This window comes from Streptomyces sp. NPDC044061, assembly GCF_056434305.1.
Map to the genome: position 1 here is coordinate 1 of NZ_JBWKFL010000021.1, position 114,637 is coordinate 114,637.

The following is a 114,637-nucleotide window of genomic DNA, read 5'->3' on the forward strand; positions in this document are numbered from 1 at the left end:
GGAACTGCCCTCGGCGACGCCGGGGCAGGCGGAGGCCGCCGGATGAGCCCGCTGCGCCGGACCGCGAGCCGACTCGTGCTCGCCACCGCCGTCGTGCTGAGTGTCGTGGCCCTGGCGGGCAGGCCGTTTCGGTGACGCGGGCCGAGTGACGTTTCGTCAGAGCCGAGCGCTGAGTAAGTGGCACCCGTGACGCGTGGTGCTGTCGTGTTCATTGTCTAGGGGTGGGGTAGTGAGTCCTCGCAGGACCCGTGCGTACAAACCGCTCAGTCTCAAGGGGCGGGCCTGGCTGACGGCCGGAGCGGTCGTGCTGAGCGGTGCCGGCATCGTGACCTACGCGATGGCGGACCAGCCGGCGCCGTCCGACGGCAAGGGGGCGAGCCGCAAGCCGTCGGTCCACACACTGAAGCTCGAGAACCGTGGCTCGGGCCGCAAGGGGCTGGGGCAGAAGGGCACCGACCGGTTCAGCGCGCTCCTGCTGACCTGGAACGACGCCGACGCCGAGGCCAAGGGCACACCGCAGGTGCGCACCCGGGACCGGGAGACCGGCAAGTGGTCCGGGTGGCAGAAGCTGCCGGACGACCCGTACCAGGCCGACGGCGCGGAGGCCGCGCGTGCCGGGACCGACGTGCGCGGCGGTACGGCCTCGCTGTGGACCGGTGACTCCGACGGTGTCCAGGTGCGTGTGGTGAAGGCCGACGGCACCGAGGCGGCCGGCCAGCCGGCCGGCATGGACGTCAAGCTCCTGGACCCCGGTACCGATCCGGCGGGCACCCCGGAGCCGGCGGCGTACGCGGCGGAGACGACGACGCCGGAGCCGACCGACTCGTCGTCGGTCTCCGCCCCGGCGCCCTCCGACTCGACGTCGGCGTCGGAGTCGGCGTCGACGTCCGCCTCTGCCTCGGCGTCCGACTCCGCCTCCGCGTCCGTCTCTCCGTCCGTCACCCCGTCACCGTCCAGCACGGTCCCGGCGCCCGTTCCCTCGACGGTCGCCAAGCCCCCGGTCATCACGCAGGCCGAGTGGGGCGCCTCCACGGACTACGACGGCACGCCGAGCTACGGCACCGAGATCAAGGCCGCGGTCATCCACCACACCGGCGTCGACAGCGACAACACGCTGTCCTGCGCCGACTCGCGGGCCCGGATGCGCACCATCCAGCAGGAGCACTTCTCCCGCGGCTACTACGACATCGGCTACAACTTCGTGGTCGACCGCTGCGGGCAGATCTTCGAGGGCCGCAGCGGCGGGATGGACCTGCCGGTGGTCGGAGCGCACGACATCGGGTTCAACACGAACACGGTCGGCATCTCCTACATCGGCAACTACATGACCGCACAGCCCTCCCGGGCCGCGCTGGACTCGATCGCGCGGATCGTGGCGTGGAAGTTCGGCATGTACGGCGTCGACCCGACCGGCAAGGTCACGCTGACCTCCGGCAGCCCGAAGGGCCAGGACGGCAACCTGGTCGACAAGGGCCAGGACATCACGCTGCCGCGGGTGTTCGGCCACCGGGACACCAACGCCACCGCCTGCCCCGGCGACAACCTGTACAAGAAGCTGTCGCTGATCGCCACGCTCGCCAAGAGCGCGGGCGTCTCGCACGCGCTGCCCACCTCGGACGTCGACCGGGACGGCCTGCCCGACCTGGTGGCGGGCACCCCGAAGGCGAACTCGGTGACGGTCGTGCCGGGTGGCGTCGACGGGCCGGTCGGCTCGAAGAAGGTCACGCTCACCCAGAGCAGCCCGGGCGTGCCCGGCTCCTCCGAGTCCGGTGACGACTTCGGTTCCGCGACCGCCTGGGGCGACGTCAACGGCGACGGCTACGCCGACCTCGCGATCGGCGCGTCCGGCGAGGACGACACCAGCGGCCACGCCGACCGGGGCGCGGTGACGGTCCTGTACGGCCCGGCCCTGAACTCCGGCTTCTCCTACACCACGTCGGGCAGCGTGACCGCGACCGGCGCCAAGCTCGGCTCCACCGTGGCGGTCGGCGACTTCAACGGCGACGGCAAGGCGGACGTCTTCTCGGCCGGCACCGGCAAGGGCGGCAACTGGAACGCCCGGCTCACCGGCGGCGCCACCGCCTCCGGCACGCTGACCACCGCCACCGGCTCGGTCGCCTACCTGGACGCCGCGACCGGCGACTTCAACCGGGACGGCTACGCCGACGTGGCCCTGAACTACCGGGACGCGGGCGGCATCGGGCGTGTGGTCCGGTTCGCGGGCTCGGCGACCGGCCTGACGAAGGCGGGCGTCATCTCGGTGAAGGGCGGCCGGGCGCTCGCCGCGGGCGACGTGGACGCCGACGGCTACGACGACATCGTCATCGGGCAGCCGTACACGAGCGAGTCCGGTGGCAAGGCGGGCGGCCAGGTCACCCTGGTGCGCGGCTCGGCGGGCGGGTTCACCACCACGGGCATGACCACGATCCACCAGGACACCTCGGGTGTCCCGGGCGCCGACGAGTCCGGCGACGCGCTCGGCGCCTCCGTCTCGATCGGCGACTACAACGGCGACGGTCACCCCGACGTGCTCGCGGGCGCGCCGGGCGAGGACATCACCCGGGACGGCGTGAACCGCTCCAACGCGGGCTCCGCCGTCCTCATCAAGGGCGGCGCCACCGGCCTGACCGGTTCCGGCGCGGTCGCCGTCTCGCAGGACACCTCCGGCGTCCCCGGCTCCACGGAGACCGACGACAAGCTCGGTTCCTCGGTGTCGCTGACCGACCTGTCCGGGTACGGGCGCGCCGATCTGACGCTGGGCGTCGCGGGCGAGGACGGCGGCGACGGCATCCTGATGTACCTGCCGAGCAACAGCACGGGGCTCGGCTACACGCAGACGGCGGTGCTGAGCAAGACGGCCCTCGGGACGCCGACCGACGCGGCGCTCGGGACGACCCTGACGCCGTAGCGCCCGCAGATCCGGCCGGCCGGGACCCGCTCGCGCGAGGGGGGCCCGGCCGGCGGCGTGTCAGCGGGAGGCGGTCGCGTCCCGGCACAGCAGGCGCAGCGAGCCCTGGCCGGCGAAACACCGGCGGGCCTCGTCGAGCGGGTCCCACAGCCGGCCGTCGGGTGTGCGGACCCAGTGGTCGCCACCGCTCGCCCACCACTCGGCGCCTGTCTGGCGGACGACGACCTCTCCGGCATAGGCGCCGAAGCCCCGCAACGCGCTCTCGACCGCCTCGTACGGCGGTCCCTCGCGCCGTATCTCCTCGATCATCCGGTCCACCCGCCACAGGCTCTGCGCCGAGTAGTCGAGCCGCACCCGGGCGCCCTCGCGCATGGTCGCCACCGCGTCCGCGGCCCACCGCACGGGCTTCGCCGCCGCGTGCGGCCTGGACTCCTGCTGTGCTGTCACGTACTGCGCTGTCACATAGGGAAGAGCGAGCCGGGCGCGGCATCCGTCACCCGGATCCGGACCGTTTCCGCAACCGGCGCAGGACCGCCCCACCGCCGTCGCACGACGGCCACAGAACCCGCCCGGAAGCAGGAGTTTGGAACCGGCGTCAGCCGCGGCCGCGGGCCCGGCGGGAGACGACCGCGCGCAGCACCCGGCGGCCCTCGACGGACACGTCCAGGGCGCGGCGCAGTCCGTTCGTGCCGTGCTCGGCGAGGAGTTCCAGGACGACGACCTGGCGCCGCAGTTCCGCGGCGACCAGCGGGGAAGCGTCCTCGGCGCCGCCCGCGCGTTCGGCCTCCAGGGCCGCGGACGACAGGGTGCCGCCGGTGGCGGGGTCGAGGAGCCGGTGGATGCGCAGGGAGGCGACGGAGCAGGCGTCGGCCCACACCCGTATCTCGTCGGCGGTGCGTTCGGCCGGGGCCGCCTCCAGCATGCGGTGGACGAGCAGCGCGGCCTCGTCCGCGTCCTCCGCCGAACCGAGCGCGCCCCGCGCCTTCTCCAGGCTCCCGGCCCACGCGGAGCCGTCGGCGAGGCTCGCCCACAGCGGGCGCAGCACCTCGTCGTCCCCGCCCAGCAGCGGAACGCACCGATCCAAACAAGCCAGCCCGCTGGCGGCCAGGCCGCGTTCGTCGGCCTGTGCGATCAGTTCCACCAGGCTCATCGAAGCCTCCCTCGCCAGGGCGCCGCCTTTACGGAGCCCGCACTTCCCCTTACTGCGTGCGACGGCGAGAGAGTGTCACAGAAGAGCGTTTTCAGCCAAGAGCCAGGACGGGCACAGGACCGGCGAGAGCCTTCCGGTGCTGCATCCGGGTCAGCCGCAGCACGACGAGGAGGGCGAGCGCGGCGGTCACGAGGTCGACGGCGTCCACGGCCACTCCCTCCAGCGCGGCGTTCCGGAACTGCGCGGCGGTGCGCGCCGAGTCGTAGTCGTCCGAGACGAGGGTCTCGGCCGTGGTGCTCAGCAGCCACAGCGCCCACCAGACGTTGACCAGCGCGTGCCGGGCACGCCCGGCACCGGAATGGCTGGCGTCCCAGATGTCCAGGACGATCCGGCGCGGGTACCAGAAGTTCGCCAGGGGCACGATCCAGCCCGCGATCACCCACGCGCGCGCCTTGCGGTGGCCGCCGGGGCTGAACACCTCGGCGTTCAGCCGCAGCCGGTACAGCCAGCACAGGAACACGACGGCGCAGGCCAGCCACACCACCGCCTGCGCCATGCCGGTCGCCATGTACAGGGTGTCCGCGCGGTGCGCGGTCCCGGACAGCGGCGCCGTCTCGAAGGGGGAGGAGCCGGCCGCGAGGTCGTCCGACGCCCCGTGGACGTAGAGACCGGCGCCGACGGCGAGCAGATCGGTGACGGCGACCAGTCCCAGCAGTGCGACGGCGGCCTGGCCGAGCCCGAGCGGCGAGCGCAGGTGTGGAACGGACATGACTGAGACCCCCGGTGTCGCCCGTGTGTGATGCGGCACGCGGAAGATACGGTCCGTCGGCCGGGTACGTCCACCCGGACGGCTCAGCCCAGCCGGTCCGCCAGCGCCTTGAACTGGGCCCAGGACAGCGCCGGGGTGCGCGGGTCCCACAGCCTCTGCACGGTGGCCCTGAGCGGCATCCGTATCCCGGCGGCGACCTGCGCCTCGGTCTGGGCGTTGGGGAAGTCGCTCCACACCGCGAACGACCCGCCGAGGATCTGCCCGTCGTACCGGGCCGGTACGGCGGCCGTCTTGCGCAGCACCCGCGGGTTCCACTGCTCGTAGATGCGCTGCCCGGTCGGGTAGACGAAGGTCTGCGGCTGGCCCAGGACGTAGTACAGGAACTCGTCGTTGTAGTTGAGCACCTTGCGGCCCGCGCTCAGGTACTCCTCCGGCTGCCGGGCGCCGATCTCCTTGCCGGTCCAGTAGGCGACCTGGAGGTCCTTGGCGGGCTGCACGGAGGTGTTCCGGAAGAAGCCGTCGTTCCACACCCGCATGGTCCGGTCGTGGGCGCGGACGGTGCCGGCCCGGTCGTTCAGCCAGCCGGTCGTGAGGTCGGCGACGGTCCCGCCGGAGCCGAACTTCTGCTGGGCGGCGGCCGCCAGCTGCGGGTACGAGGCCTCGGGGTTCGTCACCGTGAGGGCCTGGTACTCGTCGCCGCCGAGGTGCCACTGGTTGCCGGTGAAGAGCCCGGCGTACTCGTTCAGCAGGTCGTCGACGATCTTCGCGGAGGCGGCCTTGGAGATGTCGATCGCGCCCCGCGTGGCGACCCCGCTCGCGTTGCGCAGCTGCAGGTCGGGGTGGGCGGCGATGACCGCGCCCAGATGTCCGGGCGAGTCGATCTCGGGCACGACGGTGATGTGCCGACTGGCCGCCAGATCCACGATCCGCTTGACCTGCGCCTTGGTCAGATGGTCCTTGGAGACGATCTCGGGGTGGCTGCTGGACTCGATCCGGAAGCCCTGGTCGTCGGAGAAGTGCAGCCCCAGCTCGTTGAACTTCAGGTCCCCGAGTTCGCGCACCCGGTCCTCGATCCAGGACGCGCTGTACGGCTTGCGGGCGATGTCCAGCATGAAGCCGCGCGCAGGTTTGGCGGGCTCGTCGCGCACGACGCCCTCCGGGGCCGTGCCGCCGCCGTGAACCTCCTGCTTCAGGGTGCGGGTGCCGTAGAAGACGCCCGCGTCGGCGGGCCCGCTGATGTCGACCCGGCCGCCCCGGACGGTCATGGTGTACGACTCCGGGTGGCCGCCACCGCTGCCGAGCGCGAGCCGGACGTCACCCGCACGCACGTCGCTCTTCTCCCCGGCGTACGACAGGCCCAGCTCACCGGCGACCAGCCGCCCCTCGTCGGCCAGCTCCGGATCGCTCACCACCACCCGCTCGCCGTGCCGCGGCCGCCAGCCGGGACCGCGCGCCGGGGTGTGGGAGCGCACCGCCGGTATGGTGCGCGGCGCCCGGGAGAGCGCGTAGGACCGGCTGGGCGTGGGACTGGCCGGCGTGGCGGCGCGATGGGGCGCGCCGGTGGCCGCGGGGTCCGACGCCCCCGCGACGCCTCCCGCCGGTCTTCCGCCGCCGTCCGCCGAGGCCCACACACCGACGCCCACGCCGAGCGCGACGGTACCCACGAACGCGGCGGCCAGGACCGCCTGCTTCCGCCTCACCTGCTGCGCCGAGGCCCGGCGCCTGTGCTGGCTCACTCAGCCAACGTACGACCGATCGGCGGTTCACCCGTCACCGAGACATTCCGAAACTCTCCCGTCCGGGTGAAATTCGGGCATGCGTCGGACATACAGTGACCACTCTCGATAACGTGACGACACACCTTTCACAAGATCCCCTGCCACACCACATGTGACGCGAGGACCCACGCTGCCTGCGCACCGTCTGCCGTATCTCCCCAAGCCGCTGGACGCCTTCAACGCCGCACCCGCCGACGAGGCCCGCGCCCTGCTGCTGCACTGCCTGCGCAGCCTGCACTGGTCCCGCCGCATCGCCGACCACCGTCCCTACCCCGACCTGGCCTCCCTCCTGGCCGCGGCGGACGAGGCGGCGTACGACCTGGCCCCGGGCGACCTGGCCGAGGCCCTGGCGGGCGAGTCGCTCCCGGAGCTGCCGGAGGACATCTACTCGGCGGCCCACATGGCCCTGAGCGCGGCGCACGCGGCCTACGAGGCTCGATTCGGACACGCGTTCGTCATCTATCTGGGCGATGTGCACCCGGACGAGGTAATCGACCGCATCCTCGAAGGCATCCGGTCACGATTGACCAACGATCCGGAGGAGGAACGCGTCCTGGCGGCGGAGGAGCTACGGCGTGTCGCGGGAAGCAGGCTGGCGAGTTGCCTGCGGGGCGCCGAGCCCTGCCCCTCGGCTGCTGCGCCGCGGGGGGCGACCAGCCCAAACGCACCCGCACCCGGCAAATAGCGGCATCAGCCACCCCGGCGGCCCTCGCCGCTAGCCCAACCGCGTGCCACTTTGATCACACAAGTAGGCCCCCCGTAAGCCGCACCGCACCGCATGGATACGATGCTGGGGGCCGGTGGACCGTACCCGGCCGGGCCCGACCGACAGTGAAGCCGGCGCGGCCCTAGTCCCCGCTCCCGGAGGGTTCTTCCGTGCCGGCTGGAACGCTGTACCGCGGCCGGGAAGGAATGTGGTCCTGGGTGGCTCACCGAGTCACCGGCGTCCTCATCTTCTTCTTCCTGTTCGTTCATGTGCTGGACACCGCACTCGTCCGTGTCTCCCCCGAGGCCTACGACAGGGTCGTAGCCACGTACAAGACGCCGATCGTCGCGCTTCTGGAATACGGCCTCGTGGCCGCCATTCTCTTCCACGCGCTCAACGGCCTGCGCGTCATCGCCGTCGACTTCTGGTCGAAGGGCCCGCGCTACCAGAAGCAGATGTTCTGGACCGTGATGGGCGTCTGGATCGTCCTGATGGCCGGGGCGATCTACCCGGTCCTCGGCCACGCCGCCCGTGTCCTCTTTGGGAGCTGACGCCGATGTCCACGACTGAAACCCCCGCGCCCGGAGTCGGCCCCGTCGAGGGCGCTCCCGTCTACACCGTCGACAACCCGGCCCCGCTGATCGAGGCGCCGCGCAAGCGCACCAGGAAGACCCCGAAGTCCACCCGGGGCAACTTCGAGCTGGCCGCCTGGCTCTTCATGCGCCTGTCCGGCGTCGTGCTGGTCGTCCTCGTGATCGGCCACCTCCTGATCCAGCTGGTGCTGGACGGCGGCGTCTCCAAGGTCGGCTTCGCCTTCGTGGCCGGCCGCTGGGCGTCCCCGTTCTGGCAGGTATGGGACCTGCTGATGCTGTGGCTGGCGATGCTGCACGGTGCCAACGGCCTGCGCACGATCATCAACGACTACGCCGAGCGGCCGAACTCCCGGCTGTGGCTCAAGGGCCTGCTCTACACCGCCACGGTGTTCACCATCCTGCTGGGCACGCTGGTGATCTTCACCTTCGACCCGAACATCCGCTAGGCACGGGGCTGCGAGAATCATGAAGATCCACAAGTACGACACCGTCATCGTCGGCGCCGGTGGCGCGGGCATGCGTGCGGCCATCGAGTCGACGAAGCGCAGCCGCACCGCGGTCCTGACCAAGCTCTACCCGACCCGCTCCCACACGGGCGCCGCGCAGGGCGGCATGGCCGCCGCGCTGGCCAACGTGGAGGAGGACAACTGGGAGTGGCACACCTTCGACACGGTCAAGGGCGGTGACTACCTGGTCGACCAGGACGCCGCCGAGATCCTGGCGAAGGAGGCCATCGACGCCGTCCTCGACCTGGAGAAGATGGGTCTGCCGTTCAACCGGACCCCGAACGGCACCATCGACCAGCGCCGCTTCGGCGGTCACTCCCGCAACCACGGCGAGGCCCCGGTCCGCCGGTCCTGCTACGCCGCGGACCGCACCGGCCACATGATCCTCCAGACGCTGTACCAGAACTGCGTCAAGGAGGGCGTGGAGTTCTTCAACGAGTTCTACGTCCTCGACCAGCTGATGACCGAGGTCGACGGCGTCAAGAGGTCGGCCGGTGTCGTGGCGTACGAGCTGGCGACCGGTGAGATCCACGTCTTCCAGGCGAAGTCCGTGATCTACGCCTCCGGCGGCACCGGCAAGTTCTTCAAGGTGACCTCCAACGCGCACACCCTCACCGGTGACGGCCAGGCCGCCGTCTACCGCCGGGGCCTGCCGCTGGAGGACATGGAGTTCTTCCAGTTCCACCCGACCGGCATCTGGCGCATGGGCATCCTGCTGACGGAGGGCGCCCGTGGTGAGGGCGGCATCCTCCGCAACAAGGACGGCGAGCGCTTCATGGAGAAGTACGCGCCGGTGATGAAGGACCTCGCGTCCCGCGACGTGGTCTCCCGCTCCATCTACACGGAGATCCGCGAAGGCCGTGGCTGTGGTCCCGAGGGCGACCACGTCTACCTGGACCTCACCCACCTGCCGCCGGAGCAGCTGGACGCCAAGCTCCCGGACATCACCGAGTTCGCGCGCACCTACCTCGGCATCGAGCCCTACACGGACCCGATCCCGATCCAGCCGACCGCGCACTACGCCATGGGCGGCATCCCGACGAACGTCGAGGGTGAGGTCCTGGCGGACAACACGACGGTCGTCCCCGGCCTGTACGCCGCCGGCGAGGTCGCCTGCGTCTCGGTCCACGGCGCCAACCGCCTGGGCACGAACTCGCTGCTGGACATCAACGTCTTCGGCCGCCGCGCGGGCATCGCCGCCGCGGAGTACGCCCACACGGCGGACTTCGTCGAGCTGCCGGAGAACCCCGAGTCCCTCGTCGTCGAGCAGATCGAGCGGCTGCGCACCTCCACCGGCAACGAGCGGGTGGCCACCCTGCGCCGCGAGCTGCAGGAGACCATGGACGCCAACGTCATGGTGTTCCGCACCGAGCAGACGATCAAGACGGCCGTCGAGAAGATCGCCGAGCTGCGCGAGCGCTACAAGAACGTGGCGATCCAGGACAAGGGCAAGCGGTTCAACACGGACCTCCTCGAGGCGATCGAGCTCGGCAACCTGCTCGACCTGGCCGAGGTCATGGCCGTCTCGGCCCTGGCCCGCAAGGAGTCCCGCGGCGGTCACTACCGCGAGGACTACCCGAACCGCGACGACGTCAACTTCATGCGCCACACCATGGCGTACCGCGAGGTCGGCGCCGACGGCTCGGAAACCGTCCGTCTCGACTACAAGCCGGTCGTCCAGACCCGCTACCAGCCGATGGAGCGTAAGTACTGATGGCTACCCCTGTTCTGGACAAGGCGGACGCGGCCGGCCAGCCCGAGCCCGGCTTCGCCGACTCCCCCTACATCACGGTCACCTTCCGCGTCCGCCGGTTCAACCCGGAGGTCTCGGCGGAGGCGACCTGGGAAGACTTCCAGCTGGAGATCGACCCGAAGGAGCGTGTCCTCGACGGCCTCCACAAGATCAAGTGGGACATCGACGGCACCCTCACCTTCCGCCGCTCGTGCGCGCACGGCATCTGCGGCTCGGACGCGATGCGGATCAACGGCAAGAACCGCCTTGCCTGCAAGACGCTGATCAAGGACATCAACCCCGAGAAGCCGATCACGGTCGAGCCCATAAAGGGCCTGACGGTCCTGAAGGACCTGGTCGTGGACATGGAGCCGTTCTTCCAGGCGTACCGGGACGTCATGCCGTTCCTGGTCACCAAGGAGACGAACGAGCCGACCCGTGAGCGGCTGCAGTCCGCCGAGGACCGCGAGCGCTTCGACGACACGACGAAGTGCATCCTCTGCGCGGCCTGCACCTCCTCCTGCCCGGTGTTCTGGAACGACGGCCAGTACTTCGGCCCGGCCGCGATCGTGAACGCCCACCGCTTCATCTTCGACAGCCGTGACGAGGCGGGCGAGCAGCGCCTGGAGATCCTCAACGACCGCGACGGCGTCTGGCGCTGCCGCACGACCTTCAACTGCACGGACGCCTGCCCGCGCGGCATCGAGGTCACCAAGGCGATCCAGGAAGTCAAGCGCGCACTGATCACGCGCCGCTACTGATTCCTCACGCCACAGCTCGGCCAGAGGCCCCGTTCCCATACGAACCGCGTATGGGAACGGGGCCTCTGTGCGTGAGCGGCCCGCGGCCGCGGTGGCCCTCGGGATTCGCTTCGGTGGGGCTCCTCGCATCCGGTCTGGTTTGCGGCTTAATGTGACGACATGTCAGACGAAGAGTCGTACGAGCTGCTCGGGTTCGACAATGTGCTGCTCCCCGTCGGGGACCTCGGGGAGGCCGTGGGGTTCTACGAGCGGGCCGGGTTCGAGGTCGGGTTCCGGTTCGACGAGGGCGGGATCGCCCAACTGAAGGTCGGCGGTGAGACGCCCGGCATTCTGCTGCGTGCCGAGGAGGGACTGGGGCACCGGACGCCGCCCTGGCCCTCGCCGCGCCTGTGGCTGGAGGTGCCGGACGCACGGGCGGCCGCGCGGGAACTGGCCGCCGCCGGGATCGCGCCGCTGGACGGTGCGTTCCCGGTGGCCACCGGCTGGACGGTCGAGATCGCCGACCCCTGGGGGAACGTCCTCGGGTTCACGGACTACAGCAAGCGGCCGGCGCTGGGCCGCAGGGGCTGAGACGAGGGTCTCTCCACCCTTGAGTTGAACATGTTCAAAAGCAGGTCTACAGTCATGCCTGTCAGCGTTTTGAACGCGTTCAAGAAGGGGTGGGGCATGGACCGCACCGTCATCGCCTACGTCATCTACCTGGTCGTCAGCATCGCGCTGACCGTCTGGGTGGCCCGCACGCTCAGCCGCAACGGCCGGGTCTTCCTGGCCGACGTGCTGCGCGGCAACGAGAAGCTCGCCGACGCCGTCAACCACCTCCTGGTGGTCGGCTTCTACCTCGTCAACCTCGGCTTCGTGGCGCTCTACCTGAACGACAGCGGGGACATCGACGACACCCGCGGCATCTTCGAGGCCCTGTCGGCCAAGCTCGGCGTGGTGCTGCTGGTCCTCGGCGTGATGCACCTGGGCAACGTGTACGTGCTCAACAAGATCCGGCGGCGCGGGCTCATGGAGCAGGAGCAGCAGCCTCCGGTGGCCCCGCAGGGCTGGGTCCCGCCGACGGTCGGAGCGTGACCACCGTGACCGCCACGGAGGGCCGGGGTGCCGTCGGCGCCCCGGTCCGCGGGCTCACCGTCCTGTACGACGCCGAGTGCGGGCTGTGCACCCACCTGCGCGCCTGGCTCGTACGGCAGTCCCAACTGGTGCCGCTGGAGCTGGTCCCGGCCGGGTCGGCCGAGGCCCGCGGACGCTTCCCCGGACTCGATCACGCCGCCACCCTCGACGAGGTCACCGTGATCGGCGACTCCGGACAGGTCTACCAGGGCTCCCACGCCTGGATCGTCGTCCTGTGGGCCCTGCGCGAACACCGCCCGCTCGCCCACCGGCTGAGCACCCCGGCCGGCGCCAGGCTGGCCCGCGGGGCGGTGCTGGCGGCCGCGAAGTGGCGGGGTGCGCAGTGGGGCGGACACCAGACCTATCGCCGGGCCGACGGGTGGTCGTACCACCCCGGCCGGGGCTGGACCCATGAGCCGCCGTCCTGCTCCGACGGTGCCTGCGCCACTGGTTAGGCTCCTACCGTGTCCGCCAAGAACGACGGCCCCGAGGCCGGCCTCCAGACCAAGTCCGAGCAGACCCGCGCGCTGATCCTGGAGACCGCGATGCGGTTGTTCCAGGAGCGTGGCTACGACAAGACGACCATGCGGGCCATCGCCAAGGAGGCCGGGGTCTCCGTCGGCAACGCCTACTACTACTTCGAGGGCAAGGAGCACCTGATCCAGGGCTTCTACGACCGGATCGCCGCCGAGCACCAGGTGGCGGTCCGGGAGGTCCTGGACCGGGAGACCGACCTCGAGGCGCGGATCGCGGGCGTGCTGACCGCGTGGCTGGACATCGCCAGGCCGTACCACGAGTTCGCCGTGCAGTTCTTCAAGAACGCCGCCGACCCCGACAGCCCGCTCAGCCCGTTCTCGTCCGAGAGCGAGCACGCCCGCGAGCAGGCCATAAGCGTCCATCGCGAGGTACTGGCCGGCTCCAAGTCCAAGGTGGCCCCCGAACTCCGGGACGTGCTCCCGGAGTTGATGTGGCTCTCCCAGATGGGTCTCGTCCTGTACTGGGTGTTCGACCGCACCGAGGGCTACGAGCGCAGCTACCGGCTGGCGCGCCGCGGGGCGCGGCTGACCTCCCGCGGCGTCGCCCTGGCCCGCTTCCGGGTGCTGCGGCCCCTGGTGCTGGAGGTCCACGAGCTGTTCACGGACTTCCTGCCGGGTATGACGAGGGCGCTGCCGGATCCGGGGGCGCGGCGGGCGGACTGACCGCGCCCCGGAACGGGGTGGGTCAGATCCACTGCAGACGCCACAGGCGGAACACGCCCGTGCCGTCCGTGAGGTACTGGCCACCGCCGACGTCCTCGGTGCTGACCACGTACTCCTTGCGCTGCCACAGCGGGATCAGCGGCACGTCGGTCGCCACGTCCGCCTGGATGTCACGGAAGTCGCCGGCCGCCCGCGCCCGGTCGGCGTACTGCTGGCTGTCCAGGATGAGGTGGTCCACGGCCTTGTTGCTGTAGCCGGTGCTCATGGTGGAGCCGGTGCCGACGAGCGGGGAGCCGAAGGTGTCCGCGTCGGGATAGTCGGCCACCCAGCCGACAGCCCAGGCGTCCATCTTCCCGGCGGCCCAGCGCTTCTGGAAGTCGGTCCACTCATAGCCCTGGACGTCCACCTTGAACAGGCCGCTCGCCTCCAGTTGCTTCTTCAGCTCCGCGGCCTCCTCCTCACCGGCCCCTCGGTTCTTGCCGTAGCCGAAGGTGAAACGCACCGGCAGGGTCACCCCGGCCTGCGTGAGCAGTTCCCGGGCTTTCTGGGTGCTCTGCTTCGGGTAGCTGTCGAAGAATGACGTGGTGTGGCCGGTGATGCCGGTCGGGATCAGCGAGTAAAGCGGGTCGACCGTGCCCTCGTACACCTTGACGGCCAGTCGCTCGCGGTTGACCAGCCAGGCCATGGCGCGGCGCACGCGCACATCGTGCAGCGGGGAGGCGGAGCGGGTGTTGAGGTAGAGGTTGCGGGTCTCGGAGCTGTCGGACTCGGTGACGCGCTGCTTCGGGTCGCTCGGGTTGAGCTCGGAGAGCACGTTCGGCGGCAGCGTCCGGGTGGCGAGGTCGAGCTGCTTGGCGTCCCAGGCGCCGCTGAGCTTCTGTGAGTCGGCGTAGTAGCGCAGTTCGACCGGGCGGCCGGTACCGCTCAGATAGCCGCGGTAGTTCCTGTACGGCGCGAGGTCGGCCTTCTTGTTCTTCGTGTACGAGGTCAGCGTGTACGGACCGGTGCCGTCGACACCGTCGCCGGTGCGCAGGGCGCCGGCCGGGTAGGCGTCCTTGTCGACGATCGAACCGGCGCCGGTGGCCACCTTCAGCGGGAAGGTGGCGTCCGGCGAGGCGAGATGGAAGGTGACCGTCGTCGCGCTGTCGGCGCTCACCGAGGCGAGGGTGGAGAACAGCGACGCCGGACCGACGTCGGAATTGATCTTCTTGACCCGCTCGAAGGAGTACTTCACGTCCTCGGCGGTCATCTTGCGTCCGCTCGGGAAGGTGATGTCGTCGCGCAGCAGGCACTGGTACGTCTTCAGCCCGCTGCCCTCGAAGGCGCAGCTCTTCGCCGCGTCCGGGACCGGTTCGACACCACCCGGCTCGAAGGTCAGCAGCGTCTGGAAGACGTTGCTGAACAGCGCCCAGGAACCGGCGTCGTAGGCGCCGGCCGGGTCCAGTGACGTGACGGCGTCCGTCGTGCCGACTCTGATCGTCTTGTTCTTGTCCTGCTGCGACGGCAGCAACTGCCAGCCGCCGATCCCCACGACGGCGAGTACGAGCAGCGTCACAAGAATGCGCATGCGAACAGATCGCATGGTGGTGCCCTCCCCAGGCCTGCCAAGGCCCTACCCCTGGCACAGCACAAAATGGCCACCCCCCTTGGTGGCGCGGCTCACCTAATCACACGTGTTTCAGTGGGGGGAAGAGCATTCGGACCGAATGAGCAAGAACTTACCGAGGCGTTGTTTCGGCCGGGTTTCACAGCCTCTTCACAGGGGTCACAAGCGGTTTCTGTCAGGCGCGCGTTGGGCCCGGGTTCAGGCGCGCGTCGACGCCAGTTCGATGACCGTCACGTCGGACGGCGCCCCCACGCGCGTGGGCGGTCCCCAGGCGCCGGCGCCCCTGCTGACGTACAGCTGTGTGTCGCCGTAACGTTCGAGACCGGCCACGGTGGGGTTGGCGGCGGCCGCGACGAGGTTGCCTGGCCAGAGCTGGCCGCCGTGGGTGTGGCCGGAGAGCTGGAGGTCGACGCCGTGCCGGACGGCCTCGTGGATCTGCACCGGCTGGTGGGCGAGGAGTACACAGGCGCGTGCCGGATCCCGGTCGCCGAGCGCCCTGCCGAAGTCGGGCCCGTGGCCCTCGCTCTCGCCCTGCAGGTCGTTCACCCCGGCCAGGTCGAAGTACGGCAGTTCGGTGCGGGCGTTCTCCAGCGGGTGCAGGCCGAGGGTGCGCACCTCGGCGACCCACTGTTCGGCGCCGGAGAAGTACTCGTGGTTGCCGGTGACGAAGTAGGCGCCGTGCCTGGCGGTCAGTTGCGCGAGGGGCGCGGCGGCCGGGCCGAGGTCCTTGACGCTGCCGTCCACCAGGTCGCCGACGACCGCGATCAGATCGGGCTGGGTGGCGTTGACGGTGTCGACGACCCGCTGGGCGAACCCGCGCCCGAGGACGGGGCCCAGGTGGATGTCGCTGACCACCGCGATCCGGAAACCGTGCGCGGCGCGCGGCAGTTTGGCGAGCGGCACGGTGACGCGTTTCACACGGGGCCCGCGCAGCACACCGTAGGTGCCCTGTCCGACGGTCCCGACGGCGGCGGCCGCGGCCGCGCCGCCGACGACACGGGAGACGAAGAGGCGGCGGGAGGGCAGCCCCTGCGCCTCGGGCCGCGGCTGCGGGGGCTCCGGCTCGCTGGACCGGGGCGGGCCCGCCGGTACGGTCTCCGGCGCGGGTACGGGCGGTGTGGCGGCGGGCGCCCGCCGGGCCACCAGCCGCCGCAGCAGGGGCCGTACGACCTCTCCCGCCGCCACTGCGAGCAGCAGGTACAGCGCCAGCGCCATCCACAGGAAGCCGGGCCAGGCGAGCGTGCGCTGGAGCCAGAACGGGGCGCCGGTGCGTTCGGCGACCAGTGCCGTGATCATCAGCAGCGGGCCGCCGACGAAGAGCGCCGTGCCGGCACGGCGGGCGAGGCCCGGGCCGCGCGTCGTGTCCCGCACCAGACGGCACCACAGGTACCGGTGCCCCAGCGCCAGGACGGCGAGGACGACCAGCCCGGCGAGGACGAGGACGATGACCACGCTGCCGTGCCCCCCGCTATGACGTGCGGCGCAGTGCGCGCAGTCCGCGCAACCCGATGGCCCCGACGACCGTCCCCAATACGAAGGAGACGACCGCCAGCAGCAGGTGCACCCAGAAGTACGCGGTCGGGTGACCGTCGTCGAAGGCGAGCCCGCTGCTGTCCTTGACCAGGTTCTTGACGAAAGTGACCCAGATGACCCAGCTCCACACTCCGAAGGCGAGCAGGAACCAGGAGACCGGGCGGCTGAGCTTCATACGGACAGTATCGCCGTCCGCCCTCCGGTTCCGTGTCCGGGGTGGGGGCGGAGGCGGGACTTCGCGCTCCGTGCCGGGTACGTTTCCGACCGTGCCCGCACCCAAGAAGACCGTCAGGCGATCCCTGCTGGTCACCACCGCCACGCTGCTGTCCGCCTCCGTCACCGCACCGGCCGCCCTCGCGGCCCCGACGCCCTCGACCAGCCCGACGGCCACTCCCCCGGCGCAGATGTCCCAGGTCGGCGGCGCCCGGCTGGGGCAGCCCGGGACGCAGGTGAACCTCGCCGCCGGCGTGCCCGTGCTCCCCAAGGACCTCACCGCCCGTTCCTGGATCGTCTCCGACGCCGAGTCCGGCGAGGTCCTCGCCGCGCACAACGCGCACTGGCGGCTGCCGCCGGCGAGCACCATGAAGATGCTGTTCGCGGACACCGTGCTGCCGAGGTTCCCGAAGTCGACGGAGCACAAGGTGGTTCCGTCCGACCTGGCGGGCATGGGTGTCGGCTCCAGCGTGGTGGGGATAAAGGAGGGCCGCAGCTACAGCGTTCACGACCTGTGGCTCGGGGTCTTCCTGCGCTCGGGCAACGACGCCGTGCACGTGCTGTCCGCGATGAACGGCGGTGTCGATCGGACGGTCCGGGACATGCAGGACCACGCCGACGAACTGCAGGCCCTGGACACGCACGTGGTCAGCCCGGACGGCTACGACGAGCCGGGGCAGGTGTCGTCGGCGTACGACCTGACGCTGTTCGCCCGCTCCGGGCTGCAGAAGAAGGACTTCCGCGACTACTGCTCCACGGTGAGCGCGAAGTTCGGCTCCCTCGAGATCCGGAACACCAACCGGCTGCTGAGCGGCGACACCGATGTGCCCGTCTACCAGGGCATCGCCGGGGTGAAGAACGGCAACACCACCAACGCGGGCGCCACCTTCACCGGTGTCGCCGAACGGAACGGCAAGGTACTGCTGGTCACGGTGATGAACCCGGGGAAGCGCGAGCACAACGAGGTCTACAAGGAGACCGCGAAGCTGTTCGACTGGGGCTTCCAGGCGGCCGGCAAGGTGAGTCCCGTGGGCGAGCTGGTCCCGCCGAAGAGCGCCGCCCAGCCCACCGGCGGGACCGGTGCCACCGCCTCGGCCGGGCAGGCGCGGGGCACCGGCGGGTCCGGTTCGAAGCCGGTGGCGAGCGCCACCGCCGGGAGCGGTTCCGGCGGCGTCGGGATCGCCCTGGCCGTCGCCGGCGGGCTGCTGGTGCTGCTCGGCGGCGCGGCGTTCCTGGTCAACCGCCGTTGGCCGCTGCCGGATCTGATGCGCCGTCGGGCGCGGTCCTGACGTCCTCCGGCTGGGTCTCCTTGCTCTGCGTCGCCGTCCAGGCGGCGCAGAACAGGACCAGTTTCGCGGTGAAGTTGATCCACAGCAGCAGGGCAACGGGGACGCCGAACGCGCCGTACATGCTCTTCGCGGCGACCCCCTGGATATAGCCGCTGAGCAGCAGCTTCAGCAGCTCGAAGCCGACCGCGCCGGTGAGCGCGGCCACCAGCAGGCGGCGGCGCGGCGGTTCGACGCCGGGCAGCAGGGTCAGCACGTAGAGCAGGACCAGGAAGTCGGCGAGCACGGCGACGGCGAAGGCGATCACCCGCAGCAGGATGCTGCCCCAACTCGCCCGGTCGAGGCCGAGCTGGTCGGTGATCCAGCCCACCATGGCCGAGGCCACGGTGGAGATGGCGATCGTGGCGACGACGGCTCCGCCGAGACCGACCAGGATGCCCGCGTCCTTGACCTTGGCCATGAGCGGGTTCTGCTCGCTGTCGGGCAGCTCCCACACCGCGCGCAGGCAGTCGCGCACCTGGCCGACCCAGCCCATGCCGGTGAACAGCAGCACGGCACCGGCGATGACCGAGACGGTACCGGCGTTCTGCACCAGGGAGTTGATGTCCAGCTGGTCGGAGAGGCCGGGGATCTGCTCGGCGATCCTGTGCTGCAGGTTCCTCTGCCGGGACTCGCTGAGCGTGGCGGCGGCGATCGCGCCGGCCAGGGTCAGCAGCGGGAACAGCGCGACGAAGCTGACGAAGGTCATCGCGGCGGCCAGCCGTGTCCATTTCACCCGGTCCAGACGCTCGTACGAGCGCCAGGCGTGCGTGAGCGTCAGCCGGGTGACGATCGGCCCGATCCCGGGGAGCCTCTTCAGCCAGTCCATGATCGGACTGTGCCCGCTCCTGGTGGGCGTCAACACCGCGTTTCTTCAGCAAAACGGTCATATGCGGGCTATACGGTCAGCTGTCATGAAGGATGCCAAGGATCTGCCCCAGTCCCTGCTCGTCCTCGGCGGCACGTCCGAGATCGCGCTGGCCACCGCGCGCCGTCTGATCGCCCGCCGCACCCGTACCGTCTGGCTGGCCGGCCGCCCCTCGCCCGCCCTGGAGGAGGCCGCCGCGCACCTGCGCACCCTGGGCGCCGACGTCCGCACCGTCGCCTTCGACGCCCTCGATCCCGAGTCCCACGAGACCGTCCTCGACAAGGTGTTCGCCGAGGGCGACATCGACATGGTGCTGCTCGCCTTCGGCACCCTCGGCGACCAGGCCCACGACGAACGCGACCCCCTGCGCGCGGTCCGGGTCGCCCGGACCAACTACATCGGAGCCGTCTCGGCCGGCCTGGTCGCCGCCCGCGCCCTGCAGACCCAGGGCCACGGCTCCCTGGTGGTCCTCTCCTCCGTCGCGGGCGAACGGGCCCGCCGCGCCGACTTCATCTACGGCTCCAGCAAGGCCGGCCTCGACGCCTTCGCGCAGGGCCTCGGCGACGCGATGTACGGCACCGGCGTGCACGTCATGGTCGTACGCCCCGGCTTCGTCCGTACGCGGATGACGGCCGGCCTCCACCCGGCGCCGCTCGCCACCACCCCCGAGGCGGTCGCCACGGCCGTCGAACTGGGCCTGCGCCGCGGCTCGGAGACGGTGTGGGTGCCGGGCGCGCTGCGCCTGGTGATGTCGGCCCTGCGGCACGCGCCACGGGCCGTGTTCCGGAGACTGCCGGTCTGACCGGGGGGCTACCGGCTGGCGATCGTCCCGCGCTCGACGTCGGCGTGGCCGCCCTGCGGCGGCACCACGGATCCCCCGAAGGTGTACTCCCGCAGTTTGCGCCACACGCCGTCGGCGCCCTGCTCGTAGAGCGCGAACCCGGTGCACGGCCACTCGGCCTCGAAGCCGGCCAGCTCCTCGAACGCCCGGTCCATCGCCACCTCGTCGATGCCGTGCGCGACCGTGACGTGCGGGTGGTACGGGAACTGCAGGTCGCGCGCCAGGGGTCCGGAGGCGTCGCGGACCCGCTGCTGCAGCCAGGTGCAGCCCTCGGCGCCCTGGACGACGCGGACGTAGACGACCGGCGACAGGGGCCGGAAGGTGCCGGTCCCGGACAGCCGCATCGGGAACGGCCGGCCGGCCGCGGCGACCCCGGTGAGGTGCGCCTCGACGGCCGGCAGGTCGGCCGCGTCCACCTCGGCCGGCGGCAGCAGCGTGACGTGCGTGGGGATGCCGTGAGCCGCGGCGTCGCCGAAGCCCGCGCGCAGCTCCTGGAGCAGGCTGCCGTGAGGCTCCGGGACCGCGATCGACACGCCGATCGTTACGGTCCCCACGTCGTCTCCTGTCGTCGTGTGCTGTCTTCTCGGCCCAATTCGTCCGGGCCGTCGGTTATCGACTGTACGGCCACGGATGTCCTGTGGGCAGGCGCAGCGGAAGTGATGTGCAGCGCTCTGCCACGCAGGTGTGGAGCGGTCGTGCGCCTCGGCGCCGGTCCGTGCTCCTCAGTGCTTCGCCGGCAGGAAGCCGACGCGGTCGTAGGCCTGCGAAAGCGTCTCCGCGGCGACCGCGCGCGCCTTCTCCGCGCCCTTGGCCAGGACCGAGTCGAGCGTCTCGGGGTCGTCCAGGTACTGCTGGGTGCGCTCCCGGAACGGCGTCACGAACTCGACCATGACCTCGGCGAGGTCCGTCTTGAGCGCGCCGTACATCTTGCCCTCGTAGTCCTCCTCCAGCTCGGCGATCGACCTGCCGGTGAGCGTGGAGTAGATGGTGAGGAGGTTCGACACGCCCGGCTTGTGCTCCACGTCGTAGCGGATCACGGTGTCCGTGTCGGTGACGGCGCTCTTGACCTTCTTGGCGGTGGCCTTCGGCTCGTCGAGCAGGTTGATCAGGCCCTTCGGCGTGGACGCCGACTTGCTCATCTTGATCGTGGGGTCCTGCAGGTCGTAGATCTTCGCCGTCTCCTTGAGGATGTACGGCGCCGGGATCGTGAACGTGTCGCCGAAGCGCCCGTTGAAACGCTCGGCGAGGTCGCGGGTCAGCTCGATGTGCTGGCGCTGGTCCTCGCCGACCGGAACCTCGTTGGCCTGGTAGAGCAGGATGTCCGCGACCTGGAGGATCGGGTACGTGAACAGGCCGACCGTGGCGCGGTCGGTGCCCTGCTTGGCGGACTTGTCCTTGAACTGCGTCATGCGGCCGGCCTCGCCGAAGCCGGTGAGGCAGTTCATGACCCAGGCGAGCTGGGCGTGCTCCGGGACGTGGCTCTGCACGAAGAGGGTGCAGCGGTCGGGGTCCAGACCGGCCGCGAGGAGCTGGGCCGCCGCGAGGCGGGTGTTGGCACGCAGCTCCGCCGGATCCTGCGGGACCGTGATCGCGTGCAGGTCGACGACCATGTAGAACGCGTCGTGGGACTCCTGCAGGGCCACCCACTGGCGGACGGCGCCGAGATAGTTGCCGAGGTGGAACGAGCCGGCGGTGGGCTGGATGCCGGAGAGCACGCGGGGTCGGTCAGCGGAAGCCATGTCTTTCATTGTCTCAGAGAGCTCGGGGGGTTCGGTGCACGGGACTGCGGGCCGTTCGTGGTTGCTCGCGCGCCCGCGGCGGAGCCGCACGTCGAATGCGGCCCCGCGCCCCTTGCGGTTGGTCGCCCCTGAGGGCGTTGATCAGCCCAGGTCGACTTCCGGGTACAGCGGGAAGCCCGCCACCAGGTCCGTTGCCCGCTGGGCGATCTCCTGCGCCACCTTCTCGTCCAGGACGTGGGCCGCCTTGGACGGCGCTCCCGACTTCGTCGTGCCCGGCTCCGTCGTGGTCAGGACGCGGTCGATCAGGCCCGCCACCTCGTCCATCTCCGCCGTGCCCAGGCCACGGGTGGTGAGGGCGGGGGTGCCGACGCGGATGCCGGAGGTGTACCAGGCGCCGTTCGGGTCGGCCGGGATGGCGTTGCGGTTGGTGACGATGCCCGAGTCGAGCAGGGCGGCCTCCGCCTGGCGGCCGGTGAGGCCGTAGGAGGTGGCGACGTCGATCAGGTTGAGGTGGTTGTCCGTGCCGCCGGTGACCAGGGTGGCACCGCGGCGCATCAGGCCCTCGGCGAGGGCGCGGGAGTTGTCGACGATGCGCTGGGCGTAGCCCTGGAAGGCGGGCTGCCGCGCCTCGGCGAGAGCGACGGCCTTGGCGGCCATGACGTGCGGCAGCGGGCCGCCGAGGACCATCGGGCAGCCGCGGTCGACCTGGTCCTTCAGGGAGTCGTCGCACAGGACCATGCCGCCGCGCGGGCCACGCAGCGACTTGTGGGTCGTCGTGGTGACGATCTGGGCGTGCGGGACCGGGTCGAAGTCGCCGGTGAGCACCTTGCCGGCGACCAGGCCCGCGAAGTGGGCCATGTCGACCATCAGGGTGGCGCCGACCTCGTCCGCGATCTCCCGCATGATCCGGAAGTTCACCAGACGGGGGTACGCCGAGTAGCCGGCGACGACGATCAGCGGCTTGAACTCGCGGGCCTGGGCGCGCAACGCCTCGTAGTCGATGAGGCCGGTGGCCGGGTCGGTGCCGTAGGAGCGCTGGTCGAACATCTTGCCGGAGATGTTCGGGCGGAAGCCGTGGGTGAGGTGACCGCCCGCGTCCAGGGACATGCCGAGCATGCGCTGGTTGCCGAAGGCCTGGCGCAGCTCGGCCCAGTCGGCCTCGGTGAGGTCGTTGACCTGGCGGACGCCGGTCTTCTCCAGGAACGGGGCCTCGACGCGGTCGGCGAGGACGGCCCAGAAGGCGACGAGGTTGGCGTCGATGCCGGAGTGCGGCTGGACGTAGGCGTGCCGGGCGCCGAAGAGCGCCTTGGCGTGCTCGGCGGCCAGGGACTCCACGGTGTCGACGTTGCGGCAGCCGGCGTAGAAGCGGCGGCCGATGGTGCCCTCGGCGTACTTGTCGCTGAACCAGTTGCCCATGGCCAGCAGGGTGGCCGGGGAGGCGTAGTTCTCGGAGGCGATCAGCTTCAGCATCTCGCGCTGGTCGGCCACCTCCTGGCCGATGGCGTCGGCCACTCCCGGCTCGACCGCGCGGATGACGTCGAGGGCCGCGCGGAAGGCGGTGGACTCGGTGGAGAGGGGCTGCTGCTCAGGCATGGGGACCTCCGGACGGCGTGCGTTTCAGCGTTCACGTTCGGCCCAGGCGCACGGCACTGATTTCCCGCTCGGGCCGCTCCCCGATGGTCCGTCCCATCCCAGCGCGCCAGTCACGGCCCGCTGATCAGCCTACCGGGCGCGCCGGAGCGGTGAGATCCCGCGTCCACCATGCGAGCGAGGATAGGAAGGGGGTCTCCGTCGTATCCGGGAGAGGCCGTGACCACTGCTGAAGACCTCATCGCCACCGCCGACGCGCACAGCGCGCCCACCTACCATCCGCTGCCCGTCGTCGTGGCCACGGCCGAGGGGGCGTGGATGACCGATGTGGAGGGGAGGCGGTATCTGGATCTGCTCGCCGGTTACTCGGCGCTCAACTTCGGGCACGGCAACCGCCGGCTGGTCGAGGCGGCCAGACGCCAGCTGGAGCGGGTGACGCTGACCTCCCGCGCCTTCTACCACGACCGGTACGCGGCGTTCTGCGCGGAGCTGGCCGAGCTGTGCGGCATGGAGATGGTGCTGCCCGTGAACACCGGCGTGGAGGCCGTGGAGAGCGCGGTGAAGACCGCCCGGAAGTGGGGTTACCGGGTGAAGGGGGTGCCCGGGGAGATGGCGAAGATCGTGGTCGCGGGGGGCAACTTCCACGGGCGTACGACGACCGTGATCAGCTTCTCGACCGATCCGGAGGCCCGCGCGGACTTCGGGCCGTACACGCCGGGCTTCGAGATCGTGCCGTACGGGGACCTGACCGCCATGAAGTCGGCGCTGACCGAGAACACCGTCGCCGTGCTGCTGGAGCCGATCCAGGGCGAGTCCGGGGTGATCGTGCCGCCGGCCGGCTATCTGCCGGGGGTGCGGGAGCTGACCCGCGAGCGGAACGTGCTGTTCGTCGCCGACGAGGTCCAGTCGGGGCTCGGGCGGACCGGGCGGACCTTCGCGTGCGAGCACGAGGGGGTCGTACCGGACATGTACGTGCTGGGGAAGGCGCTGGGCGGCGGGATCCTGCCGGTGTCGGCGGTGGTGTCGAGCGCCGAGGTGCTCGGGGTGTTCCGGCCGGGCGAGCACGGGTCGACGTTCGGCGGGAACCCGCTGGCCTGCGCGGTGGCGCTGGAGGTCATCGCGATGCTGCGCTCCGGCGAGTTCCAGGCACGGGCGGCCGAGCTGGGCGAACGGATGCACGGGCGGCTGGCCGGGCTGCTCGGCACCGGCCGGGTGACGGCGGTGCGGGGGCGCGGCCTGTGGGCGGGGGTGGACGTCCATCCCCGGTACGGCACCGGGCGGCAGCTGTCGGAGAAGCTGATGGACCGGGGGGTGCTGGTGAAGGACACCCACGGCAGCACGATCCGGATCGCCCCGCCGCTGGTCATCGCCGAGCAGGACCTGGACTGGGGGCTGGACCAGCTCGCGGCCGTGCTCGAAGGCTAGGACAGGCCCGGGAGGATCACGTGCGGCAGGAAGCGGGCGTACTCGTCGGTGATCAGGCCCGAGGACTCGCGGATGCCGAGGCCGGCCGGCTCGTCCTGGACGACCCAGGCGCCGAGGACGACATGGTTGCCGTCGAAAGCGGGCAGCGGGGCCAGCTGCTGGTAGCAGCAGGCCTCGTCCCGGATCACGGGTTCGGCGCCGGGCTCGTGGACGGTGACGCCCGCCCCCTCGCGGCCCAGCAGGGGCTTGGCGACGTAGCCGGACGACCTCGCCAGCTCGCGCGGGCCGTCCAGGTGGGCGGGGAGGAGGTTCGGGTGGCCGGGGTACAGCTCCCAGAGGATCGCCAGCAGGGCCTTGTTGCTCAGGAGCATCTTCCAGGCGGGTTCGATCCACAGGGTGGTGCCGGTGCCGCCGCCGTTGTCGAGGGTGTCGAGGACGTGCCCGGCGAAGGCGTCGGTGGTGAGCCACTCCCAGGGGTACAGCTTGAAGACGCTGCGGATGAACCGGAGCCGGTTGTCCACGAAGCGGCCGGAGACGGTGTCCCAGCCGATCTCCTCCATGGAGATCCAGTCGGTGGCGAGGCCGGCCTGTTCGGCGGTCTCCTTCAGGTAGGCGACCGTCATCAGGTCCTCGCCGAGTTCGTCGGCGGCGGAGTGCGCGAAGTGCAGGGGGCTGCCCGGCGGGAGGAGCCCGGCCTGCTTCCGCCAGGCGTCGACGAGGCGTTCGTGCAGGGAGTTCCACTGGTCGGCGCCGGGGAAGCGCTCCTCCATCCAGAACCACTGGGGTGAGGCGGCCTCGACCAGTGAGGTGGGGGTGTCGGCGTTGTACTCCAGCAGCTTGGCCGGGCCGGTGCCGTCGTAGCGGAGGTCGAAACGGCCGTAGACGGAGGGGAGTTCGGCGCGGTGGTGCCAGGCCTCGGTGACCGCGGCGGCCACGCGCGGATCGGTGATGCCGAGGTCGGCGAGGCGGTCCTCGGCCACGATGTGCTCGGCGGCCGCGAGGCACATCCGGTGCAGTTCCGCGACCGTCTCCTCCAGCGCCTCGACCTCCTCCAGGGAGAACACGTAGTAGGCGCTCTCGTCCCAGTAGGGGCGCAGGGAGCCGTCGGGATGGCGGGTGAGCGGGTAGACGAGCCCCTGTTCCTCGACGGTCTGCTGCCAGCCGGGGCGGGGGATGGTGGTACGGCGTTCCATGCGTCGTGTTCCGGTCAGCCGCCGGAGCTGCCGTGGCCGCCGCCGAAGCCGCCGCGGTGGACGCCGCCGCGGTGGCCGTCGTCGTCCGAGGAGCCGCCCGAGCCCTTGCTGGGCCTGGTGAAGGAGCCGTCGTCGACCCAGGAGCCCTTCTTCTTCCCGCCGTAGTACCAGGCGCCGTTGGCGGAGGTCTTGGTGGACTTGCAGTTCTTGTCCGAGACGACCTTGTAGCCCTTGGCCAGGTGGTAGCTGTCGCGGTCGACGCAGCGCTTGTCCGGTTCGGACGAGCAGGCGGTCAGGGCGGCGGCGAGCAGGCCCATGCCGCCGAGGACGACCGTGGTGGACCGCAGTTGCCCGCGGGTCTGTGGGCTTGCGTTCGCCATGGTGGTGTCTCCCCCGTTCGCGGCCTGTTTCCGGCGGTCAGCCTAGAGACCGGTGAGAGCGGGGGGCGAGGGGGGTGGCCGGTTGCGCGCTCCCCTAGAGTCACTTCGTGCTCTTTGGAATGGTGTGCGCCCTGGCCGCGGCGGTCTGTTTCGGTACGGCGACGGTGCTGCAGGCCATGGCCGCGCGCGCGGCCGGGCCGGGCGGGGGCGGCGAGGCGGCGTTGCTGCTGCGGGCGTTGCGCCAGTGGCGGTATCTGGCCGGGCTGGCGCTGGACGGGCTGGGTTTCCTGTTCCAGATCGCGGCCCTGCGGTCGATCCCGATCTACGCGGTCAGCGCGGCCCTTGCGTCGAGTCTCGCGGTGACGGCGGTGGTGGCGGCGCGTCTGCTGCGGGTGCGGCTGAGCGGCACGGAGTGGGGCGCGGTGGGCGTGGTGTGCGCCGGGCTCGCGATGCTGGGGCTGGCGTCCGGGCCGGAGGGAGAACGGGACGGGCCGGACGCCCTGGGCTGGGTGATGCTCGCGACGGCGGTCGGCATGCTGGTGCTCGCGCTGCTGGGCGGGCGGCTGTCCGGGCGCATGCGGGCGCTGGTGCTGGGCCTGGGGGCCGGTTTCGGGTTCGGCGTGGTGGAGGTGTCGGTCCGCCTGATCGACTCGCTGCGGCCGGCCGACCTGCTCACCAACCCGGCGGCCTACGCCCTCCTGATCGGCGGGGGCGCCGCGTTCATCCTGCTGACCTCGGCCCTGCAGCGCGGCTCGGTGACCACGGCGACGGCCGGAATGGTGATCGGCGAGACGATCGGCCCGGCGGCGGTGGGCGTCATCTGGCTCGGCGACCGCACCCGCGAGGGCCTGACCTGGCTGGCCGCACTCGGTTTCGCCGTGGCGGTGGCGGGGGCACTGGCGCTGGCCCGGTTCGGGGAGGCACCGGTGACGGAGGAGACCGGGCCCGCCCACTGAAGCCTGCCGCTCCCTCGCCGGTCCCCTCACGGCAGTACTCGGCACAACGCCTCCAGCGCACCCGCCCACGCGCTGTCCGGTGGCGTCCCGTAGCCCACCACCAGGGCGTCCAACGACTCGGCTACCGCCTCGGGATGCCGGTGGAAGGCCAGGCCGTGCAGGGCCAGTCCCTGCCAGGCGGCGGCCTGGACCACCGACTGCTCGGTGCCGGGCGGCAACCGCAGGACCGCGTGCAGACCGGCCGCGATGCCGGTGACCCGGACGTCCGGTGCACGCTCGGCGAGGGCCGCGGCGAGCGCGTCACGGCGGCGCCGGTAGCGCAGGCGGGCGGAGCGGACATGGCGGTCGTACGCGCCGGACACCAGGAACTCGGCCAGGGTCAGCTGGTCCAGCACCCCGCACGTGTCGATACGGCCCTTGGCCGCGGTCACCTCCTCCACCAGGGACGGCGGCAGCGCCATCCAGCCCAGCCGCAGGCCGGGGGCGAGGGACTTGCTGGCGGTGCCGAGGTAGACCACGTGATCGGGATCGAGGCCCTGCAGCGCGCCGACGGGCTGGCGGTCGTAGCGGAACTCGCCGTCGTAGTCGTCCTCCAGGACCAGTCCGCCGGTCCGGCGAGCCCACTCCACGACGGCACTGCGCCGGTCGGGGTGCAGGGCCGTGCCCATCGGGAACTGGTGGGCCGGGGTGACGAGAACCGCGCCCTCCGCGCCCTCACCGCCCAACACCCCGGTGTCCGTGCCCAGTTCGTCGTACGGCAGTGCGCGGGCCGCCAGTCCCGCGTCCGTCAGCAGCGCCCAGTGGGCGTCAAGCCCGTACGACTCCACCGCCACCGTCCGCACCCCGCGTGCCCGCAGCACGGCGCCGAGGACGCGCAGGGCGTGCGAGAAGCCGGCGGTGATCACGAGGGTCTCGGGGTCGGTGCGGACGCCCCGGGCGCGGGCGAGGTAGCCGGCGAGGGCGGTGCGCAGTTCGGGGCGGCCGCGCGGGTCGCCGTAGCCCAGGGCGTCGAAGGGGGCGGTGGCGAGCGCCCGGCGGGCGGCCTTGAGCCACTCGGTGCGCGGGAAGGCGGCGAGGTCGGGTGTGCCCGGGACGAGGCTGTGCACGGGGCGTCCCGGATCGCGGCGCCGGGGTGCCGTGTCCGCGGGTGGGAGCACGGCCCTTTCCGCGACCCGCGTGCCGGAGCCCTGCCGGGCGGTGAGCCAGCCCTCGGCGACCAGGTCGGCGTAGGTCTCGGCGACGGTGTTGCGGGCGATGCCCAGGTCGGCGGCGAGGCTGCGGGAGGAGGGCAGCCGGGTGCCGGGGGCGAGGCGGCCGGTGCGGACCGCGTCCCGCAGCGCGTCGGTCAGACCGCGGCGCAGCCCGCTGGAACCGGCCGGTTCCAGGTGCAGGTCGACCCCCAGAGTGGCCCATGAATCCGCCATGGAAATGGACCATACTCCTGGGCTTCCTCGCTCCTAGGGTCGAAGCATGAGCACTGCACAGGAAACCCTCGAGTACGCCACCGAACACGCCCCGCGGCTGCACTGGGCCGAGCACGCGCCCGACGTCTACAAGGCGATGATCCGCCTGGACACGGCGGCCCGGCAGGGCCTGGACCCCAAGCTGTACGAGCTGGTGAAGATCCGGGCCTCGCAGATCAACCACTGCGCCTTCTGCCTCGACATGCACACCAAGGACGCGCTCGCGGCCGGCGAGAGCGTGGAGCGGATCGTGCAGCTCAGCGCCTGGGAGGAGTCGCGGCACTTCTACACCGAGAAGGAGCTGGCGGCGATCGAACTGACCGAGGCGATCACCGTGCTCACCGACGGCTTCGTGCCGGACGAGGTGTACGAGCGGGCCGCCAAGCAGTTCGAGGAGGCCGAGCTGGCCCGGCTGATCGCCGCGATCACGGTGATCAACGCGTGGAACCGGTTCGGCGTCTCCACCCGGATGACCCCGGGCCACTACCAGCCCGGGCAGCACACGTGAGCCGCACCCGGTTACTGGACCGGGAGGTCGGCCGGGCGATGTCCGCGCTCAGTGCGGCCGCGAAGCGGGGGCTCGGCGATCCGGTCCTCGCCGAGCTGGTGATGATCCGGGCCTCGCAGATCAACCACTGCGCGTTCTGCCTGGACATGCACCTCCAAGTGGCCCGGAGGAACGGCGAGTCGGAGGACCGGATCCAGCTGCTCGACGCCTGGGAGGAGACCGGGGACCTCTACAGCGAGCGGGAGCGTGCCGCCCTGGGCCTGACGGAGGCGATCACCGTGCTGAGTGGGGGAACCTGCCGGACCAAGTCCGGGGGAGGCTTCGTGCCGGACGAGGTGTACGACACCGCCGCCAAGCACTTCGGCGAGGCCGAACTGGCCCACCTCATCGGGCTGATCACCGTCGTCAACGGCTGGAACCGACTGATGGTCAGCCGCCGTGTCGCACCGGGGGGTTACCAGCCATGACCAAGGCCGAACTGTTCCGCGCCCTGCACCTGAAGCGCGCCCAGGGAGACCCCCTGGTGCTGCCGGGCCCCTGGGACGCGGCCAGCGCCCGGGTGTTCGTGGAAGCGGGGTTCCCCGCCCTGGCCACGCCCAGCGCGGGCGTCGCCGCCTCACTCGGGTACGAGGACGGGGTGACCCCCGCCGACGAGATGTTCGCGGCGGTGGCCCGGATCGCGGGGGCGGTGGACGTGCCGGTGTCGGCGGATGTCGAGGGCGGGTACGGGCTCGCGCCCGAGGAGCTGGTGGAGCGGCTGCTGGAGGCCGGTGCCGTGGGGTGCAACCTCGATGACTCGGACGACGCGGGTGTCCTCAAGGATCCGCGCGAGCACGCCGAGTACCTCGCCGAGGTGCGCTCGGCCGCCGCCGACCGGCTCTTCGTCAACGCCCGCGTCGACATCTTCGTGCACGGCGACGGCGACCCCGAACGGGCCATCGAGCGCGCCGCGTTGTACGTGGCGGCGGGCGCGGACTGCGTGTATCCGATCCTCGCCCCGGTCGACGTGCTGCCGCTGCTGCGGTCCGGCATCCAGGGCCCGGTCAACATGGTGGCCCGGGCGGACGGCGAAGGCCCCTCGCCCGCCGTGCTCGGCGAACTCGGGGCCACCCGCGTCACATTCGGTCCGGGACTCCAGCGACGCGCCACGGCCGCGCTGCGCGAGATCGCCGCCGGAATGCGCTGAGCCGGATCAGGACAGCCACTGCTTCCAGACGGAGGGGTGGCTGTCCACCCACTTCTTCGCCGCCTCCTCGGGCGAGAGCTTCCGCTCGGCGATCATCAGGGAGACCTCGTTCTGGTCCTCCGTCGTCCACCTGAACTTCTTCAGGAAGGCCGCCGCGCCGCCGCCGGACTTCGCGAAGCCGGCGTTGAGGTACTTCTGCAGCGGGGTGTGCGGGTAGGCGCAGGTGATCTTCGCCGCGTCCGCGTCGCAGCCCTCCTTGTACGGCGGCAGCTTCACCTCCGTCATGGGGACCTTCTTGAACAGCCACTGGGGGGAGTACCAGTACGTCAGGAAGGGCTTCTTCTCCTTGGCGAACTGCTTCATCTGGGTGATCTGCGCCGCCTCGGAGCCGGCGAAGACGACCTGGTAGTTCAGCTTCAGGTTCTGCACCAGCGCCTTGTCGTTGGTGACGTAGGACGGGGAGCCGTCCATCAGCTGGCCCTTGCCGCCGCTCTCCGCGGTGCGGAAGAGGGAGGCGTACTTGTTCAGGTTCCGCCAGTCCGTGATGTCCGGGTGCTGCTTGGCGAGGTAGGTCGGGACGAACCAGCCGATGTGCCCGGTCACCCCGAGGTCGCCCGCGCGCGCGATCGTCTTCTTGTCGTCGACGTACCGCTTCTCCTGGTCCGGGTGGCCCCAGTCCTCCAGGATCGCGTCGACGCGGCCCTGGCTGAGCGCGTCCCAGGCGGGCACCTCGTCCACCTGGACGGTGTCGACGCGGTAACCCAGCTTGTGTTCGAGGAGGTACTGGGCGACGGCCACGTTGGACTGGGCGCCCACCCAGGACTGCACGGACAGGGTCACGGACTTCGCGCCCCGGGCGTTCGCGAACGGCGACGCCTGCTTGGTCATGTCGGCTGCGCCGCAGCCGGTGAGCAGCGCGAGCGCGGACGCGCCGGCGGCCACCGTGAGGGTCGTACGGAATCGCATGTCACGCTCCCTTCTTCGCGCGGCGGCCGGTCGGCTGGGTCACCCGGTCGAGCATCAGGCCGAGGCAGACGATGGCCGCGCCGGCGACCAGGCCGGTCGCCAGGTCGCCCTGCGCGAGGCCGAAGGCGACGTCGTAGCCGAGGGCTCCGCCGCCGACCAGGCCGCCGATGATGACGACGGCGAGGACCAGGACCACACCCTGGTTGAGGGCGAGCAGCAAGGAGCGGCGGGCGAGCGGAAGCTGGACCTGCCACAGTTGCTGGCGGCCGGTCGCGCCGAGCGAGCGAGCGGACTCCAGCGCGGCCGCGTCGACCTGCCGCAGACCCTGCGCGGTGATCCGGACGACGGCCGGGAGGGCGTAGACGACGGCCGCGGCGACGGCGGGGGCGCGGCCGACGCCGAACAGGGCGACGACCGGGATCAGGTACACGAACTGCGGCATGGTCTGGAAGACGTCCAGGACCGGGCGCAGGGCCCGCTCCACGCGGTCGCTGCGGGCGGCCGCGATACCGGTCGCGAAGCCGAGCACGAGGGTGACGGCGACGGCCGCGAGCACCTGCGAGAGCGTGTCCAGGGACGGCTCCCACACTCCGAGCACACCGATCGCGGCCATGGCGAGCACGGCGGTCAGTGCGGTGCGCCAGGTGCCGATCAGCCAGGCCAGCGCGGCGACGACGAACAGCACCGACCACCAGGGCAGCCACTGCAGTCCGCCTCGGACGGGGTCCAGGATCCAGGTGGTGAAGTGGGCCGCCCAGTCCGCGGTGCCGCCGACGACCGGGACGCCGGAGTAGAGGTGGGCGGTCATCCAGTCGACGGCGCGGTTGACCGGTTCGGTGATGTCCAGGGTCCAGGAGGCCGGCCAGTCGAGGCGGCCGAGGAGCCGGGCGGCCAGGGCGACGGCCACGGTGACGGCGAGGGCGTAGGGCCAGCCGACGGTGCGGGAGCGGGTGGTGCCGTCCCCGGCCGCTCCGGTGACCCGGTCCAGGACGACCGCCAGCAGCACGATCGGGATGCCGGCCGCGAGGGCCGCGCCCACGTCGACGGAGGCGAGGGCCTGGTAGACCCGGTCGCCGAGGCCGCCGGCGCCGATGACGGAGGCGATGACGGCCATGGACAGCGCCATCATGATCGTCTGGTTGAGGCCGAGCAGGAGTTCCTTGCGGGCCAGCGGGATGCGGGCGGTCAGCAGCCGCTGCCGGGCGGTGGCGCCGAGCGACTCCACGGCCTCCAGGACTTCGGGGTCGGCTCCGCGCAGACCTAGCGCCGTGAGGCGGGCCATCGGCGGGGCGGCGTACACGACGGTGGCGAGCACGGCCGCGGGGACGCCGATGCCGAAGACCAGGACGACGGGGAGGAGGTACGCGAACGCCGGAAGCACCTGCATGGTGTCCAGCACCGGGCGCAGGGCACGGTCGAGCCGGTCGGAGAGCCCGGCGGCGAGGCCGAGCAGGGCGCCGACGGCCACGGAGGCGAGGACGGCGACCACCATCAGCGCGAGCGTCTGCATGGTGGGCACCCACATGCCCAGTGCTCCGCAGGCCAGGAAGGCGACGGCCGTGCCCGCGGCCAGCCGGACCCCGGCCACGCGCCAGGCGACGAGGGCGCCCAGCGCGGTGACGCCGGTCCAGCCCGCGGCGAGCAGGGCGAGGTAGACGGCGCGCACGGAGAGGACGACCGCGTTGCTGATGTAGCCGAAGAAGTACAGGAACAGCGGATGGCTGTCGCGGTTGTCGACGACCCAGTCGCTGGCCGTCGCGAGGGGCTTGTCGAGGTGGACGGTGAGCGCGTGCGGCCAGGCGCCGCTGCCCCAGTGGCTGTTCAGCGGGGGTACCAGGACGGCGGCGGCGAGCGCGAGCAGGAGCAGCTTGCCCGCGGCCCGGCTCTTCAGGACGCCGGGTTTGCCCGTGCGGGAGGTCGGGACGGTGATCGTTGCCATCAGACCGCCTCCGTGTCGGCGGTGCCTCGCGCGGGGGTGCCCCCCTCGCCCAGCGGTGCCGTTCCGGCGCTCCTGGTGGGCGCGGCCTCGGTGCCCGCCACCACGCCGAGCAGCCGCTCGTGGTCCACCACGCCCAGGCACTTGCCCTGGTCCATCACCCGGGCCGGGGCGCCGGCGCGGGCCACCGCCTCGATGGCCTCGGCCACCGGGGCGTCCGGGCGGACCGCGGGGCCGCTGCCCGTCTCCGCGGCGGACGCGGGGCGCATGGCCGTGCGGCAGGTGACGACCTGTTCGCGCGGGACGTCCCGGACGAACTCGCGGACGTAGTCGTCGGCCGGGGAGGAGACGATCTCCTCCGGGGTGCCGAGCTGGACCACGCGGCCGTCGCGCATCAGGGCGATGCGGTCGCCGAGCTTCAGTGCCTCGGAGAGGTCGTGGGTGATGAAGACCATCGTGCGGCCCTCCTCGCGGTGCAGGCGGACCACCTCGTCCTGCATGTCTCGCCGGATCAGCGGGTCGAGGGCGCTGAACGGCTCGTCGAAGAGGAGCACCTCGGGGTCGACGGCGAGCGCGCGGGCGAGCCCGACGCGCTGGCGCTGGCCGCCCGAGAGCTGACCGGGTCGGCGCTTCTCCATGCCCTCGAGGCCGACCTTGGCTACGAACTCGGCGGCCCGCTCGCGTCGTTCGGACTTGCCGACGCCCTGGATCTCCAGGCCGTAGGCCACGTTGTCCAGGACCGTTCGGTGCGGGAGCAGACCGAAGTGCTGGAAGACCATCGCGGCGCGGTGGCGGCGCAGTTCGCGCAGGCGGGACCTGTCCATGGCGCGGACGTCCTCGCCGTCGATGGCGATCGTGCCCGCCGTCGGCTCGATCAGCCGGGTCAGGCAGCGGACGAGGGTGGACTTGCCGGAGCCGGACAGGCCCATCACCACGAAGACCTCGCCCCTGTGCACGTCGAAGGAGACGTCCCGGACGGCGGCCGTGCAGCCGGTGCGGGAGCGGAGCTCGGCGGGGGGCAGGGTGCTCAGCTCCGGGTCCGCGGGGACGCGGTCGGGCTTCGGGCCGAAGACCTTCCAGAGGCCTTCCACGGAGAAGACGGGGGTGTCGGTGGTGGGGGGCTTGCGGGTGGGGACCGTGAGCGTCATCGGACGTCACCTCCGATCAGGTCGACGGCCTTCTCCCCGACCATGAGCACCCCGATCATCGGGTTCACGGCGGTCATGGTCGGGAAGACGGAGGCGTCGGCGATGCGGATGCCGTCGAGGCCGCGGATCCTCAGCTCCGGGTCCACTACGGCGAGTTCGTCGTCGGCGGCGCCCATCCTGCAGGTGCCGGCCGGGTGGTAGACGGTGTGCGCGACCTTGCGGGCGTACTCGCTCAGCTCGGCGTCGCCCGAGATCTCCGGGCCCGGGCAGACCTCGCGCTTGAGCCAGCCCGCCAGCGGCTCGCTCTTGGCGATCTCGCGGGCGATGCGGATGCCGTCGACCAGGGTCCGGGCGTCGTAGTCGTCCTCGTCGGTGAAGTACCGGAAGTCGAGGGCGGGCTTCACGGACGGGTCGGCGCTGGTCAGGTACAGGCGGCCGCGGGACTTCGGCTTGGGGATGTTCGGGGTCATGGAGACGCCGAACTCGGGCCGCTGGTAGCCCAGTCGCTCCGGATTGTCCGTGAACGGGATCTGGTAGAAGTGGAACATCAGGTCCGGGCCCGGGTGTTCGGGGTCACGGCGCACGAACAGGCCGGCGTCGGAGTCCATCGCGGAGTTCTCGGGGATCGGCCCGTGGGTCTCCCAGACGATGACCGACTCGGGGTGGTCGAGCAGGTTCTCGCCGACGCCCGGCAGGTCGTGCACGACGGGGATGCCGAGCGCCTCGAGGTCCTCGCGGGGGCCGATGCCCGAGTGCAGCAGCAGGCGCGGGGAGTCGACGGCGCCCGCGCACAGCACGACCTCGTTGCGGGCCCGTAGCAGCAGTTCCTCGCCGTCCTTGGTGCGCACGTGCACGCCCTCGGCGCGGGTGCCGTTCAACTCCAGCCGGTACGCCCAGGTCTCCAGCAGGACGTGCAGGTTGGGGCGCTCGTCCATCACCGGGTGCAGATACGCCACCGAGGCGGAGGAGCGCTTGTTGTTCTCGGGGTGGTAGGCGAGGTCGAAGAAGCCGACGCCCTCCGTGAACGGCTTGCGGTTGAAGCCCTCGACGCGGGGGACGTCGAGCGCGGACCGGGCGGCGTCCACGAAGTCGCGGGCGATGTCGTTCCGGTCCTTCTCGTCGACCGAGACGATGTTGTTCTTCAGACGGGCGAAGTAGGCCTCCATGGGGACGGCGCCCCAGCCCTTGGCACCGGCCGTCTCCCACTCGTCCCAGTCGGACGGGAGCGGCTTGAAGGAGATGAGGGTGTTGTGGGAGGAGCAGCCGCCGAGGACGCGGGCCCGGCTGTGCCGGATGTGGGAGTTGCCGCGGGGCTGTTCGGTGGTGGGGTAGTCGTAGTCGAGTTCGCCGCCGAGCAGGCCCATCCAGCGGCGCAGGGTCAGCACGTCGTCGCGGCCGACGTCGCTGGGGCCGCCCTCGATGACGGCCACGGTGACGTCGGGGTTCTCGGTCAGCCGGGAGGCGATGACGGAACCCGCCGTGCCGCCGCCTATGACGACGTAGTCGAAGTCGTGGGTGTGATCGGGCATGGGGTGGTTACTCCTGGGGGGTGGGAGGCCGGGCGGAGTCCGGGAGCGGGGATGTGTGGGGCCCTGCTCCCGGACTCGTGCGCTGGGGGGTGCGCGCCGGCCGGGGGTCGGGGATGCGGGGTCAGCCGGCGAACCAGCGCACCGGCCTGGGTGCGAGGTTCTGGTAGACGTGCTTGGTCTCGCGGTACTCGGCGAGCCCGGCGGGTCCCAGTTCGCGGCCCGTGCCACTCCGGCCGAAGCCGCCCCACTCCGCCTGCGGCAGGTAGGGGTGGAAGTCGTTGATCCAGACGGTGCCGTGGCGCAGCCGGCCCGCGACCCGGCGGGCCCGGCCGGCGTCGGCGGACCAGACGGCACCGGCGAGGCCGTACTCGGTGTCGTTGGCGAGGCGGACGGCCTCGTCCTCCGTGCGGAAGGTCTCCACGGTGAGGACCGGCCCGAAGACCTCCTCGCGTACGACCCTCATCTCGCGGTGACAGGCGTCGAGGACGGTCGGCTCGTAGAAGTAGCCGCTCTCCGGGCGCTCGGGGGACGGCTCGGGACGCCGGCCGCCGCAGCGCAGCACCGCGCCCTCGGCCAGCGCGGAGGCGACGTAGGCCTCGACCTTGGCACGCTGCTGCTCCGAGACGAGGGGGCCGCACTCGACGCCGTCCGCGGTGCCCCGGCCGAGCCTGATCCGCTGTGCCCTGCGGGCGAGTTCGGCGACGAAGCGCTCCCGGAGGGACTCCTCCACGATGAGGCGGGAGCCGGCCGAGCAGACCTGACCGCTGTGGATGAAGGCGGCGTTGAGGGCCTGGTCGACGGCGGTGTCGAAGCCCTCCTCGGTGGCGCAGGCGTCGGCGAACACCACGTTGGGGTTCTTGCCGCCGAGTTCGAGGGCGACCTTCTTGACCGTCGGGGCGGCCGCCTGCGCGACCTTGGTGCCGCTGACCAGGCCGCCGGTGAAGGAGACCAGGTCGACGTCGGGGTGCTCGGCGAGCCGGGCGCCGACGGTGTGGCCGGGTCCGGTGACCAGGTTGGCCACTCCGGCGGGCAGGCCGGCCTCGGCCAGCAGCCTGATCAGCGCGATCGTGGTCATCGGGGTGATCTCGCTGGGCTTGAGCACGAAGGTGTTGCCCGCGGCGAGCGCCGGGGCGATCTTCCAGCTGGCCTGGAGCAGCGGGTAGTTCCAGGGGGTGATCAGCGCGCAGACACCGACCGGCTCGTGCACGACGACGCTGTGGATGTCGGGTGAGCCCGCGTCGACGACCCGGCCCGGGGCCTCGGCGGCGACCAGGTCGGCGAAGTAGCGGAAGGCGTCGGCGACGCAGTCGATGTCGACGCGGCCCTCCTCGACGGTCTTGCCCGCGTCCCGGCTCTCCAGCAGGCCGAGTTCCTCTCGGTCGCGCACCAGGAGGCCGGCGACGCGACGCAGCAGGGCGGCGCGTTCGGCGACGGGGGTGCCGGGCCAGGGGCCGTGGTCGAACGCCTGGCGGGCGGCTGCCACCGCGCGCTCCGCGTCCTTCTCGTCGCCCTCCGCGACCACGGCGAACGGCCGGGCGTCCGCGGGGTCGAGGATCTCGCGCGTGGCACCGGAGATCGCTTCCAGCCACTCGCCTCCCGCGTGGATGGTCGCCGAGGCCTGTCGTTCCGTTCTGTCCGCCATGATCGGTATTGCCTTCCGTTCCTGTTCAGTACCCCTGTGTCACATGCGTGTCACGCTCGGGGACCGCCACCGCCTGCCCCGGGCCCCTCGACGGCATGCGCAATCGACGGCCGAAAGTGCGCGGGGTCACTGAAAAGACGGCAGAAAACGGACAAAACCTGGCGGGCCTTGCTGACGTGTCCCTGCTCGGACTGGTACGGCCCGCTACGCGCAGGAGGTGTCCGTGGGGCAGAAGGAGGTGAGGGCCGAGGCGAGAGGGGCGCGGACCCGGCCGTCGGACAGCTGCTCCGGTCCGCTGGCGCGGATCGCGTAGAGCGTGCCGTCGGCCGCCCGGAAGCGGTGGTCGACGACCCGGCGGGCACCCTTGTCGGGGTCGTCGTAGCGGTACGACAGCTCGGCCCAGGTGTCGCCGGAGCGGCGGGCGAGGGCCTGGTAGCCGGGCTCGCGCGCGTAGCCGTAGCCCGGGTCGTTCTCGGCGAGGTCCAGGGACTCGGTCACGGTGGCCTCGGCCAGCTCGAAGATCTGCAGCTGACGGCCGTCGGACGGGGAGTCGTAGAACACCACGGTCGCCTTCTCCCCCTGCTTCTGCCGCCGGGTCCAGCCCTCGGGGACGGCGAGGCGGTAGCCGACGGGGTCGCGGACGACACGGTAACCCGCGGGCGTCGTCCCCTTGGGGACGGACGGGGTGGCCGGGGAGGCATCGGACGCGGAAGGGGTGGTGGGGGCGGAGGCCGGGGCCGAGGCGGAGACGGTGACACCGGTGGCCGGGGCGGACGCCGCCGGGGAGCCGGTGCCGGCACGGTCCCGGCCGAGGTACCAGACCCCGAAGCCGGCCCCGGCGCCGACCACGACCATGGCCATGACCAGGGCGATCAGCCGGCCGCCAGGGAGCCGCCGAGGGTCGGGCGCGGGCCCGTACGACGGCGGGGGGACCGGTCCCGGTGCGGGCGGCCCACCGGCGTAGGTGGGGGCGGTGGCCCAGGGCGGCGGAGGGCCGTCGGGGGCTGTGGGCGGGGGTGCCGGCACCGACGTCCGTGTCTCCTCGTACGCCCAGGCCGGCGGGGTGACCGGTGCCCCGGACGGCCAGGCCGCCCGGCCACTCTCCGCACCCGGCTCACGCTCGGGTCCGGAGTCGCGCCCCTCCTCGCTGTTCCATCCGTTCCAGCCGCTCATCACTTACCCCCCGAAACACCCACCCTGCACTGCTCTCGACAGTAGCGGTGAAAACGGGCGCGGGCCCCGCTCCGGACGAAACCGGAACGGAGCCCGCGCAGGCTCGCGACGAAACAGCCGAAGCCGGGATCAGATGAGGCCCAGGGAGCGGACCGCCTCGCGCTCCTCCTCGAGCTCCTTGACGGAGGCGTCGATGCGGGCGCGGGAGAACTCGTTGATGTCCAGGCCCTGGACGATCTCGTACTTGCCGTCCTTGACGGTGACCGGGAAGGAGGAGATCAGGCCCTCCGGGACGCCGTAGGAGCCGTCCGACGGGATGCCCATGGAGGCCCAGTCGCCCTCGGCGGTGCCGTTGACCCAGGTGTACACGTGGTCGATGGCGGCGTTGGCGGCGGAGGCGGCGGAGGACGCGCCACGGGCCTCGATGATCGCGGCACCGCGCTTGGCGACGGTCGGGATGAAGTCCTCGGCCAGCCACTTCTCGTCGCTGACGACCTCGGCGGCGTTCTTGCCGGCGATCGTGGCGTGGAAGATGTCCGGGTACTGGGTGGCGGAGTGGTTGCCCCAGATGGTCAGGCGCTTGATGTCGGCGACCGTGGAACCCGTCTTCTTCGCGAGCTGGGTCAGCGCGCGGTTGTGGTCCAGGCGGGTCATCGCGGTGAAGCGCTCGGCCGGGACGTCCGGCGCGGCGGCCTGCGCGATGAGCGCGTTGGTGTTGGCCGGGTTGCCGACGACGAGGACCTTGATGTCGTCTGCGGCGTGGTCGTTGATGGCCTTGCCCTGCGGCTTGAAGATGCCGCCGTTGGCCTCCAGCAGGTCGCCGCGCTCCATGCCCTTGGTGCGCGGGCGGGCGCCGACGAGGAGGCCTACGTTGGCGCCGTCGAAGGCGACGTTCGGGTCGTCGGTGATCTCGATGCCCTGCAGGAGCGGGAACGCACAGTCGTCCAGCTCCATGGCCGTGCCCTCGGCGGCCTTGAGCGCCGGGGTGATCTCCAGCAGGCGCAGCTTGACCGGCACGTCCGCGCCGAGCAGCTGGCCGGAGGCGATGCGGAAGAGCAGGGCGTAACCGATCTGGCCGGCCGCGCCGGTGACGGTGACGTTCACGGGAGTGCGGGTCATGGCGTTCTCCGTATGACAGCTGGCGGTGGGGCTTCGCTGCCCCGTGCGGATGATCGATCTCTTGGCGTCAAGAGAGATCCAGCGGTCAGGCTATCGCGCATCCGGCATGCGAGACGCCCGGGGCCCTGTGGCTCACCCCACAGGCCGGACGCCCGTGTCATGAAAGAGGCGGCCGCCCGTCCGGGAGAGGAGGGACAGGTCGGCCGCCGGTGGGGGGTACCGGCTTGCCGGACTCCCGTGGGGGTACGGTTCGCGTGCCCAGGATCCGGCGAGCCATTCCTCCGCCCACGAAATTCCACCCGAACCGGTGCCCCCGCGGTCTGCCCGCCGCGCCGCTTCCTGTCTCTCCGCTCCCCGCCCCGCTCCTTCGACGGGCCCCGCCCCGCTACTTCGTGCAGCCCGTCCGCCCGGAGGCGAGGGTCGCGCAGGCCTTGGCCTCGGCCGCGTCCTTCACAGCGACCATCGGTGTGTAGGCGATGGTGTCCCCGGCCGTGGTGATGTCACCCGTCTGGCGTGCCTTGCCCGCGGAGATCTGGACCTGGTCGCCCTGGGCGCCCCCGGTGATCCTTCCCCAGGCCGTGCCGCAGGTCTTGCTGTAGCGGACCTCCAGTGTGGTGGTGCCGACGGTGGCGGTATTGGCGGTGGTCACCAGATCGCCGCTGCACCCCATGGCCTCCGCGTCCTTGCCGGTGCAGGAGGAGCCGCTGCACTTGACCCCGGCGGGCAGGCTGGGGTTGGTGCTGGCGGTCGGGGAGGGCGACTTGGCGGCGCCCTCGTTCTTGCCGCCGCCGCGCTGGTCGGTGAAGAAGTAGACGGCCGCGACGACGACGAGGACACCGACGACACCCGCGAGGAACATCGTCAGCCGCCGCTTGCCCGCCTTGGCGGGCGCGCCGCCGGCGGTCCGCGGTGCCTGCGGCTGTCCGTCGTACGGATTCGGGGTGCCGGGCGTCCAGGCCGGACCGTCCGGCGTGGCCGCGGGCCGCGCACCGGTACCGGGACCGGGACCGGGCCGGGCGCTCGCCGGTGAGGGGCCCTGATAGCCCGCGAGCCGCCAGGAATTGACCTCCGGGTCCGAACCGCGGCCCGCGTTCTCCCGTCCGTCGGCGTCGGACGCCGTCGGCTGGGGCGGGATCGTCGGTGCGACGCCCGCCGGGCCGGCGACGCCCGCGGTCGCGGTGGTGCCGGCACCCCCGGGGGCCGTCCTGGTACCGCTCGTCCCCTCGGCCTCGGCGGCCCCGAACTCCCCGAGCGCGGCGCGCGCCTGGGAGATGCGGATCTGCTCCATGGTCCGGTCGTGCCGCATCTCGGCCCGGCTCCAGGCCCGTTCGGCCAGCTCCCACATGGTGGTGAGGTGGACCGGGCTGGTGCCGGTGACCTCAGCGAGCGCGACGATCGCCCCCTTGGGCGCGAGCAACCGGCCGCCCAGGTAACGCTCCCAGGACGTCTTGCTGTAGCCGGTCCGGTCGGCCAGCGCCGCGATGCTCAGGCCGCTGCGGTCCACGAGCCGCCTCAACTGGCTCGTGAACTCCTTGATCTGCGGATCCAGCTCATCCGGCAAGGCTTTCCATCGAGGCATTGTTTCCCCCTCTTTCCCCCCGGTTGGTGCCGTCGGTTCCCGCGCCGTTCCCCGCGGGTGACTTCACCGGCCCGGTCTGGTCCCCGGGTCCGGCACCCGTTCTGGCTACCCATGGGGATGCGCTGACCAAGGATCCCAGTTCCCGGAGCGGGGGCGCACAGGAGCATCGGTCCGGCTGGTTGTGCACCGGCCTCCACGGGGCCTTCGTAACGTATCCCCGATTCGTCGGCTTATCGACACCGCGGACACACATGTGGCAGTGCGCGGACACCGTAGCGGAACGGTCACTTCCGTGCCACAGCGCGCGGACAGCCGTTGAACAGCCCGTTCATGGCGCGGAAGGCTGGATCCCGGCGGCGGCTCGTCCTTGCTCGGGGGAGGGGACGGGCCGCCGTTCCGACGGGGCCACCCGCCGCGCGGGCGGCGCTACTTGTCGAGTGTGAAGTGCAGGGTGTCCTTCAGGAACGGGATCTCCAGCAACGGGTGGGGCTGGGCCATCAACGCCAGCAGCACGATCGCGAGGCCCAGTATCCCGTAGGTGACGATGTCCGTGAAGCGCGAGCGGACGGCGAGCATCCCCACGCTCGGCAGCGTCCAGCGCATGACCGCGCCGGCCAGCAGGGCGGCACCGATCAGCAGGGTGCCGAAGCGGAACACGTCCAGCGCGGTCAGCAGCAGGCCGAGCGCGACCGTGGACAGCACCACGAGCATGGGCCACTGCCGGGCGGGCGCCGGGGCGTCACCGGGTGCGGCCCGGCCGCCGCCCTCGGGGCGCGCGGTGTCCTTGGTGAACAGCGGGAAGCGGCGTGTGACGCGCCGCGGGCGCCCCTCGGTGTCGGGGGCGCTGATCGCGTCGCGCACCGTCGGCTCCGTGCCGTGGGTGTCCTCAGCCGGCACTGCGCTCCGCCGCCTCGACCACGTTGACCAGCAGCTGCGCCCGGGTCATCGGGCCGACGCCGCCGGGGTTGGGGGAGATCCAGCCGGCCACCTCGAGCACGTCCGGGTGGACGTCACCGACGATCTTCCCCTCGGCGTTGCGGGAGACGCCGACGTCCAGGACGGCCGCGCCCGGCTTGACGTCCTCGGCGCTGATCAGGTGCGGGAAGCCGGCCGCCGCGACGATGATGTCGGCCCGCTTGAGGTGGGCGGACAGGTCACGGGTGCCGGTGTGGCACTGGGTCACCGTGGCGTTCTCGCTGCGCCGGGTCAGCAGCAGCGGCATCGGGCGGCCGATGGTCACCCCGCGGCCGACCACCACGACCTCGGCGCCCTTGATCTCCACGCCGTGGGCGCGCAGCAGGCTGATGATGCCGTTGGGGGTGCAGGGCAGCGGCGCCGGCTCGTTCAGGACGAGACGGCCGAGGTTCATCGGGTGCAGGCCGTCCGCGTCCTTGGCCGGGTCCATCAGCTCCAGGATGCGGTTCTCGTCGATGCCCTTGGGGAGCGGCAGTTGGACGATGTAACCGGTGCAGGCGGGGTCCTCGTTCAGCTCCCGGACGACCGCCTCGATCTCCTCCTGGGTGGCCGTGGCGGGCAGCTCCCGCTGGATGGAGGCGATGCCGACCTGCGCGCAGTCGCGGTGTTTGCCGGCGACGTACTTCTGGCTGCCGGGGTCGTCCCCGACCAGGATCGTGCCGAGGCCGGGCGTGACGCCCCTCTCCTTCAGCGCCGCCACGCGGGCGGTCAGATCGGACTTGATCGCGGCTGCGGTGGCCTTGCCATCGAGAATCTGGGCGGTCATGACTCCATCCTCGCGGATGACCGGCGCCTGGTTCCAATCCGGGTGCCCCCTGACCGGGCCCCCACACGCGGTCCGGAGGCCCGTCCTTGATCGACGATGTTGCACTTGCACAACACCTCGCGAATCCGGCTGGACAAGAATCGGCCTCTCCCACGACGATGAACGGCGCAGTTTCGCGGTCCGGTTGGGGGCAAACCGCTCAGATCCTGACGATCCTCCGTGCCTTCCGCGTCGTCCCCGCAGTGTCAACGGAGGAAACCCGCCATGAGTTTCGGCTCGCCCAACAATCCCTACGGCCAGCCGCAGGAGCCGCAGCAGCCCTACGGCTACCCGCAGCAGCCCGGTTACCAGCAGGCACCGCAGGGCGTCCCGCCACAGGGCGTGCCGCCGCAGCAGGGCTACGGCTATCCGCAGCAGCCGGGCTACCCGGGCTACCCCCAGCAGGGCGGATACGGCTACGGCGCCCAGCCGCCGTACGCGAACTGGGGACAGCGCTTCCTCGGCACCCTGGTCGACGGCCTGGTGTTCGCCGTGCCGTACATCCTGGTGATCGTCGGCAAGGACAACGCCGCGCTGTCGGCCATCGGCGGGCTCGCCCTCATCGCGATCGCGATCTGGCAGCTGATCCAGGAGGGCCGTACCGGCCAGACGATCGGCAAGAAGGCGCTGGGCATCCGCCTGGTGAAGGAGGAGACCGGCCAGCCGCTCGGCGTGGGCATGGCCTTCGTCCGCCGTCTCGCCCACTTCCTGGACAGCCTGGCCTGCTACCTGGGCTGGCTGTGGCCGGCGTGGGACTCCAAGCGCCAGACGTTCGCCGACAAGGTCTGCGGCTCGATCGTCATCAAGACGCAGTGAGCACCGTCGTCCGGACGCGGTGAGCTGAGCACCTGAACGGCGAAGCGGCCTCCGGCCCCCCGCACGGGGGCCGGAGGCCGCTTCGATCGTTGCCCCGGGGGCTCAGTGGAAGAAGTGGCGCGTGCCCGTGAAGTACATGGTCACGCCCGCCTTCTTGGCGGCCTCCACGACCAGCTCGTCACGGATCGAGCCGCCCGGCTGGACGATCGCCCGGACGCCCGCGGCGATGAGGATCTCGGGGCCGTCCGGGAAGGGGAAGAAGGCGTCGGAGGCCGCGTAGGAGCCACGGGCCCGCTCCTCACCGGCCCGCTCGACCGCCAGCTTGCAGGAGTCGACGCGGTTGACCTGGCCCATGCCGACGCCGACCGAGGCGCCGTCCTTGGCGAGCAGGATCGCGTTGGACTTCACCGCGCGGCACGCCTTCCAGGTGAAGGCCAGCTCCTTCAGCTCGTCGGCGGAGAGCGCCTCGCCCGTCGCCAGCGTCCAGTTGGCCGGGTCGTCGCCGTCGTCCTGCAGCCGGTCGGTCTCCTGCAGCAGCACACCGCCGTCGACCGGCTTGACCTCGACCGGGTTGGCCGGGCCGGTCGGGGCCTTCAGGACCCGGATGTTCTTCTTCTTGGTGAGGGCCTCCAGGGCCCCCTCCTCGTAGCCGGGCGCGACGATGACCTCGGTGAAGATCTCCGCGACCTGCTCGGCCAGCTCCTTGCTGACCGGACGGTTCACGGCGATGACACCGCCGTAGGCGGAGACCGGGTCGCAGGCGTGCGCCTTGCGGTGCGCCTCGGCGACGTCCGCGCCGACCGCGATGCCGCACGGGTTGGCGTGCTTGATGATCGCGACGCACGGCTCGTCGTGGTCGTACGCGGCACGGCGGGCGGCGTCCGTGTCCGTGTAGTTGTTGTACGACATCTCCTTGCCGTGCAGCTGCTCGGCCTGCGCGAGACCGGAGCCGCCGGCGTCGACGTACAGCGCGGCCGGCTGGTGCGGGTTCTCGCCGTAGCGCAGGGTGTGCGCGCGCTCCCAGGTGGCGCCGAGGAAGTCGGGGAACCGCGACTCGTCGACGGGCGCGTAGGAGGAGGCGAACCAGGAGGCGACGGCCACGTCGTAGGCGGCCGTGTGCTGGAAGGCCTCGGCGGCGAGCCGCTTGCGGGTGGTGAGGTCGAAGCCGCCGGCCTGCACGGCGGCCAGGACGTCGGCGTACCGCTCGGGGCTGGTGACCACGGCGACGGAGGGGTGGTTCTTGGCGGCGGCGCGGACCATCGACGGACCGCCGATGTCGATCTGCTCCACGCACTCGTCGGGCGAGGCGCCGGAGGCGACGGTCTCCCGGAACGGGTAGAGGTTGACCACGACCAGGTCGAACGGCTCCACGCCCAGCTCGGCGAGCTGCTCACGGTGGCTGTCCAGACGCAGGTCCGCGAGGATGCCCGCGTGCACCTTCGGGTGCAGCGTCTTGACCCGGCCGTCCAGGCACTCGGGGAAGCCGGTCAGCTCCTCGACCTTGGTGACGGGGACACCGGCGGCGGCGATGCGGCCGGCCGTGGACCCGGTGGAGACGAGCTCGACACCGGCCTCGTGCAGCCCGCGCGCGAGGTCTTCGAGGCCGGTCTTGTCGTAGACGCTGACGAGCGCCCGGCGAATGGGCCGCTTGGTGCTCTCGGCGGTGGCGGTCACTGGATAACTACCTTTCGTCCCTCAATGCGATAGCCGTTGCGGGCGAGCCGCCCCACGACCTCGACGAGCAGCCTTCGCTCGACTTCCTTGATGCGCTCGTGCAGCGCGCTCTCGTCGTCCTCGTCCCGGACCTCGACCACGCCCTGCGCGATGATCGGCCCGGTGTCGACGCCGTCGTCGACGAAGTGGACGGTGCAGCCGGTGACCCTGGCTCCGTACGCGAGCGCGTCGCGCACGCCGTGGGCCCCGGGAAAACTGGGCAGCAGGGCCGGGTGGGTGTTGACGAACCGCCCGCCGTACCGCGCGAGGAACTCCTTGCCCACGATCTTCATGAACCCGGCGGAGACCACGAGGTCGGGCTCGTACGCGGCCACGGTCTCGGCGAGCGCGGCGTCCCACTCCTCGCGGGTGGCGAAGTCCTTCACCCGGCAGACGAACGTCGGCAGCCCGGCCCGTTCGGCGCGGGCGAGCCCCTCGATGCCGGCGCGGTCGGCCCCGACGGCCACGATCCGCGCGCCGTACGACTCGGCTCCGGTGCGCTCGATCTCGTCCAGGAGCGCCTGCAGGTTGGTGCCGGATCCGGAGACCAGCACGACAAGGCGCTTGACCGCTTGGCCAGCGGGGGTGGCGGCCACGGTGGGGCCCTTTCTCGGGGAAGCGATGTGTCCAGCCGGCGGTTTGTACAGTCGTACGAATGCTTCGCGCCCCGGGATACGGGGAAGTCTACGAAGCGGCCGACCGTCAGCAACGATACCGGCACTCACGAAGGCCCCCACGGGACGGGGGCGTGGCCGGAAGGTAGCGTTCGGGGGGAATCAAGCGGGAGCTGCCTCCGGGAACGCGGTCGCCGTGCGGTGCGTTCACGGGGTGGAAGCTCATGTCGCACAGCCGTATTCACCTAGGGGAAGACGCTCTTTTGATGCCCGACCGCAGCCTGCGACTCCTCACGTTCCCCTCGCGCCCGGCCCAGTGGGGCGAGCGTGGTGCCGTGCTGCTGCGGGAGCGGCCGGCCTCGCCGCCCGAGGCACCCGGGGGCGGTCGTGACGGCGACGGGCGCGGTGGTGAGCAGCAGGACGACAACCCGTTCGCCCCGCCGCCCGAGGGCAGTCCGGACCGGCCGTGGCAGCCCCGGCACCCCGAGGGGTCCTCGGGCTCCGGGGGCGGCTCGTGGGGCAGCCAGTGGAGCGACCGCCAGCCCGGCCGCTCGCCGGGCGGTTTCGGCGAGCGGCCCGGCGGCGGCCCCGAGGGTCCGGGCGGCCCGAACGGTCCGAGCGGCCCCGGCGGCATGCGCTGGGACCCGACGGACCCGGTGCAGCGCCGGGCTCGGTACGCGCTGCTGTCCGGCATGTGGGCCGTCTTCTTCGCCCTGTTCAGCTGGCCGTACGTGGCCCTGCTGCTGGGCGCGCTGGCCCTGTACTGGGGCATCAGCGCCCTGCGTGCCAAGCCCCGCAGATCCGACCCGGACACCCCCGCCCCCGCCCCCGCCCCGGCCCCGGGCGCCCGCCCGCAGACCACGGCGGCGATCGGCGGCCTGGTCACGGCCTCGCTGGCGCTGGTTCTGGTCGCCACGACCTTCACCGTGCAACTGGTCTACCGCGACTACTACACCTGTGTCAGCGACGCCCTGACCCACGAGGCCAAGCAGTCCTGCGACCAGCTCCTGCCGAAGGAGCTGCGAGGAGTGCTGGGGGTCGGCAACAGCTGACGGGCGACGGCCTACGGGGTACCTTCCGGTTCCGGTCCCTCGGGCTCGCCGGGCGCTTCGGCCGTGCCCGTGGAGGGTTCCCTGTGAGGTGATCGGTCGGCCGGTGCCGGCGACTCGCCGGGCCGGTGGGACGGCTCCTGGGGCGCCGCGGCGGCCCGGAGCGCCGCCCAGCGGGAGGCGCGGGAGAGGTCGTCGTGCTGCCAGGACGGCGGGTACGGGTCCTGCGCGGGCAGGAAGTCGTACAGCTCGTCCTCGGCGGGCCCGGCGAGCGCGGATGCAGGACGACTCGCCCCCTTCGCCGCCTTCCCCGACGCGTCCCTCTCCGGCCCCTTCCCGGCGGACTTCAGGGATTCTTTCGCGCCCTCCTTCGCGGCATCGTTCTTCACGGCTTCCCTCTTCGCGGCCTCCTCGGCTGCCGTCCTCGCCGCCGTCGGCTCCGTCCCCTGCCCGGGGACCTTGCGCAGTGCCCGCCGCAGCCCCCACAGCCGGCAGGCCCGCACCGTCAGTGCCACCGGCGTTCCGACCACCGTGATCCAGATCCCGGCCGCTCCCCCGCTCTGCCACCACACCGGTCCGAAGCGGGCCAGCGCGGCCACGCCCAGGGGGCCGCCGGACAGCTCGGCGAGGAGGGCGAGGAACCCCGCGCAGACCAGCGCCGACAGCACCAGCACGCCGACGGTCCGAGCCGCCGACCAGGGCACCGGCGGCTCGGCGGCCCCCTCATGCGCCCCCTGCTCCCCGCGCCGCACGGCCGCCCGCGCCACCAACCAGGCGACCGCCACCCCGGCCGCCACCGGCACCAGTCCCGTCGCCTCGTCGAGCCGTGTGCCGGGCCCCGCGTCCGGTACCGCCGCGAGCAGCGGGAAGGGGGGCAGCAGCGGGGCCGGGTCGGAGGCGAGGGGGTGCACCAGGTGCCCGGTGCCGAGGGTGAAGCCGGGTCCGAGGGCGTACGACGCCGACCACACCGCCGCGTTGGGGATCAGCGCGATGCCGAGGAGCAGGACGGCGAACCGGCCGGTCCAGCCCTCCGTCAGCTGCAGGAAGGACGCCCGTGCCGCCGGGCCGTGCAGCACCAGCGACACCCCGACCAGCAGCGCCCCGCCCCCGAAGAGCACCGCCGTGCCGGCCCCGGCGGCCCGTACGGCCGCCCGCAGCCGCGGCCACGCGTCGGACCCGAACAGCAGCCGCCGCACCGGTCCCGGCAGCACCAGCAGCAGGCTGAGCACCGGCTCGCGCGGGTTGCCGTGCGCCGACCACACCCCGGCCGCCGCCGCGCTCGCCGCCACGAGCGGCAGACACACCGTCACCCACCCCCATGAGGGGCGCAGTTCGCTGCCGGAGCAGTACAGCGCGGCCGCGCAGCCCACGCCGAGGTAGCCGAGAACCACCCCTGTCCACGCGGTGTGCGCCGGGACCGGTGGCGGCCCGTCGGGTTCGGTGGGCATGTCCGTCGCGTCCCGCGCGGCCCGGTACAGCAGCCACACCGGCAGCGCCAGGAGCAGCAGCGGGGTCACGCCCACCGGCAGGGGAGCGCCGGAGAGCGTGTCGGTGCGGACCAGCTGGACCCCGTGCGCCAGCAGCCACAGTGCGGCGGCGACGTGCAGCGCGCCGCCCGGCCCGCTGTCGGGGTACGGCGAGCTGATCCACAGCGCGAGCACGAGGACGGCGATGGAGCCGAGGCCGAGCCCGGCGGCGACGGCACCGCCCAGGAAGCTCGCGCCCAGCCCGGGCGATCGGTCGTGCAGCCGACGCAGCAGGTGCGACAACAACGGTCGGCGAGCGGTCATCAGGGTCACGCCCGCCATGCTCCCAACGACACGCGCTTTCCCGTCGTAACGGGAGAACGCCCGATGTGTCGCCCAATATATGTTTATGTACTTTTTCGTACGAAGGGGTGGTGTCCTGTGACGGAGAACCCTGCCCACCCGCTGCCGCCTGCCCTGACGGCCGATCAGGCCTTCGACGCGCTGTACGCGTTCAGCGCTGCCGCCCTCGTACGGCAGACCTACCTGCTCACCGGGCGCCGGGAGCTGGCCCGGGAGTCCGTGGAGCGGGCCTTCCAGCTCGCGTGGCAGCGCTGGCCGGAGGTGGCCCAGGACCGGGATCCGGCCGGCTGGGTGCGGGCGATCGCGTACGAGTGCGCCCTCTCCCCCTGGCACCGCTTCCGCCCGCGCTACCGCTCCCCCGAACCCCCGCCCGCCGCCCCCGCCGACCGCGCGCTGCTGCACGCCCTGCTGACGCTTCCGCCGGTCTACCGGCGCACGCTCGTCCTGTACGACGGTGTCGGCCTCGACCTGCCGGAGACGGCGGCGGAGACGGAGGCGAGCACCCCGGCCGCCGCCGGCCGGGTCACCCATGCCCGTCGGGTCGTGGCCGAACAGGTCCCGGCCCTGGCCGATCCCGCCCTGCTGCACCGGCGCCTGACCGAACTGGCCTCCTCGGAACGGCTGCTCGCGGCCAGACCGACCGCGGTACGCACGTGCGGCGAACGACGGAACGTCTTCTGGACCCGCGCGGCCATCGCCTTCACGGTCACGATCATCGGCGCGACGACACTGACCCTGCGCACCGCACCGACCCACTACGAGCCCCCCGTCGCCCCGGCCCAGGCGGTCCAGGGCGTGCCGCCTCCGGCGGCCATGGGTCCCCTGTCCCAGGAGGAGTCGGCACTGCGGGCGAAGCTGCACCGTGAGGAGGCGAACGGTCCGGAGCGGCTTCGGCCGGAGAGCCGGTGAACGACCGCTGTTCCGCACGGGCCCGCGGCGAACAGCCGTGAACGTCGGTGGGCCCGTCCCCGAGGGGGACGGGCCCACCGACGTTCAGCCGTGCGACCGGGGCACTCAGGCGGAGAGGATCTCCCGCGCCAGCTTCGCCGTCTCGGTCGGCGTCTTGCCGACCTTGACGCCGGCGGCCTCGAGGGCCTCCTTCTTCGCCTGGGCGGTGCCGGACGAACCGGAGACGATGGCACCGGCGTGGCCCATCGTCTTGCCCTCGGGGGCGGTGAAGCCCGCGACGTAGCCGACGACCGGCTTGGTCACGTTCTCCTTGATGAACGCGGCCGCGCGCTCCTCGGCGTCGCCACCGATCTCACCGATCATGACGATCAGGTCGGTCTCGGGGTCGTTCTGGAACGCGGCGAGGGCGTCGATGTGCGTGGTGCCGATGATCGGGTCACCACCGATGCCGACGGCCGTCGAGAAGCCGATGTCACGCAGCTCGTACATCATCTGGTACGTCAGCGTGCCGGACTTCGAGACCAGACCGATGCGGCCCGGCTTGGTGATGTCGCCCGGGATGATGCCGACGTTGGACTGGCCCGGGGTGATGATGCCGGGGCAGTTCGGGCCGATGATGCGGGTCTTGTTGCCCTTCTTGCCGGCGTACGCCCAGAAGGCGGCCGTGTCGTGCACGGCGATGCCCTCGGTGATCACGACGGCCAGCGCGATCTCGGCGTCGATGGCCTCGACGACCGCGTCCTTGGTGAACTTCTCCGGCACGAAGATGACGGAGACGTTGGCGCCGGTCTTCTCGATGGCCTCCTTGACGGTGCCGAAGACGGGTACCTCGGTGCCGTCGAAGTCCACGGTCGTGCCCGCCTTGCGCGGGTTCACGCCGCCCACGACGTTGGTGCCGTCGCCGAGCATGAGCTTGGTGTGCTTCATGCCGGTGGAGCCGGTCATGCCCTGGACGATGACCTTGCTGTCCTTGTTGAGCCAGATAGCCATGGTGGTTTTAGTCCTCGTCCTCGTGCTTACTTGGCGGCGGCCAGCTCGGCGGCCTTGTCGGCCGCGCCGTCCATGGTGTCGACGCGCTGCACCAGCGGGTGGTCGGCGTCCGTGAGGATCTGCCGGCCCAGCTCGGCGTTGTTGCCGTCGAGACGGACGACGAGCGGCTTGGTGACGTTCTCGCCGCGGTCCTCCAGGAGCTTCAGGGCCTGGACGATGCCGTTGGCGACCTCGTCGCAGGCGGTGATGCCACCGAAGACGTTCACGAAGACGGACTTGACGTCCGGGTCGCCCAGGATGATCTCCAGGCCGTTCGCCATCACCTGGGCGGAGGCGCCACCGCCGATGTCCAGGAAGTTGGCGGGCTTGACGCCACCGTGGTTCTCACCGGCGTACGCGACGACGTCCAGGGTGCTCATGACGAGACCCGCGCCGTTGCCGATGATGCCGACCTCGCCCTCGAGCTTGACGTAGTTGAGGCCCTTCGCCTTGGCCGCGGCCTCGAGCGGGTTGGCCGCGTCCTTGTCGTGGAGCGCCTCGTACTCGGGGTGGCGGAACTCGGCGTTCTCGTCGAGCGACACCTTGCCGTCGAGGGCGATGACCTCGCCCGAGGCGACCTTCGCGAGCGGGTTGACCTCGACGAGGAGGGCGTCCGACTTGATGAAGGTGTCCCACAGCTTGACGAGGACGTTCACGACCTTGTCCGCGACGGCGGCCGGGAACTTGGCGGCCTCGACGATCTCGCGGGCCTTGGCCTCGTCCACACCGTCGATCGGGTCGATCGCGGTCTTGGCCACGGCCTCCGGACGGGTGGCCGCCACCTCCTCGATCTCCATGCCGCCCTCGACGGAGGCGATGGAGAGGAAGGTGCGGTTGGCACGGTCGAGGAGGAAGGAGACGTAGTACTCCTCGAGGATCTCCGGAGCGGTCTCGGCGATCATGACCTTGTGGACCGTGTGGCCCTTGATGTCCATGCCGAGGATGTCCGTCGCACGGGCGACGGCCTCGTCCGCGGAGGCGGCCAGCTTGACGCCACCGGCCTTGCCGCGACCACCGACCTTCACCTGCGCCTTGACGACGGACTTGCCGCCCAGCCGCTCGGTGATCTCGCGCGCCGCCTCAGGCGTGTCGATGACTTCACCGGCCAGCACCGGTACATCGTGCTTGGCGAAGAGGTCCCTCGCCTGGTACTCGAACAGGTCCACGCGCTTCCGTCCCTATCAGTGATCTCGCGGTTCGTTGGATGCGTGGGCGTGCCGCGAAGGGCAACCGTGACGTCCGCTGTGTCACAAGGGAAGCGCACACGGTGTCCGAGCGCGCGGCATGTCCGTCTCGCAGGTTATCGCCGCTTGCTGGGGCTCCCTAAATCGAGGGTCACACCTGAGCGGTGATACCTGTCACATGATGCCTGGTTTCCTGGCACGCCGTGCCGCCATCGAGGTGATGTGCGAGGCCTCACCGGGCTGGGGTTGACCCGGTGAGGCCTCTGGACGGGCCCCCGAGGGGGCCCGGGGCGGTTGATCCCCACCCCAATGGGGACCACCCGCCCCCTTCCGCGGGGTCCGGCCGGACGGACCGACGGCGTTCGGCCGTCCGGGTGCGGCGGCCCGCGGAGCTCGGTCGGGGCGCTCAGCCCCGGTAGCTGATGCCCTGCCGCCCGTCCCGCACGCCGTACGGGTCCGTCAGGTCCTGGAGGTGACCCGGGGCGACGGACCGGGCGACTCCCCCGACACCGTCGGCGGCGTGCCCGGCGAGCGGGCCGCCGGCGGCCCGCACCGTGGCCGTGAGGTCCTGCGCGAAGGGCCCGACCTGCTGGGTGAGGGGCCCGGTCTCGCCGGCCACCCCGCCGGCGAAGGGACCGGCCTCGCCCGCCACGCCGTACGCCAGCCCCGCGGCGCTGCCGCCGACCCCGTCGACGACGGGGGACACCGTCCCGGTGACCGTGTCCACGACCGGCCGCACGGCACCGGTGACCCCGGCCGCGAACGGCGGCACCTGCCCGGTCACGCCGTCGGCGAAGTCACCCGCCTGCCCGGTCACCCCGTGGGCGAGCGGCGGTACGGCGTTCACGACACCGCCCGCGAAGGGCCGCACGTCACCGGCCACGCCGTATGCGAGCGTCCCGGCGTCCGCCACGGCCTGCCCGGCGACCGGCACGATCCCGTGCACGACGGCCTGGGCGACGGGCGGCAGTACGGCGCCGGTGGTGTCGTCCGCGACCTGGCCGACCAGCCCGGTGGCGTACGGCGGAACGTCCGCGCGGAGCCCGTCGGCGACCGGCAGCGCGTCGGCGAGGGCGCCGCCGGCGACGCCGTGCGCATCGGTGACGGCGCCCGCGCCGGCCCCGTGCACTCCGCCCACCGTGCCCGTGGCCACGTCGTACACGTCGCCCACCGTGCCCGTGGTGAACCCCTGCACACCGGTCACGGCGTCCGCCGCGACTCCGTGCGCACGGGTCACGGCGTCCATGGCGGTCCGGTGCACATCCGCGACCGCGGCCGTGGCGGTGCCCTGCGCGCCTGCCGCCGCACCTGAGGCGGTGTCCCGCGCCCCCGTGACCGCGTACCCGGCTGTGGGCAGTACGCCCGTCAGCGTGCCCGTAGCGGTCCCCTGCAGGCCCGTCACCGCGGTCGTGGCGGTGCCGTGGACGCCCACGACCGCGTGCCCCGCGGTCGGCGGCACCTCCGTCACCGCCTCGCCGGCGACCGGCAGCACCCCGGCCACGGCGGCGGAGGCCACCGGCGGGACGGCCGCGGCGGCCGTCCCGTCCACGACGGGGGCGACAGTGCCCGGCACGGCCCGCACGGTGCCGACGACCCGCTGCTCAGCGCCGTCGGCCGTGCCGGTGACGTGCGCCGGTACCGAGGCGACGGTGGCCTCGGCGGCGCCGGTCACCGCTGCCGTCTCGCCGCTCGCGACGGCCGTAGCGCCGGCGGTCCGGCCCTGCGCCCCCGCCACGGTCCGCTGCGCCGTGGTCCGTACGGCGCCCTCGACGCCCGCGGTCCGCAGGCGCGCGGCCGCCTGGGTGGCCTGGAGCTTGGTCTGGGCGGCGGCCAGGGCCTCCTCCACCTCGGGGGCGAAGGAGGAGAGGGGGCCGAAGAGGTAGTCGATCTCGTCCTGCGGGGACGGGGCCGACAGGTGGGTGGCCCTGTGGGTCGCCTCGGTGGCCCTGCCGGTGACCCCGGCGGCCTTTGCCCGCGTGTGCCGTGCCTGTGCCTCGGCGTGTGCCTGGGCGGCGCGGGCGGCCTGGGCGCCCTTGATGGCCTGGCCGCCCCTGATGTCCGCGCCGGCAGGGACCTTCGCGTCGACGTGGCGGTGGGCGGGGTCGGCCGTGCGGGTGACGGTCCGGGCCGGCTGCTGCGCCCTGGCCGCCGTGCCGGAGACGGTCGAGGTGGCCGTGCCCGTCACGTCCGAGACGGTGTCGTGGAGGGTGTCGTGGACGGTGTCGTGGACGTCGGAGAGGACGCCGTCGACGGTGTCGGTGAGGGTCCCGGTGGTGCCCTCGGTGTCCGGTACGGAGACCGACGGGGTGGACAGCTCGTCGGCGCTGGCCGCGGCCGAGCCGAGCGCCCAGGCGCCGGTGACACCGGCGGCTATCACGATCGAACGGCGGATGTTCTTGTTCATGCGTGCGTCAAGTCCTTCGGAAACGGCTGAACGGCTAGGGAGGTTCCGTCCGAGAGCACCGGGCGGGCCGGCGGTCCGACGGAGCGGGCAGACCTGTTCCGCCCCCGCGCGGCAGGTCCGTGGCGGGGAGGTGGGCCCTGTGGCCTAGCCGGGGAAGACCGGGATGTCCCGGTGCCGTTCCCGGGTCCGGGGCGCGTCGACGCGCGCGGCGGCGCCGGGCAGGAGCCGCAGGGGCGCCCGGCCGGCGGGGGTGACGGCATGCGCGTCACCGTGGCGGGACACGGAGCCGTCGGCCACCTGCTTGCCGAGCACACCGTCCGGGTCCCCGGGGGGATCGTGCTGCGCGGGCGGCCCGGCGGGTGGGGCGGGGCGGGGGGATGCGTGCGCCGGGGCCTCGGGTGTGTGGGCGGGGCGCGTGAGGAGCGGTCCGTACACGTTGGCCGACGGCCGCGCGGGCACGGCGGTACGCGTCTCGGCGCGGGTCTCGGTGCGGACCTGGTGGCCCTGGTCCGTCGCCGGTGCCATGCCGCCGTACCGGTGCGGCCGGGGTTCCGGGACGGCCGGCGCCGGCAACGGACGCACCGGCAGCCCGGAGCCCTCTGGAGGCGTCGGCAGGGGCGCGGTGGGGGCGGCGGGCAGCGTCGGCGCCTTGGCCCGTGTCTCCTCGAGGGTCTCGGCGGCCGTGTGCACCACGTCCCGCACGGGGGTGACGACCCGTTCGGTGACCGTTCGGGGGGCGACGAGCCGTTCGGTGACGGTTCGCACCGCGTCCGCCGGCCCGGCGACCGGACGCGCGGACGTCGGCGGGGCCACCGGCGCCCCCTCGGCCGCGTGGGCCTGCTCCCCGCAGAGGAACCCGAGCAGGAACAAACCACCGACCAGCAGACCCAGTTGCAGCGCACGCCGCCCAGCCGCCGTACGCAGCACGCGCACAGCGGTACCGAATGGAGCGGCTGGCAAGGTCAAGGGGCGAAGACTTCCTCAGGTCGGCACGGTGAGGCGGCGTCGATCCTCGCACGGTCGGCCCGAGGGAGCGCAAGTCCCCTGTTACCGATGGGTAGTCATGTCCCTTTTAGAGCCCGGCGTCACGCGGTGTCCGGTATCGGCAGGGACCGCTTCTCGATCGCCGCCGCCATCACCTCCGGGAACAGACCGGGAGTGCAGGCGAACGCCGGTGCACCGAGCGCCCCGAGTGCCGCCGCGTGCTCACGGTCGTAGGCGGGCGCCCCCTCGTCCGACAGCGCGAGCAGGGTCACGAACTGCACACCGGACGCCTTCATCGCGGCGACCCGCTTGAGCATCTCGTCGCGGATGCCGCCCTCGTACAGGTCACTGATGAGCACGACCACCGTCTCGGCCGGCCGGGTGATCTGCGACTGGCAGTAGGCGAGGGCCCGGTTGATGTCCGTGCCACCGCCGAGCTGAGTGCCGAAGAGGACGTCGACCGGGTCGTCCAGCTGGTCGGTGAGGTCCACGACCGCCGTGTCGAAGACGACCAGCCGGGTGCTGATCGACCGCATGGAGGCGAGCACCGCCCCGAACACGGACGCGTAGACCACGGACGCCGCCATCGACCCCGACTGGTCGACGCAGAGGACGACCTCCTTCTTCACGGACTGCGCGGCCCGCCCGTATCCGATGAGCCGTTCCGGCACGACCGTGCGGTACTCGGGCAGGTAGTGCTTGAGGTTGGCCGCGACGGTGCGGTTCCAGTCGATGTCGTGGTGGCGCGGACGGCTGACCCGCGCGCTGCGGTCCAGGGCGCCGGTGAGGGTGGCCCGGGTACGCGTGGCCAGCCGCTTCTCCAGGTCCTCGACCACCTTGCGCACGACCGCCCGCGCCGTCTCCTTCGTCGTCTCCGGCATCGCCTTGTTGAGCGAGAGCAGCGTGCCGACCAGGTGCACGTCGGCCTCCACCGCCTCCAGCATCTCCGGCTCCAGCAGCAGCGAGGCCAGTCCGAGCCGGTCGATGGCGTCGCGCTGCATGACCTGGACGACGGTGGAGGGGAAGTAGGTGCGGATGTCCCCGAGCCAGCGGGCCACGGACGGCGCCGAGGCGCCGAGGCCCGCCGAACGCTCCCGCCCCGCCTGCGGTTTGTCCGCCTTGCCGTACAGCGCGGCGAGTGTGCCGTCCATCGCCGCGTCGCGGCCCGACAGGGCGCATCCGGTGCCGTCGGCCTGGCCGCCGCCGAGCACCAGCCGCCAGCGGCGCAGCCGTTCCGCTTCCGGGTCGCCGGCACCGACGTCGGTGCCGATGTCCGGCGTCGTCGCTTCGGTCGTCATGTACCCACCCCCACACAGCGGTTGACGTCGGTCGTCCCCTTCTCCCACTCCGCGTCCAGGCCGAGCAGCAGCCGCAGGACCGGCAGTACGGCGTCCGCCCGCGCGGTGTCCGGTTCCGCGGCGAATCCGGCCGGGCCGCCCGCCCGGCCCGCGAGGCCGGTGTGCCCTCCGGGCCCGCGCCGCACCAGTTCGCCGAGGGTTCTTCGCACCCCGGCCTCGTACGCCGAGAACGTGCGCCGCAGCAGCGGCAGTACGTCCGTGAACGCCTCCGTCGGCACCCCCGTCAGCCAGGTGTCGACCAGGCCGAGCAGCCGCTCGTCGTGGACCAGCAGCATGCCGCCCCCGCCGCCGACGAAGCCCTCGATCCAGGCGGCCGCGTCGGCCGGCGGTGTCCCGGGCGAGAGCACCAGGCCCATCAGCCGGGCCGCCTCCTCGGGCCCCAGCTCGCCGTCGTCCAGCAGCAGTCGCACAGCCCGCCCCCTGACGACCCCGGGCACGGTGTCCCGCAGGGCGAGCGCCCGCAGCACGGAGCGCCAGCGCGCGCGCAGGTCCCCGTGGCCGGTGTCCGAGGTGCCGGTCAGTGTCTCGGCCAGCAGCCCCACGGCGCCGTGCACGGCGTCGACATGGCCGCGCATCTCCTCCGCCGCGTCCGCGTCCAGGGCGGCGCAGGCGGGCGGGAGGCCGACGAAGACCCGCTCGGCGAGGCCCGCCGCGACACCGGCCAGGGCCGCGGTGTCGGTGCCGCGCACATCGCCGTAGCGCAGGGAGCGGACCAGGGCGGGCAGCGCCTGGGCGAGGTGCCCGACGTCCGCGTCGAGGGCCGCCCGGTCGGCGAGCACCCGCATCACCAGGGGCAGCGCGTCCGGCAGCCCGGCGAGCAGGCAGTGCTCGGCGAGCGCGGTGACGTCGGCGAGGGCCCGGGCCGCCGTCGCGTCCGCCTCGGCCCGGGCCGTGGCCGCGGCGAGCACGGTCGTCCCCCACACGCCCGCCTCGGCGACCCGCACGGAGAGCTCCGGCTCCCAGCGCAGCCGCCAGGTCTCCCGGAACGTGCCCGTGCTCCCCCGCGACCGCACCGGCTCGCCCCAGCCGACGCCGAGCAGCCGCAGCCGGTGCAGCAGCCTGCTGCGGCCGGCGTCGGTCTCCCCCCGCAGATCCAGTTCCAGCTCGCGTTCCAGCACCTCCGGCCTGAGCCGCAACCGGCGCTGCTCCCGGGCCAGATCGCGCTGCAACGGCACCGCCGGCGCCGTCGGCGGCACCTGGCCCAGCACGTCCCCGACCACCAGCCGGTCGTGCACCAGCGCCAGCGGGACGTCCGAGCCGTCGCACATCACCGCGCGCACGGCGTCGGTGGTCTCGCCCAGGCCGGGCAGCGGACGGCCGCGCACGGCCGCGAGGGTCTCGGCGAGCCGCACCGCCTCGATGACATGCGCCGAGGAGACGACCCGGTCCTCCTCGCGCAGCAGCCGCGCCACCCTGGTCAGCCACCGCTCGACCGGCCGGTCCGGCGCCCGGAACAGATGCCCGTACCAGCCCGGCGAGTCGATCCCGGCGCCGTACCCGCTCGACCGGGCCAGCCTGCGGTGGGTCCACGGCACCCAGGTCAGATCGGCCCTGACCCTGGGCAGCCCCTTCAGCAGTGCCCGGTCGGCGGTGACGGTGGCCCTCTCCCGCAGCGCGGGCACGTGCCACGCCCCGCACACCACGGCCACCGCGTCCCCGAACTCCTTGCGCGCGGCCCGCAGCTGAAGCCGCATGTGGGCCTCCCGCACCAGGTCGCGCGGCCGGCCACCGATCCCGTACCGCTCCCGCAGCGCCGTCATGGCCTCCTCCAGGGCGGTGAACGGCGCGAAGGGATCCCGCCGCCCCGGGCCGCGGTGCTCGACGACGTCCTCCCACCACCGTTCGGGGTCGTCGTACCCGGCGGTCTCGGCGAGCACGGCGAGGGGGTCGACGCGCGGGTCGCGCCCGGGGCCCGGCCCGTCCTCGGCGCCCGCGTCGGTGTCGGTGCCGTCGGTGCCTTCGCTGTCGTCGGCGTCGGCACGTCCTTCCACCTCGGTGTCCCAGGCCAGCGTGTGGGTGGCGGGCAGGTCGACGAAGCGGGCGGGAACGTCCCGTTCGAGGGCCCAGCGGATCGCCACCCACTCGGGGCTGAACTCGGCCAGGGGCCAGAACGCCGAGCGGCCGGGCTCGTCCACGGCGTGGGCGAGCAGGGCCACCGGGGGCCGCATCCCGGGGTCGGCGGCCAGCGGGATCAGCGCGTCGGCCTCGGGCGGACCCTCGATCAGTACGACGCCGGGCCGGGCCGCCTCCAGGGCGGCCCGCACCGCGCGCGCGGAGCCGGGCCCGTGGTGGCGTACGCCCAGCAGCAGCGGAGCCGGGGCCCCTGCCGTGTCCCAGGTGGAGTCGTCGCTCATGCGCTCACCTCCCGGCAGGCCCGGTAGAAGTCCTTCCAGCCGTCGCGCTCGCGGACGACCGCCTCCAGGTACTCCTGCCAGATCACACGGTCGGCCGCCGGGTCGCGGACCACGGCGCCGAGGATGCCGGCGGCGACGTCTCCCGGGCGCAGTACGCCGTCACCGAAGTGGGCGGCCAGCGCGAGGCCGTTGGTGACGACGGAGATCGCCTCGGCGGTGGACAGGGTGCCGCTCGGCGACTTCAGCTTCGTACGGCCGTCGGCCGTCATGCCGTCGCGCAGCTCCCGGAAGACGGTCACGACCCGGCGGATCTCCTCGATCCCGTCGGGCACGGCCGGCAGGTCCAGCGACCGGCCGATCTGCTCGACGCGCCGCGTGACGATGTCGACCTCGGCGTCGGCGCTCTCCGGCAGGGGCAGCACCACGGTGTTGAAGCGGCGGCGCAGCGCGCTGGAGAGGTCGTTGACGCCACGGTCGCGGTCGTTGGCGGTGGCGATGAGGTTGAAGCCGCGGACCGCCTGCACCTCCTCGCCCAGCTCCGGGATCGGCAGGGTCTTCTCGGACAGGATCGTGATCAGCGTGTCCTGCACGTCGGCCGGGATGCGGGTCAGCTCCTCCACCCGGGCCGTCATGCCCTCGGCCATGGCCCGCATGACGGGGCTGGGCACGAGGGCGTCGCGGCTGGGACCGTGCGCGAGCAGCCGCGCGTAGTTCCAGCCGTACCGGATCGCCTCCTCCGGGGTGCCCGCGGTGCCCTGCACCAGCAGGGTCGAGTCGCCGCTGACGGCGGCCGCCAGGTGCTCCGACACCCAGGTCTTCGCTGTGCCGGGCACGCCGAGCAGGAGCAGGGCGCGGTCGGTGGCGAGTGTGGTGACGGCGACCTCGACGATGCGGCGCGGTCCCACGTACTTCGGTGTGATCACGGTGCCGTCCGGCAGGGTGCCGCCGAGCAGGTAGGTCGCCACCGCCCACGGCGACAGTCTCCAGCGGGCCGGACGCGGTCGGTCGTCCTGGGCGGACAGCGCCGCGAGTTCGGCGGCGAAGGCGTGCTCGGCGTGCGGTCGCAGCGCCTGCGCGGCCTGGCTTCCGCTCGCCTGCGCGGACGTCGGTTCCACGGTCTCCATGGACACGGTCATGGCTGAGGCCCCCTCCAGCTCGGCCGGTGGTCATCTGGCATCCACCGTGCACCACGCCACTGACAATGGGACTGACCTGCACAAACAGGCTCGCTGGGCCGATTGTCAGTGCCGGGACCTACCGTCGGTGGCATGACTGAGCAGGGGGTGCGCTGGACCGCGGAGCAGGTGCTGGCACTGGCGCCTGACGCCGCGTCACGCAAGGCGGGGAGCAAGCTGGGCACGGCCGGGCCGTGGTCCGAGGCGGGCAGCGGAGAGGGGACGGTGTGGGGGCTGTGCAAGGGCAGTGGGAGCAGGCCGTACCAGACGGTGGTGGACCTCGCGGGCGCGGACGGGCCGGCGTACAAGTGCAGTTGCCCGAGCCGGAAGTTCCCGTGCAAGCACGCGCTCGGACTGCTGCTGTTGTGGGCGGACCCGGCGGCCGGTGCGGTCCCGAAGCCGGCCGAGCCGCCGGAGTGGGCCGAGCAGTGGCTCGCGGGCAGGCGCAGACGCGCGGAGAGCAAACGGGCGGAGAGCGGCGGGAGTTCCGCGGCCGGGACCGCTGACCCGGAGGCGGCCCGGCGCCGGGCGGAGCGCCGGGCCGAGCGGGTCACGGCGGGCGCGACGGAGCTGGAGCAGCGCCTGGCGGACCTGCTGCGCGGCGGCCTCGCCTCGGCCGAGCAGGCGGGGTACGGGCTGTGGGACGAGACGGCGGCCCGCATGGTCGACGCACAGGCGTCCGGACTGGCCGGCCGGGTACGCGAGTTGGGGGCGATACCCGCCTCGGGCCCGGGCTGGCCCGCGCGTCTGCTGGAGGAGTGCGCCCTGCTGCACCTCCTCGACCAGGGCTGGCTCCGCCGCGACCGGCTGCCGGACGCCCTCGCGGCCACGGTCCGCTCCCGGCTCGGTCTGCCCGCCTCGGCGGACGGCCCGCCGGTGCGCGACCGCTGGCTGGTCCTCGCCCAGTACGACACGGTCGACCCGAAGCTGACGACGCGCCGGACATGGCTGCACGGCGCCGAGTCGGGCCACACCCGGCTGCTCCTCTCCTACGGCGCGGCCGGCCGGGCACCGGAGCTGTCGCTGCCGGTCGGTCTGGCGCTGGATGCCGACCTGTCCGTGTTCCCGGGCGCCGGACAGGTACGGGCGGCGCTGGGCGAGCGGTACGCCCCGCCCGCTCCGGCCGCGCTCCGCCCGCCGGGCACGACCACGGCCGAGGCCGCGGCACGCTACGGCGAGGCCCTGCGCGAGGACCCCTGGCTGGACTCTGTTCCGATCACCCTGGACCGCGTCATACCGGCACCGGACGCGGAACCGGGGGGCTGGCAACTGGCCGACGCGGAAGCGGACTCCGCGCTGCCGATCACCCCGGCCGCCGGCTCCCGCCCGGGCCTGTGGCGGCTGGTCGCCCTCTCCGGCGGCGCCCCCGTGACGGTCTTCGGCGAGTGCGGCCATCGCGGTTTCACCCCGCTGACGGCCTGGCCGGAGGGTCCGGGCGAGCCGGTCACGCTGTGCTGACCCCGGCAGGCCACCGCTCAGGGACACGAAGGGGAAGGGAACGCCATGAGAAGGGAAACGTCATGAACGGGACCTCGGCCGCCCGGGACACTCCGGCTCCCGCGAGCTCCTGGGAGGACCTCGTCACCACCGCCCTGCTCGGCACCGACCGGCGCCCGCCCGCGGCGGCCGCGCCCGGCCGGGAAGCCCCGGCGGCGCTGCTGGAAGCCGCCGCCGTGGCCACCGTGCGGCGGCGGGCGGGGCTGCGGCCCGGACCGGCCGCGCGGCGGCCGGAGCCCGCTCCTGGGGATCCGCGTCCGCCGCTGCCCCCGGCCGCGGCGCGCAGGCTCGCGCTGCTGCTGGCCGACCGCCCGGGAGCCGGGGGCAGACGGGGCAGCTCACCCGACCTCATGGAACTGCTCCCGCAGTGGCTCGCGGCGGCCAACGCGCACGGGTACGCGGCGCCCCCGCAGGCGCTGCCCGCGCTGCTGGACGCCGCACGCGGCCGCACCGACCTGCGGCCCGCGGCGCTGGCCTTCGCGGGAGCGCGGGCGCTGTGGCTGGCCCGGCTGAACCCCGACTGGCGGTTCGCCCTGCGCTCGGCGCCGGGCGGTGGGGCGACACTGCCCGACCCCGAGGACGACGAGGCGGTGCGGCGGCTGTGGGAGGAGGGCCTGTTCGCCGAGCGGGTCGCCCTGCTGGCCGCGCTGCGAGCCCGTACGCCCGCGCACGCCCGGGAGCTGCTGGCGGCGACCTGGGCGACGGAGCGGGCGGAGGACCGGCTGATGTTCCTCGACTCGCTGCGCACGGGAGTGTCCCCCGAGGACGAGCCGTTCCTGGAGCAAGCCCTGGGTGACCGCAGCCGCAACGTCAGGGCGACGGCCGCGGAACTGCTGTCCACGCTGCCGGACTCGGCGCTCGCCGCGCGGATGGCCGTGCGGGCCTCGGCATGTGTGGCCGTCGACCGGACGGGGAACTCGCCCACGGTCGTCGTGGAGGCGCCACCCGAGTGCGACCCGGGCATGGAGCGTGACGGTGTGGCGGCCAGGCCTCCCGCGGGCAGAGGAGAACGGTCGTGGTGGCTGGGTCAGCTCGTGGAGGCGGCACCGCTCGGCACGTGGACGGGGCGGCTCGGCGGACGCGCCCCGGAGCAGATCGTGGCGCTGCCGGTCGCGGACGGCTGGCAGGGCGAGCTGCACGCGGCCTGGTGCCGGGCCGCGGTGCGGCAGCGCGACGCGGAGTGGTCGAGGGCGCTGCTCGGGGCGCCGTCGGCACCGGAGGCGGGGGGTCCCGGAGCGGTGTCCCTGGCGGAGCGGGCGAAGCTGCTGACCGCGCTGGAGGCGGCGGAACGGGCCGAGTGGGTGGCCGGATTCATCGCGACGCACGGCCTGTCGGAGGCGTTCCAGCTGCTCGGGGTGTGCGCGGTCCCCTGGGCCGCGCCGCTCGGCCGGTCCGTGGTCGACGCCCTCGACATCGCACGGGACGCGGGCAGTTACCCGTGGAGCTTCAGCGGTGTGATGGGACTGGCCGAGCGCTGCCTGGACCCGGCGGAGGCAGCGCGCCTGGACGGCCTGCTGGCGGTGCCCGACGAGCGGGAGGACGCGTCGCCGGGGGCCGGCGGGTACTGGGCGGAGGCGTTCCAGCGGCTCATGGCCACCTTGCGGCTGAGGGCGGCGATGGCCGGGGAACTGCGGCCGGACGCGCCGAGTTGACGCGAGACGCGGTTCTGCTACGCCTCGGCCGGCTGACGCACGTTCTCCCGCACCCACTCCACGATCGCCGCGGTGGTCGCCCCCGGCGTGAAGATCTCCGCGACGCCCTTCTCCTTGAGCGGCGGGATGTCCTCCTCCGGGATGATGCCGCCGCCGAAGACCAGGATGTCCTCGGCGTCCCGCTCCTTGAGGAGATCGATGACGGCGGCGAAGAGGGTGTTGTGGGCGCCGGAGAGGATGGACAGGCCGATCGCGTCGGCGTCCTCCTGGATGGCGGTGTCGACGACCTGTTCCGGTGTCTGGTGAAGCCCGGTGTAGATGACCTCCATACCGGCGTCGCGCAGCGCCCGCGCGATGACCTTGGCCCCGCGATCGTGGCCGTCGAGCCCCGGCTTGGCCACCACCACGCGGATCGGACCGGCTGCCACACCCATCACTGCCTCCATCAAGCGACCACGGAAGCGACCGCTTCCGCTGGTACCGACAAGTACCGCATATCTGGCACGTTCCGCCACCCGTCGGCAAGTGAACGAACGTTATCTCCAGCATCCCGCAACCGGCGGTTTTACGGTGCGGACCGAGGGGGAAATCACACGGTGGGACATGAGGGCACACGGGGGACCGAGCCGCCCCCCTGTGTGCCGACAGGAGGTCGGCCATGAAGGTCACCGGGGCAGTGCCACTCTTCCTCCCGTTCTACCGGCGCCTGTGGCCCGGCAGACTGGTCGACCTCTCCTTGGCCCTGTTCAAGGCGACCGCGCTGGAGGCCGCGATCCTCGCCGGTCATCTGCTGCTGTATCCGACCGGCCTCCTCCAGGAGCGCCGCTCCCCCGCGCTTCCCGCCCAGGACGGCACCACCCGGCTGCCCGACCGGCCCGGCCCGCCGGTGGTGCTGCTGCACGGCTTCATCGACAACCGCTCGGTCTTCGTCCTGCTGCGCCGCAACCTCGTACGCAACGGCAGGCAGCGCGTCGAGTCGCTCAACTACTCCCCGCTGACCTGCGACATCCGTACCGCCGCCGAACTGCTGGGCCGGCACGTCGAGGAGATCTGCGAGCGCACGGGCAGTGACCACATCGACATCGTGGGGCACAGCCTCGGCGGGCTGATAGCGCGTTATTACGTACAGTGCCTGGGCGGTGACCTGAGGGTGCGCACGCTCGTCACCCTGGGCACCCCGCACTCCGGCACCCGGGCCGTTCCGCTGGCCAGCGCGCATCCGATCGTGCGGCAGATGCGGCCCGGCTCGGAGGTGGTCGAGGAGCTGACCCGGCCCGCGCCCGGCTGCCGTACGCGGTTCGTCAGTTTCTGGAGCGACCTGGACTCGGTGATGGATCCGCTGGAGACGGCCTGCATCGACCACCCCGACCTGGACGCGCTGAACATACGGGTGACCGGGATCGGGCATCTCGCACTGCCGGTGCACCCCGCCGTCGCGGCCGGGATACGTGAGGTTCTCGACACCGCGCACCCCGAGGACACCCTCACGGGCGGCCTGACGGTGGCCTGAGCGCGGCGCCCGGACAGCAGGCCGAGGGGGCCCACAGGGGCACGGCACAGCCGTTCCACAGGTGACCTACCGTCATCCGACCTCGAACATTCTTCGAACACAAGACCAAACTCGCGTCCACCGTCCCCCGAAACACGGCCGATTGCCCGTTTCCCGCCAACGCGAAACCAGCCGAAGATTGTCGCGCCCGCGTACCGCCGGGTACAGTCGCCGCACTGCTCTGGCAGCCCCTGTTGTCGAGGCGAAAGAGAAGTTGGTGAACGACCGTCACCCGTCGGGGACCATGACCACCCCGGCCGCGGCTTCCGACGCCTCCACCGCGCACTACGCGTCGTACGGGGCACACGAAGCCCCTTACGACGACCTCACCACGTACGGCGGGTACGACGCCACCGGTTTCACGGCCGGTGTCACCGGCACCGGATCCTTCGCCACCGACCCGCTCTTCGGCAGCCTCCCGGGGGACGAGCAGCACACCGGCGCGTACGAGGCCACGCAGTGGCAGACCGGCACCGGCCAGATGCTGAACCACGACCCGTACGCGGCCCAGCACCACGCCGCCTACGACTCGGGCGCGTACGACAGCACCGCTTGGACGCTCCCCGCCCAGGCCACCGGCAACGACGTCAGCGGCCAGTGGGACGCGAGCGCCTGGCTGCAGCCAGACCAGTCCGCCGGCGCCGACCCCACCCAGCAGTGGGAGTGGGGCGCACAGACGTACGAAACGGGCACCTACGACGCCACACAGTGGAACTCCGACGGGTCGGCCGTGCCGCACGAGCAGTTTGCCGAACCGTTCGACCAGCAGTCCACGGCCACGTTCGAGCAGGTCGGCGACGCGCAGGCGACCGCCGCCTTCGAGCAGATGCCGTACGAGGACGCTTCCTACGGTGAGCCGGGTGGACTCGGGGAAATCGCGGAACCGCCCACCGGGGACGGCGAGTCGGGTGCCACGGGCGAGCTGCCCGTCGTGCAGCACCTGCTCGACGACCAGGAAGAGGCGACCCCGATCCCGGCGCCCCGTGCGGGCTCGCGCAGCGCGGCGCGGTCCCGGCGCCGCACGCCGCCCAAGCGCTCCGCGCTGCTGACCGTCGCCGTGCCCTCGGCCTGCGTGATGGGCGTGGCCGGCATCGCCGCCGCCTCCGTCGGCAGCCTGACCGACGGAGGCGGCACGGACACCACCGCCTCCGCCTCGGACGCGCACGCGGTGCGGCCGTCCGTCGCCAACAGCAAGCTGGACGCCCAGCTCCGGACGCTCTCCGCCGGCGCAGACGACTTCGCCGACCGGGCCAGCCGTACGCAGGAGCGGATCGACCTCAAGGCGCAGCAGGCACTGCAGCAGAAGAAGGCGGCCGCGGAGGCCGCGCTCAAGGAGCGGCTGCGTCCCAAGTTCGCTCTGCCGGTCGCGCAGCGCGGGCTCAGCGCCTACTTCGGCCAGGCCGGTGTGAACTGGATGTCGGTGCACACGGGCATCGACTTCCCGGTCTCGTACGGCACCACGGTGATGTCCGCCGTCGACGGTGTCGTCTCGACCAAGTGGAACAGCGCCTACGGCAACATGATGATCGTGACGGCGAAGGACGGCACGGAGACCTGGTACTGCCATCTGTCCAGCTACCGCGTCGCCTCCGGTACGGCCGTCAAGGCGGGCCAGCCGATCGCCTACTCCGGAAACTCGGGCAACTCCACCGGCCCGCACCTGCACTTCGAGGTACGGCCGGCGGGCGGGTCGGCCATAGACCCCCTGCCGTGGCTGCGCAGCCACGGGCTGGATCCGACCTGAGTTCCACCGAATGAGCCCCGCCCGACCGGCGGGGCTCACGCGTTCCTACAGCTTCTCCACCGGCGCGTACCGCAGCAGCAGCCGCTTCGCCTTGCCGTCGCCGAAGTCGATCGTCGCCTGGGCCTTGTCCTCCGAGCCGGACACCGCGACGACCGTGCCGAGCCCGAACTGGTCGTGGGTGACCCGGTCACCGACGGCCAGGGAGACCACCGGTTTCTCGGTGGCCCGCCGGGTGGCGAACCCGGACGCGCCCGCCGCGGAGGAGCGAGCGCGGGACGAGGAGAGCGAGGCCGCGATCCCGGACGCCGGCCCGGAGGACACCGGAGCGGTCGCGCCCGTGCGCTTCCACTCCACATGGGCGGGCGGGATCTCCTCCAGGAAGCGGGAGGGCGGGTTGTACGACGGCTGCCCCCAGGCGCTGCGCATCGACGACCGGGTGAGGTAGAGCCGCTCCCGCGCGCGCGTGATGCCGACGTACGCCAGGCGCCGCTCCTCCTCCAGCTCCTTGTTCTGGCCGAGGGCGCGCATGTGCGGGAAGACGCCGTCCTCCATGCCGGTCAGGAAGACGACCGGAAACTCCAGGCCCTTTGCGGTGTGCAGGGTCATCAGGGTGATGACTCCGTCGCCGTCCTCCTCGTCGGGGATCTGGTCGGAGTCGGCGACCAGGGCGACCTGCTCCAGGAAGTCGGCCAGGGTTCCCTGCTCCCCCTCGGCGCGCTCCTGCTCGAACTCCAGGGCCACCGCCGCGAGTTCCTGGAGGTTCTCGATGCGGGTCTCGTCCTGCGGGTCGGTGGAGGCCTGCAACTCGGCCAGGTAGCCGGTGCGTTCGAGCACCGCCTCCAGGACGGTCGCCGGTCCGGCGCCGGACTCCACGATCGTGCGCAGGTCCTCCATCAGCGTGTTGAACCGCTTGACCGCGTTGGTCGAGCGCGCGGCCATGCCGTACGCCTCGTCCACCCGCTGCAGGGCCTGCGGGAAACTGATCTTCTCGCGCTGGGCGAGGGCGTCGACCATTGCCTCGGCCCGCTCGCCGATGCCCCGCTTGGGAACGTTGAGGATGCGGCGCAGCGGCACCGAGTCCTCGGGGTTGGCGAGCACGCGCAGGTAGGCCAGGACGTCCCGGACCTCCTTGCGCTCGTAGAAGCGGACCCCGCCGACGACCTTGTAGGGCAGGCCGACGCGGATGAAGACCTCTTCGAAGACACGGGACTGGGCGTTGGTGCGGTAGAAGACGGCGACGTCCCCGGCGCGCGCCTCGCCCGCGTCCGTCAGGCGGTCTATCTCGTCGGAGACGAACTGGGCCTCGTCGTGCTCGGTGTCCGCCACGTAGCCGGTGATCCGCGCGCCCTGGCCGGCGTTGGTCCACAGGTTCTTCGGGCGCCGGGACTCGTTGCGCTCGATGACCGCGTTGGCCGCGGAGAGGATGGTCTGCGTGGAGCGGTAGTTCTGCTCCAGCAGGATCGTCGTGGCGTCCGGGTAGTCCTCCTCGAACTGGAGGATGTTGCGGATGGTCGCGCCCCGGAAGGCGTAGATCGACTGGTCCGCGTCACCGACCACGCAGAGTTCCGCGGGCGGGATGTCGTACTCGCCGGGCGGTACGTCGACGGGGTGCTCGGACGTCCCGACCAGCTCGCGCACCAGCGCGTACTGGGCGTGGTTGGTGTCCTGGTACTCGTCGACCAGGACGTGCCGGAAACGGCGGCGGTAGTGCTCGGCGACGTCCGGGAAGGCGCGCAGCAGGTTGACCGTCGTCATGATCAGGTCGTCGAAGTCGAGCGCGTTGGCCTCGCGCAGCCGCGACTGGTACAGCGCGTAGGCCTGGGCGAGTGTCTTCTCGAAGCCGTCGGTGGCCTGGGCGGCGAAGTCCTCCTCGTCGATCAGCTCGTTCTTCAGGTTGCTGATCTTGGCGCTGAAGGACTTGGGCGGGAAGCGCTTGGGGTCGAGGTCCAGGTCACGGCAGACCAGGGCCATCAGCCGCTTGCTGTCGGCGGCGTCGTAGATCGAGAAGGACGAGGTGAAGCCGAGCCTCTTCGACTCGCGCCGCAGGATCCGCACGCACGCGCTGTGGAAGGTCATGACCCACATCGCGTTCGCGCGCGGGCCGACGAGTTGCTCCACGCGCTCCTTCATCTCGCCCGCGGCCTTGTTGGTGAAGGTGATCGCGAGGATCTGGCCCGGGTGCACGTTCCGCTCGGCGAGCAGGTGGGCGATGCGGTGGGTGAGCACGCGGGTCTTGCCCGAGCCGGCGCCGGCGACGATGAGCAGCGGTGAGCCGGCGTGGACGACCGCGGCGCGCTGGTTCTCGTTCAGGCCCTCCAGGAGCGCGGCCGCGTCGAGCGCGGGGCGGGGGGCACCGTCGCGGTAGTGGGCGTCACGGTCCGGCGGCACGTCGAACTTCCCGCCGAACAGATCGTCCGGAAGCGGCTCCGGAGCATGATCGTCCTCGGGCGGCGGCGGGGGTTCCTCCTCGCGCCCGCGAGGGGTCTGGAGATCCGCCAGGAAGCTGTCGTCAAAGAGGCTGCTCATCGCTCTCCGAGTCTAGGGCGCCGCACCGACAACCGGTCGCCGCCCCGGAAAGGTCGCACCGGGGAGGAGCCCGCAATCGGACACGGCGCCGGAGGGCCGAACACCGCCGCCAGGGTGCCGATCAGGCCCTCACGCTGCGGAAGCGCCTGGTCACGGGGGTGGGAAAGTGCCCTCAGGTCACGGAAATGTATCGGACATATGAGGCACCAACCTTCACAGGAGACACACCAGTTGGCTAGGTTGCCGTCAGGTCGCACGCACCCTTCCGGCGAACGTCGCCGGGCGGCGCGACCTCCGCCGAGTCCGGTGCGCCCCTTCGCGTGCGGCCGGAGCCGGGGACCCACCGATCCTGGGGTGAATCGGCCGACTCCCGCCCGGGACGACGCCGTAGGGCAACCCTTCCGAAGCACCCGCCCGAACCCGACAGCTAACCCGGTAGGCGGACATTGGAAGGAGTCGCCTCCCTTGGCGTCGCACCGCAAGCCGCGCCCCGGCGGAGCCCTCGGACCGGGTCTGCGCACCCCCGCCCTGGCCACCGCCGCCTTCACTTCCGTGGCTGTCCTGTCCCAGACGGCCGAGGCCGCCCCCGCCGACGACGGCAGGCCGAGCGTCGAGGAGATCGAGAAGAAGGTCGACGAGTTCTACCGCCGGGCGGAGACGACGCCCGAGCGGCCCGACGAGGCCACGGAACGGGCCGGGCGGCAGAGGGGTCCGCTGGACAGCCTGCGCGCGATGGTCCCGTTCACGGACACCCCGCAGGAGCACGCGGAACACCCTCTGGACTACTTCGACCAGAACCGGCTGATGGACCGGCTGGCCTCCACCGTGAAGAAGCGGCAGGAGACGGCCAGGAACGTCGAGACACCGGCCGAGTCGGCGTACGACCCCAAGACCGCCAAGGCCGCCGTGCAGAGGAAGCTCGCCTCGGCCCGCGAGCTGCTGTCCCGGCCGACGGTCCAGGAGCCGGTGCGGCCGGCCGGGCCCGGGCGGCGCAGGCGGGCGGAGGCGGCAGCGCCGCCGTACGGGCCCCCCGGCGCACCGGCCGCCAGGGCCGAGAAGACCACCAAGGCCGAGAAGGCGATCGCCTTCGCCCGTGCGCAGATCGGCAAGCCGTACGTGAGCGGGGCCAGCGGGCCCGGCTCCTACGACTGCGCCGGCCTCACCCAGGCCGCCTGGAAGGCCGCCGGCGTCACCCTCCCGCGCGCCGCCCGCGACCAGGCCGCCGCGGGCACCAGGGTCTCCCTCACCGACATGCACCCCGGTGACCTGGTCTTCTTCCACGACGACCTGAGTCATGTGGGCCTCTGCACGGGCGACGGGTTGATGATCCACGCCCCATGGCCCGGCGCGTACATCCGCGAGGAGCCCGTCCATCACGGGCACGGATCGATCGTCCACAGCGTGGTCCGGCCCGCCTGACCGTCCACCGTCCGGGCCGGACGTCCTCTCTGCGAGTTCCACGTCCTCTTTTCGAGCCCCACGCGCGCGTGCCCTCCCGGCCGGTCCCGCGCGGCTCCCTAGCATCGGGCGCATGCCCGGCATCTCAGATCTGCGCGCGTGGTGGGCGGAGCGTCCGCCGGCGGCGGGGTCCGCCGTGATGGCGACCGGCATCATGTCGGTCGCCCTGCATCTGACCGGCGACGAGACGGCGTCCTGGATCTTTCTGTGGCTGGCCTGCGTCGCCTGGGTGGGTCTGGCCGCCGACTTCGCCGTGCGGCTGGTGTGGCAGCGGCAGCGGTGGCTGGCCGACGCGGAGAGTCCCGGCGCGCTCACCGCCGTCGCCGCCACGACGGTGATCGGCACCCGGTTCTCGGCGCTCGGCCGGCAGACCCTGGCCGAGGAGTTCCTGGCGCTGGCGGTGCTGCTCTGGCCGGTGCTGCTGTTCCTCGTCGTACGGCACTGGGAGCGGCGCATGCCGGGAGCGGTGTTCCTGTGTTGTGTGGCCACACAGGGGCTCGCGGTGCTGGCGGCCACGCTGGCAGGGGCCGAGGCGACGGCGTGGCTCGCGCATGCCGCGCTGGTGCTGTTCTGGCTGGGCCTGGTGCTCTACTGCCTGGCACTGCGACGCTTCGACGGGCAGCAGGTGTACGAGGGGGCCGGGGACCAGTGGATCGCGGGCGGGGCGCTCGCCATCTCGGCGCTGGCCGGGGCGAGGCTGCTCCTCGCCGAGAGTGCGCGGCTGTACCTGTGGAACGACGACGACCGGGACGTGCTGCGCAATGTGACGGTCGCGCTGCTCGTCCTGAGCCTGGCCTGGTACGTGATCCTGCTGGTGGCCGAGGCGGTCCGGCCGCGGCTGCGCTACGACGTGCGGCGGTGGGCGACGGTGTTCCCGCTGGGGATGACGGCGGCGGCCGCGCTGTCGGTCGCGACCGCCGTGGGCGTCGGGTGGCTGGAGGGTCTGGGGCGGGTGCTGACGTGGGTGGCGGTGGCGGCGTGGCTCGCGGTCGCGGCCGGCGCGGTCCTCACCGCCCGCGCCGAGATCGGCGGAGGGCGCTGAGCCCTACGTCCACAGCACGGCGATGAAGATGTTCGCCACGGTCAGCAGGCCGACGAGCCCGAAGAGGCCCTTGTCCACCTTCTCCTCGTCGCGCTTCACGTAGACCAGCCCGAGGATCACGATCAGCAGGGCGAGCTTCACGCCGATCTTGACGCTGTTGACGTGGTGGCCGTCGGCCTCGTTGAGACCGACCAGGGCCACGCCGGTGACGAGCATGGTGATCGCGCCGTGCAGCATCCCGGGCACGAAGCGGGCCGTGCCCTGGCCCATCGCCTTCATCTGGGTGAGGAAACCGCCGAGCAGCGCGGCGATGCCGATGATGTGCAGGCCGACGAAGAGATGGATGAGTACGTCCATGAGTCCGGAGCCTAATGAGGGGCCCCGGGGCCTCCTGCCACCGGCCCCACCCAAGGGCATCGGCGATCTTGCATATATGCGCCCCATAGCACCGCACGACTCCGAAGTGCCCGACATTGCGCGCATCGGTCACCACGCTGCGTGAAGGCGACGCCCCTGGCCCACCGAAACGGTCACTTGAGGTCACAACTCGACCCGTCGAAGCCAGTTCCGTACTCCGCGTTACCCACCTGTCACAGACGGGCCTAGCGTCCTCCCCCAGGTGACCGGCTCCCCACCGCCGCCCGGGCCAGGGCGGCAGTCGGCCACCTCCGCCGAGAAAGGTCCGGCGGTGGCCCGCTCCCCCTGTGCGGACCACCGCCGGACGCCTCGACCGCCCCGGTCGCAGGAGTCCTACGGAAAGTCCCACGGAAGGACGTGACGGTCCAGGTGGCAGCGCACCGCAAGCCCCGACAGCGCTCGCTCGGCGGCACCACGGCCCGGACGGCCGCCACCCTCGCCCTGGCGGGCGCGGCCACCGCCACGGCCTTCGACGGGACGGGCAACGCCGAGCCGCAGCTCACCCCGGCGCAGGTGAAGGCCAAGGTGGACAAGCTGTACCAGCAGGCGGAGGCCGCCACCGAGACGTACAACGGGGCGAAGGAGAAGGCGGACGCGACCCAGCGGCGGCTGAACGCGCTGCGCGACGAGACCGCGCGCAAGCAGCAGAAGCTCAACTCGGCCCGGGAGGCGCTGGGTTCCTTCGCGGCGGCGCAGTACCGCGACGGCGGCATCGACCCCGCCTGGCAGCTCGCCCTCTCCAGCGACCCGGACCGGTACCTGGACGGGGCCGCGTTCGCGGAGCGGGCCGGCGAGCGGCAGGCCGGGGCGGTGGCGCGGGTGCGCGAGCAGTTGCGGGACATCGAGCAGTTGCGGGGCGCCGCCCGTGTCGAGCTGAAGTCGCTGCGGTCGCGGCAGGCGGAGCTGAAGCGGCAGAAGAAGACCATCACCGGCAGGCTCGCGGAGGCACGCGGGCTGCTGGCGCGGCTCACCCCGCGGGAGCGGGCCCAGGTCACCGGCGACGGCGGCGCGCCGGGCCACGCCTCACGATCGGCCTCGGACGCCCGGGCGGACCTTGAGCAGGCGGGGTCCGTAGCCGCCCCCGACTCCCGCGCGGCGGCGGCCGTCGCCTACGCCTACCAGAAGCTCGGCAGCCCCTACGTGTGGGGCGCGACCGGCCCGGACGCCTTCGACTGCTCGGGCCTGGCCCAGGCCGCCTACCGGTCCGCAGGCGTGTCTCTGCCCCGCACCACCTACGCCCAGATCAACGCGGGCCGTCGTGTCTCCCGCTCCGAACTCCAGCCCGGCGACCTGGTGTTCTTCTACTCCGGCATCAGCCACGTCGGCATCTACGTCGGCAACGGCCGGATGATCCACGCCCCGAACCCGTCGGCACCGGTCCGGCTGGCCCCGATCGACCAGATGCCGTTCGCCGGGGCCACCCGGGTGGCGTGAGGGCTGCCGGCCCGGGTCAGACCAGCCGACGGGCCGTGGCCCAGCGGGTCAGCTCGTGGCGGTTGGACAGCTGCAGCTTGCGCAGGACCGCCGAGACATGGGACTCGACCGTCTTCACCGAGATGAACAGCTGCTTGGCGATCTCCTTGTACGCGTAGCCGCGGGCGATCAGGCGCAGGACCTCCCGTTCGCGCTGGGTGAGGCGGTCCAGGTCCTCGTCGACCGGAGGGGCGTCGGTGGAGGCGAAGGCGTCCAGCACGAACCCGGCCAGGCGCGGGGAGAAGACGGCGTCGCCCTCCTGGACGCGGAAGATCGAGTCGACCAGGTCGGTGCCGGTGATGGTCTTGGTGACATAGCCCCGGGCGCCGCCTCGGATCACTCCGATCACGTCCTCCGCCGCGTCCGACACGGACAGCGCGAGGAACCGTACGGGCCGCTCGGCGTCCGTCATCAACGAGGCGCACCGGCGCAGCACTTCGACCCCGCCGCCGCCCGGCAGATGGACGTCGAGGAGGACCACCTCGGGCCGGGTCGCGGTGATGACGGTGACCGCCTGGTCGACGTCCGCGGCCTCACCGACCACCTCCACGCCGGTCTCCGCGGTCTGCCCGATCTCGGCCTGGACGCCGGTGCGGAACATGCGGTGGTCGTCCACGAGCACCACCCGTACGTGCCGATTCCCAGCGCCGGGCCCGGCCTGATCCGCCGCCCCCGCCGTACCGTTCGCCTCGGTCGCGTCACTCATGACGTCCTCTCCGCCCTCTCCATCTCCAGCTCGACCTCCGTGCCGCCGCCCGGCACCGCCCGCAGCCGGGCCGTGCCGCCGTTGCGCTCCATGCGGCCGATGATCGATTCTCTGACGCCCATGCGGTCGGCGGGTATCGAGTCGAGGTCGAAGCCCGGACCGCGGTCGCGGACGGACACGAAGACCGTCCTGCCCTCCACCTCGGCGTAGACCTGCACGGCACCGCCCTCGCCACCGTACTTGGCGGCGTTCACCATCGCCTCGCGCGCGGCCTGCATCTGCGCGCCGATCCTCTCGTCGAGGGGACAGTCGCCGACCACGACCACCTCGATGGGCACGCCGTGCTTGTCCTCGATCTCGGCCGCGTTGCGCCGCACCGCCTCCGCGACCGTGTCCGGTTCGTCCGCCTCTTCCTTGCCGGTGCCCTCCGGCTTGTACAGCCAGGTGCGCAGGTCCCGCTCCTGGGCGCGGGCCAGGCGGCGCACCTCGCCGGCGTTGTCGGCGTTGCGCTGGATCAGGGTGAGGGTGTGGAGCACGGAGTCGTGGACGTGGGCGGCGACCTCGGCGCGTTCCTGGGCGCGGATGCGCATCAGGCGCTCCTCGGACAGGTCCTGGGTCATGCGGACCAGATAGGGGCCGGCGAGCAGCGTGATGCCGACCAGGACGGCCAGCGCGGCCTGCAGGACCGCGCCGAGGTGGGCGGCCGAGCCCTGCATGACGAAGATGGCGGAGACACCGGCGGTGACCAGCAGGACGCCGACGCCGGCCCGCAGCAGGGTGAGCGTGCGCCGGCGGCTGCCGACCTCGACCCAGCGGGCCCTGCGGACGTTGTCCGCCTGGCGCCAGACGAGGGCGACACCGGCCGCGACCAGGACGGCGGGCAGCAGGTACGCCTTGGCCGCGCTGGTCAGGTTGACGCTGCCCACGAAGACCATGGACACGATGACCATGAGGAGCAGGGCGACGATCTGTCCCTTGTCCGGCTTGCGGGCCACCAGCCTGCGGCGGCCCTCCGGTGAGGTCGCGGTGCCGACCAGCGGCGGCTTGTGGTCGCCGACGCCGCCGACGCCGAGCGGGACGAAGAACCAGAACGCGGCGTACAGCAGCGCGCCGAGTCCGTTGGCCATGAACAGGCCGACGAACGCGAGCCGGACCCAGATGACGGGCAGCCCGAGGTGCCCGGCGAGACCCCGCGCCACTCCGCCGAGCCAGCGGCCGTCACTGCTGCGGTAGAGCTTGCGCGGAGGCCGCGGGTCGTCGACTGGCAGTGCTGCGGCTTCCGGCATGTCATCGATGGTCACACGGGCGCGGAGGCGGCACATCAGGGTCGGCCCCCTAGACTCCCCTGATCTTCGAGCGGGCCGCCCGGAAAACGGCCGGCGCGGTGCCGCGGACGCCTCCCCCGACGTCTCAGGGCGGATCTCAGGGTTCGTCCAGGGTCATCCCGGCTGCCGCCGCGGCGGACGGGCCGTCACCATGGACGCATGACGGATCACGAGCACGCCGCGACGGGTCCGGGACCCGGCGGCCCGCGCCCGGCCCCGGGCAGCGGACCGACGGATGCCGCGCCCGCCGCGACGGAGGAGACGCAAGAGGCGGGAGGGACGGACCCGGCACCGGAACAGGAGACCACCGAGCAGCCCCGCCGTTTCCGGCGCGACCGCGGGCACAAGATGATCGCGGGGGTGTGCGCCGGGCTCGGGCGGCACACCGACATGGATCCGGTGATCTTCCGGATCACCCTGGCGGTGCTGGCCGCGACCGGCGGCATCGGCCTCATCTTCTACGGCTTCGCCTGGCTCCTCGTGCCGTATGAGGGGAGCGGAACGTACGGGGGGAACGGAAGGAGCGGGAAGAGCGGGGAGAACGGGAAGAGCGCGGAGAACGAGGAGAACGAGCTCCGCAAGCTGCTGACCGGACGGGTCGACGGCCAGGCGCTGGCGGCCGTGCTGTTCGCGCTGGTGGGCTGCGGGATCTTCCTGACCATGCTGAGAAACGGCGGGGTGCTGACCTTCGCCGTGGTGCTCTCCCTGCTGCTGGCCGGCGCCGGGTACTGGTCGCGGCGGCGCGACGCCGCCGACCCCGATCCGCTCGCCGCGCAGGCCGCCGCCGACGCGCCGCCGGAGGCCCAGGCACCGCCGGTCGTCACCACCTACCCGTCCTGGTGGCGGGATCCGATCGTCAAGGACGGCACCCACGTCGGCGGCACCGGCTATCTGTGGGGCCCCGGGGACGTCCGGAACCCGGGCGTCGTCTCGGCCGTGGACGTCCGCATCGCCCGACCCTGGACCCACCACGGCGGCTCCCCGCAGCCGCCGCGCACCACGGCTCCGGCGCCGCGCGGCCCGCGCTGGATCGGCGGCCGGGTGTTCCTGCTCGCGCTGGTGGCGGGGGGCCTGGGGACCGGTCTGACCTGGGACACGCATCCGCTGGGCATCAGCCTGCAGACCGGCCTGGCCTGCGCGCTCGTGGTCTTCGGCCTGGGCATCGCGGTCAGCTCGTTCCTGGGGCGGACGGGGGCCGGGTCGGTGTTCCTGGCGCTCCTCACGGCGGCGCTGCTCGCGGGGGTCACGGCCCTGCCCGAGAACATCACGACCCACTGGCGGGAGACGTCCTGGAAGCCGGCCGCGACCGCGGACGTGCGGTCCTCGTACGACCTCGGCACCGGTGTGGGCACCCTCGACCTGACCGGTCTTCGCCTGGCGAAGGGACAGAAGGTGGCCACGGACGCCCATGTCGGGGCGGGAGGGCTGAAGGTGATCGTGCCGGCGGACGCGGTCGTGCGGGTGAACATCGATGTGGGGGTGGGCGACATCCGCCTGCCCGGTGACAGCAGGAAGGACGTGGACGTGCAGCCGGGCAGGCACACCGATGCGACCCTGAGGCCGGCCAAGGGCGCCGGCAAGGACGCGGGCACGCTGGATCTCGAACTCCAGGTCGGCGTCGGACAGGTGGAGGTCAGCCGTGCCGCGTCATGAGTTCCAGCCGGGCAGGCTGGTCGCCGGTCTCTTCCTCACCGCCGCGGGCGCCGTCTTCGCCGGTGACGCGGCCGGGCTGTGGGAGACCCCGTGGTTCGCGATGATTCCGCTGGTGGTGGGCGGGCTCTGCCTGGCCGGCGCCACGGCGGCCGTGACCCGGGGCATACGCAGACGGAGCCGCGCCGAGGGTCAGCGGTAGCCCCGCCTGCGCCGTCGCCGTGCTCGCAGGGCCGCGTCCACCGAGAGGTAGGGCGCGCCGGCGAGGACGAGGGGCAGCCAGGCCATCAGGTAGGCGAGGTCGTTGCCGTAGTAGTAGGGCGACGAGGCCCAGCTCACGGTCAGCCACAGACTGAGCGAGATCAGCGCGCCGCCGAGGGCTGCCAGGCGGCCGAGCAGACCGAGCAGGGTGCCGATGCCGACGGCCAGCTCGCCGAGGGCGATGGCGTAGCCGAAGCCGACCGGGTTCTTCAGGGCCAGGTCGATCAGGGCCGGGAGGGCGGCGGAGCCGCGGGCCGAGCGCATGATGTCGCCGACGGAGCCGGAGCCGCCGGACTTCATGAAGGCGCTGTCGGTGAGTTTGTTCAGGCCGGCGTAGATGAAGGTGACGCCGAGGAAGATGCGCAGCGGCAGCAGGGCGTAGTGGGTGGCGGTGTCCCGCCAGTCACCACTGCGGTTCAGGTCCGCTGCGTGCGTGTCCGTCCGGATACCGTGAGTCATCGCTGCAGCCGCCTCTCGCCCGCCGTGCCGAGCCCTCACTCGACGATACGTACGACGGACGGATCGGGTTCAATCCTCTGCCGGCCGTTTTTCCGGATTTCGGGTCCGGAAGATGAGGGAAAGGGGGGCGGCGGCCCGGGTTCCGCTCTCACTCGGCCACTTCGACGACGCACCGGTTGGTCGCCACCCCGGCCGCGGTCACCACCTGTACCTCCACCGAGCCGGGCTCCACCTCGGCCGGCACCGGGACGGTCAGGACGGTGTCCGTGGGGTTGCGGAAGCCGCCGGCGACGGGGACCAGGGGGACATGGACGTCGACCGCGCCGATGCGCACGACCGTCCGGGAGAGGCGGTCGGCGCTCTGGGCGCCGGGCGGGACAAAGCCGGTGCCGCGGATCTCGATGTCGTCGCCGGTGCGGATCGGCCCGTCCAGGTCCCCGGGCTCGCGGGCGCGGACCACGGAGAGGATCACCGGGCGGCCTCCCTCGGCGTACTTGCCGGCCAGGTAGGTCGCGGCGGAGATCAGCACGACGACCGCGAGTCCCCAGGGCAGGTCGGGGAGTTCGTCGGGGCGGCGGGCCAGCCGTACGGCGGCGAAGACCACGGCTACGGCGCTGATGACGACGTACTGGAGGTCGGCGAAGGCGCCCCGGCCGGAGTCGTCGGTCAGCAGGTCGGCGGCGCGCGGCCGGTGGGCCGGCACCTTCTGCAGCCGCAGCCCGAGGATGCGCAGTCCGACCACCCGGCGGACCAGTACGGCGATGCCGCACACCACCGCGAGGACGGTCAACGCGCCCGCGCCGCGCCCGAGGTCGAGCCCGGAGAGCAGTGCGTCGCGTTCGGTGTGGTCGGAGGCGACGGCCAGGCGCCCGGCCAGCAGCAGGACCGCGTAGGCGACGAGCAGGACCCAGCCGGCCGCCACCGTGCGCGAGGTGGACATCCGGTTGTCCTCGCCGATCAACGGGGCCAGCACGCCACCGCGCGCCCGGTGGAACCAGGAGGCGGTGGTCAGCGCTCCGGCGACGACGAGCGCGGCGAGCAGTGCGGCGGTCCGCGCGCTGGTCCAGCCCGCTCCGATCGCGGTGAGCGCCTCGGCGAGCAGCAGCACGACGACCGCGCCCCACACCGTGCACGCCGTGCGCAGCCACAGCCGGGCCAGCCACGCCTCACCCTCCGCCCGGCCCCGGTCGGCGACGGCCTCCGCCCGCTGGGTCAGTTCCTCGGAGACCCACTGGCGGGAGGCGGAGGCCGAGTGCGCCACGGCCGGCGGCAGCCCCTGTCCGGCCGCGAACTCGTCACGGACGCGCAGGAACGCGGCGACGGCCCGCCGATGCCCTTCCCGGGCCCCGTGCGGACAGTCCCCGCAGGAACAGCCGCCCCCGTGCACCCCGTCGGCACCCGTTGCCGCGCCCTGTCTCGCCTCCTGCACCGCCACGCCCGACGCCCGCCTTCCCCACGACCCGAGACACGGCCGGCGGCTCTTCTGCGAGCCGTCCCAACGCCGTGCAACTCCCCTGTGACGAGAGCGAATTGTGCCCTACGCAAGCCTTCCCGGCCCGCCCGGACCGGGTTCCGGCGGGTGAAGTTCGGGCAGCTGTGTTGACCCGGCTGCGAGAATCACCGTATGGCCGAGATCATCCAGCGGGACGGCACCTGGGCGTTCGACGGCAGCACGATCCGGATCACCCCGGACTCCACCGCTCCGTACCGCTGTTGCGGCAGACGTACGGGGAGATCGCCGTACCGCTCGATGCGGTGTCCGGTGTCGTGTACGAGCCCGAGCGCAAGCGGGGCCGGCTGCGGATGCGGCTGCGCGAGGGCGCCGACCCGCTGCTGCAGGCCACCGGCGGCCGACTGCCGGACGCGGCCGATCCCTACCGGCTGACCGTGGACGCGGACCGCGGCGGGGTCGCCGAGTTCGTCGCCGAGGAGATCCGGCACGCGCTGCTGCTCGAAGAGGTCCCCAAGGAGCCCACGGCGACCTATCTGCTGCCGGGGCCGCCGGTGCCGGTCTCGGTGCGGTCCTCCGACGGCACGGTCTCCTTCGACGGCGTCCAGGTGCGCATCGACTGGGCCGACAGCTCCGACCGGGTCAAGCGCGCGACCGGCCCGCGGATCATCGGTCTCGGCGACCTGGTCCAGGTCGAGTGGCTGCCCAACTCCGGTTATGAAGACGGCTTCCTGCGCTTCGTGACCCGGGAGACGGCGTTCTCCAAGCTGCCGCCCGAGCGGGACCCCTACACCCTCGACCTGTGGGGCAGCGTCCGGCGTGACCTGCTGACGGCGCTGGTCGCGACGGCCGTCACCGCCCGGCTGCCGCACCCCTCCACCCGCGCCGGCGGCGCATACCCGGACCGCGAGGGGCCGCCGGCCGCCGTACCGGCGCGGGCCGACCACCACGACGTCCTGCTGCGGCGGCTGCGGGAGCTGGGCGAGCTGCACCGCGCCGGGGTGCTCACGGACGAGGAGTTCGCGGTGACCAAGGCGGCGGTGCTCAGGGGGTTCAGCTGAGCAGGTCGGGCTCGCTGCGGCTGATGTCCTGCCACAGCGGCTGGTAGTTGATCCAGGCCACCAGGTCGCCGCCGAGCTGCTCGCGGGTGGCGACGGCCAGTTTGTGGTCGATGAGGACCGGGCGGCCGGCCGCCTTCGCCATCAGCTGCACCTGGCAGGACCGCTCCAGCGACAGGAACCACCAGGCCGCCGCGTCCACCGAGTCCCCGACGGTCAGCAGCCCGTGGTTGCGCAGCACGAGGGCCTTGCGGGAGCCGAGCGCGGCCGCGATGCGCCGGCCCTCCTCGGCGTCCACGGCGACGCCGGTGTAGGTGTCGTAGAGCGCCACGTCCTCGTAGAAGGCGCAGCTCTCCTGGGTGATGGGGTCGATGAGGTCGCCGAGCGCTGCGACGGCCCGGCCGTGCACGGAGTGGCAGTGCGCGACGGCGACGACGTCCGGGCGGGCGGCGTGGACCTGGACGTGCACGGTGAAGGCGGCCTGGTTGACGTGGTAGCGGCCCTCGACCACCTGCCCCTCCCGGTTGGCGAGGACGAGGTCGCTGACGGTGACGTGCTTGAAAGGCATCCCGAACGGGTTGACCCAGAAGCAGTCGGTGAACTCGGGGTCGCGCGCGGTGATGTGCCCGGACACCCCGTCCTCGAGGCCGGAGCGCCCGAAGATCCGCAGGGCGCCCGCGAGCCGCTCCTTGCGGTGCCGGCGTTCGTCCTCGACCGACTCGTACATCGGCGGCATGGCGAACTGCAGCTGGTCGGTGGGCAGCGGCAGGGGCGGGTTGGGCCCGTGCATAGGTCCTCCACGTGGGGATTGCTGTACGGGCCGGAAGTTACCGCCGGTCGGCGCAAAAGGGCAGAGCTGTTTTGTAAAGATGACGTACGCGGCGGATACCAGACAGAGGTTGTCGGGATCGGCCGCGAGACTGGCGCCCATGAACTGGGCAGCCTTCACCACCGCCGCACCCGGACTGGCGGCGATCGCCGAGGAGCGCTTCGGCGCGTACCGGCACCATGTCCTCGCGACCCTGCGCAGGGACGGTTCCCCCCGCACCTCCGGCCTGGAGGTCCGCTTCCTGGACGGAGAGCTGTGGCTCGGCATGATGCCGAACTCCTTCAAGGCGCTGGACCTGCTCCGCGACCCCCGCTTCGCGCTGCAGTCCAATCCGGGTGCCGACGTGGACGGCGGGGACGTCCGGATCGGCGGACGGGCCTTCGAGGTCGTCGACACGGCCGTGAAGGGGGCGTACGTCAAAGAGGTGGAACCGCCGCAGCCGTTCCACCTCTTCCGCACCGAGCTGACGGAGGTCGTACGGACCTACGTCGAGGACGAGACATACCTGGTGGCCCAGGTGTGGAAGCCCGGAGAGCCGGTGCGCACTCTCAAGCGGACGTGACCTTCGACAGCGGCGGGACTACTCCCACTCGATGGTGCCCGGCGGCTTCGAGGTCACGTCGAGGACGACCCGGTTGACGTCCCGGACCTCGTTGGTGATCCGCGTCGAGATACGGGCGAGGACGTCGTACGGCAGCCGCGACCAGTCGGCGGTCATGGCGTCCTCGGAGGAGACCGGGCGCAGCACGATCGGGTGGCCGTAGGTGCGGCCGTCGCCCTGGACGCCGACGGAGCGGACGTCCGCGAGCAGCACCACCGGGCACTGCCAGATGGACCGGTCCAGGCCGGCCGCGGTCAGTTCCTCGCGGGCGATGGCGTCGGCGTCGCGGAGGAGGTCCAGACGCTCCTTGTTCACCTCGCCGACGATGCGGATGCCGAGACCCGGGCCCGGGAAGGGCTGGCGCTGGACGATCTCCTCCGGCAGGCCCAGCTCCTGGCCGACCATCCGGACCTCGTCCTTGAACAGCTTGCGCAGCGGCTCGATCAGCTGGAACTCGAGGTCCTCGGGCAGGCCGCCGACGTTGTGGTGCGACTTGATGTTGGCGGTGCCGGTGCCGCCGCCGGACTCGACCACGTCCGGGTACAGGGTGCCCTGGACCAGGAACTCCACGGCCGGGCCCTCGTCGGCGATGATCTCGGCCTGCGCCTGCTCGAAGACGCGGATGAACTCGCGGCCGATGATCTTCCGCTTCTCCTCGGGGTCGGTGACGCCCTTGAGCGCGGTCAGGAAGCGCTCCTCGGCGTCCACGACGACCAGCTTGACGCCGGTCGCTGCCACGAAGTCCTTCTCGACCTGCTCGGTCTCGCCCTTGCGCATCAGGCCGTGGTCGACGTACACGCAGGTCAGCTGGTCGCCGATGGCGCGCGCGACGAGGGCGGCGGCGACGGCGGAGTCCACGCCGCCGGAGAGGCCGCAGATGGCCCGCTTGTCACCGACCTGCTCGCGGATCGCGGCGACCTGCTCCTCGATCACGTTGCCCGTGGTCCAGGACGGGGTCAGGCCCGCGCCCCGGTACAGGAAGTGCTCCAGCACCTGCTGGCCGTGCGTGGAGTGCATGACCTCGGGGTGGTACTGGACGCCGTAGAGCCTCTTGTCGTCGTTCTCGAAGGCTGCGACCGGGACGACGTCCGTGGACGCGGTGACCGCGAAACCCTCGGGGGCGGCGGAGCAGGCGTCGCCGTGCGACATCCACACGTGCTGCTCGTCCGGGGTGCCCTCGAAGAGGGTGGAGGAGACCTTGGAGACGTGCAGGTCGGTGCGGCCGTACTCACGGGCGCCGGAGTTGTCGACGGTACCGCCGAGGACCTGCGCCATCAGCTGGAAGCCGTAGCACATGCCGAAGACGGGGACGCCGGCCTCGAAGATCGCGCCGTCGAGGCGGGGGGCACCCTCCTCGTACACGGACGAGGGGCCGCCGGAGAGGATGATCGCCGCGGGGTTCTTGGCGAGCATCTCCTGGACCGGCATGGTGCTCGGCACGATCTCGCTGTAGACCCGCGCCTCGCGGACGCGACGGGCGATGAGCTGGGCGTACTGCGCGCCGAAGTCGACGACCAGGACGGTGTCGGGGGTGGCGGCAGTGGAAGTCGCTGATGACACGGGGTGCCTTCTGGTGGTCGGGCGGGGGTCTGTGCTACCGAGTCTAACGGGGGTGGACGTGGAGGCCTCCCCGGTCCGGGGCCGTGGCATACTGGCCGCATGCCTCAGCACGCGACCTTCCTCTTTACCTATGGCACCCGGCCCGCCGGCTGCCATGGTCGTGCTGCTTGAGCCAACCGCCAAGCGACTTCCCAGGCGCCCCGGGCCGACAAGGCCCGGGGCGCCTGTCGTTTTCCCGGGTCCTGCCGTTCCGGGGCACTCACCTCACCGAGGAGCCCCCGACATGACGACCCTCACGCCGGAACAGACCATCGCCGACGCCCGTGAGCGCATCGACGCCCTCGACGACCGGATCATCGGCCTCATCCAGGAACGGATGGCCGTGTCCACCGTCGTCCAGGAGGCCCGGATCGCCTCCGGCGGCCGCCGCGTGAACCTCTCCCGTGAGATGGAGATCCTCGGCCGCTACCGCGAGGCCCTGGGCAAGCCGGGCACCGCCCTGGCGATGACCCTGCTGGAGCTGTGCCGGGGTCGCATCTGAGTTCGGTCCCGCTCTCACCCGTACGGCGCGTGACCGGCCCGCGCACCGCTTCGTTGATCCCGTTGTCCGTGCCAGCCAGGGGCGGGCCCGACAGAACCACGCGTGGCTCGCTGGAGCGATGAGGCGTACGGGTCGTGCCGTGCACCGTGGGACCTCGCTCCAGAAAAGTGACCGGACGGCAGGGGACAGCAGCCCGGTCACCCAAGAGAACGGTCGGCTCCGGGGACGCCCGGGGCCGACCGGCGGAAAACTGCAAATATGCACCAGTGCCGGGTCAAACGGTTGCGGATGCCTCACTCATCCAGCACGATGCGTAGAAGCCCCAAGTCCCCGCGCAGACAACGGCATTGACCGACCCGTCCGTCCGCCCGAGGTCGACACCACACCACAAGCGGCGCACCCCCCCGGCGCCGCTCCCAGGCACCGGCGCTGCCCTGACGTCGGTGCTGACGAGAGAAGGGCCCCGCGGCTCACGTACCGCGGGGCCCTTCGCCATGCCCGCCCGCCGAAACGCTGTGACTCACACCACACAAAAATCCCATGAGGGGACGCAACCGTTCCGGCTCCTCACCGATCAAACCTGCTGCCGGATCAAGAAGACGGTAAGAAGCGAGGGACCTGCGTTCGGAGGGGGACGCAGGTCCCTCGTCTCCGTTCCCGGCTCCTTCTCCTGCTCGGTTCTTCCGCTCAGCTGTTCCGCTCAGTTCTTCTGCCTACTCCTTCGGCGGCACCGCCGGGATGCCCAGGAGCGGCAGCTTCAGCGCGCCGAACGCGTCCGCGGGGACCGCCGGGTCGCGCGGCTCCACCGGCTTCAGCCGCTCGTACGCCGTTCCCTGCGCCGGACGGGGATCCTCCTCGCCCTTGTTCGGCCAGTACGACATGGCCCGCTCGGCCTGCGCCGTGATCGTCAGCGACGGGTTGACGCCGAGGTTCGCCGAGACCGCCGCTCCGTCCACGACCGAGATGCCGGGGTGGCCGTGGAGCCGGTGGTACGGGTCGATCACACCGGTCTCCGGGGAGTCGCCGATGGGACAGCCGCCGAGGAAGTGCGCGGTCAGCGGGGTGCCCATCAGCTCGCCGACGTTGCTGCCCGCGAAGCCGTTGATCTCGGCCGCGAGCGCGGACGCGGCCTCCGAGGCGGCCTTGATCTGCTTGGGGTTCGGGGCGCCGTGCCCCTGCCGGGCGGTGAGCAGGCCCTTGCCGACGCCGCCGGGCTTCAGGTACGTCGTCAGCGAGTTGTCCAGCGACTGCATCACCAGGCCGATGATGGTCCGCTCCGACCAGCGCCGGTTGGACAGCGAGCGGGCGACCAGCAGGGGGTGGCGGGCCGCGTTGGCCAGCCAGGCCAGGGCCCGCGAGGAGCCCTCCGCGTAGGGGACCTGGAGGATCGACAGGCCGCCCATCGAGTTGGAGCCCTTGCCGTAGCGGACCGGCTCGATGTGGGTGCTCTCGTCGGGGTGGATGGAGGACGTGATGGCGACCCCGCGCGTGAAGTCGGCCTTCGGCTCCCCGGTGGCCTTGCGGTAGCGCCGGTTGTCGGTCTGCGCGCCGACCAGGGCCTCGGAGTTGGTGCGGGTCAGATCGCCGAGCCGGGCGGACAGGTACGGCAGCTGGCCGCCGGCCTTCATGCGGTGCAGCAGGGTCTGGGTGCCGTAGGTGCCGGCCGCGAGGACGACCCCGCGCGCGGTGAGGATCCGGCCCTTGCCCTTCTTCCGTTCGTCCGTCGGCAGCGTCGCCACCGCGTACCCGCCCCGCGAGTCGTCGGTGACGGACACGACCGTCGTCATGGGGTGCACCACCGCACCCGCCTTCTCGGCGAGGTACAGGTAGTTCTCGTTGAGGGTGTTCTTCGCGCCGTGCCGGCAGCCGGTCATGCACTCGCCGCACTCGGTGCAGGCCTTCCGGGACGGCCCGGCGCCGCCGAAGTACGGGTCCGCCACCTGCTCGCCCGGCCTGGCCTTCGCCACCCCGTCGGCGTCCTCGCCGTCGCCGAAGAACACGCCGACCGGTGCGAGGTGGAAGGTGTCGCCGACGCCCATCCGCTGCGCCGCCGCCTTCAGGTGCACGTCGGAGGGGGTCATGGTGGGGTTGAGTCGCACGCCGAGCATGCGCCGCGCCTGGTCGTAGTACGGCTTCAGCTCCTCCTGCCAGTCGGTGATGTCCCGCCACTGGGGGTCGTCGAAGAAGGCCTTCGGCGGTACGTAGAGGGTGTTGGCGTAGTTGAGCGAGCCGCCGCCGACGCCCGCGCCGGCCAGCACCATGACGTTGCCCAGCAGATGGATGCGCTGGATGCCGTACATGCCGAGCCTGGGGGCCCAGAGGTAGTTCTTCAGGTCCCAGGAGTTCCTGGGGAGGGCGTCGCGCGTGAAGCGGCGGCCTGCCTCCAGGACGCCGACCCGGTAGCCCTTCTCGGTGAGGCGGAGGGCGGAGACCGAGCCGCCGAATCCGGATCCGACCACGATGACGTCGTAGTCGTACCCGTCCTCGTTTTCGTCCCGGGTCTGGACAGACTTCTCCTGCGACACGTGCTCTCCTCGTTGAGAACGGGGGTTTGATCGGGGTTGGGGGACGGGTCGTCTAGCGGAACCGGAAAGCCTTCATCATCCGGAGACTGCGGCTCATGAACTGGGCGTACTTCTCGTCGTCCATCCCCAGCGACGGCGCCATGGGAAGCAGCCTCTGCCGGGCCACCGTCTGGGCCTCGGTGTACTTGAGGATGCCCTCGGAGCCGTGGCGGCGGCCGAGGCCGGAGTCCTTCATGCCGCCCATCGGGGACTGGACGCTGCCGTAGGCGGGCGCGTAGCCCTCGTTGACGTTGACCGTGCCGGTGCGCAGCCGGGAGGCGACGTCCAGGCCGCGGCGGGCGCTCGTCGTCCACACGGAGGCGTTCAGGCCGTACGGCGTGGCGTTGGCGCGCTCGACCGCCTCGTCGTCGGTCCGGAAGCGGTAGACGGAGACCACGGGACCGAAGGTCTCCTCCTCGCACACGGCCATGGAGTCCTCGACGCCGTCGAGGACGGTCGGCTCGAAGAAGTACGGGCCGATGTCCGGGCGGGCCGCTCCGCCCGCGACCACCTTCGCGCCCTTGGCGACGGCGTCCTCGACGTGCCGTTCGACCGCCTTCAGCTGCCGTTCCCCGGCCAGCGAGCCCATCTCGGCGCCGTAAGCGAGGGAGTTGCCGAGCCGCATGGCCCTGGTGCGGGCGGCGAAGCGCTCGAGGAAGGTGTCGGCGACGGCCTCGTGGACGTACAACCGCTCGATGGAGATGCAGAGTTGTCCGGCGGAGGAGAAGCAGGCGCGTACGGCACCGGCGGCCGCCTTCTCGATGTCGGCGTCGTCCAGCACCAGCATGGCGTTCTTGCCGCCCAGTTCGAGGGAGACGCCGACCAGACGGGCGGCGGCGCCCTGCGCGACCTCGCGGCCGGTGCGGGTGGAGCCGGTGAAGGAGACGTAGTCGGCGTGCTTGACGAGCTCCGGGCCGACGACCGGGCCCTCGCCGAGCACGACCTGGAAGACGTCGGCGGGCAGCCCTGCCTCGATGAGCAGGTCACGCGCCCACAGGGCCGTGAGGCAGGTCTCCGTGTCCGGCTTCATCACCACCGCGTTGCCGGCGGCGAAGGCGGGCAGCGCGTCGCCGACCGACAGCTCCAGGGGGTAGTTCCAGGGGGCGATCTGACCGACGACACCGCGCGGGTGGCGGAGCTCGGTGACCTTCGTCAGGGTCGGCACGGCACCGGTGTGCCGCTTGGGCCGCAGGTAGGCGGGGGCCTTGCGGCCGTAGTGGCGTGCCGCGACGGCGACGGCCTGCACCTCCTCGTGCGCGTGCAGCCGGGCCTTGCCGGTCTCCAGCTGCACGAGGTCCAGGACCTCGGCCTGCCGCTCCAGCAGCAGGTCGTGGAAGCGGAGCAGCACGGCGGCACGCCGGCGCACCGGTGTCCTCTCCCAGACGGCCTGTGCGGCGCGGGCGGCCTGGAAGGCCTTGAGCACGTCCTCGGGGGTGGACTCGGGCAGGTCGGCCAGCTTCTCGCCGGTGAACGGGGTGTGGTTGGCGGTACGGCCGGAGCCGACGACGCCCTTGGTCAGCTGGGCCACCAGCTCCGGGGTGACCACGTCGGCGGCGGTGCGGACGCCTTCGGGAGCGGGCGCGAGCGGGTTGGTACCGGTGATGTCCGGGGCCTGCGAGTCCGTCATGACGCGCAGGGTATGCCGCGACGCAGGCTTTGGGTACCCGTCGGTAACGGGGATTCACGGAGTACTCACACGACGCCAGTGATCACTGGCAGCAAATGTGCTGATCAGGGGGTTGTCGGGGTGACGATCACTCGGCTCCGGGTTTCTTCGCAAGAAGGAGAGCGAGAACGGCGAGGGGGGTCCGGCGACGGTGGGTGAGAGCGGGGGCCGGGTCGGGAGTGCGCGGCCCGGCTTCCCCCTCGGGCCCGGCCCCCTGCGCCCGCTCCGGTGCCGTACCCCCCGCCGGGGACGCGCCCGCGCAGGTCCTCAGGGCTGCCGCGACCTCCTCCGCGGACGGGCGTGCTTCCGGTCGTGGGGCGTGCAGTCGGGTCAGCAGGGGGTCGAGCGGGCCGGCGTCGCCGCCCTCGACGGCGGCGGCCAGCAGCGCCCCGAGGGACCAGAGGTCGGAGGCGGGACCGGCGCCGCGTGCCGATGCCCGCTCCGGGGCGACGAATCCGGCGGGGGCGGCTTCGGCGTGCCCGTCCCCGATCCCGAAGTCCGTGACGACGACCCGCCCGGTGCCGGACTCGATCAGGACGTTGGCGGGCTTGATGTCCCGGTGCACGATCCCCACGGCGTGCGCGGCCCTGAGCGCCCCGAGGACGGCGAGCCCGACCCGGGCGGCCTCGGCCGGTGGCAGCGGCCCGCGCCGGACGGCCTCCCGGAGCGACTCTCCCTCGACCAACTCCATGACGATCCACGGGAGTCCGTCCTCGGTGACGACGTCGTGCAGGGTGACGGCCGAGCGGTGCCGCACCCGGGCGGCGGCCCGCGCCTCCCGGTGGAGACGGTGCGCGATCCGGCGGCTCTCCTCGTCGTCGGCCGGATCCCCGGGCAGAGCGGGCTCCTTGACGGCCACGTCCCGCTGCTCCTGCTCGTCCCGCGCCCGCCAGACGGTCCCGGACGGCCCGGCGCCGAGGCGCCCGAGGAGCCGATAACGCCCACCGATCAACCGTCCGTCGGGCGGGTGTTCGCCGTCTCCACTCATGTCACATGAGTACCGTGCGCACCACGCCCTTGTCGAAGAGGAGCGGTCAGGCGGCCCACCGGTGCAGCGTGAACCCGCCACGTCCCTCACGCACTTCCACCGCACCGGCACCGCCGAAGTGGGCGGGAACGACCAAAGCCCGTTCGTCGGCGGCCCGTTCGAGCACCCGCAGCCGCGTCTCGGCCGCCTGCTTCGGATCCAGGCAGAAGCAGCTGCTGCACTCGGGATGCATGATCTGCACCGGGCTGTGCAGCAGGTCTCCGACGAACACGGCCCGCTCTCCCCGCGATTCGAGGCGCAGCACCGAGGAGCCGGGGGTGTGTCCGGGCGCGGACTCCAGCACGAGGTGCTCGTCGATCCGGTGCTCGCCCTCCCACACCACGGCCTGCCCGGCCCGGTGCACGGGCGCGACGCTGTCCTCGTACATCAGCCGGTCGTCGGGGCGCACACCACCCGCGTAACCGTTGTCCGGGCCGAAGTGGTGGTCGTCGGCGGCCGGCAGGAGATAGCGCGCGTTGGGGAAGGCCGGCACCCACTCGCCGTCGGCGTCCCGGGTGTTCCAGCCGATGTGGTCGCCGTGCAGGTGGGTGTTGACGACGACGTCGACGTCCTGCGGCCGGACCCCGGCCCGCTCCAGGCGGCCCAGGAAGTCACCGTCCCGCTGATGGAAGAGGGGACTGCCCGGCCGCTCCCGGCCGTTGCCGACCCCGGTGTCGACCAGCACCGTACGTCCACCGCCGCGCACCACCCAGGTCTGCAGCGTCACCACGGCACGGTCGCCGTCGGCCTCCCGGTGGTCGGGGACCAGCTGCTCCTCGTACGCGCTCCACACCTCCGGAGCGCAGTCCGGGACGAGGGTGCCGAGGGGCACGTACGGCCCCTGCCACTCCACGATGCGCAGCACCTCGACGTCACCGATCACGAAACCCTGTACCTGATCATCTGCCATGCCAAGAACCTTAGGAGCCCGTTCTGAGCATTCCAATGCTCACTCGGCTCGATGGAATACGCTTGCGTCTCATGGATGTGGTGAGCGACGCGATCTCCGCGGTCCGGGTGGGCGAGCCCTCGTCGAACCGGCTCCGGGTGAGCGGCAGCTGGTGCGTGCGGCTGCCCCCGTACGAGGGGGCGGGCTTCCACGTCGTCCTGAGCGGCTCGTGCCGGCTCCTGCCGGACGACGGCGGCGAGCCGGTGGCCCTGGGCCCGGGGGACGTGGTGCTGCTGCCGCACGGGGCGGGGCACGTGCTGGCGGACCGGGCCGCGGGGCCCGCCGACGCTCGGCGGGCGCTGCCGTTCGAGGAGGTGCGGGACACGGACGTACGGCTTCCGGGGTCCGGTCCCGAGGTCGAGCTGCTGTGCGGCAAGTACCGCCTGGACCGCAGCCGTACGCACCCGCTGATGGCGGAGCTGCCGCAGGTGGTGCACCTGCCCCACCGCGTCGGCGACCAGCCGGAACTGCGCACGGCCGTAGACCTGTTGGCCCGCGAGCTGGACGAACGCCGTCCGGGTGCCTGCCTGGCCCTGCCGAGCCTGCTGGACCTGCTGCTGGTCTACATGGTCCGCGCCTGGATGGCCCGGGCGGAGACGGGCGCCTGGCCGGCGGTGCTGCACGACCCGGTGACGACGGCCGCGCTGCGCGCCCTGCACTCCGATCCGGCGGCCCGGTGGACGGCCGGCCGGCTGGCCACCGAGGCGGGCGTCTCCCGCGCCACCCTGGCCCGCCGCTTCACCTCACTGGTCGGCCGCCCGCCGATGGCGTACCTGACCTGGTGGCGGCTGACCCTGGCCGCGACCCGGCTGCGGGACTCCGACGTGCCCCTGGCGACGGTCGCCCGGGAGGCCGGCTACGGCAGCCCGTACGCCCTCTCGCACGCCTTCAGCCGGGAGTTCGGGACCACCCCGGGCAGGTACCGGGAGCGGGCCCGCGGCGACCGGCCCGCCCTCAGGGTTTCGTGATGTCCAGGTTGGCGACGGCCGTCTTCGCCACCTCCTGGCCCCGGGCCGTGAAGTCACCCTTGCCCGGGTAGCCGATCGTGAGTTTGTACAGGTCGCCGGCCCTGGTCCGGTAGTAGAAGATCTGCAGCTGGCGGGGGCGCGGGTTCTCGGAGTCGTCGGTGGTGTAGCTGACGGTGTTGAGAGCGGCCTTCCTGCCGCGGTACGTGGCGTCGTCGTCGGGCTCCGTCCGCGCCCCCTTGGGCATGTTGAGGGTGTACTCCCCGTCCTTCTTGAACTTCTCGTCGTCGGCGTGCATCTGGGCCACCGCGTTGCTCTGGATCTCGTTCAGGGAGTCCTCCGACTTCCTGGTCAGGTCCAGGACGATCCAGATGCCGCCACTCCAGTCCGTGTACGACACCCAGCTCTTGTCGGAGGCGTCCTTGTCCGGGTGGCCGACCTGGTAGGCCGCGGGGACGGCGAGGCTGGCGCCCAGTGCGGGGTCAGCCCGTTTCGTCCAGCCGTCGGGCAGCGGACCGGCGAAGGGGTCGGCGAGGACCAGGTAGCCGGCCACCGCGGCCGCGACCACGGCGGCGCCGATCCCCAGCCAGGTCTTGCGGCCCGGGCCCGGGGAGCGGGTGGCGGGCTCGGTGACCGGCACGGTCCGGGTGGGCTCCGGCGCCGGGGGGTTGGCGGCCGTCTCCAGCAGGGCACGGACCCGGGCCGCCGGCGGGCGGTGGGCGGGGTCTTTCCGAAGCAGGCTGTTGACGGCCTCGGCCAGCGGGCCGTGTGCGGCGGCGGGCGCGGCCGGGGTGGCGTTGAGCACGGACTGGAGGGTGGCCGGGGTGTTGCTGCGGCGGAACGGGGAGACGCCCTCGGTGGCCGTGTAGAGGACCACGCCAAGGGACCACAGGTCGCTGGCCGGGCCGGGCCGCTGCCCCAGCACCCGCTCCGGCGCGATGTACTCGGGCGACCCGACGAAGCCACCGGTGTCGGTCAGGTTCGTCTCGCCCTCGATCTGCGCGATGCCGAAGTCGGTGAGAACGACCCGGTCGTACCGCCCCAGCAGCACGTTGTCCGGTTTCACGTCCCGGTGCAGGACGCCCGCCGCGTGCGCCGCCTCCAGCGCGCCGAGCACCTGCAGGCCGATCCGGGCCGCCTCGCGCGCGTCCAGCGTGCCCTCCTGGAGCGCGCTGCCCAGCGAGCGTCCGCGCACCAGCTCCATCACGATCCACGGCCGGCCGTCCACCACCGCGACGTCGTACACGTCGACCACCGCGGGGTGGTCGAGCCGCGCCGCCGCGCGCGCCTCACGGCGCATGCGCTCGTAGGCGTTGGCGCGTTCACGTTCGGGAAGGTGGTCCGGTACCCGGGGTTCCTTGACGGCGACCTCGCGGTCCACCATCTCGTCCTTGGCCCGCCAGACGGTGCCCATCCCGCCATGGCCGAGCTTGGCGAGCAGCCGGTAGCGCCCGGCGATCAGCCGCCCGGCGCCCGGGTCCTGGGCCGGGGCGGGCTGTGCGGGCACCGCATGGGGTCCCGGCTCCGGCCCAGGTCCCGGCTGCGGGTTCGGCGGTTGCAGTACAAAGCTCGTCGTGTCGTCGGCCGTGCGACCGGCTCCCCCGTCACTGCTCATGAGTCATCCATATCGCGCCACGAGCGTCCGGATCCACAGGGAAGGCGAACCGGTCACAGAGCCGTGACCGAGAAGGTGTCCACGGCCACGTCGAAGTACTCCCGGGCCTCGCGGACCTTGCCGACCGGAGCGGACACCCACACGTCGTACATCCGTCCGCCCTCCTCCCAGCACAGGTCGTAGGTGTGGCGCGGACCCTCGGCGGCGCTGAAGCCGTTCCAGCTGAACTCCCAGAGCGCGGCGGGGTGTCCGGCGTGCGTGGTCTCGGTGACCCTGCCGTCGTGGTAACCGGGGTTGGTGCGGGGCCCGTCGGCCGCCGCCCGGCCCATCACCGCCGCGGGGCCGCCCGTTCCGGGCGCGGTGACCTTGACGCCGAGGCGGAAGGTCTGCCCCGGGGAGAGGTAGAAGACCCGTTCGCCCTGCCGGTCCCGGGTGAAGTCCTGGGGCACGGCGAGGGAGAAGCCGGCCGGGTCCCGTGCGGTGCGGTAGCCGGAGGGCGCGGTGTGGGTGTGGGAGGCCGCGGGTGCGCTGCTCGTGGTGACCGTCGGGGACGGCGAGGCCCCGGTGGACGGGGAGGCGCCCGTCGGTGTCGCCGGGCTGGTCGCCGTGCCGCCCGGGGTGCCGCCGCCCCCGTCCCGGTCCTGGTTCAGCAGCAGCGCCACCGCCGACACGCCCGCCCCGGCCACCGCGGCCACGAGCAGCGCGGCGACCAGCACTCCGCGCGCGGACCGGCCGACGGGCGGGGGCTGTTCGGCGGCGGGCGCCGGCGGGGCGACGGCGTCGCGCGGCACGTCGTGCTCGGTCGGCGTGTAGGGGGCCACGGGGGTTCGGCCGGCGGCGTCCCCGGTCCCGGGCGTACGGACCGTGCCGGGTGTGCCGCGGCTGCCCGGTGCGGCCGGGGTGCGGCCCGTCTCCAGGAACGTCCGCAGCATCGGCTCCGCCTCCGTCGGGCCCAGCCGCCGGTCCGGATCGCGCTCCAGCAGGCCCCGTACGACCGGCAGCAGCGGCTCGGCCTGCGCCGGTGGCCGGATCTCGGCGGCGACGACGGCGTGCAGGATGCCGCCGAGCGAGTCGCGCCGGAACGGCGACTCGCCGCTGAGCACCGTGCACAGCAGCGCGCCGAGCGACCACAGGTCGGACTCCGGACCGGTGCGGGTGCCGGACATCCGCTCGGGTGCGGTGTACTCGGGCGAGCCGACGAAGGAGCCGGTCTCGGTCAGGGTGGTGGCGCCCGCGACCTGCGCGATGCCGAAGTCGGTGAGCACGACCCGGTCGGTGCCGGACTCGATCAGCACGTTCGCCGGTTTGACGTCCCGGTGCAGCACCCCCGCCTCGTGGGCGGTGCGCAGCGCGCCGAGCAGGTCGATGCCGATCCGCGCGGCCTCGGCGGCGGCCACCGGGCCCTGCCGGGCGACCCGGTCGGCGAGCGAGCCTCCGTCGATCAGCTCCATGACGATGTACGGCCGTTCGTCCTGCTCGACCACGTCGTGCACGACGATGATGTGCGGGTGCCTCAGCTGCGCGACCGCCCGGGCCTCGCGCAGCGTACGGTCACGCTGGCGCAGGGCCTCCTCGGCGGACAGCGTCTCGTCCAGCGGCAGTTCCTTCACCGCGACCTGCCGGCCGAGCAACTGGTCGGTCGCCCGCCACACGACGCCCATGCCCCCGCGCCCGATCCTCGCCTCCAGGCGGTAACGGCCCGCGATCACACGGAAGACGTCCCCCTCGGTCCCCATGCGCCCCATCATGCCGCATCGGACGGACGCCTTCCGGGACGGTGATCGGCCAAGTATGCCGCCGCGACGAGGCCGCCGCGAGGGAACGGTGCCTCAACGCGCCGCTCACGCCTGCACCCGCGCGGTCATCCGACGAGTTTCGGCCAGTTCGTCGGCGTGCGTGACCAGGACGGGCCGGGCGGTCAGGGGCGATCATTTTCAGCCACGACCTGTTTTGAAAAAGATACAAAACATGGCAAATCACCAAGAGATACACGCCATACGGGATAAAATGGGTGGCTTGAATCATGCTGTCCCGTGGATCATGGAACCCTTACATTCCCCTTATGGGAAACATGTTGAAGCGCTTTTCCGTCACGAGCATCGCGGCGGTGGCGATATTCGCCGCGACCACAGTGACCAATGCCAGCGCGGCGAGCGGCGGAGCCGCGTGCTCGGTGACCGGCGCCTCGGGGAGCCTCACCTTCACCAACTGGACTTCCAACCATGTGGACATCAGCGGTTGGGTCAAGGACACCGCTGCCGATGGCCACCATGTGGCCATTCGACTCGTTTCCATAGACGACAGCACTGGATGGGTAACGGAGTGGCCCTGGCATTCCGAATACGACGGAAACGGATCGACTAATTCCTTCAGCACTTACGCGTCGCCCACCGGCGATGATCTCGACTACATCGGCGCGCAGGTGGCTGTCATCGAAGGGAGCACGATAGTCCGTTCTTGCACGGACTATGCCTGAGCCACCGCACCGGGAATTTCCTCGAGTTTCGCTCACCTGAGAATGGACGGGAAGCGCTCGGAATCGACCTCGAATCGTTGACGTATCGGCCCATGCGATTTTCGGATGGGCCGATACGGTCGGATCAACCCTCCTGGAAGCCCCGCAGAATCCAGTCGAACTGCTTTCTGGTGGTGGCCCAGTCGTCGGCCGGCGAGGCCGCGTAGATGGCGTACTCGGTGCCGTCGCTGTTCATGTACCCGACGTCGATCGCACGGTAGGGCCCCGGGAAGTAGTGCGGCGGGTCCTTGGCCAGCGCGTTCCACGTGTACTCCCAGCGGACGCCCGGCTGGTCGCGGAAAAGCTCCTCCTTGAGGCTCAGCTGCTTGTAGTCCTGCAGCCGCCGTGAGACCCGCTGGTTCAGGTAGCGCATGTGCTCGTACGAGGTGCTGAAGTCCGGCGCGGTGTCGACGGCGACCCGCACGAGGTGCTTGCCCTTGTCGGGCGAGTAGTCGACCTGCCGGAGGCCGTCCTGGTCGATGGAGACGGACCGCTTCCACCCCTTGGGCAGGGAGATGCTGAAGCCCACCGGGTCGTTGCGCCGCTCCCAACCGGCGGGAACCGCCCCCTGACCGCCCTTGCCGCTCGGCGTGGCACTGGCACTGGCACTGGCGTTCGGAGTCGACGATGCAGCGGCGGGGCCGCCGGCGCTGTCCGTGCCGAACTGCTGCAGCACGACCGCGACACCTCCGCCGACGATCGCGGCGAGAGCGACCACCAGGGCGAGCGTGCGCAGCCGGCGGCGCTTGGGCGGCCGAACCGGCTGCCCCTGCGGGACGGGCGTGTGCTGCCCGGAACCCGTGTCGTGCGGACCGACGGCCCGCGTCGGCCCGGTCACCGGCGGATACGGCGTTCCGGTGGCCCTCTCCGCGCCGGTGCGCGTGGGGCCCGTCTGCGCCTCCGGCTGGAAGCGCCCGTGCTGCGTGGGCACGTACACCTGCGCCGCGTTCGGCCGCCGCCCCTCCGCCGCTTCGGCGAGCATCTGCTCCGTCTCGTCCGCGCCGGGCCGTTGCGCCGGGTCCTTCTGCAGCAGGGCGGTGATGACGGGCCCGAGCGGACCGGCGTACTGCGGTTCGGTGGCTTCCTCCTCGACGACCGCCTGCATGGTGCTCAGCGGCGAGGTGCGGCGGAACGGCGAACGGCCCTCGACCGCCGTGTACAGCGTGGCGCCGAGCGCCCACAGGTCGGAGGACGAGCCCGGGTCGTGGCCGCGCACCCGCTCGGGGGCGAGGTAGTCGACCGAGCCGACGACCTCTCCGGTGCGGGTGATGGTGGTGTCGCCCTCGATCTGCGCGATGCCGAAGTCGGTGAGCAGGACCCGGCCGTCCCGTCCGAGGAGAACGTTGCCGGGCTTGACGTCCCGGTGCAGGACTCCGGCGGAGTGCGCGGCACGCAGCGCCCGCAGCACCCACAGTCCGATGCGCGCGGCCTCGCTCGGTTCGACGCGCCCCCGTTCCTTGACCGCGTCGGCCAGCGAATGGCCCTCGACGAGCTCCATCACGATCCACGGGCGGCCGTCGTGTTCGAGCACGTCGTGCACGGTGACGACGGCGGAGTGGTTGATCCGCGCCGCGGCGCGGGCCTCGGCCCGGGTGCGGGCGAGCAGCACGGCCCGGTCGCTGTCGGACACGTAGAGCGCCGCGGTCAGCTCCTTGACGGCGACCTTCCGGTGCAACACCTCGTCGTGGGCGCGCCACACCCGGCCCATGCCGCCCCTGCCGATCGAATCGGCAAGCCGGTAGCGGCCCGCTATGAGCAGGCCCTGCATCTGATTCACGTTGCCCCGCAATGCTCTTGACAGGGTCAGACTAAGGACCGGCCTGCCCTCTGGGAACAAGCGGGGTACCAAGGTGACAGTCCTGTGACGGTTGTCGCCCCGGCACGCGAACCGGCGCCCAACCCGGGTTCTCCCAGCCGGTATACGGGGCGCTCACCTCGTGTAGCGGTACGTCGCGGTCGCCTGCTCGTACAGCCGCGTCACCTCGTCCCGCTCGGCCTCCGGACCGCGGACCTGGACGATGTGGTAGCGGCCGTTCAGCAGGATCGCCATGTTGCGCACGTACAGGTCGCGTCCCTGCCCGTCGGTCCAGGTGAACTGCCCCTCGGCCATGGTCCGTCCGCCCACCGTGATGGTGCGCAGACCGGTGGCCGTGGCCCAGCTGGAGTTCCGGTACGGCTGGAGTTCGCGCTCCTTGTCCCGCTGGTAGACCATCGGATCGCTGCCGTAGGACGTGGTGCCGTCCCGGCCGGGCACGACGAGCAGCTCGAAGTTGCCGTGCGAGTAGACCACCTGGCCGCTGCCGTTCCTGGGCGTGCGGTCCCAGCCCTTGGCGACGGCGATCCGGAAACCGTCCGGATCCGTGCGCAGGGTGAACCCGTCGGCGACCGTGGGGTCGCCGCCGGTCTGTGTCTCGGTGGCGGGCGCGGACTCGGAGGGGCTGCCGCCCGACGACTGGCCGGCGGACGGCTGTTGGGTGTGGGAGGGCTCGGGGCTCGCCTGCCCCGCGCTGCCGGTGCGCTCGCTGCCCGCCGCGCCGCTCTCCCCCTGCTTCGGCATGAACAGCATGGCGTACGCCACCGCGCCCGCCAGCAGGAGCAGGATCAGCAGGAGCAGCGTCCGGCCGAGGCTGCGCGGGGAGCGGGCCTCCTCCCGGGCCCTCTTGTGCCGGCCGTGCGGATGGGTCGCCGGCACCGCGGCGCGCCGCCGCCGCACCAGCTCGCCGCGGCGCCGGACGATCGGCAGACGGCTCGGGTCGGCGGGCGGCACGGGAATCACATGGGCGCCGGCGTCCGGTTCGGGCGCGGAGCGCACCAGCGAGCGCAGCCAGCCGCTCAGCTCCTCGAAGTCCAGCCGGTCGGTGGGGTCCTGGCGCAGCAGCGACTCCACGACCGGGCGCAACGGCCCGCACTCCTCGGCGAAGGCGGGCGGCTCCGCGCACACCAGCTGCACCAGCTCGGCCGTGGACTCCTCGGGGTAGGGCGCGTGGCCCTGGACGGCCCGGAAGAGCAGCGCGCCGAGGGCCCACAGGTCCGTGGCCGGCCCGATCGGCGCCGCCAGCTGCCAGTTCTCGTGCACGGGCCCGGCCTGCTCCGGCGCCCACCGCTCGGTCACCGGCCCCACGACGGTCATCCGCACCTGCCGCGCCCGCTCGGCGGCGAGCGCGGTGCCGGGACCACGGCGCACCGCGGCACCCGGATCGTCCCAGCGGGAGGCGGTGGCCGCGGAAGCGTGGAGGGCGGGGGCCTGGCCGGGAGCGGGCGCGCCGGGCCCGGAACCGCCCGGACGGCCGGCGGACGCCTGTCCGGGTACCGGCAGCCGGCCGGACGCCTCGCCCGGGCCGAACGCACCCGCGGGCAGCCCCAGTCGCTGCCGCTCGGTGCCCGGTGCGGTCGCGGTGTCACCGGCTCCGGTGCGCGGTGAGGCACCGTGCCACGGGGCGCCTTGCACCCCGTAGGGGTCGGCGATCCGGCCGGGCGGCGTGGCGGCCGGGCCGGAGGAGTACGGCGGCTGCGCCGTGCCGTCGGCCCCGGCGTCCTGCTCGGCGGGGGTACGGGCTCCGGGCAGCGCGGGGCGGCCACTGCGCTGGGCCTCCTGCACCCGGGCGGCGGCCCGGGCTCCGGCGCGGTAGGCGGCGATGGCTCCGGCCCGCGCGGCACGGATGTCGTCCCCGCTGTCCAGGGCGCTTCGCCCGGACGGTCCCGCAACCGCGGCCCCGGCGGAAACCCCGTTCGCGCCCGGCACCGGCAGCCCGCCGGCCGCGCGCGCCTGGATCGCGGCCCGCCGCGCGGCCTCCGGGTCCACGTCGGGGGAGGCGCCGGATCCCGCCGGGGCGAGCCGACCGGCGCCCGGAGCGGCGCCATGCCCGCCGGGACCGCCGAAGCCCTGGCCTCCCGGGACGTCACCGGCCGCGCCGCCGGGCCCGACGAACCCCATCGGCCCTTCCCGGCCCTCCTCGCCCTCGAAGCCCTCCTGGCCCTCCTGGCCCCCTTGGCCCTCCTGGACCGGCACCGGGTCGTATCCGCACAGCGCCTCCTCCGCCGCGCCGACCGCGAGGCCGGTCAGCATCACCCGGCCGTCGTCACAGACGAGGACCGTGCGGGTGGTGATGTTGCGGTGCACCCAGCCATGGGCGTGCAGCACGCGCAGCGCCATGAGGACGTCGGAGGCGACCTCGGCCGCCCGGTACGCCGTCAGCGGCTGCTCGGCCAGCAGCGCGGACAGCGGGCGCGCGGCCACCCACTCGCTGACGATCCACAGCGAACCGCCCTCGGCGAACACGTCGAAGACCTGGTCCAGGCGCGGATGGTCGGGGATGCGGGCCGCCGCCTGCGCTGCCTCGACGGCGCGCCGCACGGCCGGATCCGAGGGGCGCCGGGTGGCGGTCCGGGCCGCCGGGGTGCGGCGGGCGCCGCGCTCACGGGCCGTGAACCCCTCGGGCAGCCCTTCCGCGTCGAGCACCTCGGCCTCGACGACCTCCGGCAACGGCACCTGACGGACCAGCACCTCCTGACCGCTGTAGGTGTCGAAGGCGCGGGTCTCGGTCAGTTCGTACTCGTCGGAGGGCGGCAGCGGCAGGCGGTAGCGGTCGGCGAGCACCCGGCCCGCATAGTCGTCCACGTTGCCTCCCCCGGCCCCTGGTCGTTCACATCCGTTCCCTTACGGCCCGTTCCGCATCCACATCCGGCTGCGTACGGTCCGCAACCATTCACGATACGTGCCGGAGGCAACCCGCATTGAGGGGATGACGGATTCTCACGGCTCCGAACCGGGCTCGGTCACATCACGACTTGGGCTCGAAGGACGTCGTCAGCGTCTTCCAGGTGGCCTTGCGCAGCCCGCTGCCCCACTTCGCGGCCTTCGCGGTGTACATCAACGCGTAACCGAGATGGCCGTTGACCACGAAACCCCGGTCGATCGTGCGGTACTTGGTGCCGTTGTCGACGTAGGTGAACTCCCAGTCGGCGGTGTTCCATCCGCGGTAGTCCACCTGCGCGATGCGGATCTTCCGGTACTGGGCGCGCACCATGTAGCGCTCCTGGTTCTTCCAGTCCGCCACCGGGTCGCCCTTGGGCGTGCTGGTCCAGGCGACGAGCAGCTTCTGCCCGTCGGGGCCCGTGTAACGGTCTCCGGCCGCCCCGGTGGACTGGTACCGCCACCCCTTGGGCAGCCCGATCGAGTACCCCTGGCCGCCCTTGTGGGTCGACTCCACGGGCGCGCCCCCGCGGCTCTTCGAGCCGGACGAGCCGGAGTCGTCGCTGTCGGACGCGTTCGCGCTCGCCGCGGCGTCCGACGCCGAGTCCGTGCCGTCGGACGCCGAGGTGTCCCCGTCCGTCCGGGCGCCTGTGTCGCCCTTGCCGCCCGTGCTTCCCTTGGCCCCCCGGCTCTTGTCCTGCTTGGTGGAGGCTTGGGCGCTGGCCGCGGCCTTGGCACCGCTGCCGTTCTTGTGGCCGCCGTCGTCCCCGCCGAACACGACCGCCAGGACGGTGCCGATCACCGCGAGGACGACCACCACCGCGATGATCACCAGCGTGCGCCTGGGCACCACGTCGGTGAGCGGCGCTCTGGGCACCGGCCGCGGCGCCAGGTCCAGGTCCGGCGGCGGCATCACGGGCCACCCGGAACTCGGCTTGCCCGAACCGGAGTTCTGCGTGGCCGCGGAGCCCTGCGCCGGAACGGCCGGCTTTCCGGTGGCCCCGGCGCCCGTCACGCCGCCGGAGCCCGAACCGCTCTCCGCGGCCGGCCCGCCGCCGCTCCCCTCAGCCGCCGTGCCGCCGCCGCTCTTCCCCCGTGCGGCCGCGGCGGCGCCGGCCGCCCCGGCCGCCTTGCGGACCGAGCGCAGCGCCCCGCGCAGCTTCTCCCCGGCCTCCTCGCCCCGCTTGGCCTCGGACCCGTCGGGCTGTGCGGGCAGCGGTACCACCCGCGTGGCGTCCATGGGCTCGGGTTCGGGTGCGTGGATCACCCGGCCGAGCATGGCCCGGGCGCCGGCGTCGTCGAGCCGCTGAGCCGGGTCCTTGGTGAGCAGGCCGTAGATGACGTCCCGCAGCGGCCCCGCGTTCTTGGGCTCCTCCAGGGGCTCGGTCATCACCGCGGTCAGCGTGGCGATCGCCGAGCCCTTGTCGTACGGCGGCAAGCCCTCGACCGCCGCGTACAGCAGGCCGCCCAGCGACCACAGGTCGGCCGCGGGACCCGGCTTGTGCCCGCGGGCGCGCTCCGGGGAGATGTAGGAGGGGGCGCCGACGAGCATGCCGGTGGAGGTGATGGACGGATCGCCCTCGACCTGCGCGATGCCGAAGTCGGTGAGCACGACCCGGCCGTCCTCGGCGATGAGCACGTTGGACGGCTTCACGTCACGGTGCAGGATGCCCTCGCGGTGCGCGGAGCGCAGCACGTCGAGGACGGCGAGGCCGACCTCGGCCGCCCGCTTGGGCTCCAGCAGGCCGTCCTCGCGGATGACCTCGGCGAGGGACTTGCCCTCGACCAGCTCCATGACGATCCAGGGCCGGTCGTCCTCGTCGACCACGTCGAAGACCGTCACCGCGCTGTTGTTGCGGATCCGGGCGATCGCCTTGGCCTCGCGCAGGGTGCGCGTGATCAGGCGCCGCTTCTCCTCCTCGTCGATGTTCGACGGGAACCGCAGTTCCTTGACGGCGACCGTCCGGCCCAGGGTCTCGTCCTCGGCCCGCCACACGGTGCCCATGCCGCCGCGGCCCAGCACGTCCCCCAGCCGGTACCGCCCGGCGAGGAGACGCCGCTCGTTCTTGTCCTGACGAGTCCCCTGACGGGATGTCCCCGCCCGCTCCGCCTCCGACATGCGTCCCCTCATGCAACCCGCCCTGACAGAGCCTCCATTGTCCCTCACTCGACAAGTGGCCAACGCCCAGGGTGTCCCTGACTGCATGTGAGGGCACGGGCACCGAGGGCCCCGGCAAAAGCCCGCATTCCGCCTACCGGGATGATGGGCCGGGACAGGAAGGAGCCCGGATGCCGACGCTTCGGACAGTCCTGTCCATACCGGTGTTCCTGGCCCTGCTGCTCACACCCACCGCGTCGGGCGCGAGCCCCGCCTCCGGCACCGGCACCGCGACCCGCGCCGCGGACGCCGTCCTGCCCCTGCTGGTCACCGAGGGCAGGGCACCGGCCGCCGCCCTGCTGGCCCGGGACGGGAACCGCTCGCGCTACGCGGCCGCCGGAGAGGGCATCGCGCGGGACGACCACTTCCGCGCCGGCAGCATCACCAAGACCTTCGTCGCGACGGTCGTGCTGCAACTGGCCGCGGAACACCGGCTGTCACTGTCCGACACCGTCGAGCGGCACCTGCCGGGGCTGCTCCGCGGAGCCGGCACCGACGGTCGGCACATCACCCTGCGCGCCCTGCTCACCCACACCGGCGGGCTCGCCGATTTCACCCGGACCACCCACGGGACCGTCCCCCTGACCCCGCTTCAGGCCGTACGCATCGCTCTCGCCCTCCCTCCGGCCCGACCGGGCCGCTACTCCTACTCCAACACCGAGTACATTCTGCTCGGCATGGTCGTCCGTCAGGTCACCGGCCACTCGTACGCCACCGAAATCCGGCGCCGGATCATCGCTCCGCTGGGTCTCACGGGCACCTCCCTTCCCGGGTCACGCAGCTCTCTTCCCCCGCCGCACGGCCGCGCCTACGCCGCCGACGGCTCCGACGTCACCGAACTCGACCCGCGCGTGGCCGGCGCGGCGGGTGAGCTTGTGACCACGCTCGACGACCTGGACCGCTTCTACGCGGCCCTGCTGGGCGGCGAGCTGCTGCCCCCGCGCCGGCTGCGCGAGATGCTCAACACCCGTGCCGCACACGGCTCGTACGGCTTGGGGATCTTTCCGGCAAAGCTCCCGTGCGGCATCACGGTGTGGGGGCACAACGGCCGCATCTCCGGCAGCTATGTGCGGAGTGCTGCCACGAGGGGAGGCCGGCATGTCCTCACGTTCCGCGTGAACACGACGGCGATGGCAGATCCCGGACTGGAATCCCGGCTGCTCGCCGCCGAGTTCTGCCCTCGCACCAGGTAGAACGTGCGGGATCCGAGCGGAGATCCCCGCCTGCGGCCACTCGTTCGGGTGATATCGGCCGATCGCGCCGGGAACCTCACTGGAGCGGCACGATGTCCGGCGCCCCCAGCCGCGCCGCGTCCGCCGTCTGGTCGTCCGGCTGGAGCTGGGACTCCCGCTCCGCCTCGACCCGCTTCTCGTAGTGCTCCACCTCGCGCTCGATCTGGTCCTTGTCCCAGCCGAGTACGGGCGCCATCAGCTCGGCGGCCTCCCGGGCGCTGCGGGTGCCCCGGTCGAAGGTCTCGATGGAGATGCGGGTGCGGCGGGTGAGCACGTCGTCCAGATGCCGGGCGCCCTCGTGCGAGGCGGCGTACACGACCTCGGCGCGCAGATAGTCGTCGGCGGCCTGCAGCGGCTCGCCCAGGCCGGGGTCGGCGGCGATGAGGCCCAGGATCTCCTCGGCCATCGAGCCGTACCGGTTCAGCAGATGCTCGACCCGGACCACGTGCAGTCCGGTGCGGGCGGCGATCCGCGCCCGGGCGTTCCACATCGCCCGGTAGCCCTCCGCGCCGATCAGCGGGATCTCCTCGGTGACACAGTCGGCGACGCGCATGTCGAGCCCGTGCACCGCCTCGTCGACCGCGTCCTTCGCCATCACCCGGTACGTCGTGTACTTGCCGCCCGCCACCACCACCAGACCCGGCGCCGGATGCGCCACGGTGTGCTCGCGGGACAGTTTGCTGGTGGCGTCGGACTCGCCGGCCAGCAGCGGGCGCAGGCCCGCGTAGACGCCCTGCACGTCGTCGCGGCCGAGCGGGACGGCGAGCACCGAGTTGACGTGCTCCAGCAGGTAGTCGATGTCGGCGCTGGAGGCGGCCGGGTGGGCCTTGTCGAGGTCCCAGCCGGTGTCGGTGGTGCCGACGATCCAGTGCCGGCCCCAGGGGATGACGAACAGGACCGACTTCTCGGTGCGCAGGATCAGACCGGTGGTGGAGTGGATGCGGTCCTTCGGCACGACCAGGTGGATGCCCTTGGAGGCGCGGACGTGAAACTGGCCGCGCTCCCCCACCATGCCCTGCGTGTCGTCGGTCCACACACCGGTGGCGTTGACGATCTGCTTGGCGCGGATCTCGTACTCCCCGCCGCCCTCCACGTCCTGCACCCGGGCGCCGACCACGCGCTCGCCCTCGCGCAGGAACCCGGTCACGCGGGCGCGGTTGGCGGCCTGCGCGCCGTACGACACCGCCGTGCGCACCAGGGTCGCCACGAACCGGGCGTCGTCCATCTGCGCGTCGTAGTACTGCAGGGCGCCGACGAGGGCGTCCTTCTTCAGGCAGGGGGCCACCCGCAGGGCGTGACGCCTGGTCAGGTGGCGATGTATGGGAAGGCCCCGGCCGTGCCCGCGGGCCATGGACATCGCGTCGTACAGGGCCACGCCCGAGCCCGCGTACAGGCGCTCCCAGCCCTTGTGCTGGAGCGGGTAGAGGAACGGCACCGGTTTGACCAGGTGCGGGGCGAGCCGCTCCAGGAGCAGCCCGCGCTCCTTCAGGGCCTCGCGGACCAGGGCGAAGTCGAGCATCTCGAGATAGCGCAGGCCTCCGTGGACGAGCTTGCTGGACCTGCTGGAGGTGCCGGAGGCCCAGTCGCGGGCCTCGACCAGCCCGGTGGACAGGCCACGGGTGACGGCGTCCAGCGCGGTACCGGCGCCGACCACTCCGCCGCCGACCACCAGGATGTCCAGCTCGCGCTCCGCCATCGCCGCCAGTGCCTCGGCGCGCTGTGCCGGGCCCAGAGTCGCTGTCCTCACCGCTGCCTCCCGCTGTCGCAGAACTCGCTCGCGTCGGCCGCACCCGGTGGGCGAAGCCCGGTTCACCCCCTCCTCATGCCCAAATTCTGACCGGCTTGCCCGACTTCAGCCACCACGGGCTTTCAACCTGTGGACAACATGCGCACAACCCCCGGAAGACACACGAACACAATCCCACATAACGGTCATATTTACTCCTAGTGTGACAGTGCTCCCGCTCTTGCTGTCCACAGCGGTTGCCCATCTGTCCCGCATCCGTTACTGGGAAGGACGGCCCACGCCATGCCCGCAGACCTCGCCGTCATCGGACTCGGTCCCTACGGCCTGCCGCTCGCCCAGGCCGCCGTCGCCGCCGGCATCCCGACCATCGGGTACGCCACCGGCCCCGAGGCGGGCTCGCTCAGCCCCGCCGAGCTGCGCCGGATGCACGCGGCGGGCTTCCGTCCGGGCACCGACCCGGCCCAGCTCGGCCGGGTGCGCACGGCGGTGATCTGCGCGCCCACCCCGCGCGGCGCCGACGGTGGGCTCGACCTCGGCCAGGTGGAGGCGGCCGCCCGCACCCTCGCCGAACGCCTCCGGCCGCACACCACGGTCATCCTCGAGTCACCGGTGCTCCCCGGGACGACGGAGGAGCTCCTGCGGCCGCTGCTGGAGCAGGGCTCGGGTCTGCGCGCGGGCCGCGACTTCCACCTGGCCTACTCGCCCAGCCGCGTCGACCCCGGCAACCGCGACCACACACCCGCCGGCACACCGAAGGTCATCGGCGGCCTCACCCCCGCCTGCACGGAGTCGGCCGCCGCGTTCTACGGCCGTCTCACCGACAAGGTCGTCCGCGCGCGCGGACTGCGTGAGGCGGAGACCGTGCAGCTGCTGGAGACCAACTACCGTCACGTCAACATCGCGCTCGTCAACGAGATGGCCGTCATGTGCCACGAGCTGGGCGTCGACCTGTGGGACGTCATCCGGTGCGCGGAGACCAAGCCCTTCGGCTTCCAGGCGTTCCGGCCGGGTCCGGGCGTCGGCGGCCACGGCGTCCCGCACGACCTGACCGGCCACGCGACCCGCACCCTGCGCATGGTGGAGCTGGCCCAGCAGGTCAACCACCGCATGCCCCGGTACGTCGTCCAGCGCGCCGCCGCCCTCCTCAACGAGCACGGCAAGTCCGCGCGCGGGGCGCGGGTGCTGCTGCTCGGCGTCACCTACAAGCCCGACCTCGCCGACCTGCAGAGCACGCCCGCCCAGGAGATCGCCGTCCGGCTGATGGAGTTCGGCGCCTCGGTGAGCTACCACGACCCGTACGTACCCGCCTGGAGCGTCCTGGACCGCCCGGTCCCGCGCGCGGACTCCCTGTACGAGGCCGCCGCCGACGCCGACCTGACGATCCTGCTCCAGCAGCACCGGACGTACGACCTGCAGGGGCTCTCGGTGAAGGCACAGCTGCTGCTGGACACGCGGGGGGCCACGCCCACGGGGGCGGCGCACCGGTTGTGAGCGGGGGCGCGCGGGTGGGACAGGGCCGGGGCTTGTGGCACGCGGGGCGTGGCTCGGGTAGCCCATGGGCGCCCCCCTTCCACGACGCCGCCCATGGCCCCGGTGGACGGCCCATCGGAACCGGGCCGGCCCCGGGCAACAAGGTCCGGGCCGTGTTCCTTGGAAGGGGGCGCCCCCAAGAACGGAGCGCCGAGACGGACGTCATCCCCCTCAGGCCCGTCGACCGGGCCGTGTCTCCCCCGAAGACAACCGCACGCCCCCGCACCATCCCACGCGCCCCCAGACCCACCCAGGCATGCGAAAGGGGCCGGTCACCCCACCAGGTGACCGGCCCCCCACGTTGGTTACGGGCTACCGCCGATGCTGCGAGTCCGCCACCGTGACCTCGACCCGCTGGAACTCCTTCAGCTCGCTGTAGCCGGTCGTGGCCATGGCGCGGCGCAGGGCGCCGAAGAAGTTCATGGAGCCGTCCGGCGTGTGCGAGGGACCCGTGAGGATCTCCTCGATCGTGCCGACCGTGCCCAGGTCGACCTTCTTGCCGCGCGGCAGCTCCTCGTTGACCGCCTCCATGCCCCAGTGGTGGCCCTTGCCGGGTGCGTCCGTGGCGCGCGCCAGCGGGGAGCCCATCATCACCGAGTCGGCACCGCAGGCGATCGCCTTCGGGAGGTCGCCGGACCAGCCGACACCGCCGTCCGCGATCACGTGCACGTACCGGCCGCCGGACTCGTCCATGTAGTCACGGCGGGCCGCGGCCACGTCGGCGACCGCGGTGGCCATCGGGACCTGGATGCCGAGCACGTTGCGCGTGGTGTGCGCGGCGCCGCCGCCGAAGCCCACCAGGACGCCGGCCGCGCCGGTGCGCATCAGGTGCAGGGCGGCGGTGTAGGTGGCGCAGCCACCGACGATCACCGGGACGTCCAGCTCGTAGATGAACTGCTTCAGGTTCAGCGGCTCGCTCGAGTGGGAGACGTGCTCCGCCGAGACCGTCGTGCCACGGATGACGAAGATGTCCACGCCCGCGTCCACGACCGCCTTGGAGAACTGGGCGGTGCGCTGCGGGGAGAGCGCGGCCGCCGTGACCACGCCGGAGTCGCGCACCTCCTTGATGCGGGCGCCGATCAGCTCTTCCTTGATGGGTGCCGCATAGATCTCCTGGAGGCGGCGGGTCGCCTGCTCGGCGGGCAGCTCGGCGATCTCGTCGAGCAGCGGCTGCGGGTCCTCGTGCCGCGTCCACAGCCCCTCGAGGTTGAGGACACCCAGGCCGCCCAGCTCGCCGATGCGGATCGCGGTGGCCGGGGAGACGACCGAGTCCATGGGGGCGGCCAGGAAGGGCAGCTCGAAGCGGTAGGCGTCGATCTGCCAGGCGATCGAGACCTCCTTCGGGTCCCGCGTACGGCGGCTGGGGACGACGGCGATGTCGTCGAAGGCGTACGCCCTGCGGCCGCGCTTGCCGCGCCCGATCTCGATCTCAGTCACGTCTTGGCCTTTCCCTGATGCGTTGCAGCGTCTTCCAGTATCGCCGACGGGTACGACAAGGGCGGCCCCGGATGCTCCGGGGCCGCCCCTGCACTGCCGTCACGCGTGCGCGTGCGTCACTTCCTGCTGTAGTTCGGCGCCTCGACCGTCATCTGGATGTCGTGCGGGTGGCTCTCCTTCAGGCCCGCCGAGGTGATCCGCACGAAGCGGCCCTTGGACTCCATCTCCTCGATGGTGGCGGCGCCCACGTAGCCCATGGTCTGGCGCAGTCCGCCGACGAGCTGGTGCAGCACGTTGGAGAGCGGGCCGCGGTAGGGCACCTGGCCCTCGACGCCCTCGGGCACGAGCTTGTCGTCGGACGCGACCTCGGCCTGGAAGTAGCGGTCCTTCGAGTACGACCTGCCCTGGCCGCGGGACTGCATGGCGCCCAGCGAGCCCATGCCGCGGTACGACTTGAACTGCTTGCCGTTGATGAACAGCAGCTCGCCCGGTGACTCCTCGCAGCCGGCGAGGAGGCTGCCCAGCATGACCGTGTCCGCACCGGCGGCGAGCGCCTTGCCGATGTCGCCGGAGTACTGCAGACCGCCGTCGCCGATCAGCGGGATACCGGCCGCACGAGCGGCGAGGGAGGCCTCGTAGATGGCGGTGACCTGCGGGACTCCGATGCCGGCGACCACGCGGGTGGTGCAGATCGAGCCAGGGCCGACGCCCACCTTGATGCCGTCGACACCGGCGTCGATGAGGGCCTGGGCGCCGTCGCGGGTGGCGACGTTGCCGCCGATCACGTCGACGTTCACGCTGGACTTGATCTTCGACATCCAGCTGAGCGCGTTGCTGTTGTGGCCGTGCGAGGTGTCGACGACCAGGAAGTCCACACCGGCCTCGGCCAGCGCCTGGGCGCGCTCCAGTGCCTCGGGGCTGGCGCCGACGGCGGCACCGACGAGCAGGCGGCCCTCGGCGTCCTTGGCGGCGTTGGGGTACTTCTCGGCCTTGACGAAGTCCTTGACCGTGATCAGGCCCTTGAGGACGCCCGCTTCGTCGACCAGCGGAAGCTTCTCGATCTTGTGCTTGCGCAGCAGCTCCATGGCCTCGGGCCCGGAGATGCCGACCTTGCCGGTGACCAGCGGCATCGGGGTCATGACCTCGCGCACCTGGCGCGTGCGGTCGCTCTCGAAGGCCATGTCGCGGTTGGTCACGATGCCCAGCAGCTTGCCGGCCGGGTCGGTGACCGGGACACCGCTGATGCGGAACTTGGCGCACAGTGCGTCGGCCTCGGCGAGCGTGGCCTCCGGGTGCACCGTGATCGGGTCGGTGACCATGCCGGACTCGGACCGCTTCACGAGGTCGACCTGGTTGACCTGGTCCTCGACGGAGAGGTTGCGATGCAGCACGCCGACGCCGCCCAGCCGGGCCATCGCGATAGCCATGCGGGACTCGGTCACCTTGTCCATCGCCGCCGACAGCAGCGGGATGTTCACCCGGACATTGCGGGAGATGCGGGACGAGGTGTCGACCGCGTTGGGGAGCACCTCGGATGCGCCCGGCAGCAGCAGCACGTCGTCGTAGGTCAGCCCGAGTGTCGCGAATTTTCCGGGCACTCCGTCGACGTTTGCAGTCATGACACCTTCCCCAAATGGCCTTGATCGGTGCGGATGTCCATGCTAACGGGAAGCGTCGCTAGCAAATTCCACGGTACGGGGTCGCTTCAGGCTTCGTATGTTCGTACGGAAGCGGGTGCGCGACTGTTCAGAGGAGGGAGCTGCGGGGGCTCCGCCCAAGGGTGTTATTGCTCGGCGAGCGCGCGCAGGCGGCTCAGCGCCCGATGCTGGGCCACCCGTACGGCGCCGGGTGACATTCCCAACATCTGCCCCGTCTCCTCGGCGGTCAAGCCCACGGCGATGCGCAGCAGCAGCAGTTCGCGCTGGTTCTCCGGGAGGTTGGCCAGCAGCTTCTTGGCCCACTCGGCATCGCTGCTGAGCAGGGCGCGCTCCTCGGGGCCGAGGGAGTCGTCGGGGCGTTCCGGCATCTCGTCCGAGGGGACGGCCGTGGAACCGGGGTGACGCATCGCGGCGCGCTGCAGGTCGGCGACCTTGTGCGAGGCGATGGCGAAGACGAACGCCTCGAAGGGACGGCCGGTGTCGCGGTAGCGCGGCAGGGCGAGCAGCACCGCCACACAGACCTCCTGGGCGAGGTCCTCCACGAAGTGGCGCGCGTCGCCGGGCAGCCGGGACAGCCGGGTGCGGCAGTAGCGCAGTGCCAGGGGGTGGACATGGGCGAGCAGATCGTGCGTGGCCTGCTCGTCCCCGTCGACGGCACGATGCACGAGCGCGCCGAACGCCCCAGGGGCCGTGCTCGCCTCGTCCTCGCGCATCGGTCCATGGTGCCTTGTGGCCGTCCGGTCCGTCGCATTCTGCTCGTGGTTGTGCACCGAAGCGTTATGAGTAGGTGCGCCGGCACTCATTCCCTGCGCCCTCCCCTTCCGCTCGACCGACTCGTCCCCGAGAGACTCCACATCTCAAGGATGCGGCATCCGCGGCGAAACGAGCAGCGGGCGTCCGGCGGGCCGTCCTGCGCAAGGCCCGCAGCCGTCCCCGACGGTGCCGTGCACCCGGGCCGCACACACCCCGGCACCTGGGCGCCGAGCGGCCCCGGACCGCGGTGTTTCCCTCTGCGGCGGCCACTCGGGGCGGCCACGGGCGCGTGCGTCCCGGCGGACGGCCCGTGCGCCGTTCCGTGGCGCATCACACGCGCGGTCGAGTGCGACCCGACCCCCGCAGGAGAGCGGGACCGGCCCGCCTCGGCGGAAAACCGTGGCACCGGCACGGGGCACGCCTCCGTTCCCGCCCGGGGCCGCGAGGCCGGCGAGCGGTGTGTCTCAGGCGTCCCCGGGGCGGTCGGCATCGGCCCGCGAAAGCGCCTCGCATCGACGTGCGCGGGCAACCGGGACACTCCTTCAGGGATCGCGCGGGCGTACGCCCGGGAACGGCGGGGGGCACCCCCGAGGGTGCCTTCTCCACGGGCGCCTGCGGCGGATCACCGAGTCGCCAAGAGGGACGCGCACCCGGCGGGCAGGGCCCGGACACCGGCGTGGGGCATACGGCGGCCGTGCCCGCGAGTGTGCCGGACGCCGCCGCACCGCCCCGCTCCTGCCGGAGAAGGCGGATCGCCTCCGGCCCCGGGAGCGGTGCCCGGCGCCGGATCGACCCCGCTCGCCGGCAGGGACGCACTTCCTAGCGGACCAGTCCCCAGCGGAAGCCGAGGGCCACCGCGTGGGCCCGGTCCGAGGCGCCGAGCTTCTTGAACAGGCGGCGGGCGTGCGTCTTGACCGTGTCCTCGGAGAGGAACAGCTCGCGACCGATCTCGGCGTTGGAGCGGCCGTGACTCATGCCCTCCAGCACCTGGATCTCACGCGCGGTGAGCGTGGGCGCGGCGCCCATCTCGGCCGAGCGGAGGCGGCGCGGGGCCAGGCGCCAGGTCGGGTCGGCGAGGGCCTGGGTCACGGTGGCCCGCAGCTCCGCGCGCGAGGCGTCCTTGTGCAGGTAGCCCCGGGCGCCGGCGGCGACCGCGAGGGCCACGCCGTCGAGGTCCTCGGCGACGGTGAGCATGATGATGCGCGCGCCCGGGTCGGCGGACAGCAGCCGGCGCACGGTCTCGACGCCGCCCAGGCCGGGCATGCGTACGTCCATCAGGATGAGGTCGGAGCGGTCGGCGCCCCAGCGGCGGAGGACTTCCTCGCCGTTGGCCGCCGTCGTCACACGCTCGACGCCGGGCACGGTCGCGACCGCGCGGCGCAGCGCCTCTCGGGCAAGCGGGGAGTCGTCGCAGACGAGGACGGATGTCATGACCGCCCTCCGCAGCTGATGCGCGTCACCTTGAGCCTCCAGGCTGGTACGGAATCGTCACCTGTGCGGTCGACCGTCTCGGACGCCTGCCCGAGCGCTTGTGTTTTCAACCGCCTCCGCACTCTCAACGACGGTCACTCGAAAGAGTTACGGGGCTGCGTGCCGTCTTCGGCACTCTACGTGAGGGTCCCGACACGGTGCAGACATGCCCAACGGACCCTCAACTTTTCATCACAACCTATGCCCCATTTAGCCGTTTTTGCTCCCGTTTCTCAGTGTCTGGAGCTAGATTCGCAATGAGTCATATTTTCATCTCCTTAGACCGGAGATGTACGGTCGTTGGCACCGTATCCGCCCAGAACGGCTACAAGGGGTCACGTAATGGCAGATTTCTCCCGCCTTCCCGGACCGAACGCGGACCTGTGGGACTGGCAGCTCCTTGCTGCCTGCCGCGGCGTGGACAGCTCGCTCTTCTTTCACCCTGAGGGCGAGCGCGGGGCGGCTCGGAGCGCTCGCGAGAACTCGGCCAAGGAGGTCTGCATGAGGTGCCCGGTCCGTGCGGAGTGCGCGGCGCACGCGCTGGCGGTGCGCGAGCCGTACGGCGTCTGGGGCGGCCTGACCGAGGATGAGCGTGAGGAGTTGATGGGGCGGGCGCGAAACCGCTTGGTGACGGCATCGACCACCAGCGGTGACACCGCCTCAAACCACTGAAGGAACGTTTCTGCACCCACGGACCACCGGGTGCTTCTCTACCCCCATCGGGCACGCCACGTGCGTGCCCGTGATCCTGCCGACGTACCTCTATACGCGCCCGGCCGCCCGGGCCAGCTGCTCCAGCGTCGCCGCCACGGCCGGCACCTGTGCCAGGTCGGGCAGGGTGAGGGCGACGATCTGGCGGCGCACCACCGGTTCCAGCGCCACCGTGCGCACTCCCCTCGGCCGTACCGACTCCACCGCGAGCTGCGGCAGCACCGCGACCCCCAGACCCGCGCCGACCAGGCCGACCACCGCCGGATAGTCGTCGGTGGCGAAGTCGATGCGGGGCGTGAAGCCAGCACTCTCGCACACCTCGACCAGCTGGCCCCGGCAGCGTGGGCAGCCCGCGATCCAGGGCTCCCGGGCCAGCTCGCCGATGGCGACGGACTCCGCGCGCGCGAGCCGGTGCCGTTCCGGCACGAGGGCCACGAGACGGTCCATCAGCAGGGGACGTACTACGAGGTCGTCCCACTCCTCGGCCACGGCGGCGCCCTCGTAGCGGAAGGCCAGGGCCAGGTCGCAGTCGCCCTCGCGCAGCAGCGCCACGGACTTCGGCGGTTCGGCCTCCTCCAGGGAGACCCGGGTGCCGGGGTGGGCGGCGCGCAGGGCCGCCAGGGCGGTGGGGACCAGGGTTGAGCTGCCGCTCGGGAAGGAGACCAGCCGGACCCGCCCGGCCCTCAGGCCCGCGATGGCGGCGACCTCCTCCTCGGCGGCGGTGAGCCCGGCGAGGATCCCGGAGGCGTGCCGGACGAGGGCCTCGCCCGCCTGGGTGAGGCGCATCTCGCGGCCGCTGCGCACCAGAAGGGGGGTGCCCACGGAGGCCTCCAGGGCCTTCATCTGCTGGCTGACGGCCGGCTGGGTGCAGCCCAGCTCCCGCCCGGCCGCAGAGAAGGAGCCGGTGGTGGCGACTGCACGCAGGACGCGGAGATGACGGGCCTCGATCACTCTCCGAGCATAAGCCTGGCTTGGGCCAGACGCCCAATATTGCGTCGACGCTTTGGGGTGCGGTCCCGTACCGTGCGGGCATGAAGCTTCTCTCGGTCAATCTCGGCCACCCGCAGCCGGTGCCGTACACGGACCAGCCCGAGGGCGTGACGGGCATCGACAAGCAGCCGGTCGAGGGGCCGGTGCGGGTGGCGGCTCCCGGGCCCAAGGGGGTCGGCGCGAGCGGCGTCGCCGGGGACACGGTGTGCGACCTGCGCCACCACGGCGGCGAGGACCAGGCGGTGTACGCCTACGCGCGCGAGGACCTGGACGAGTGGGAGCGTGAACTCGGCCGGTCATTGGCCAATGGTTGCTTCGGCGAGAACCTCACGACCGAGGGTCTGGACGTCTCGGGGGCGCTGATCGGCGAGCGCTGGCGGATCGGGTCCGGGCTGGTTCTGGAGGTGACCTCGGGGCGGATTCCGTGCCGTACGTTCCAGGGCCATTTGGGCGAGCGGGGATGGGTCAAGAGGTTCACCCGGAAGGGCCTGACCGGTGCCTACCTGCGGGTGATCGAACCGGGTGAGATACGGACGGGCGATCCGATCGAGATCGTGCACCGGCCGGACCACGCGGTGACGGCGGCGCTGCAGTTCCGCGCGGTCACCACGGAGCGGGAACTGTTGCCCCGGCTGCTCGTGGCGGGCGACGCGCTGCACGGCGAGACGCTGGCCGCCGCTCGCAAGTACGCCGCCGCGCAGGACCGCTGAGGAGCCGTCACGGCGCAGCGGACGCTGTCGCTCCGGGTCACTACCCTTGGGCCATGACAACGGCTCTGATTACGGGATCGACCGCGGGGATCGGTGCCGCGTTCGCGCGGCGGCTCGC

Annotated in this window: 96 protein-coding genes, 1 pseudogene and 2 riboswitches (1 of these 99 cut by a window edge); of the genes and pseudogenes, 39 read left to right on the top strand and 58 right to left on the bottom strand. The window is 72.3% G+C overall.

From position 1 onward, the window contains the following. Positions 1-229 precede the first annotated feature (229 nt). Entirely contained in the window at positions 230-2,908 is a 2,679-nt protein-coding gene (locus AC07CM_RS30585) for an FG-GAP-like repeat-containing protein (protein ID WP_478879697.1), read from the top strand. Positions 2,909-2,968: 60 nt separating this feature from the next. On the opposite strand, the gene AC07CM_RS30590 is transcribed toward AC07CM_RS30585, so the two are convergent. From AC07CM_RS30590 to AC07CM_RS30605, 4 genes are all read right to left on the bottom strand, one after another. Further along, the gene (locus AC07CM_RS30590; RefSeq protein WP_478879698.1) at positions 2,969-3,355 is read right to left on the bottom strand and encodes a hypothetical protein; all 387 of its coding nucleotides are present in this window, start codon (positions 3,353-3,355) and stop codon (positions 2,969-2,971) included. Positions 3,356-3,503: 148 nt separating this feature from the next. Further along, positions 3,504-4,058: a hypothetical protein gene (locus AC07CM_RS30595; RefSeq protein WP_478879699.1), complete on the bottom strand. Its 555-nt coding sequence runs from the start codon at positions 4,056-4,058 to the stop codon at positions 3,504-3,506. A gap of 91 nt (positions 4,059-4,149) precedes the next feature. Continuing rightward, positions 4,150-4,827, bottom strand: a complete 678-nt coding sequence (locus AC07CM_RS30600; RefSeq protein ID WP_478879700.1) for a DUF4328 domain-containing protein — start codon at positions 4,825-4,827, stop codon at positions 4,150-4,152. An 83-nt stretch (positions 4,828-4,910) separates the two neighbouring features. Next, positions 4,911-6,527 (bottom strand): beta-N-acetylhexosaminidase, encoded by a 1,617-nt coding sequence (locus AC07CM_RS30605; RefSeq protein ID WP_478879819.1) that lies wholly within the window; start codon positions 6,525-6,527, stop codon positions 4,911-4,913. A 190-nt stretch (positions 6,528-6,717) separates the two neighbouring features. Between AC07CM_RS30605 and AC07CM_RS30610 the strand changes: the two genes are divergently transcribed. The 9 genes from AC07CM_RS30610 (at position 6,718) to AC07CM_RS30650 (ending at position 13,215) form a co-directional block, all read left to right on the top strand. After that, on the top strand, positions 6,718-7,290 hold the full coding sequence (locus AC07CM_RS30610; protein ID WP_478879701.1) for a 2-oxo-4-hydroxy-4-carboxy-5-ureidoimidazoline decarboxylase: 573 nt from the start codon (positions 6,718-6,720) through the stop codon (positions 7,288-7,290). A 191-nt stretch (positions 7,291-7,481) separates the two neighbouring features. Continuing rightward, positions 7,482-7,862, top strand: a complete 381-nt coding sequence (gene sdhC, locus AC07CM_RS30615) for a succinate dehydrogenase, cytochrome b556 subunit (protein ID WP_478879702.1) — start codon at positions 7,482-7,484, stop codon at positions 7,860-7,862. 5 nt (positions 7,863-7,867) lie between these two features. Then, positions 7,868-8,350 (top strand): succinate dehydrogenase hydrophobic membrane anchor subunit, encoded by a 483-nt coding sequence (locus tag AC07CM_RS30620; protein WP_478879703.1) that lies wholly within the window; start codon positions 7,868-7,870, stop codon positions 8,348-8,350. Between the two features lie 19 nt (positions 8,351-8,369). Then, on the top strand, positions 8,370-10,124 hold the full coding sequence (gene sdhA, locus AC07CM_RS30625; protein ID WP_478879704.1) for a succinate dehydrogenase flavoprotein subunit: 1,755 nt from the start codon (positions 8,370-8,372) through the stop codon (positions 10,122-10,124). Beyond that, complete coding sequence (locus AC07CM_RS30630) at positions 10,124-10,903, top strand: succinate dehydrogenase iron-sulfur subunit (RefSeq protein ID WP_471079198.1); 780 nt, start codon at positions 10,124-10,126, stop codon at positions 10,901-10,903. The genes sdhA and AC07CM_RS30630 overlap by 1 nt, the downstream gene beginning before the upstream one ends. A 159-nt stretch (positions 10,904-11,062) precedes the next feature. Beyond that, positions 11,063-11,473: a VOC family protein gene (locus AC07CM_RS30635; protein ID WP_478879705.1), complete on the top strand. Its 411-nt coding sequence runs from the start codon at positions 11,063-11,065 to the stop codon at positions 11,471-11,473. A 96-nt stretch (positions 11,474-11,569) separates the two neighbouring features. Beyond that, complete coding sequence (locus AC07CM_RS30640) at positions 11,570-11,977, top strand: hypothetical protein (RefSeq protein WP_478879706.1); 408 nt, start codon at positions 11,570-11,572, stop codon at positions 11,975-11,977. Positions 11,978-11,982: 5 nt separating this feature from the next. Continuing rightward, on the top strand, positions 11,983-12,471 hold the full coding sequence (locus AC07CM_RS30645; protein WP_478879820.1) for a thiol-disulfide oxidoreductase DCC family protein: 489 nt from the start codon (positions 11,983-11,985) through the stop codon (positions 12,469-12,471). A gap of 9 nt (positions 12,472-12,480) precedes the next feature. Further along, positions 12,481-13,215 carry a TetR/AcrR family transcriptional regulator gene (locus AC07CM_RS30650; protein ID WP_478879707.1) on the top strand — a complete coding sequence of 245 codons (735 nt, stop codon included), beginning with the start codon at positions 12,481-12,483 and terminating at the stop codon, positions 13,213-13,215. Positions 13,216-13,237: 22 nt separating this feature from the next. Here the strand turns inward: AC07CM_RS30650 and AC07CM_RS30655 are convergent, their stop codons facing one another. From AC07CM_RS30655 to AC07CM_RS30665, 3 genes are all read right to left on the bottom strand, one after another. Beyond that, the gene (locus AC07CM_RS30655; protein ID WP_478879708.1) at positions 13,238-14,782 is read right to left on the bottom strand and encodes an ABC transporter substrate-binding protein; all 1,545 of its coding nucleotides are present in this window, start codon (positions 14,780-14,782) and stop codon (positions 13,238-13,240) included. A 237-nt stretch (positions 14,783-15,019) separates the two neighbouring features. Continuing rightward, positions 15,020-16,273, bottom strand: coding sequence for a metallophosphoesterase (locus AC07CM_RS30660; RefSeq protein WP_478879709.1), 1,254 nt, complete (start codon positions 16,271-16,273; stop codon positions 15,020-15,022). A gap of 16 nt (positions 16,274-16,289) precedes the next feature. Then, on the bottom strand, positions 16,290-16,529 hold the full coding sequence (locus AC07CM_RS30665; protein ID WP_478879710.1) for an SCO4848 family membrane protein: 240 nt from the start codon (positions 16,527-16,529) through the stop codon (positions 16,290-16,292). 91 nt (positions 16,530-16,620) lie between these two features. On the opposite strand from AC07CM_RS30665, the gene AC07CM_RS30670 reads away from it, so the two are divergent. After that, the gene (locus AC07CM_RS30670; protein WP_478879711.1) at positions 16,621-17,856 is read left to right on the top strand and encodes a D-alanyl-D-alanine carboxypeptidase family protein; all 1,236 of its coding nucleotides are present in this window, start codon (positions 16,621-16,623) and stop codon (positions 17,854-17,856) included. On the opposite strand, the gene AC07CM_RS30675 is transcribed toward AC07CM_RS30670, so the two are convergent. Further along, positions 17,804-18,721, bottom strand: coding sequence for a YihY/virulence factor BrkB family protein (locus tag AC07CM_RS30675; protein WP_478879712.1), 918 nt, complete (start codon positions 18,719-18,721; stop codon positions 17,804-17,806). The two genes, AC07CM_RS30670 and AC07CM_RS30675, sit on opposite strands and share 53 nt — an antisense overlap. 85 nt (positions 18,722-18,806) lie before the next feature. On the opposite strand from AC07CM_RS30675, the gene AC07CM_RS30680 reads away from it, so the two are divergent. Next, positions 18,807-19,562: a decaprenylphospho-beta-D-erythro-pentofuranosid-2-ulose 2-reductase gene (locus tag AC07CM_RS30680; RefSeq protein ID WP_478879713.1), complete on the top strand. Its 756-nt coding sequence runs from the start codon at positions 18,807-18,809 to the stop codon at positions 19,560-19,562. Between the two features lie 8 nt (positions 19,563-19,570). Here the strand turns inward: AC07CM_RS30680 and AC07CM_RS30685 are convergent, their stop codons facing one another. The 3 genes from AC07CM_RS30685 to AC07CM_RS30695 all read right to left on the bottom strand — a co-directional run bounded on the left by AC07CM_RS30685 (position 19,571) and on the right by AC07CM_RS30695 (position 22,933). Continuing rightward, positions 19,571-20,155, bottom strand: coding sequence for a 2'-5' RNA ligase family protein (locus AC07CM_RS30685; protein ID WP_478879714.1), 585 nt, complete (start codon positions 20,153-20,155; stop codon positions 19,571-19,573). 168 nt (positions 20,156-20,323) lie between these two features. Beyond that, positions 20,324-21,349 carry a tryptophan--tRNA ligase gene (gene trpS, locus AC07CM_RS30690; protein ID WP_478879715.1) on the bottom strand — a complete coding sequence of 342 codons (1,026 nt, stop codon included), beginning with the start codon at positions 21,347-21,349 and terminating at the stop codon, positions 20,324-20,326. Between the two features lie 132 nt (positions 21,350-21,481). Further along, on the bottom strand, positions 21,482-22,933 hold the full coding sequence (locus AC07CM_RS30695) for a glycine hydroxymethyltransferase (RefSeq protein ID WP_478879716.1): 1,452 nt from the start codon (positions 22,931-22,933) through the stop codon (positions 21,482-21,484). 33 nt (positions 22,934-22,966) lie between these two features. Beyond that, positions 22,967-23,057, bottom strand: a riboswitch (ZMP/ZTP riboswitch). Positions 23,058-23,101: 44 nt separating this feature from the next. Here AC07CM_RS30695 and rocD point away from each other — a divergent pair. Next, entirely contained in the window at positions 23,102-24,355 is a 1,254-nt protein-coding gene (rocD, locus tag AC07CM_RS30700; RefSeq protein ID WP_478879717.1) for an ornithine--oxo-acid transaminase, read from the top strand. On the opposite strand, the gene AC07CM_RS30705 is transcribed toward rocD, so the two are convergent. Both AC07CM_RS30705 and AC07CM_RS30710 read right to left on the bottom strand, forming a co-directional pair. Beyond that, complete coding sequence (locus tag AC07CM_RS30705; protein WP_478879718.1) at positions 24,352-25,548, bottom strand: glutathionylspermidine synthase family protein; 1,197 nt, start codon at positions 25,546-25,548, stop codon at positions 24,352-24,354. The genes rocD and AC07CM_RS30705 overlap by 4 nt on opposite strands. Before the next feature lie 14 nt (positions 25,549-25,562). Continuing rightward, positions 25,563-25,928: a hypothetical protein gene (locus tag AC07CM_RS30710; RefSeq protein WP_478879719.1), complete on the bottom strand. Its 366-nt coding sequence runs from the start codon at positions 25,926-25,928 to the stop codon at positions 25,563-25,565. 119 nt (positions 25,929-26,047) lie between these two features. Here AC07CM_RS30710 and AC07CM_RS30715 point away from each other — a divergent pair, with 119 nt between their 5' ends. Next, entirely contained in the window at positions 26,048-26,884 is an 837-nt protein-coding gene (locus tag AC07CM_RS30715) for a DMT family transporter (RefSeq protein WP_478879821.1), read from the top strand. A 26-nt stretch (positions 26,885-26,910) separates the two neighbouring features. Here AC07CM_RS30715 and pdxR read toward each other — a convergent pair whose 3' ends face one another. After that, entirely contained in the window at positions 26,911-28,308 is a 1,398-nt protein-coding gene (gene pdxR, locus AC07CM_RS30720; RefSeq protein WP_478879720.1) for a MocR-like pyridoxine biosynthesis transcription factor PdxR, read from the bottom strand. A gap of 46 nt (positions 28,309-28,354) precedes the next feature. Between pdxR and AC07CM_RS30725 the strand changes: the two genes are divergently transcribed. The 3 genes from AC07CM_RS30725 to AC07CM_RS30735 are packed head-to-tail and all read left to right on the top strand — an operon-like array spanning position 28,355 to position 30,041. Beyond that, on the top strand, positions 28,355-28,855 hold the full coding sequence (locus AC07CM_RS30725) for a carboxymuconolactone decarboxylase family protein (protein ID WP_478879721.1): 501 nt from the start codon (positions 28,355-28,357) through the stop codon (positions 28,853-28,855). Further along, on the top strand, positions 28,852-29,322 hold the full coding sequence (locus AC07CM_RS30730; RefSeq protein ID WP_478879722.1) for a carboxymuconolactone decarboxylase family protein: 471 nt from the start codon (positions 28,852-28,854) through the stop codon (positions 29,320-29,322). The genes AC07CM_RS30725 and AC07CM_RS30730 overlap by 4 nt, the downstream gene beginning before the upstream one ends. Further along, entirely contained in the window at positions 29,319-30,041 is a 723-nt protein-coding gene (locus AC07CM_RS30735) for an isocitrate lyase/PEP mutase family protein (protein ID WP_478879723.1), read from the top strand. The genes AC07CM_RS30730 and AC07CM_RS30735 overlap by 4 nt, the downstream gene beginning before the upstream one ends. A 6-nt stretch (positions 30,042-30,047) precedes the next feature. Here the strand turns inward: AC07CM_RS30735 and AC07CM_RS30740 are convergent, their stop codons facing one another. The 10 genes from AC07CM_RS30740 to AC07CM_RS30785 all read right to left on the bottom strand — a co-directional run bounded on the left by AC07CM_RS30740 (position 30,048) and on the right by AC07CM_RS30785 (position 42,874). After that, on the bottom strand, positions 30,048-31,007 hold the full coding sequence (locus AC07CM_RS30740; RefSeq protein ID WP_478879724.1) for an ABC transporter substrate-binding protein: 960 nt from the start codon (positions 31,005-31,007) through the stop codon (positions 30,048-30,050). A gap of 1 nt (position 31,008) precedes the next feature. After that, positions 31,009-32,946 carry an ABC transporter permease gene (locus tag AC07CM_RS30745; protein WP_478879725.1) on the bottom strand — a complete coding sequence of 646 codons (1,938 nt, stop codon included), beginning with the start codon at positions 32,944-32,946 and terminating at the stop codon, positions 31,009-31,011. Beyond that, complete coding sequence (locus AC07CM_RS30750) at positions 32,946-34,091, bottom strand: quaternary amine ABC transporter ATP-binding protein (protein WP_478879726.1); 1,146 nt, start codon at positions 34,089-34,091, stop codon at positions 32,946-32,948. Before AC07CM_RS30750 ends, AC07CM_RS30745 begins: the two co-directional genes overlap by 1 nt. Further along, a complete protein-coding gene (locus AC07CM_RS30755) occupies positions 34,088-35,620 on the bottom strand; it encodes a GMC family oxidoreductase (RefSeq protein ID WP_478879727.1) in 1,533 nt (510 codons plus the stop codon). The genes AC07CM_RS30750 and AC07CM_RS30755 overlap by 4 nt, the downstream gene beginning before the upstream one ends. Positions 35,621-35,741: 121 nt before the next feature. Continuing rightward, entirely contained in the window at positions 35,742-37,262 is a 1,521-nt protein-coding gene (locus AC07CM_RS30760) for an aldehyde dehydrogenase family protein (protein ID WP_478879728.1), read from the bottom strand. Between the two features lie 204 nt (positions 37,263-37,466). After that, positions 37,467-38,435 (bottom strand): DcrB/PsbP domain-containing protein, encoded by a 969-nt coding sequence (locus AC07CM_RS30765; protein WP_478879729.1) that lies wholly within the window; start codon positions 38,433-38,435, stop codon positions 37,467-37,469. Positions 38,436-38,564: 129 nt separating this feature from the next. Continuing rightward, positions 38,565-39,554, bottom strand: a complete 990-nt coding sequence (locus AC07CM_RS30770; RefSeq protein WP_478879730.1) for a malate dehydrogenase — start codon at positions 39,552-39,554, stop codon at positions 38,565-38,567. Positions 39,555-39,939: 385 nt separating this feature from the next. Then, positions 39,940-41,115: a helix-turn-helix domain-containing protein gene (locus tag AC07CM_RS30775; protein WP_478879731.1), complete on the bottom strand. Its 1,176-nt coding sequence runs from the start codon at positions 41,113-41,115 to the stop codon at positions 39,940-39,942. Positions 41,116-41,559: 444 nt separating this feature from the next. After that, positions 41,560-42,030 (bottom strand): DUF3017 domain-containing protein, encoded by a 471-nt coding sequence (locus tag AC07CM_RS30780; protein ID WP_478879732.1) that lies wholly within the window; start codon positions 42,028-42,030, stop codon positions 41,560-41,562. Next, complete coding sequence (locus AC07CM_RS30785; RefSeq protein ID WP_478879733.1) at positions 42,020-42,874, bottom strand: bifunctional methylenetetrahydrofolate dehydrogenase/methenyltetrahydrofolate cyclohydrolase; 855 nt, start codon at positions 42,872-42,874, stop codon at positions 42,020-42,022. The genes AC07CM_RS30780 and AC07CM_RS30785 overlap by 11 nt, the downstream gene beginning before the upstream one ends. 264 nt (positions 42,875-43,138) lie before the next feature. Between AC07CM_RS30785 and AC07CM_RS30790 the strand changes: the two genes are divergently transcribed. After that, complete coding sequence (locus AC07CM_RS30790; RefSeq protein WP_478879734.1) at positions 43,139-43,729, top strand: RDD family protein; 591 nt, start codon at positions 43,139-43,141, stop codon at positions 43,727-43,729. Between the two features lie 102 nt (positions 43,730-43,831). On the opposite strand, the gene purH is transcribed toward AC07CM_RS30790, so the two are convergent. Continuing rightward, entirely contained in the window at positions 43,832-45,403 is a 1,572-nt protein-coding gene (gene purH / locus AC07CM_RS30795) for a bifunctional phosphoribosylaminoimidazolecarboxamide formyltransferase/IMP cyclohydrolase (protein ID WP_478879735.1), read from the bottom strand. Beyond that, positions 45,400-46,038, bottom strand: coding sequence for a phosphoribosylglycinamide formyltransferase (purN, locus tag AC07CM_RS30800; protein ID WP_478879736.1), 639 nt, complete (start codon positions 46,036-46,038; stop codon positions 45,400-45,402). The genes purH and purN overlap by 4 nt, the downstream gene beginning before the upstream one ends. A 284-nt stretch (positions 46,039-46,322) precedes the next feature. Here purN and AC07CM_RS30805 point away from each other — a divergent pair, with 284 nt between their 5' ends. Beyond that, positions 46,323-47,108 (top strand): hypothetical protein, encoded by a 786-nt coding sequence (locus tag AC07CM_RS30805; RefSeq protein ID WP_478879737.1) that lies wholly within the window; start codon positions 46,323-46,325, stop codon positions 47,106-47,108. Positions 47,109-47,119: 11 nt separating this feature from the next. Here AC07CM_RS30805 and AC07CM_RS30810 read toward each other — a convergent pair whose 3' ends face one another. Next, positions 47,120-48,913, bottom strand: a complete 1,794-nt coding sequence (locus AC07CM_RS30810; protein ID WP_478879738.1) for a cell division protein PerM — start codon at positions 48,911-48,913, stop codon at positions 47,120-47,122. A gap of 45 nt (positions 48,914-48,958) precedes the next feature. Here AC07CM_RS30810 and AC07CM_RS30815 point away from each other — a divergent pair, with 45 nt between their 5' ends. Then, positions 48,959-49,843, top strand: coding sequence for an RNA polymerase sigma factor (locus AC07CM_RS30815; protein ID WP_478879739.1), 885 nt, complete (start codon positions 48,959-48,961; stop codon positions 49,841-49,843). A gap of 105 nt (positions 49,844-49,948) precedes the next feature. On the opposite strand, the gene sucD is transcribed toward AC07CM_RS30815, so the two are convergent. From sucD to AC07CM_RS30850, 7 genes are all read right to left on the bottom strand, one after another. Next, entirely contained in the window at positions 49,949-50,833 is an 885-nt protein-coding gene (sucD, locus tag AC07CM_RS30820) for a succinate--CoA ligase subunit alpha (protein WP_478879740.1), read from the bottom strand. Between the two features lie 26 nt (positions 50,834-50,859). Further along, positions 50,860-52,038: an ADP-forming succinate--CoA ligase subunit beta gene (gene sucC / locus AC07CM_RS30825; protein WP_478879741.1), complete on the bottom strand. Its 1,179-nt coding sequence runs from the start codon at positions 52,036-52,038 to the stop codon at positions 50,860-50,862. 424 nt (positions 52,039-52,462) lie between these two features. Further along, complete coding sequence (locus AC07CM_RS30830) at positions 52,463-54,460, bottom strand: hypothetical protein (RefSeq protein ID WP_478879742.1); 1,998 nt, start codon at positions 54,458-54,460, stop codon at positions 52,463-52,465. 144 nt (positions 54,461-54,604) lie between these two features. Continuing rightward, complete coding sequence (locus tag AC07CM_RS30835) at positions 54,605-55,387, bottom strand: hypothetical protein (RefSeq protein ID WP_478879743.1); 783 nt, start codon at positions 55,385-55,387, stop codon at positions 54,605-54,607. 158 nt (positions 55,388-55,545) lie between these two features. Next, positions 55,546-56,742 (bottom strand): VWA domain-containing protein, encoded by a 1,197-nt coding sequence (locus AC07CM_RS30840; protein WP_478879744.1) that lies wholly within the window; start codon positions 56,740-56,742, stop codon positions 55,546-55,548. Continuing rightward, positions 56,739-59,156 carry a DUF5682 family protein gene (locus AC07CM_RS30845; RefSeq protein WP_478879745.1) on the bottom strand — a complete coding sequence of 806 codons (2,418 nt, stop codon included), beginning with the start codon at positions 59,154-59,156 and terminating at the stop codon, positions 56,739-56,741. Before AC07CM_RS30845 ends, AC07CM_RS30840 begins: the two co-directional genes overlap by 4 nt. Then, positions 59,153-60,292: an ATP-binding protein gene (locus AC07CM_RS30850; RefSeq protein WP_478879746.1), complete on the bottom strand. Its 1,140-nt coding sequence runs from the start codon at positions 60,290-60,292 to the stop codon at positions 59,153-59,155. Before AC07CM_RS30850 ends, AC07CM_RS30845 begins: the two co-directional genes overlap by 4 nt. Before the next feature lie 132 nt (positions 60,293-60,424). Here AC07CM_RS30850 and AC07CM_RS30855 point away from each other — a divergent pair, with 132 nt between their 5' ends. Both AC07CM_RS30855 and AC07CM_RS30860 read left to right on the top strand, forming a co-directional pair. After that, positions 60,425-61,789 (top strand): SWIM zinc finger family protein, encoded by a 1,365-nt coding sequence (locus AC07CM_RS30855; RefSeq protein WP_478879747.1) that lies wholly within the window; start codon positions 60,425-60,427, stop codon positions 61,787-61,789. 62 nt (positions 61,790-61,851) lie between these two features. Then, positions 61,852-63,480 carry a DUF5691 domain-containing protein gene (locus tag AC07CM_RS30860; RefSeq protein WP_478879748.1) on the top strand — a complete coding sequence of 543 codons (1,629 nt, stop codon included), beginning with the start codon at positions 61,852-61,854 and terminating at the stop codon, positions 63,478-63,480. A 17-nt stretch (positions 63,481-63,497) separates the two neighbouring features. On the opposite strand, the gene AC07CM_RS30865 is transcribed toward AC07CM_RS30860, so the two are convergent. Continuing rightward, complete coding sequence (locus tag AC07CM_RS30865; RefSeq protein WP_478879749.1) at positions 63,498-63,914, bottom strand: cobalamin B12-binding domain-containing protein; 417 nt, start codon at positions 63,912-63,914, stop codon at positions 63,498-63,500. A 224-nt stretch (positions 63,915-64,138) separates the two neighbouring features. On the opposite strand from AC07CM_RS30865, the gene AC07CM_RS30870 reads away from it, so the two are divergent. Both AC07CM_RS30870 and AC07CM_RS30875 read left to right on the top strand, forming a co-directional pair. Then, entirely contained in the window at positions 64,139-64,990 is an 852-nt protein-coding gene (locus AC07CM_RS30870; RefSeq protein ID WP_478879750.1) for an esterase/lipase family protein, read from the top strand. Between the two features lie 256 nt (positions 64,991-65,246). Next, the gene (locus tag AC07CM_RS30875) at positions 65,247-66,773 is read left to right on the top strand and encodes a M23 family metallopeptidase (protein WP_478879751.1); all 1,527 of its coding nucleotides are present in this window, start codon (positions 65,247-65,249) and stop codon (positions 66,771-66,773) included. A 45-nt stretch (positions 66,774-66,818) separates the two neighbouring features. Here AC07CM_RS30875 and pcrA read toward each other — a convergent pair whose 3' ends face one another. Then, positions 66,819-69,299, bottom strand: a complete 2,481-nt coding sequence (pcrA, locus tag AC07CM_RS30880; protein WP_478879752.1) for a DNA helicase PcrA — start codon at positions 69,297-69,299, stop codon at positions 66,819-66,821. A 285-nt stretch (positions 69,300-69,584) separates the two neighbouring features. Further along, positions 69,585-69,757: riboswitch (cyclic di-AMP (ydaO/yuaA leader) on the top strand. A 7-nt stretch (positions 69,758-69,764) separates the two neighbouring features. Here pcrA and AC07CM_RS30885 point away from each other — a divergent pair. After that, complete coding sequence (locus tag AC07CM_RS30885) at positions 69,765-70,718, top strand: C40 family peptidase (RefSeq protein ID WP_478879753.1); 954 nt, start codon at positions 69,765-69,767, stop codon at positions 70,716-70,718. Positions 70,719-70,830: 112 nt separating this feature from the next. Beyond that, entirely contained in the window at positions 70,831-71,799 is a 969-nt protein-coding gene (locus tag AC07CM_RS30890; RefSeq protein WP_478879754.1) for a tellurite resistance/C4-dicarboxylate transporter family protein, read from the top strand. Between the two features lie 3 nt (positions 71,800-71,802). Here the strand turns inward: AC07CM_RS30890 and AC07CM_RS30895 are convergent, their stop codons facing one another. Next, entirely contained in the window at positions 71,803-72,156 is a 354-nt protein-coding gene (locus AC07CM_RS30895; RefSeq protein ID WP_478879755.1) for a hypothetical protein, read from the bottom strand. A gap of 429 nt (positions 72,157-72,585) precedes the next feature. Between AC07CM_RS30895 and AC07CM_RS30900 the strand changes: the two genes are divergently transcribed. Beyond that, positions 72,586-73,650, top strand: a complete 1,065-nt coding sequence (locus AC07CM_RS30900; protein ID WP_478879756.1) for a C40 family peptidase — start codon at positions 72,586-72,588, stop codon at positions 73,648-73,650. 16 nt (positions 73,651-73,666) lie between these two features. Here AC07CM_RS30900 and AC07CM_RS30905 read toward each other — a convergent pair whose 3' ends face one another. Together AC07CM_RS30905 and AC07CM_RS30910 are read right to left on the bottom strand one after the other, a co-directional pair. Continuing rightward, positions 73,667-74,395, bottom strand: coding sequence for a LuxR C-terminal-related transcriptional regulator (locus AC07CM_RS30905; RefSeq protein ID WP_478879757.1), 729 nt, complete (start codon positions 74,393-74,395; stop codon positions 73,667-73,669). After that, positions 74,392-75,681 (bottom strand): ATP-binding protein, encoded by a 1,290-nt coding sequence (locus AC07CM_RS30910; protein WP_478879758.1) that lies wholly within the window; start codon positions 75,679-75,681, stop codon positions 74,392-74,394. The genes AC07CM_RS30905 and AC07CM_RS30910 overlap by 4 nt, the downstream gene beginning before the upstream one ends. A gap of 198 nt (positions 75,682-75,879) precedes the next feature. Here AC07CM_RS30910 and AC07CM_RS30915 point away from each other — a divergent pair, with 198 nt between their 5' ends. Continuing rightward, on the top strand, positions 75,880-77,373 hold the full coding sequence (locus AC07CM_RS30915; protein WP_478879759.1) for a PspC domain-containing protein: 1,494 nt from the start codon (positions 75,880-75,882) through the stop codon (positions 77,371-77,373). Further along, entirely contained in the window at positions 77,360-77,572 is a 213-nt protein-coding gene (locus AC07CM_RS30920; RefSeq protein ID WP_478879760.1) for a hypothetical protein, read from the top strand. Before AC07CM_RS30915 ends, AC07CM_RS30920 begins: the two co-directional genes overlap by 14 nt. Here AC07CM_RS30920 and AC07CM_RS30925 read toward each other — a convergent pair. Together AC07CM_RS30925 and AC07CM_RS30930 are read right to left on the bottom strand one after the other, a co-directional pair. Continuing rightward, positions 77,563-78,090 (bottom strand): DoxX family membrane protein, encoded by a 528-nt coding sequence (locus tag AC07CM_RS30925; protein ID WP_478879761.1) that lies wholly within the window; start codon positions 78,088-78,090, stop codon positions 77,563-77,565. The two genes, AC07CM_RS30920 and AC07CM_RS30925, sit on opposite strands and share 10 nt — an antisense overlap. Positions 78,091-78,238: 148 nt before the next feature. After that, positions 78,239-79,525: a hypothetical protein gene (locus tag AC07CM_RS30930; protein ID WP_478879762.1), complete on the bottom strand. Its 1,287-nt coding sequence runs from the start codon at positions 79,523-79,525 to the stop codon at positions 78,239-78,241. Between the two features lie 189 nt (positions 79,526-79,714). Here AC07CM_RS30930 and AC07CM_RS30935 point away from each other — a divergent pair. Next, a pseudogene (locus tag AC07CM_RS30935) lies at positions 79,715-80,601 on the top strand (DUF4429 domain-containing protein). On the opposite strand, the gene AC07CM_RS30940 reads toward AC07CM_RS30935, so the two are convergent. Next, complete coding sequence (locus tag AC07CM_RS30940; protein WP_478879763.1) at positions 80,594-81,388, bottom strand: class II aldolase/adducin family protein; 795 nt, start codon at positions 81,386-81,388, stop codon at positions 80,594-80,596. The pseudogene AC07CM_RS30935 and the gene AC07CM_RS30940 overlap by 8 nt on opposite strands. Before the next feature lie 139 nt (positions 81,389-81,527). On the opposite strand from AC07CM_RS30940, the gene AC07CM_RS30945 reads away from it, so the two are divergent. Next, the gene (locus AC07CM_RS30945) at positions 81,528-81,989 is read left to right on the top strand and encodes a pyridoxamine 5'-phosphate oxidase family protein (RefSeq protein WP_478879764.1); all 462 of its coding nucleotides are present in this window, start codon (positions 81,528-81,530) and stop codon (positions 81,987-81,989) included. 18 nt (positions 81,990-82,007) lie between these two features. Here AC07CM_RS30945 and guaA read toward each other — a convergent pair whose 3' ends face one another. Beyond that, positions 82,008-83,588, bottom strand: a complete 1,581-nt coding sequence (gene guaA / locus AC07CM_RS30950; protein WP_478879765.1) for a glutamine-hydrolyzing GMP synthase — start codon at positions 83,586-83,588, stop codon at positions 82,008-82,010. Between the two features lie 283 nt (positions 83,589-83,871). Between guaA and AC07CM_RS30955 the strand changes: the two genes are divergently transcribed. Next, a complete protein-coding gene (locus tag AC07CM_RS30955; protein ID WP_478879766.1) occupies positions 83,872-84,129 on the top strand; it encodes a chorismate mutase in 258 nt (85 codons plus the stop codon). 713 nt (positions 84,130-84,842) lie between these two features. Here the strand turns inward: AC07CM_RS30955 and AC07CM_RS30960 are convergent. The 4 genes from AC07CM_RS30960 to AC07CM_RS30975 all read right to left on the bottom strand — a co-directional run bounded on the left by AC07CM_RS30960 (position 84,843) and on the right by AC07CM_RS30975 (position 90,296). Next, entirely contained in the window at positions 84,843-86,654 is a 1,812-nt protein-coding gene (locus AC07CM_RS30960; RefSeq protein ID WP_478879767.1) for a GMC oxidoreductase, read from the bottom strand. Positions 86,655-86,706: 52 nt separating this feature from the next. Next, entirely contained in the window at positions 86,707-88,320 is a 1,614-nt protein-coding gene (locus AC07CM_RS30965; RefSeq protein WP_478879768.1) for a succinic semialdehyde dehydrogenase, read from the bottom strand. Between the two features lie 127 nt (positions 88,321-88,447). Then, on the bottom strand, positions 88,448-89,347 hold the full coding sequence (locus tag AC07CM_RS30970) for a serine/threonine-protein kinase (protein ID WP_478879769.1): 900 nt from the start codon (positions 89,345-89,347) through the stop codon (positions 88,448-88,450). 46 nt (positions 89,348-89,393) lie between these two features. After that, positions 89,394-90,296 carry an MBL fold metallo-hydrolase gene (locus tag AC07CM_RS30975; protein WP_478879770.1) on the bottom strand — a complete coding sequence of 301 codons (903 nt, stop codon included), beginning with the start codon at positions 90,294-90,296 and terminating at the stop codon, positions 89,394-89,396. A 71-nt stretch (positions 90,297-90,367) separates the two neighbouring features. Between AC07CM_RS30975 and AC07CM_RS30980 the strand changes: the two genes are divergently transcribed. Beyond that, positions 90,368-91,303: an AraC family transcriptional regulator gene (locus tag AC07CM_RS30980; protein WP_478879771.1), complete on the top strand. Its 936-nt coding sequence runs from the start codon at positions 90,368-90,370 to the stop codon at positions 91,301-91,303. Here the strand turns inward: AC07CM_RS30980 and AC07CM_RS30985 are convergent. Both AC07CM_RS30985 and AC07CM_RS30990 read right to left on the bottom strand, forming a co-directional pair. After that, the gene (locus AC07CM_RS30985; RefSeq protein WP_478879772.1) at positions 91,290-92,915 is read right to left on the bottom strand and encodes a serine/threonine-protein kinase; all 1,626 of its coding nucleotides are present in this window, start codon (positions 92,913-92,915) and stop codon (positions 91,290-91,292) included. The genes AC07CM_RS30980 and AC07CM_RS30985 overlap by 14 nt on opposite strands. A gap of 53 nt (positions 92,916-92,968) precedes the next feature. Further along, positions 92,969-94,651, bottom strand: a complete 1,683-nt coding sequence (locus tag AC07CM_RS30990) for a serine/threonine-protein kinase (protein WP_478879773.1) — start codon at positions 94,649-94,651, stop codon at positions 92,969-92,971. 326 nt (positions 94,652-94,977) lie between these two features. Between AC07CM_RS30990 and AC07CM_RS30995 the strand changes: the two genes are divergently transcribed. Continuing rightward, positions 94,978-95,391: a hypothetical protein gene (locus AC07CM_RS30995; protein ID WP_478879774.1), complete on the top strand. Its 414-nt coding sequence runs from the start codon at positions 94,978-94,980 to the stop codon at positions 95,389-95,391. Positions 95,392-95,515: 124 nt separating this feature from the next. On the opposite strand, the gene AC07CM_RS31000 is transcribed toward AC07CM_RS30995, so the two are convergent. The 3 genes from AC07CM_RS31000 to AC07CM_RS31010 form a co-directional block, all read right to left on the bottom strand. Continuing rightward, on the bottom strand, positions 95,516-97,198 hold the full coding sequence (locus AC07CM_RS31000; protein ID WP_478879775.1) for a serine/threonine-protein kinase: 1,683 nt from the start codon (positions 97,196-97,198) through the stop codon (positions 95,516-95,518). A 162-nt stretch (positions 97,199-97,360) separates the two neighbouring features. Further along, positions 97,361-100,048, bottom strand: a complete 2,688-nt coding sequence (locus AC07CM_RS31005; protein ID WP_478879776.1) for a protein kinase — start codon at positions 100,046-100,048, stop codon at positions 97,361-97,363. 163 nt (positions 100,049-100,211) lie between these two features. Next, positions 100,212-102,242, bottom strand: coding sequence for a serine/threonine-protein kinase (locus tag AC07CM_RS31010; RefSeq protein WP_478879777.1), 2,031 nt, complete (start codon positions 102,240-102,242; stop codon positions 100,212-100,214). A 170-nt stretch (positions 102,243-102,412) separates the two neighbouring features. On the opposite strand from AC07CM_RS31010, the gene AC07CM_RS31015 reads away from it, so the two are divergent. Beyond that, positions 102,413-103,474, top strand: coding sequence for a serine hydrolase domain-containing protein (locus AC07CM_RS31015; protein ID WP_478879778.1), 1,062 nt, complete (start codon positions 102,413-102,415; stop codon positions 103,472-103,474). 76 nt (positions 103,475-103,550) lie between these two features. On the opposite strand, the gene AC07CM_RS31020 is transcribed toward AC07CM_RS31015, so the two are convergent. Further along, positions 103,551-105,260 carry a glycerol-3-phosphate dehydrogenase/oxidase gene (locus tag AC07CM_RS31020; RefSeq protein ID WP_478879779.1) on the bottom strand — a complete coding sequence of 570 codons (1,710 nt, stop codon included), beginning with the start codon at positions 105,258-105,260 and terminating at the stop codon, positions 103,551-103,553. Positions 105,261-105,542: 282 nt separating this feature from the next. Between AC07CM_RS31020 and AC07CM_RS31025 the strand changes: the two genes are divergently transcribed. Next, a complete protein-coding gene (locus tag AC07CM_RS31025; RefSeq protein WP_478879780.1) occupies positions 105,543-106,751 on the top strand; it encodes a nucleotide sugar dehydrogenase in 1,209 nt (402 codons plus the stop codon). A 351-nt stretch (positions 106,752-107,102) separates the two neighbouring features. On the opposite strand, the gene AC07CM_RS31030 is transcribed toward AC07CM_RS31025, so the two are convergent. The 4 genes from AC07CM_RS31030 to AC07CM_RS31045 form a co-directional block, all read right to left on the bottom strand. Continuing rightward, positions 107,103-108,227, bottom strand: a complete 1,125-nt coding sequence (locus tag AC07CM_RS31030) for a GuaB3 family IMP dehydrogenase-related protein (RefSeq protein WP_478879781.1) — start codon at positions 108,225-108,227, stop codon at positions 107,103-107,105. Between the two features lie 116 nt (positions 108,228-108,343). Beyond that, positions 108,344-109,846: an IMP dehydrogenase gene (gene guaB, locus AC07CM_RS31035; RefSeq protein ID WP_478879782.1), complete on the bottom strand. Its 1,503-nt coding sequence runs from the start codon at positions 109,844-109,846 to the stop codon at positions 108,344-108,346. Positions 109,847-110,010: 164 nt separating this feature from the next. Then, a complete protein-coding gene (locus AC07CM_RS31040; protein WP_478879783.1) occupies positions 110,011-110,598 on the bottom strand; it encodes a sigma-70 family RNA polymerase sigma factor in 588 nt (195 codons plus the stop codon). Between the two features lie 859 nt (positions 110,599-111,457). Next, positions 111,458-112,069 carry a response regulator transcription factor gene (locus AC07CM_RS31045; protein ID WP_003948568.1) on the bottom strand — a complete coding sequence of 204 codons (612 nt, stop codon included), beginning with the start codon at positions 112,067-112,069 and terminating at the stop codon, positions 111,458-111,460. A gap of 381 nt (positions 112,070-112,450) precedes the next feature. Between AC07CM_RS31045 and AC07CM_RS31050 the strand changes: the two genes are divergently transcribed. Further along, positions 112,451-112,780 (top strand): WhiB family transcriptional regulator, encoded by a 330-nt coding sequence (locus AC07CM_RS31050; RefSeq protein WP_478879784.1) that lies wholly within the window; start codon positions 112,451-112,453, stop codon positions 112,778-112,780. A 90-nt stretch (positions 112,781-112,870) separates the two neighbouring features. Here AC07CM_RS31050 and AC07CM_RS31055 read toward each other — a convergent pair whose 3' ends face one another. Beyond that, entirely contained in the window at positions 112,871-113,770 is a 900-nt protein-coding gene (locus AC07CM_RS31055; RefSeq protein ID WP_478879785.1) for a LysR family transcriptional regulator, read from the bottom strand. Between the two features lie 80 nt (positions 113,771-113,850). Between AC07CM_RS31055 and AC07CM_RS31060 the strand changes: the two genes are divergently transcribed. Then, entirely contained in the window at positions 113,851-114,519 is a 669-nt protein-coding gene (locus AC07CM_RS31060) for an MOSC domain-containing protein (RefSeq protein WP_478879786.1), read from the top strand. Between the two features lie 53 nt (positions 114,520-114,572). Further along, positions 114,573-114,637, top strand: the beginning of a protein-coding gene (locus AC07CM_RS31065) for an SDR family NAD(P)-dependent oxidoreductase (RefSeq protein WP_478879787.1). 709 nt of this gene lie beyond the right edge of the window; the window shows 65 of its 774 coding nt (coding positions 1-65); the start codon lies at positions 114,573-114,575; its stop codon lies off the right edge, out of view.

Bases quoted from the DNA above. Each gene is read 5' to 3' on its own strand.
- AC07CM_RS30595 (WP_478879699.1), bottom strand. From the start codon at position 4,058: ATGAGCCTGGTGGAACTGATCGCACAGGCCGACGAACGCGGCCTGGCC.
- AC07CM_RS30600 (WP_478879700.1), bottom strand. From the start codon at position 4,827: ATGTCCGTTCCACACCTGCGCTCGCCGCTCGGGCTCGGCCAGGCCGCC.
- AC07CM_RS30620 (WP_478879703.1), top strand. From the start codon at position 7,868: ATGTCCACGACTGAAACCCCCGCGCCCGGAGTCGGCCCCGTCGAGGGC.
- sdhA (WP_478879704.1), top strand. From the start codon at position 8,370: ATGAAGATCCACAAGTACGACACCGTCATCGTCGGCGCCGGTGGCGCG.
- AC07CM_RS30630 (WP_471079198.1), top strand. From the start codon at position 10,124: ATGGCTACCCCTGTTCTGGACAAGGCGGACGCGGCCGGCCAGCCCGAG.
- AC07CM_RS30635 (WP_478879705.1), top strand. From the start codon at position 11,063: ATGTCAGACGAAGAGTCGTACGAGCTGCTCGGGTTCGACAATGTGCTG.
- AC07CM_RS30640 (WP_478879706.1), top strand. From the start codon at position 11,570: ATGGACCGCACCGTCATCGCCTACGTCATCTACCTGGTCGTCAGCATC.
- AC07CM_RS30655 (WP_478879708.1), bottom strand. From the start codon at position 14,782: ATGCGCATTCTTGTGACGCTGCTCGTACTCGCCGTCGTGGGGATCGGC.
- AC07CM_RS30665 (WP_478879710.1), bottom strand. From the start codon at position 16,529: ATGAAGCTCAGCCGCCCGGTCTCCTGGTTCCTGCTCGCCTTCGGAGTG.
- AC07CM_RS30675 (WP_478879712.1), bottom strand. From the start codon at position 18,721: ATGGACTGGCTGAAGAGGCTCCCCGGGATCGGGCCGATCGTCACCCGG.
- AC07CM_RS30680 (WP_478879713.1), top strand. From the start codon at position 18,807: ATGAAGGATGCCAAGGATCTGCCCCAGTCCCTGCTCGTCCTCGGCGGC.
- trpS (WP_478879715.1), bottom strand. From the start codon at position 21,349: ATGAAAGACATGGCTTCCGCTGACCGACCCCGCGTGCTCTCCGGCATC.
- AC07CM_RS30695 (WP_478879716.1), bottom strand. From the start codon at position 22,933: ATGCCTGAGCAGCAGCCCCTCTCCACCGAGTCCACCGCCTTCCGCGCG.
- rocD (WP_478879717.1), top strand. From the start codon at position 23,102: ATGCGAGCGAGGATAGGAAGGGGGTCTCCGTCGTATCCGGGAGAGGCC.
- AC07CM_RS30705 (WP_478879718.1), bottom strand. From the start codon at position 25,548: ATGGAACGCCGTACCACCATCCCCCGCCCCGGCTGGCAGCAGACCGTC.
- AC07CM_RS30710 (WP_478879719.1), bottom strand. From the start codon at position 25,928: ATGGCGAACGCAAGCCCACAGACCCGCGGGCAACTGCGGTCCACCACG.
- AC07CM_RS30715 (WP_478879821.1), top strand. From the start codon at position 26,048: ATGGTGTGCGCCCTGGCCGCGGCGGTCTGTTTCGGTACGGCGACGGTG.
- pdxR (WP_478879720.1), bottom strand. From the start codon at position 28,308: ATGGCGGATTCATGGGCCACTCTGGGGGTCGACCTGCACCTGGAACCG.
- AC07CM_RS30725 (WP_478879721.1), top strand. From the start codon at position 28,355: ATGAGCACTGCACAGGAAACCCTCGAGTACGCCACCGAACACGCCCCG.
- AC07CM_RS30735 (WP_478879723.1), top strand. From the start codon at position 29,319: ATGACCAAGGCCGAACTGTTCCGCGCCCTGCACCTGAAGCGCGCCCAG.
- AC07CM_RS30740 (WP_478879724.1), bottom strand. From the start codon at position 31,007: ATGCGATTCCGTACGACCCTCACGGTGGCCGCCGGCGCGTCCGCGCTC.
- AC07CM_RS30745 (WP_478879725.1), bottom strand. From the start codon at position 32,946: ATGGCAACGATCACCGTCCCGACCTCCCGCACGGGCAAACCCGGCGTC.
- AC07CM_RS30750 (WP_478879726.1), bottom strand. From the start codon at position 34,091: ATGACGCTCACGGTCCCCACCCGCAAGCCCCCCACCACCGACACCCCC.
- AC07CM_RS30755 (WP_478879727.1), bottom strand. From the start codon at position 35,620: ATGCCCGATCACACCCACGACTTCGACTACGTCGTCATAGGCGGCGGC.
- AC07CM_RS30760 (WP_478879728.1), bottom strand. From the start codon at position 37,262: ATGGCGGACAGAACGGAACGACAGGCCTCGGCGACCATCCACGCGGGA.
- AC07CM_RS30765 (WP_478879729.1), bottom strand. From the start codon at position 38,435: ATGAGCGGCTGGAACGGATGGAACAGCGAGGAGGGGCGCGACTCCGGA.
- AC07CM_RS30770 (WP_478879730.1), bottom strand. From the start codon at position 39,554: ATGACCCGCACTCCCGTGAACGTCACCGTCACCGGCGCGGCCGGCCAG.
- AC07CM_RS30785 (WP_478879733.1), bottom strand. From the start codon at position 42,874: ATGACCGCCCAGATTCTCGATGGCAAGGCCACCGCAGCCGCGATCAAG.
- AC07CM_RS30790 (WP_478879734.1), top strand. From the start codon at position 43,139: ATGAGTTTCGGCTCGCCCAACAATCCCTACGGCCAGCCGCAGGAGCCG.
- AC07CM_RS30805 (WP_478879737.1), top strand. From the start codon at position 46,323: ATGCCCGACCGCAGCCTGCGACTCCTCACGTTCCCCTCGCGCCCGGCC.
- AC07CM_RS30810 (WP_478879738.1), bottom strand. From the start codon at position 48,913: ATGGCGGGCGTGACCCTGATGACCGCTCGCCGACCGTTGTTGTCGCAC.
- AC07CM_RS30815 (WP_478879739.1), top strand. From the start codon at position 48,959: ATGTGTCGCCCAATATATGTTTATGTACTTTTTCGTACGAAGGGGTGG.
- sucD (WP_478879740.1), bottom strand. From the start codon at position 50,833: ATGGCTATCTGGCTCAACAAGGACAGCAAGGTCATCGTCCAGGGCATG.
- AC07CM_RS30830 (WP_478879742.1), bottom strand. From the start codon at position 54,460: ATGAACAAGAACATCCGCCGTTCGATCGTGATAGCCGCCGGTGTCACC.
- AC07CM_RS30840 (WP_478879744.1), bottom strand. From the start codon at position 56,742: ATGACGACCGAAGCGACGACGCCGGACATCGGCACCGACGTCGGTGCC.
- AC07CM_RS30845 (WP_478879745.1), bottom strand. From the start codon at position 59,156: ATGAGCGACGACTCCACCTGGGACACGGCAGGGGCCCCGGCTCCGCTG.
- AC07CM_RS30850 (WP_478879746.1), bottom strand. From the start codon at position 60,292: ATGACCGTGTCCATGGAGACCGTGGAACCGACGTCCGCGCAGGCGAGC.
- AC07CM_RS30855 (WP_478879747.1), top strand. From the start codon at position 60,425: ATGACTGAGCAGGGGGTGCGCTGGACCGCGGAGCAGGTGCTGGCACTG.
- AC07CM_RS30860 (WP_478879748.1), top strand. From the start codon at position 61,852: ATGAACGGGACCTCGGCCGCCCGGGACACTCCGGCTCCCGCGAGCTCC.
- AC07CM_RS30865 (WP_478879749.1), bottom strand. From the start codon at position 63,914: ATGGGTGTGGCAGCCGGTCCGATCCGCGTGGTGGTGGCCAAGCCGGGG.
- AC07CM_RS30870 (WP_478879750.1), top strand. From the start codon at position 64,139: ATGAAGGTCACCGGGGCAGTGCCACTCTTCCTCCCGTTCTACCGGCGC.
- pcrA (WP_478879752.1), bottom strand. From the start codon at position 69,299: ATGAGCAGCCTCTTTGACGACAGCTTCCTGGCGGATCTCCAGACCCCT.
- AC07CM_RS30890 (WP_478879754.1), top strand. From the start codon at position 70,831: ATGCCCGGCATCTCAGATCTGCGCGCGTGGTGGGCGGAGCGTCCGCCG.
- AC07CM_RS30895 (WP_478879755.1), bottom strand. From the start codon at position 72,156: ATGGACGTACTCATCCATCTCTTCGTCGGCCTGCACATCATCGGCATC.
- AC07CM_RS30905 (WP_478879757.1), bottom strand. From the start codon at position 74,395: ATGAGTGACGCGACCGAGGCGAACGGTACGGCGGGGGCGGCGGATCAG.
- AC07CM_RS30910 (WP_478879758.1), bottom strand. From the start codon at position 75,681: ATGCCGGAAGCCGCAGCACTGCCAGTCGACGACCCGCGGCCTCCGCGC.
- AC07CM_RS30915 (WP_478879759.1), top strand. From the start codon at position 75,880: ATGACGGATCACGAGCACGCCGCGACGGGTCCGGGACCCGGCGGCCCG.
- AC07CM_RS30925 (WP_478879761.1), bottom strand. From the start codon at position 78,090: ATGACTCACGGTATCCGGACGGACACGCACGCAGCGGACCTGAACCGC.
- AC07CM_RS30940 (WP_478879763.1), bottom strand. From the start codon at position 81,388: ATGCACGGGCCCAACCCGCCCCTGCCGCTGCCCACCGACCAGCTGCAG.
- AC07CM_RS30945 (WP_478879764.1), top strand. From the start codon at position 81,528: ATGAACTGGGCAGCCTTCACCACCGCCGCACCCGGACTGGCGGCGATC.
- AC07CM_RS30955 (WP_478879766.1), top strand. From the start codon at position 83,872: ATGACGACCCTCACGCCGGAACAGACCATCGCCGACGCCCGTGAGCGC.
- AC07CM_RS30965 (WP_478879768.1), bottom strand. From the start codon at position 88,320: ATGACGGACTCGCAGGCCCCGGACATCACCGGTACCAACCCGCTCGCG.
- AC07CM_RS30970 (WP_478879769.1), bottom strand. From the start codon at position 89,347: ATGAGTGGAGACGGCGAACACCCGCCCGACGGACGGTTGATCGGTGGG.
- AC07CM_RS30975 (WP_478879770.1), bottom strand. From the start codon at position 90,296: ATGGCAGATGATCAGGTACAGGGTTTCGTGATCGGTGACGTCGAGGTG.
- AC07CM_RS30980 (WP_478879771.1), top strand. From the start codon at position 90,368: ATGGATGTGGTGAGCGACGCGATCTCCGCGGTCCGGGTGGGCGAGCCC.
- AC07CM_RS30985 (WP_478879772.1), bottom strand. From the start codon at position 92,915: ATGAGCAGTGACGGGGGAGCCGGTCGCACGGCCGACGACACGACGAGC.
- AC07CM_RS30990 (WP_478879773.1), bottom strand. From the start codon at position 94,651: ATGGGGACCGAGGGGGACGTCTTCCGTGTGATCGCGGGCCGTTACCGC.
- AC07CM_RS30995 (WP_478879774.1), top strand. From the start codon at position 94,978: ATGGGAAACATGTTGAAGCGCTTTTCCGTCACGAGCATCGCGGCGGTG.
- AC07CM_RS31000 (WP_478879775.1), bottom strand. From the start codon at position 97,198: ATGCAGGGCCTGCTCATAGCGGGCCGCTACCGGCTTGCCGATTCGATC.
- AC07CM_RS31010 (WP_478879777.1), bottom strand. From the start codon at position 102,242: ATGTCGGAGGCGGAGCGGGCGGGGACATCCCGTCAGGGGACTCGTCAG.
- AC07CM_RS31015 (WP_478879778.1), top strand. From the start codon at position 102,413: ATGCCGACGCTTCGGACAGTCCTGTCCATACCGGTGTTCCTGGCCCTG.
- AC07CM_RS31025 (WP_478879780.1), top strand. From the start codon at position 105,543: ATGCCCGCAGACCTCGCCGTCATCGGACTCGGTCCCTACGGCCTGCCG.
- guaB (WP_478879782.1), bottom strand. From the start codon at position 109,846: ATGACTGCAAACGTCGACGGAGTGCCCGGAAAATTCGCGACACTCGGG.
- AC07CM_RS31040 (WP_478879783.1), bottom strand. From the start codon at position 110,598: ATGCGCGAGGACGAGGCGAGCACGGCCCCTGGGGCGTTCGGCGCGCTC.
- AC07CM_RS31045 (WP_003948568.1), bottom strand. From the start codon at position 112,069: ATGACATCCGTCCTCGTCTGCGACGACTCCCCGCTTGCCCGAGAGGCG.
- AC07CM_RS31050 (WP_478879784.1), top strand. From the start codon at position 112,451: ATGGCAGATTTCTCCCGCCTTCCCGGACCGAACGCGGACCTGTGGGAC.
- AC07CM_RS31060 (WP_478879786.1), top strand. From the start codon at position 113,851: ATGAAGCTTCTCTCGGTCAATCTCGGCCACCCGCAGCCGGTGCCGTAC.